Genomic DNA, 115,343 nt, shown 5'->3' with positions numbered 1-115,343 from the left:
GCATTAAAATCTGCACTAGAAGGGCAGAATGCTGTTGTGGCAAAAGTAGTGTCTTACCACTTGCAACAAGCGTCTGCACTGCTTGCAGAACCTCATCAGTTAGTGGGCCCTACGGGGGAAACTAACGAGCTGTACGCGGCTGGTCGTGGTGTGGCTTTGGTGATTTGTGAAAACAACATCGAAAACACTGAAAACGCGCTGTACAGCACTTTTGCAATGATCACTTGTGCCCTCATCGCAGGTAACAGTGTTGTGATTTGCAGCGACAATGCCGAGCTAAACCGACTGGTTGAGCAAGCGGTATCGTCAACAAACTTCCCATCTAACTTAGTCCAAGTAGTTGCGTACGATGCGTCTGCCCCGTTGCTAGAAAGCGATGTACGTAGTGTGGGTTATGTTGGGCATTCTCAGGTTGAGCATGCGCTCAATCTTCAATTGGCTAAGCGCGATGGTGCTATCGTTGGCTTAGTTTCTGAAACGGATTTGGAGTCACCAAAACTGGCTCACGATCCGCATCTCTCGTTGCGCTTTATTACTGAGCGTACTCGAACGATAAATATTACAGCGGTGGGTGGTAACGCGACTCTACTCGAGTTGGGGAACGAAACTCACTAACCTGACTTGTGACACCAATTTGAAATAACCAGCCTGAGAGCTTGTTCAGATTGGTGTCTCTTGCTTTGACGTATTGCTGCGATGGCAAAATGTCAGAGAAGACAAGGAAGGAAATAATTATAACGAGGACTATCAAATGATAGAAAATAGCTTTGCTATCACGTCCACTTTTGTGGCGTATTTAATAATTATGGTTGCCATTGGCGTTTACGCGTATAAGAGGACTTCCAATTCATCTGACTACTTCCTAGGTGGCCGTAGCCTAGGTCCGTGGCCTGCTGCATTATCTGCAGGTGCATCAGACATGAGTGGCTGGCTGCTACTAGGTTTGCCAGGTTACGCGTATGCAGCAGGTATCGAGGCATTTTGGTTAGCCGGTGGTCTACTTGCTGGTACATGGGCCAACTGGTTCATCAGTGCAAAACGTCTGCGTACTTACAGCATCCAAACTGACGCGTTAACGTTGCCAGAGTTCCTGTCACGTCGTTTCAACGACAAATCAAAACTGATTCAGACCATCTCTGCGTTTTTCATTCTTCTATTCTTCCTTTTCTACACCAGCTCAGGTTTGGTTGCAGGGGGCAAACTGTTTGAAACCGTATTCGGCCTTGATTACAGCATTGCAGTAGTTATTGGTACAGTTTGTGTGGTTTCTTACACGCTGTTCGGTGGTTTCTTAGCGGTATCTTGGACTGACTTAGTGCAAGGCCTATTGATGGCAGCAGCACTGATGATCGTTCCGATTGCTGTTATGGACGGTGGTTTTGGCCAACTGTCTTCAGACATGCACAACATCAACCCAGAGCTACTGACGTTGTGGAACGATGTGAAAGGTGAGCCGCTGTCAGCTATCGCGATTATCTCGCTAGTGGCATGGGGTCTTGGCTACTTTGGTCAGCCACACATCCTAGCGCGTTTCAAAGCATCACGTTCAAACAAAGACCTAACTACAGCGCGTCGTATCGCTGTGGGTTGGACTGCGCTTTCAATGGCAGGTGCAATGCTAGTGGGTCTAGTTGGTCTGGTATGGGTGACTGGCCACCCAGGTACGCAACTAGAAGATGGCGAGAAAATCTTTATGTTGCTTGTGAACACCGTATTCCACCCAGTGGTTGCTGGTATCCTACTAGCAGCAATCCTAGCGGCAGTAATGAGTACAGCGGATTCACAGCTTCTAGTATCTTCATCTGCACTAGCAGAAGACTTCTACAAGCAAGTAATCAAACCTGATGCTTCTTCAGAAGAAGTGGTGATGATTGGCCGTGTGGGCGTTATCGTGATTTCTTTGATTGCATTGTTCCTAGCAATGACACCAGACAGCTCTGTGCTAGGTCTTGTCTCTTACGCTTGGGCGGGCTTCGGCGCGGCATTTGGCCCTGCAGTAGTACTTAGCCTGTACTGGAGCGGTATGAACCGTAACGGCGCACTAGCGGGCATCCTAGTGGGTGGCGTGACCATCGTAGTGTGGAAACAGCTAACTGGCGGTTGGTTCGACGTTTACGAAATCGTACCGGGCATCATCTTCTCAACACTGGCTATCGTGTTGGTTAGCAAGATGACTGGCGGTGCAGGTCAAGAAGTTCTAGACCAACACCAAGAGTACAAGCAGAAGTTGGTTGATTTAGACTAACCACTGCACAGATGACTAAAGCCCGCGAATATCGCGGGCTTTTTTATTGTGTTCAAATCGGTTTGGTTAAGCGGCTTACTCGCGGATTTTTGAGTAAATCACGGTGTTACTCAGCTCTCCCGATGTGGTAAGACGTTCGTTTCTGAGTTCGCCTTCGAACTCATAACCACAGCGCTCGGCTACAGCACGGCTCTTTTGGTTGGTGCTATCAGCATGAATTGCGATTCTCTTGGCACCCAAATCATCAAACGCATAGCGCTCAATTTCGAGCACAGCCTCGGCAACATAACCATTGCCAACGGCAGCATCATCTAACCAATAACCTATCTCAAAGGATGGCACGTCGGGATCTCGAATCATCAAACCGACCGCACCCAGTAAGCGATCACTTTCCTTTTCAATGATGTAGTAGCGCAGCTCTTCTTCGAAGTTTTCAAAGTTTGCGATGGCTTTCTCTGTCCCTTCTATCATCGCTTCTAATGTCAGCACATGAGGCACCCACGGCAGATAGACTTCGAGAGTCTTTTGGCTGCGAACGACAGCTTGATGCGCCTCTTCGGCTCGTTCTAAACAAGCGGGGATGAGTTTGAGACGTTTCGTTTCCATGCTGGCTATCCTATGGGTGAAAAATGAACGGAAAATCATTTAAACAGATGTACTTAGAATGATCTAGTCAACGCCGTCATATTATTCACTTGGTTTGCCAGAGAGAAACTGAGAGAATCGAACCGTTATCAAACCAACTAGGTTCATTATGAAACTTTTAGTAAGAAACTTGGCTCGTCACATGACCGAGCAAGATATCCGCAAATTATTCTCAGCGTACGGCAAAGTAGAACTGTGTTCGCTAGTGCTTGATCAAGAAACGGGTTTGTCGAAAGGCTTCGGTTTTGTCATCATGCCGGACGAAGCAGAAGCAATTTCTGCTCTTGAAGCACTGAATTTGACGAACGTAGAAAAAAGCAAAATTCGCGTGAAAGTCGCACAAGACTAACACAGAGAAAAGCCAGCGTAATTGCTGGCTTTTTTGTCTTTCTATTTAGAGACCAAATTGGAAACTTCTGGAATATCTTCTCTTTTTGCTTTAACGACGTTGATCATCAAGCCTCTTTTCAAGTTGTTTCATTAAATCCTTTAATTGCAGAGAATCGAAATTGTCAGAATTCGGCACTTGGTAAGCGTCGTTGACTGTGTAGATCATTAAACTTTGGCTGGAGAAGGACTCTTTCTGTATTTGGACTCTGACAATGTCATCAAGAGGTAGACGGAAGTAAACCGTTGAGCCCTGGCTGTACTTCAAGGCGCTAGTGCTTGCATCGATATATAGCGTTTTAGGATTGAACGCGCGGCGCGTGAAGTACGTTGAGATCAGTTTCAATCCGACTATTGTGAGTGCTAAGAGTCCAAACTCGACGAGCTTGTCTGCTAGGTAGGAAAAATAGAACAGCGACGACGATACAGTTCCCAGCAAGAAAGGGTTGTTCTTGGGTAGATTTTGTGAAGTTTCATGGATGATCATCCGACATATCCCTCGACTTTATTCAGAAGCGACGAACGTGAGTTGGTAGACACAAACCTTTCGTTCTTTGCCTTGCATGCGCAATGTTTTGTCACCGACGTAAGGGATCTTTAGTTTTTGGATCACCGATTTAGAACGCTGATTGTCCACCAAATGCATCACGGTTATTCCGTTTAACTCAAAGTGAATTCGAGCAAATTCGAGTAAGGCTTTGGAGGCCTCGAATGCATAGCCTTTTCCCCAATGTGGCACGCCAACCCAGTAGCCTAATGTTCCGTACCCCTCTTCGATACGCGGTAAACTCACCGCACCAAGTAACTCCCCAGAGTTTCGCAAGGTAATAGCGTACGCCACGCCTTGATGCTGCTGATACATCGGAACGTGCCTATCTATCCATGCTTGCGCCATCGGTAGCTCATACGGATGTGGGATGTTTGCTGTCATGTCGGCAATTCGCTTATCTCCAGCGAGTAAAGCCACTTGTTGGCAGTCACCGATATTGAATGGCCGGAGGACGAGTCTTTCGGTAGTGAGAGTCGGTTGTATCGTCATGCATTTCTTCCTTGATGAGACGGCTGTTGTTGCTAGAAACTGGTTTGTGGGGTAAATCGAGATAACAAAGCGTTACGAAAGCTCGACCTAGCCAGCTGTAAAGTTGTCACGCGCCTTACTAAATAATAAGCCCTAACAATAGCTTATGTGTGATGTGTCGTATTATTACACACATAGGTGCTGTTTTTCATATAAGTGGTATAAAAGTTGAGGTCTGACCAAGGTCTCAGTTTTTTCATACTTTAGTAGGATTTTTTGAAGATAGGGCACAAAAAAGTAAAGGGGCTTTTTTATTGTGGAATTATTTTGAACAAAATATGTCAATTGTCAGTAGCACACAAAAATTCAGGGAGAAGAGAGATGCCGGATATATATTGCTCAGCGTGTAGAAAATCAACGCAACATAAAGTGATCATGAAGCGTTGTGAGCCTCAATCCGTTGACACGTTAACCGGTAAGGTGGTGAGTTTCACGCAACTGATGGCGAAGTTTGTCTCAGGTGAGCACTATTACGAGATGGAACCACAGTATTTTTGTCGTTGCTGCAACCACCGAGCAATCGGTGAAGTGGTACCTCACCCGGCAAGACACGTATCGGCCGCTCTGTAGTTTAACGTTAGGCTGCTAAAGGTTCTTCGTTGGAGTAGGGCGAGCCGTCGATCATCACTGGCCAGCCATAAGATGCGTATTCACGTGCTAAAAACTTCGCGACTTCGTGAGAAACCGTGGAGTATGTCCATTCGCCAACACCAAACGGTTTGTACGCCAGTTGTAAGGTTAACATTGCTTTTTCCTCAATAATTTTTCCTATTATTGCCTTACTATTTGGCTCATTTCTTCTGTTTATAGCTCACTTTATTCTCTGCAAAGTTCATCGTTTCACTTTTTCATTCACACCGATTTTTCTCTTATAAAAGCCGTGTGAGTGCCTTTGTTATTTATAAACTTATGTTAACAACTAGGATGTGTTTTTAGGTTGATGATGGCTTTTTGTGCTAAGCAAACGTTAAAACTAAGCGGAATTCACACGTTGTTCATTTGTTAGTTTGCAAACATAACGGTAACGATTAATGTAAAGCTCCCTGAGTTGTTACAAGGATGTGTTGATGAGCTACCAATTAGACAGGATTGATCTGCATATTTTGAGAGTGCTTCATTCACGCGGACGAATTCCAGTCGTCGAACTGGCGAAGCAGATTAACTTAACCACGTCGCCGTGCTCAGATCGCGTCAAAAGGCTTGAGAAAGAAGGCTATATCAATGGTTATCATGCCGAGTTGAATGCTGAAAAATTAGGATTGGATGTTCAGGTGTTCATTCATATTCGTTTGGATCAAACCAGCTTCTCGATTTTTGAAAAGTTTGCCAAAGCGGTGGAATTGATGCCAGAAATCGAAGAGTGTTATTCGCTCTCTGGTGACTTCGACACCATGATCAAAGTCCGAGTGAAGAACATGAAAGCGTATCAAGAGTTCATGTCGAGTAAGCTAGGCACGCTACCGGGTGTTATTCAGACGCGAAGTGAAGTGGTGATAGAAGAGCACAAAACGGGATTTGGTGTGAATCCGGAGCTATTAGGCTAACGCATTTGTCGTGGTACAGGACATAAAAAAGGAGCCAAAAGGCTCCTTTTTCGATAGGTCTCTCGATGTTTAGTGAAGGATTATGCGCCGATAAAGGTGCTAATAACACCAATCAAACCACCGAATACGCCACCCCAAACTACTAGCCAGCCTAGGTGTTCTTTAATCATTTTTTGCACCATTTCTTTAACCAATGCCGGCGTTAACTCGCTAAGGCGTTGGTCGATGATGCCTTCGATGTTCTGCTTAATCTCATCCATCATGGCTGGTGATTCAAACTGCTCTTTCAAAGCTTCTTTAATACTGTCGCTCTTGCTCAGTTCGATGATGGACACTTGCATCTTTTCGACGAAAGGTTGTCGCATCGGCTGTAGAGCTTCCGCACCACCAAACATCGCTAGCATGCCGCCAAACTGGGAGCCCTCAATGACTTCTACTAGTGAGTCAAAGGCTGGGTTTAGATCCACTTTCTCAATCACAGGTTGAAGATCGATGTTCACACCGCCCGCCATTTCTTTATTCAAGAATCGGTCGATGTTCGCTTCGGTAAAGAACTGTTCCATCATCAAATTTTTGATCGCCAGTTTGAATTCTTCAAACCGTGCGGGAATCACACCAGAACCGTATAAACCCGGCACTTTTTCAAACAGCATGTGGATGGCAAGCCAGTTAGTGATGGCGCCAGAGAAGGCAAAGAGACCAGCATACCAAAGATAGTCGTTCTGAAATTGATGGCCTGCGCCCATCAAAGCGATGGCGAGCAGATTCGTTAGCAAACTTTTGTTCATAGTGACCAGTTATGTATGAATAGAGGAAGAAATAAGTGGGCCAGATTCTATACCTAAGTCACATTGAGATGCTAGGTGTTGAGCAGATTGGTTTGCGTGGAAGCGTAGGGAGATAATTGAGGCTTTAGAAAAACAAAACCCGACAATCATTGTCGGGCCACTGCTTTTTCTTAGAAAAACTAAGATTCTATTTTTTTAATTTTTAGATGCGGTAGATCTTACAACAAAGTTGGCATTTCCATCTTTCTGAATAGCCGAATAGCTTGTCAGCCCAACTAGGTTTTACTTGTACGATCTGCATTGAACCACATTTACACATAAGCTAATTACCTTATTGTTAATTTAATAACTAAGCCATCTATTGAGTATAGCTGCTTATCAAAAAGTGAAACGATAAATGAATTCAGCTAGGTACTCTGCATTGTGTCCATTGCAATAGATACGCAACGAGGCGCTATATTAGCAGAAAAAGTGTGATCTTTATCATTGTTGGTGTTTCATAAATGAGAATGAATGAGTTCATCAGTTCAGTGCTCATGTAATTCGAGAATAAAAAACGGCGCTTTAAGCGCCGTTTTTAAAGGGATGAAGCGGTGTTAAGAAGCTTGCTGATTGTCTAGTTCTTCACCAAGAAAACCGCCAGTTTGGTGTGCCCAAAGCTGTGCGTAGATGCCGTTATGAGCGATCAGCTCTTGGTGCGAGCCTTGCTCTACGACGTTACCTTTGTCGAGAACGATTAAGCGATCCATCTGGGCGATGGTCGACAATCGGTGTGCTATTGCAATCACGGTTTTGCCTTGCATGAGCTCGTTCAAGCTTTCTTGGATAGCCGCTTCGACTTCTGAGTCCAGAGCTGAAGTTGCTTCATCCAGTACCAACAGCGGCGCGTCTTTCAATAACACACGAGAAATAGCAATACGCTGACGCTGACCACCAGACAACTTCACGCCTCGTTCGCCAACTTGCGCATCGTAGCCGACATTGCCAAATGGGTCTGTCAGTGTTTCGATGAACTCGTGAGCGTGCGCTTGTTTCGTCGCTTTAAGCAGTTCCCCTTCTGAGGCGGTTGGGTTGCCGTACAAGATGTTATCTCTTATTGAACGGTGCAAAAGAGACGTATCCTGTGTCACCATGCCAATTTTCGAGCGCAACGAATCTTGCGTGACGTCAGCAATGTTTTGACCGTCAATCTTAATGCTGCCTTCTTCCACATCATGGAAGCGTAACAGCAAGTTCACCAACGTGGATTTGCCTGCGCCAGAGCGCCCAACCAAGCCGACTTTTTCGCCAGGTTTGATGTCGAGATTCAGATGGTTGATGACGCCTTTGTTTTCACCGTAATGAAAGCTGACGTTATCGAACTGGATGCCACCTTGAGATACGACCAAGTCTTTCGCATTCGGTTTGTCTTGGATATCGATAGGTTTGGACAGTGTTTTCATGCCATCCACGACAGTACCCATGTTTTCAAACAGGGCTCCTACTTCCCACATGATCCACATCGACATGCCGTTAACGCGCAGCGCTAGGCTGACCGCAATAGCAATGGCACCGACGCTAATCGCGCTGTCCAACCACAGATAAATCGACAAAGCCGCGACGGAAAACACCAAGATGTAGTTGGAGATTTCAACCGCCACGTCAAAGCCCGTAACCAAGCGCATTTGACGATAAACCGTGTTGAGAAATCCTTTCATGCCTTGTTCGGCATATTGGGTTTCTCGTTGGCTATGTGAAAACAGCTTCACGGTTTGGATGTTGGTGTAGCTGTCGACAATACGGCCTGTCATGGTTGAGCGCGCATCGGCTTGCTCAGAGGCCACATCTTTCAGTTTCGGTACAAAGTAAATCTGAATCGCGATGTAAACCAAAAGCCAGACAATCATTGGAATCATTAAACGCCAATCTGCAGCTGCTAACATCACGACCATACTGGTGAAGTAAACCGTCACGTAGACAAACACGTCCATGCTCTTCATGACCGTTTCACGTACTGCGAGAGAGGTTTGCATCACTTTGGTCGCAACGCGCCCTGCAAAATCATCTTGATAGAAGTTCAGACTCTGATTGAGCAGATAACGGTGAGCAAGCCAGCGAATGGACATTGGGTAGTTACCCAACAAGGTTTGATGCACCAGCAAAGAGTAGATAACAACCAAAAGTGGCATCACAACCAGAAGTAAGACGCCGTAAAAAATCAGATCCGCTCGGTTATCTTGCAAAAAGGTTTCTGGATTGCTGGTGGAAAGCCAGTCCACCAGTTGGCCCATTGCACCAAATAGCATGACTTCAACGATGGCAACAATCGTCGACATCAGTGACATGATGATCAGTGGCTTTTCATACCCTCGGGTGTAATGGCGTAGAAAGGCAAAAATCCCTGAAGGGGGCTGATCGGGCGTAGATTTGGGAAACGGCTCTGTGAAGCCTTCAAATCGTTTAAACATAACTCATCCTAAAGTCAAAACAATGCCATCTCGGTCTACTGAATCCATCGATTTACACTGCTTGGACATGGCAGTGCGCACCGAGATAGGTGGTAAGAAATATCGTTGTCCGCTAGTCAGAAAAGCAGACGAGTTTGTGAGAGGGGCGAAAAAATAGTCTAACCGATCGTCTTTTAAATGTAACTAGTTGGTTATGAACTGAATTGAAATATCCCATTTATTGGATTTGTCATGTCCGAGCCACAAAAGTGTAAACCAGCAAAGTGACAATAAAAAATCGTGTTTCTCTGTCTAATTGCAGGAAAAATTACTTTTAGAGAATAGAAATAATCGCGAAAACAGCAAAACTGAAGTTAACAATAAATTTACAATCTCTCCATTCTAGAGATAAGGAATATATTGGATGCTATTACACGAATCAGTACCCCAATTTGCTGATGGGAAAGAAGAAAGCACACAAAGTGCTCTGCGCCAAACCGCAAACTGCGTAGTGATGGTGCCACCTAAAGAATTTCGTTTTAATGAAGAAACGGCGCAAGACAATGAGTTTCAGCATCAGGTGTCATTGAGCCAGAAAGAAGTATCACAAAAAACCATGGCTGAATTTTCGGCAATGGTTGCCACGTTGCGCCAAGAAGGAGTGCAAGTGGTGGAATTTGACTATCCAGTTTCTGATGTTGCGACGCCAGATGCGGTATTCCCCAATAACTGGTTTAGCACAACACCAGACGGCACGCTTTATACCTTCCCAATGGCGTGTGAAAACCGTCAGCATGAGGTTCGCCCGGAAGCGTTAATTGCCGCGCTAGCCGCTGCAGGACGTGAAGTTCACCAGCAAAGCAGTCTAACGGATTACCTAGGCGATCACGCGTACCTAGAAAGCACTGGGGTGATGGTTTTTGACCATCTAAACAAAACCGTTTATGCCGCGTTGTCACAGCGTTGTGATCGCCTAGTGTTGGAAGATTACGCGAATCGCATTGGTTATGAGCGCGTGATTTCATTCCAAACCCGTTTGCCATCGGGTTCGCCGATTTACCATACCAACGTGATGATGGCTGTGGGGGAGCAGTTTTGTGTGATTTGTGATGAAGTGATCCCAGAATTTGAGCGTCGTTTTGTTTTGAAGTCTCTGGCAAAAGATAAACAAGTTATCTCAATTTCGCTTGATCAGATGAACCAGTTCTGTGGCAACATTCTGCAACTGGAAACCATCAACGGCGACAAGGTGATTGCGATGTCTCAATCGGCGTACGAAGCATTCTCACCAGCACAAAGAAACCAATTGGCGACACACGGTAAATTGCTGCCATTCGACGTTTCCACCATAGAATCTATTGGTGGTGGTTCTGTACGTTGCATGTTGGGTGAAGTGTTCTTACCGAGTCGCAAGGCTGTGCTTTAATAAACTACACATTTTTTGTCAGCCGCAGTGAAGTGCTGACGAAGCGTTCTCTTCATGGGTTTTTAGCCGTTAGCTCTGTGGCAGTACAGACTAACGGCTTTTTTGTGCCAATCTAGCCCAAATTTTCTCTTAGCGATTTGATGTCTTTAGACGGCGGCGCGCCAAACAAGCGGCTGTATTCCCTACTGAATTGAGACGGACTTTCATAGCCGACTTTGAATGTCGCAGCCATGGCGTCTAAGTTTTCTGTCAGCATCAATCGGCGTGCTTCACTTAAGCGTAACTTCTTTTGAAACTGTAATGGTGTCATGGACGTCATGGAGCGAAAGTGCGTGTAAAACGACGATTTACTCATACCTGTAAACGAAGCCAAATCTCCAACACTTAATGGTTTGACAAAGTTGTTTTTGAGCCAGTCGATGGCTTTGGCTATTTGATGGCTATGGCTGCCCGCAGTCACGATTTGATGGAGACGCGTGCCCTGTTCACTCATCAAAAGGCGATAAAAAATCTCCCGTTTAATGATGGGCGCTAAAATTTTGATGTTTTGGCCTTCGTCTAATAATTCTGCTAAACGTACAAACGCATCCAATAGAGATTCCGACAACTCACCGACAGCAATGCCTTTTTGCGCTTCTTTGGCTTGAGTAAAGGCAAGTTCGCTATCGACAATCAGTTGGGAAATCTCGGTCAAATCCAGCTCCATGATCAGCTCTAAATAAGGTTGCTCCTCACTGGCTTCGATAATGTTGGCAATGATAGGGAGATCGACAGAAGAAATCAGGAAGTGGTTGGCATCGTAAATAAAGCTTTCCTCTCCCAATAAGACTCGCTTCCTGCCTTGCGCGATAAGACAAATACTTGGATTGTGGGTATAGCTCGTAGGCGGCGTCGTGCATATTGCGCCTGGCACTAAGCATTGGCATGGCGCAGCTAAAGACAGCTGGTTTTCACATGTAGCAATAGAAATACCCGCCGAAGGAGCAAGCAATGAGTGGTGTCAACCCGTGACGGACGAAGAGTACGCCGAGCTTGGCTAATTGAACGCTAACTTAAGGACGTCGGAGATCTGACAATGACAGGCAAGCCAAGTAAATATCAAACTTACATGAGCGTAAAGATTGCGCTCATTGGTGTCGCTTTTATGGCTCCTCAAGTCGCTTCGGCATGTGGTCAACCAACGGAAGGTTCTGACGATGATCGCAATTAAAACTTCAATTAAGTCCATATTAATTTGGGTACTGACTATGACAACGATATCCGCTGTTATGCCTGCTTTTGCAACAGATAAATTGAGTAATAAAGAACGAGCCATCGTTCCAATCGCGGCTTTCACCGCAAGCGGTGACGTAGAAAAACTTAAGATTAGCCTGAGTGATGGTTTAGAGAGCGGCTTAACGATCAATGAGATTAAAGAAGTTCTCGCTCAACTATACGCTTACGCAGGTTTTCCCCGCAGTTTGAATGGATTGGCTGCTTTTATGGAAGTAGTTGAAGTGCGCAAAAATCGTGGTATTACCGACATATCAGGGCGTGAATCGACGCTGTTGACGGCAGATAAAAGCAGCTTAGAGCTAGGCAGTCAGAACCAAACAACGCTGGTCGGTATGCAAGTCAAAGGCACGCTGTTCGACTTTTCACCTCAAATAGATCAGTACTTAAAAGCCCACTTGTTTGGTGACATTTTCGCGCGTGACCTCCTGACGTGGAAACAACGAGAAATTGCCACGATTGCAGCGCTGGCAAATATCAAAGGAGTGAACAGTCAGCTTGCGGCGCACTACAACATCAGCATGAATAATGGCGTGTCTGCCGAAGAACTGAATGATTTCATTCTGGTTTTAAAGCAGTGCTGTGATGAAAGTATTGCGAGTAATGCTCAATCTGTACTGGATTCGGTGTTAGACGCCAAAAACTGATTGTTTTGGGTTTGGGAGATGTGTTCTTGGGCATGAAACAAACGATAAATGGTCAACAGGTTGGTGACGATAAAGGTGCTCTCAACCAATGAGCCACCAATCGAGCCAAGCCATAGGTTGTGGCTCACCCAACAAAATGAGTTGAATAAAATTAAGCTGCGCAGGGCGATGCCTTGTTTGGAAAAGAGCGCCCAAGTGGCGACGGACGATCCGATTACCGTGAGTAACTCAAAAAAGTGAGTTATGTTTGGAAGGGTCATCAGCCACATAAGAGCAATGAAGAACCACATCACTTTGCGCGATTGAGTTTTGATGGAGGCGAAACTGCGAATGCCATTAATGACCACGCCAATGGCCGCCACGGTTGCGCCCAGTAAGGCGAAATGAACGCCCATGATGAAACAAAATGCCATCATCTGATAGCGAAAGCGTAGGTCATCTTTCTGCCAGAAGGCCATCACGCCAACCAGAAATGCGATGCCGCCAATGCCTTGTGCTAACCCGTTTTCCATCTAGGTTCCTTAACCATGTGAGTGAATGTGAATGCAAACGAATCAGCCCTCCACCGAGGGAGGGCTGGGCACTTTATTCAATCGCTAAAAGCGATTACTCATTTACAAGCGCAACCGCTTCGCGAGTTAGGCGTGCAAGCTCTTCCCAGTTGCCCGCTTCGATCAGTTTCTTGTCTACCATCCAGGTTCCGCCGCAGGCCAACACGCGTGGAATCGCTAAGTAATCTTTGATGTTCGCAGGGTTAATGCCACCAGTAGGCATCAGTTCGATGTCGGTGTATGGCGCGAGCAGTGATTTCACCATGTTGATGCCGCCAGAGGCTTCGGCAGGGAAGAACTTCAAGGTGGTTAATCCCATTTCCAGTGCGGCTTCAACTGTGCTTGGGTTGTTCACACCCGGTACGATATCAATGCCGATTTCTTGGCACGCTTTAACGGTATGTGGGTTAAAGCCAGGCGATACGATAAAGGTTGCGCCTGCTTCTTTTGCTGCAATTGCTTGCTCGCGGTTCAACACCGTACCTGCACCAATCAGCATGTCTGACTGGGTTTCACGCAATAGGCGAATCGCTTCTGCAGCTGCTGCTGAACGGAAGGTGATTTCAGCCGCTGGTAGTCCGTTTTCTGCCAATACTTTACCCAGTGGGATAATGTCTTCTGCTTTATCAATAGCGATAACAGGGATGACTTTCAGAGCTTTCAATTGTTCTTTGATGCTAGACATGAGTGTTCCTTAAACGACGCCAAGCGCCGGTTGTGTGAATGCTTTGGGAATGATGGCACCGCGATGTTGAATCACAGCACCTGCCAGTGCGTTGCCTCTTTGACATGAAGTCGCGAGATCGGCGCCCGCAAGGTATGCCGATAAAAAGCCACCATTGAATGAGTCGCCCGCTGATGTGGTGTCCACCACTTGAGCGACAGGTTGGGTCGGCACGGCTTGTGGAGCCAGAGCCGCGCTCGAACCCTGATTTGTTGAGTCTTGAACCAAGCAGCCATCTGCGCCAAGTTTGACGATGCATTTGCCCACGCCAAGAGAGGTAAGGCGTTCAATGGTTTGCTCTGGTGTTTCGTCACCCCAGATCAATTGCTCATCATCAAAAGTCACCAAGGCAACGTCCGTCAGTTGATACATGGCTTGGTAAACGTTTTTGACGGTTTGATTCTCGTCTTGAGGCCACAGTGCTGGGCGGAAGTTACTATCAAACGCGATTTCAACGCCTTGGGCTTTAAGCTCGACTAACAAATTAAGCAGTGAAATTCGGTCTTCTTCTGGCAAGATGGCTAGAGAGATACCGCTGAGAAACACTGCATCTACTTGAGTTAATGCTTGCTTAACCAGTCCAAAGTTTGGATGTTGAAGTTGGTAACGTGCGGCTGATTGGTTGCGCCAATACAGAAACGTACGCTCGCCTTGCTCATCAAGCTGAATCAAATACAAACCCGGCGTGCGAATCTCATCGCGCAGCACTAAGTCTGTCGAAATGCCTTCCTCTTGCCAGCGAGTCAGCATGCCTGTACTGATCGGGTCATTGCCAAGCGCCGTAACGTAAGAGACTTTAACTTCATCAGGTTTTCTATTGGCTTCGCAGCCGCGGCTCAAATAAACCGCAGCGTTGAGCGTATCCCCACCAAATGTTTGATGCATTGAGCCGAACGGTTTGCCATTCAGCTCAATCATACATTCACCGATAATGGCGATGTGCTTCATTGGTTACGCCCTCTCTTCAAAGTAGCGTTTTGCGTTACCAAAACAGATGTCTTCGACCATAGGGCCAAGCAACGATAGGTTATTTGGCACTTCGCCGTTCTCTGCCCAACGACCGACCATGTCACACAGAATACGGCGGAAGTATTCGTGGCGAGTGTAAGACAAGAAGCTGCGCGAGTCCGTTAACATGCCGACGAATTGGCTGAGCAAACCAAGTTGAGAAAGCTGTTCCATTTGGCGTTGCATGCCGTCTTTCTGGTCGTTGAACCACCAACCCGAGCCAAACTGCACTTTGCCCGCGATGCCGCCACCTTGGAAGTTACCAATCATGGTCGCCATCATTTCGTTATCACGAGGGTTCAAACAGTAAAGAATGGTGCGAGGCAGCTCGTTGGTTTGGTCCATTTCATCTAACAGGTGTGCCAGTTCAAAAGCAAATGGGCGATCGCCAATCGAGTCAAAGCCAGCGTCGGCACCTAACAGTTGGAACATGCGTGTGCTGTTGTTGCGCTGTGCGCCAATATGAAGCTGCATGACCCAGCCCAACTGCGCGTAGCGTTTGCCGAGCCAAACTTGAACCGCGGTAGAGAATTGCGCACATTCAAGCTCTGACAATACCTCGCCATTTAAACGACGAGCCAATAACGCATCTAAATCAGCTTCGCTTGGGATCGGCGCGTAACGGACGATCTCAATGCCGTGGTCTGCCGCACGACAGCCATGTGCATCGAAGTGTGCCAAACGTTTATCGAGTGCACTCAATAAATCATCAAAGCGGCGGATCTCAATGTCTGCTACTTCGCCCAGTTTGTGCATGTAATCCGCAAACACGTCCAATTCAATCTTGAACGCTTTATCCGGACGCCAGCTCGGTAGCACTTTGACGTTAAAGGTGTCGTCTTCTGCGATTGCTTTGTGGTGTTCTAGTGAATCGATAGGATCATCGGTTGTGCCCGCCATTACGACGTTCATTTGCTGCATGATGCCGCGAGCCGTAAATTCAGGTGTCGCAAGCAGCTCATTACATTGATGCCAAATTTGATCAGCAGTGTCTGGGCTAAACAGCGTATTAGTAATGCCGAATGGGCGACGCAGTTCCAAGTGCGTCCAGTGGTAAAGCGGGTTGCCCAAGGTTTGAGGAACCGTCTTCGCCCACGCCATGTATTTGTCGTAATCGCTCGCATCACCCGTAATCAGACGCTCTTCAATGCCTGCCGAGCGCATGCCACGCCATTTGTAGTGATCGCCTTCAAGCCAGATTTGACCTAAGTTATCGAACTGACGATTTTGCGCCACTTCCGCTGGATTTAGGTGGCAGTGGTAATCATAAATTGGCTGGTGGAACGCATGCTCATGGTACAAGCGGCGCGCCGTTTCGTTTGAGAGTAAAAAGTCTTCACACAAGAAATTCTTCATCGTTAACTCCTATTACAACGCAGCGACAGTGGCACGAGCACCGTTATCGATTAGCGATTGGTAAGCACTGCTCACCGCATCAATCACTTGTGGGTTTTGACCAAGCTCTGCAGGGAAGATGGCTTCAACAGCGAACAACGCAGGCACAACTGAAACGTTCAAGCCGTGTTGGTCGCAAATCTGACGTAGTGTCTCTGCCATTGGATCGCGGACATCAATGTTGTTGCCTTGCTCATCCACGCCAGAGACATAGCGCATCCAGCCTGCAATCGCGGTTGCCAACCATGAGAAGTTAGAGCCTTGAGTAAGGTGGAATCGTAAGCTGCCGCCCATGCGTTGTGGGATCTTCTGGCTGCCATCCATCGCGATTTGCCATGTTTTGTGCTTTAAGCTTGGGTTAGTGAAGCGCTCGATAAGCAGTTTAGCGTAGCCTTCTAAATCGGTGCCTTCTGGCATGGTCAGCGAAGGGGCTTGTGCTTGCATCATCATGTCGAATGCCGCTTTGCGGTAGCCTTCGTCTATCATGGTGTCAGAGATATGCGCGTAACCACCAAGGTAGCCTAGGTAGGCTAGGAACGAGTGGCTACCATTTAGCATGCGCAGCTTCATTTCTTCGTAAGGCACAACGTCGGCAACAAATTCTGCGCCAGCCACGTTCCAATCTGGACGACCAGCTACGAAGTTGTCCTCGATAACCCATTGACGGAAAGGTTCACAAGCGATGCCACATGGATCTTCACAGCCAAGCAGATCGGCGATTTCGCTCAGTGTCTCTTCTGTGGCTGCTGGCACAATGCGGTCAACCATAGTGCAAGGGAAGGTGACGTTGGTTTCAATCCAGTCGCGCAATTCAGGGTCAAGCAGTTGAGCGAATTCCAGTACCGCTGCTTTTGCTACGTGACCGTTCTCTTGCACGTTATCGCAAGACATCACGGTAAATGGCGTTAGGCCGCGTTCACGACGTATCTTCAGTGCTTGCACGATGTAACCTAGTGCCGATTTTGGCTCCGTTGGATTGGCAAGGTCAGCAATGACTAGCGGATTGTTTTTATCAAGCGTGCCCGTCGCAGGGTCGGCGCAGTAGCCTTTCTCAGTAATCGTCATTGAAACGATCGCCACTTGTGGCTCGGCCATTTTTTCGAGAACAGCTTCGATGCTGTCCAAATGTGGGTGCAGTGATTCCGTCACCGAGCCAATCACTTTGACTTCGGTCGATTGTGCACCTTTTTCTGCCACCGTGTAGAGGTGATCTTGCGCGCGCAGCGATTGAATTAACTCTTCACCGCCAAATAGGTTGATTTCGCAAATGCCCCAATCCGAGCCCGTTTTGCTCAGCATTTCATTGGTGAACAGTGCTTGGTGCGCTCGGTGGAAAGCACCGAAACCAAGGTGAATAATACGGCTTTTGAGTGTAGAACGGTCGTAATCTGGCAGCGAAACAGCAGCATTTAGGGTGGAGTTTGCAATGGTTTTCATTTTATTTCCCTTCTCCCGCAGAGTGCTCTGCGGGATGATTCATTGAAAGAGTTAGTAGCCTAGGACCAGTTTTGGTAAGAACAGACTGAGTTCAGGAATAAAGGTCACCGCCATTAGGGCCGCAATCAGTGCAACGTAGAATGGCAGAAGCGGCTTGATCACTTTGTCGATCGCAACATTCGCCACAGAACAACCGATAAACAACGCACTACCTACCGGTGGAGTACAGATGCCGATCGCCAAGTTGAAGGTCATCATGATGCCGAAGTGAACCGGGTCGATGCCCATATCCAGCGCGATTGGCAGGAAGATCGGCGTGAAGATCAGTACCGCTGGCGTCATATCCATGAAGATACCGACAATCAGCAAGATGATGTTGATGATGAGCAGAATCATCATTGGGTTGTCAGAGATCGCCAGCAGCGCATCGGCAATCATGTATGGAATGTCGGCATTCGCCATCGCCCAAGACATGCCCATAGACGCGCCAACCAACAGCAAAACAATCGATGTGGTGACGGCAGATTCCAAAATGATCTTAGGAAGATCTCGCCATTTCACTTCGCGATACACCAACACCGCTAAAACAAAGGTGTAGACCACGGCGATGGCAGAGGCTTCGGTAGCCGTAAAGATACCGCCGATGATGCCACCCATGATGACCACAATCAGAGCCAGTGAAGGCGCCGCTTTTAGAAATGTATCCCAAACCATCGCTAGCGTTGGGCGAGCAGCAATTGGGTAACCACGACGTTTGGCGATGATCCCAGCCACCACCATGATGCTCAGACCCATCAAAATGCCCGGAATGTAACCGGCAAGGAACAGCGCCGCGATAGAGGTACCACCAGAGACTAACGAGAACACGATCAGGGTGTTACTTGGCGGGATCAATAAACCCGATGGACAAGAGGTGATGTTCACCGCGGCAGAAAAGTTTTCATCGTAGCCATCTTTCTTTTGCAGTGGCGACATAGTGCCGCCAACCGCTGCGGCAGATGCGACGGCTGAGCCAGAAATTGAGCCAAACATCATGTTCGCCATCACGTTCACGTGCGCTAGGGAACCAGGAAGACGGCCACCTAACACTTTGGCAAAGTTAATCAGGCGCAGTGCGATACCACCTTGGTTCATGATGTTGCCCGCCAAGATAAAGAACGGGATCGCCAGTAGAGCAAAGTTATCAAGACCTGCTGCCATGCGCTGAGCTACAACCGCAATCGCAGGCTCTAATGGTAGGCCCATTAAAATGGTCGCCAGTGAAGAAAGACCAATGGCGAAGGAAACCGGTACACCAATTGCCAGTAATACAGCGAAGCTGCCAAATAAGGTAAGAATTAATTGCCATTCCATTGTGGAACCCTCTAAGAATCAAGTTGTGAGTCGGTGACTAGGGTTTCACCAGACATTAATTGTTTGACGCGCTCATAAGCGAAAATCACGGAATAAAAGATCATCAGTGCGCCACTGATAGGCAGGCAGAAATAGATGTAGCCCATCTCTAAGCCCAATGCTGGGGTTAGCTGGCCAGTGGCCAATGTTTTGAGTGCTAATTGTGTTCCGCCGTGGACCAACACCACATAAGAGAAGAGCGCAATGGCCACTTGGATGACGATTTCATTCACCAGTTTTTTCTTGCCTTTGAGTTTCATCGTCAAAAGGTCAATGGCGAGGTGACGTTTGAGACCTGTGGTGTAAGCGGCACCAATAAGCGCCACCCACATAAAGAGATAGCGAGCCAGTTCATCCGTGACGGTGCTTGGTTTACCGAGTACGTAGCGTGAAAGCACCTGCCAAACCACGCAGAAGACAAGAAAGGTCGAAAGAGAGACAGTAAATGCTGCCAACCCCCTGTTGATATACGTGACCAGTTTATTCATTTTCATTTCCTTAAAGTAAACACGCGGACTGCATAACAATTGGTTTACCAATGTGGGCGAGCGTATTTGTGTAGGGTCTCAAAATAGGCATGTTGTTCTGAGTGGATTATAAGTTAGGCGATTTGGTTGTCACGTGAGCAGCTTCACAAATGAATTGGTTAACCAATTTAAGGGTAATTAGTGTGATTTTGGTCAATCAATTTGCTTTTTTGTTTTGACGATAGGTTTTTCGATCGCCAATAATGACCTCGAAACAAGAAATACCGTGAAAAATTAAAACTACCCTACATATTGGATAACCAATCCAAGGAGAATAGAACAATGATGACGCGTAAGACTCTTTTAAGCGCTGTAGTAGGTGCTGCAATGACCTTCGGCGCCACTGCTTCTGCTTATGCTGCGACCACTTTGAAGCTAAGTCACAACCACCCTCGTGACCATGCAGTACATAAAGCAATGGACTTTATGGCAAAAGAAGTTCGTGAAATGACAGACGGGGAAGTTCGTATCCGTATCTACCCTGATGCGCAGTTAGGCACTCAGCGTGAATCGATGGAGCTGATGCAAAACGGTGCTCTGGATATGGTGAAGAGCAACGCGGCAGAATTGGAAGCTTTCTCCCCTGCTTACGCAGCATTCAACATGCCTTACTTGTTCCGCGATAAAGACCACTACTACAAAGTGACAGACGGGGAAGTGGGTCGTGAAATCCTGAATTCTTCAGCGGACAGCGGCTTTATTGGTGTGACTTACTACGATGCGGGCGCACGTAGCTTTTACACCAACAAACCAATCAATACGCCGGAAGATCTAAAAGGTCTGAAAGTACGTGTACAGCCGAGCCCATCTGCTATTGCGATGGTAAAAGCGTTAGGTGGTAACCCGACACCATTGGCATACGGTGAGCTATACACAGCATTACAACAAGGCGTGGTGGATGCTGCGGAAAACAACATCCCATCATTTAGCTTGAGCCGTCACAGTGAGGTATCGAAATACTTCAGCCTAGACGAGCACACCATGGTGCCAGACGTATTGGTTATTTCGACTAAAACGTACGACAAGCTAACACCTGAGCAGCAAAAAGCACTGATGAAAGCAGCAGCAGACTCATCTGAATACATGAAGAAATTGTGGGCTGAGTCAGAAGCAAAAGAGCGTACAAAAGCTGAAAAGATGGGCGTAACTTTTGTTGAACCAAATAAAGCGGCATTCGTTGAAGCGGTTCAACCAATGTACGCGGACTTAGAAAAGACAAATCCTGAATTAAATGAACTGGTTGAGAAGATCAAAGCAGTTAAGTAATTCACAAAGTAATTAGTAATAAACAATCGAAAACAAGGTGTTACCACATTCTGGTACATAGAGGTTGACCAATTGTTATTGGTCGTTATGATGGCGTGAGAAGTTAGATGGAATATAGTGATAATATCATCATGATGCCTTTTGAACCGAAAAGACCGTATCAAGAGATAGGTTTAATCCTTAGACAAGAACTTATCAATGGCCGTTACGTGGTCGGAGATAGGCTGCCGCCTGAGCGCGATATCGCAGAACGTCTCGACGTTAGCCGCACAGTAGTGCGTGAAGCGATCATCATGCTGGAGCTGGAAAACCTTGTCGAAGTGAAGAAAGGTTCTGGGGTGTATGTCATCAATATTCCATCTCAACCGAACTCCCGTGAGAACGTGATCAGCGATGATGCCGGTCCGTTTGAAATGCTCCAAGCTCGCCAGTTGCTTGAAAGTAACATTGCGGAATTTGCAGCGATGCAAGTAACGCCAGGCGACATCGTGAAAATGCGTGCAGCCCTTGAGTTAGAACGAGAAGAACTTGCCAGTGGCACCGCAGATTGCAACGGTGATGAGAAGTTTCACATGTGCATTGCAGAGGCAACTCAAAACTCTGTGCTGGTGGACATGTTGAAGCAATCTTGGGAGCGACGCGAGAGCAGCCCAATGTGGAAGAAACTTCATTCTCACATTGCTGGTCAAGACTACCGTGAAGAGTGGTTAGACGATCACGCCAAAATCCTCGCCGCATTGCAGCGTAAAGATCCTATCGCTGCAAAAAATGCCATGTGGCAACACCTTGAAAACGTTAAACAGCGCCTGTTGGAGCTGTCTGACATCGATGACCCAAATTTTGATGGTTACTTATTCAGCTCCAACCCTGTTGTTCTGCAGGGCGCTGAAAACGGTTAACCACATTGCCGGCTTCGGTCGGCTCTAGTCAGCGCAGCTGCATTATCGTGGCTGCATATTAAGAAGTCGTTGTGCACTTAGCTTGATAAATTCGAGCGGGCTGAGTGCGTCTTAAAAAAGGTGAGTGTCATGGAACAAACTTGGCGTTGGTACGGTCCGAATGACCCTGTGTCGCTAGACGATATTCGTCAAGCTGGCGCAACAGGCATTGTGAATGCCTTGCATCACATTCCAAATGGTGAAGTGTGGTCTAAAGAAGAGATTTTAAAACGTAAAGCCATCATCGAAGAGAAAGGCTTAACGTGGTCGGTGGTTGAAAGTGTTCCTGTTCACGAAGAAATCAAAACTCAGACAGGCAACTTCCAACAATGGATAGACAACTACAAGCAAACTCTGCGCAACCTTGCAGAGTGCGGTATCGACACCGTTTGCTACAACTTTATGCCCGTGCTTGATTGGACGCGCACCGACTTAGAATTTGAAATGCCAGATGGCTCTAAAGCGCTGCGTTTTGACCAAATCGCCTTTGCGGCATTTGAGCTGCACATTCTTAAACGTCCGGGCGCGGAAGCGGATTACACCGAAGCTGAACAAGCGCAGGCATTGGAATACTTCAATAACATGTCTGAAGCGCAAATCCAGCAGCTCACCAGCAACATTATTGCAGGCTTGCCGGGCGCAGAAGAAGGCTACACCTTGGAAGAGTTCCAAGCGCAACTCGACCGCTACGCGGGCATTAGCAAAGACAAACTGCGTGAGCATATGGCGTATTTCTTGTCGCAACTAATGCCTGTGTGTGAGGCGCACGGCTTGAAACTCGCGGTGCACCCAGACGATCCACCGCGCCCAATTCTTGGCTTGCCGCGTATCGTTTCAACCATCGAAGATATTGATTGGTTGACCGAAAAAGTGCCAAGCAAAATGAACGGTTTGACCATGTGTACCGGCTCTTACGGTGTGCGTGGTGACAACGACTTAGTGAAGATGATCAAAAAGCACGGCGAGCGTATTTACTTCACCCACTTGCGTTCCACCAAACGCGAAGAAAGTAACCCGATGACGTTCCACGAAGCGGCGCACCTGGATGGCGATGTGGATATGTACAACGTGGTGATGGCGATTCTGGATGAAGAACAACGTCGCGCAGAAGTGGGCGACCATCGTTTGATCCCAATGCGCCCGGATCACGGCCACCAAATGCTGGATGACCTGAAGAAGAAAACCAACCCAGGCTACTCCGCTATTGGTCGTTTGAAAGGTCTTGCAGAAGTGCGTGGTCTAGAGATGGCACTAAAACGCGCTTTCTACACTAAGTAGCGATTTACAATGTAAAACCGTTTTTAAAAGCGCAGGGTTTCGGCTCGGCGCTTTTTTGTTTTCTGAAGATTTGCATCGGCGCCGCTTGGTTTAAGCGCCTAAAATAGGATGGCTCACCTAACAGATTGTGATAAAGTCCGCGCCTGCGTTTTACCGCATCTTCATTGTTTTTATTGCTTCTTCAACCAAAAGTACAAGGTTTCGCTAATGCCATTTTCTACTCTCTCATTGAGTTCTGAGCTGATTCACGCACTGCCAAAAGACTTCAAGAAACCGACCGATATTCAAGCGTTGGCCATTCCTGAGCTGTTGGCTGGTCAAGATCTATTGGCTTTGGCAAATACAGGCAGCGGCAAAACCCTTGCTTATGGTTTGCCTTTGTTGGAAAAGCTGGGTGTCAATCCAGAGCAAAAAGCGCTGATTCTTGTGCCAACTCGTGAGCTGGCAATGCAAGTGAGTGAAGCAATTAACCAAGTTGGTCAAGTTCTTGAACTCAACGCAGTGTGTTTGTGTGGCGGCGTTGATAAAGAGCAACAACAGCAGGCGCTAGCGACAAATCCTCATATCCTTGTCGCGACGACAGGTCGTTTGGTTGATCTGGCAAAAGACGGTTTAGACTTAAGCAATATCCACTACCTAGTGCTGGATGAGGCGGATCGTTTGTTGGATATGGGCTTTTGGCCTGACGTGCAAAATATTGCGGGGCTGATTTCAAACCAGCGCCAAACCGCAATGTTCTCCGCAACGTTTTCAGATGAGTTGAAGGGTAAAGCGAAGCTGCTTATGCAGGCACCAAAGCAAGTCGCAGCGCATCAAGAAAACAGCACCAACCAAGATATTTCTGAAACGCTGTACCTCGTCAACAAAGGCAGTAAAACCAAGGCATTGATTGAACTGATTCAAAAAAACGCGTGGACTCAGGCATTAGTCTTTATTGGTGCGAAAGAGAACGCCGATGGCTTAGCGAAGAAACTGAATAAAGCGGGCATCTCAACCAATGCGCTGCATGGCAATAAGAGTCAAGATGAGCGAGAAGAAGCACTGGCGCAGTTTAAATCTGGGCAAATTCAGGTGTTGATTGCCACCGATCTACTAGCGCGCGGCATTCACATTGAGCAATTACCTGTAGTGATCAACTTTGAACTGCCAATGCATGCAGAAACTTATGTTCACCGAGTAGGACGTACCGCTCGCGCAGGCGAACAAGGTGTGGCGATGTCATTGGTATGTCATGGTGAAATGGATGCACTAAACGCGATTCGTCACCTGACTCAACGTGCATTGCCAGTGCAAGATCTGGTTGGTTTTCCAGTAACGGATAAGCCATCAACTGGCGAGAGCAAACGCGCGCCACGCGATAAAAAAGCCAACCGCCGAACTAATGCTAAGAAGAGCATTAAGCAGTTCCAAGGTAAGTCGAAACGCCCAGCCCCGAGTGCGAAGTAAACCAAAAAACACGCTCTTGACGGCATAGTCGGTTCAGAGCGTGGCTTAAAATTTTACTTTGGGGTGTTAACCCGCCGTTGGGCCAATCAAGCGCATTTCCCAATCTTCAACTTCGCCGGTTTCTAGGCGGCGCTCGACCAACTTGCCCCAAGATTCAACCAATGGCAGTTCTGCCAGTTGGCTTAGCTCTGCTTTATCCAGGCAGCCAGTGAAAACCGCGCCCATGATGCGAGCCAGTGGCCATTCTGGATAAGGTCTTTCGCACAGAATAATCTCGTCACCTGCACCGATATCGCCTTCTTCCAGCACTCGGAAATACCAGCCTGTTCGAAGCGTATCTTGCAGTCTTCTCGCCATGTCGTGTTGGTCAAAGCGTACGTTAAGTTTCCAACAAGGCATGCGACCTTGCGACACTTCCAGTAGTGTTGAGCCAATGCGAATTTTATCTTTCAAGCAAATCGTGGATTCGGTTACGCCTTCGGAGCTGATGTTTTCGCCAAAGCCGCCGGCGGATTGGAAAATGGTTCTTTCGCCTAATTCTTGTTGCCAGATTGGGTAGTGTTCGCTTGGGTAAATATGAAGCGCTTTTTGAATGCCACCATGAAAGCGCGGATCACCTTGCTCATCACTGGTAAAACCAAGCTCTGTTGCGTGCTGGCGCTCAGGCAGCACTTGTTTGTTGATTGCGCTTTGCGCTCCATGGGCATAAGGGACGGTTTTCCCTGCTAGCACAGCTTTTACGACGCCGATTTTCTTCATGTAACCTCCTTATTATTTGAATGAGAGATAAAGTGTTTACCTTCATTCACGATGCGGAGCATGATAGCCTAGAGAACTTATGTCGGAATAGGGATGAAAAGACAATCAACAATGCTAACTCGCCAAATTGATTCGAAGTCAGGCGTCATCACCTCCAATGAGATGATGGCCGCGAATCCCCATTCTCCTGTTTTGGTGAAAACCATCGACATGCCAAAAGGTTACATTGATGCGCTGCATCAACACACTTGGCATCAAATCATCTTTCCTATTAAAGGGTTATTGCAAACACAAACGGAGCATTATCAGCATTTGGTTCCGCACACTTCTGCGTTATTTGTTCCTGCGGGTGTTCAACACGAGTCGATTGCTCTAAGCAACACGATATTTGTTGGCATTTACCTCAACCCTGAGTTTGGCGCAACGTACGAGCCACAAGTGAGAACCATTGCTCTAACGCCGTTTTTAAATGAGCTTTTACAAGAGATCCGCAGACAGTGTGAAGGTGAGACAAGCCACGAAGAAGTGCTGCATTTGCTGGCGGTGTTGCATGATCAAATTTTGAAAAGCAACGTGCAGACATTTCAGTTATTGCTGCCACAAGACAGACGATTAAAACTGATTTTCGAGCAGTTGACTGACGAGCCCGCGTCGAGCTGTTCGCTAAAAGAGTGGGGGGAGAAAATTGGGGCGTCTGAGCGCACTTTATCACGGTTGTTCGCCAAGGAATTCAACACTTCATTTCTGCTTTGGCGGCAACAAATTCGGCTGATTTACTCGCTTTCTTTGTTAGATGAATCGTTGCCAATCCAAGCCATTGCAGACCTAGTGGGTTATCAAAACGACTCATCCTACATCAAAGCATTTAAAGCCTATTTTGATATGACGCCACAACAGTTTAGAGTGAACGGCGCATCGCGCAGGTAGAAATACAGATCTTCGACTTCACTTAATGCTTTTGAGAAGAAGCCAAGAAACGTCCCTTTTTAATTTCAATTACATGGTATGAATAACAATGGCACCAACGATAAATACACGAGTTAATCAATTCTGTTTTGGTCAACCCAAAACGTCGCTGTCGTTGGAAAAAGTGCCCCTAAAACCGCTTGCTCAGGGCAAGGTTCGGGTGCGACTGGAAGCCACCAATATTAACCCAAGTGACTTGCTTTCCATTCATGGTGTTGGGCAATACCGCCGCGTTCACGTACCACCTCGCGTGCCGGGATTTGAAGCGGTTGGGCGTGTGGTGGAAGTCAGTGCTGTCGGTTACACTGGCTTTCAAGTTGGGCAAAAAGTGTTGGTGGCGATGAGTGGTACTTGGCAATACTACATCGATGCTTCGCCCGAGAATCTTTTTCCGCTACCTGAAAGTTTGGATAACGGCTATGCCTGCCAGTTGTACATCAACGCGCTAACCGCGTGGGTTATCACCACTAAAGTGGTTAAGTTGAACAAAAGTGATGTGGTGATCATCAATGCGGCAGGGTCAGCGATCGGTAAGATATTTGCCCAGCTCGCTCATTCACTGGGTTTTACACTGATTGCTGTGACTTCAAAGCCAGAAGAGTATCCGTACGATACAATTCCAGTGTTGGACGCGAAGAAAGACTTACACGCGCAACTGCAAACGCGCAAACTGCCACAACCAACGGTCGCTTTGGATGCGATAGGCGGTGAGGCTGGCACAGATCTCATTCGTACCTTGAAAGAAAATGGCCAATACATCAACTACGGAACATTGTCGTTAGCGCCTTATACGCCCGTGTTTTTTGAGTCCATGAAGGCCAACAACATCGACTTTAGTACCTTCTTTTTGCGGTATTGGGAAGAATCGGTAGGCAAAGGCGGGAGAAAGACGGTATTCGCTGAAATGTTAAAACACTTTATTGCCAATGATATAAAGCTCGCAGTTGCACACTACTTACCGTTAGAAGCATTTCAAACTGCGATTGAACAAATTGAAGAAAAATCACTAGCGCGGAGTGGCAAGATTATTCTAACCATGTGAACACAAAAAGGGATGGCACTCGCCCTCCCTTTTGCGTTTTAATTGGGCTTAGCGAAACTGCGGCATGTAATCGAGGTTCGCTTGAATGGTCTCTTCCAATGCCTGCTCTAGAATCGTTCCTGTTGTGACCAGTGGGTTCAGAATCAACGCTCGGTGCGCGGCATTGCGGTTGCCAGTGACCGCGGCTTCGACAGTGAGTGATTCAAAATCCTTCATCAATTGAATCAGGCGCAGCGTATCTATTGGGAACGGCGCAACATTCAAAGCGACTGGCCCTGATTTAGTGATCATACAGCTGACTTCCACAGTGCAGTCGTCCGGCAAGCCCGCAATCGCGCCGTTGTTGCGAGTGTTCACGTGCATGATGGTGCGCTTGTCGTTGTAGATAGAGCTCATCAGCTCACAGGCTGCTTCTGAGTAATATTGGCCACCGCGCTTTTCGAGTTCTTTTGGTTTCTCGTTAAGCTCTGGGTTGCGGTAGATATCGAACAGACGTTTCTCCATCGCTTTGACCACTTCGCCGCGTGTGCCTTCGCCGTTCGCTTCTTCAATTTCCTGCTTCATGATGTCTTCGCTGGTGTAGTAGTAGCGAAGGTATGCGCATGGAATCATCCCCATATTGCGCAGCAGTTCTGTTGGCCATTTGAATGGAGGAATGTTTTGCGGAACGAGAGGATCGTTTCCCGATAAGATCGCTTCAACCACCTCTTGTAGCTTATCGTGACCTTCATGCAGGATCTGGCGCGCCCAGATAAAGTGGTTCAAACCCGCGACTTGCAATACAAAGTCTTGCTCGTCAGCCCCCAGCATTTGCGCGATGCCTTTTTGCATGATCACTGGCACGTTACACAAACCAACCGCTTTTACGTTGGTGTGCTTGAGAATCGCTTCGGTCACCATGCCCGATGGATTAGTAAAGTTCAGCAGCCAAGCGTCAGGACACAATTCTTCCATCTCTTTACAGATTTCCAACGCAATAGGAATGGTGCGACAGGCATTAGCAAAACCGCCTAAACCATTGGTCTCCTGACCGATCATGCCGTATTTAAGCGAGATGCGTTCATCGCGGATGCGACCTTCCAAACAACCTGTGCGAAATTGAGAACAGACAAAATCGGCGTCTTTTAATGCGGGTTTGCGATCCAGCGTGACGTGAACATCAATATGAGACAGGTTGTTTTTCGCCAACATACGGCGCGTTAAATCGCCAATGATGCTGACTTTTTCTTTGCCATCCTCAATATCGACCAACCACAGCTCGCCGATAGGCAGTTCATGATTGCGCTTGATGAGACCTTCGATAAGCTCAGGCGTGTAACTGGAGCCTGCGCCAATAATGGTAATTTTTAGATTCTTTTTCATCGTGCTGTTTCTCGTTATGGATAAGACAGTTTGATTTAAAAGCATCGTGATTCGCTATACAAACCAATTTAAACTTGCTATGCATTAGCCTTTCTAATTTATGTTGAGTGCCAAGATGGACAGAAAACAGCAGATGCTCTCTAACATGTACACTTTCGCCGTTGCTGGTAAGTGCCTCAGTTTTACCAAAGCCGCTGAAGAGTTGTTTATAACCCAAGGGGCAGTGAGCCAACGCATTAAGTCACTGGAAGAACAACTGGGTTTCAGCTTGTTTGTGCGTATGACTCGGCGATTAGAACTGACCAAAGAAGGTGAGCGATTACTGCACGCGCTTAACCAATCGTTTGAGGTGATTTTCTCTGAACTTGAAGACATCAAATTCAACGAGCTGCGTGGCGAGCTTTACATCGGCGTGGCCCCTACGTTTGCACAGAGCTGGTTATTGCCGCGTATGGTGGAATTTCAGCGTTTGTATCCTTCTCTCAATATCAAGCTTCGAGTAAAGGCAAGCCGATTAGATTTCTTACATGAGCCCGTTGATATTGCAATTTACTACAGTGACAGCGAGCATCCGGGTTTCCATCATCAAAGGCTTTTTGATGAAGAGTTGATGCCGGTTTGTAGCCCTGAATACAGCCAAACACATTTCTCCAATGGCGTGAGTAGTGCCAGCCAATTTGAGACCGTGACCTTTATTCATTGCACTGAATCGTTAGAAGCAAACGAGCCAAATCATGAATGGCAGAGCTGGTTAGCAAGCCAAAGCAACCCTGAGCTGAAATCGCTCAAAGTGATGGAGAAAACCTACCTTTTTAACCATGCCGATATGGCGATGATTGCCGCCAAAAACAGCATGGGCATCGCAATGGCGCGGGCGTCTTTGGTGCAAACCAGTTTGGAAAAGGGTGAACTGGTCGCGCCTTTTGAACGCGTAAATGCTGGGAGAGGGTACGATTTGATTTGTTTAAATGGCCAGCAGCACAGACCGAAAAATGCGGCGTTTATCGAATGGCTAGAAACGCAGCTACCTCCCCTTGCATCGCAATAAAAACAAAGGGAGGCATAAGCCTTAGTTTACGATGATTTCATCCATCAAGCGGTCAATGTGAATCACCACTTGCTCACTCGCCTCTTCCATCGAGTTGATGGAAGTCACCATGCCGGCCATATTTCCTGACTTCGCGCAGTTCATTGCATCACGGCCGCTATCGTGCACACCTTTGTGTGGCGCTTCGAGCTGCGCGTAGCTTCTTAGTTGGCTATATGCTTTGCCGTCACCTCGGTAGTACCACTGGCCCAATCGACATTCTGAATGGCTATTGACGGTTTCACCAAAAGAGCCACTTTGCAGCAAGCGATAGATGTTGTTTTTCCAAATGGCATGATCAAGCTTGACCGTATCGAGGAAAGAGCGGGTAGACGCAAAGTGGATCACCCGTTTCATGTGCTCTGATTTGACAACCACCTCGTTAACGATTGAGCCAATTTGCGCCGAAGAGGCGGATACTTCTTCTGCGCAGATTTGGTTTTCATCAATCGCGCTTTTGATTGAGCTGACTTGGGTTAGCACCTGATTAACCAGCGAATCAATTTGTTCGCTCGCTTCACTGGCTTTGCCTGCCAAATTTCTTACCTCGTCCGCCACCACGGCAAATCCGCGGCCTGCTTCACCAGCGCGTGCAGCCTCAATCGCTGCGTTGAGAGCCAATAAGTTCGTTTGGTCAGAAATCTCTTGGATAGTAGATACAAGGTGGGAAATAGAAGTCGCGGTGTTATCTAATATCTGCACAGATTCAATGCTTTGAGTGGCTTGTGAGCTGATTTTTACGGCTCGGTCATCCAGACGTGCGAGTGCTTGATGTGTTTGCTTGAACATATCATCAAGCAGCTTTAGCTCTTCGTTTTCATGCGCCATAGATTGAGCGCTTTCGACCATCGCTGTGCGAATGGTTTGGAGCATATCTCCGCCTTTCAAGCTGCTCGACATCAACTCGTCGCTACTTTCGTAACGCTGTTGCGCTGTATTCAGTAGTTGTTTGGCTTCTTTTAACTGACGTTCCAACGTCTCAACGTCGGTTTGGTACTTGTCTTTAAGGCTCGCTAATTCCTGCTTAAGCGCCTCATTTTCCATTTTTAATTTTTTTGATCCGAACATGTTTTTTATAAATGCAGCAAGGTTTTAAAAAATTCATGTTAAATCAGTTGGATAAGCAATGCACCATGACTTTCATATACTTGTTCATTTTTGTCACATTTTTTATGTGGGTTTTCATAAAAAGAGCGAAAGTCGCCCCTATCAATGTGAACGTGGTCAACACTGAGTGACGGATGAGTGAATCTAAATGGAAAGCTATGGAATAGAAAAGGGCGGGTGGAAGATAGGGGAAGAGGGCTCTTCCCCTTAGTATTTCGAGTGCTGAGGTTTTACTTTATGTGGAAAATTTGTTCAGTTTCAAGAGACGTCATCGCGCGAATTTGACGCCAAATGTAGTAAAAAATACCAAACATCATCAACATGCTAGGAATGGCGATCATCGGGTAGCTGTAAAGTGTCAACTTACCGAGCTCTTCATTGAAGGCCGCGGTGCCTGATGGACTGGTGACGATCCACGTAGCAAGGAAGTAGTTCATTGCAGATGAGAATGCAAAGGTGCTTGCGAACAAGTAGTTCGAAGACATTAGGCAACGTTCGAACGCATCGGTTTTACCATTTTCTCTCAAACGCTCGTTAATCAACGCGAGGTTCAAAACCGTGTCGTTCAATACCATTTTTTGCATCAATGGGTAGCGGGTAAAAGTGGAGCCCAATACCGCGATGCCAATCAGGCCGGGAATCAAGGCTTCTTTCAAGGCTAACCAGCGAGTATCAAGCTCCAACAAGCCAATGCCGCCAGTTAATAATACGCTGATAAAACCAAGTGCTGAGATAAAATTAAACTTCTTGTTGCGGATGAGATCCATACCGCCGTAAACCACAGGAAAGAGCAAAGCGACAACCAGTGCCATTGCGGTTCCTAGGTGCTCTTCGCCACTGTATTTCATCAAGATGAACGAAGGGATGAATACGTTAAAAAGGATCTCAAATAGGGGATTCGACTTTTTCGCCGTCGTGTTACTCATAATTTCCTACTGACTCTATTATGTCGGCTGCCATTGTACTTTGGGTGGAAGTGTTCATCCAGTAACGCCAGATGTAAAGCGTTAACGCACCAAGTTATGTAACGACTTATGAAATAGACCGGAGCATAGCCAGTTAGTTGACATTATTGACTACTTTTTTGTGTCTTAATCGCGCTCCCTCTGCGCAATGATCTGATTGCGTGCTCTGAATAATCGAGTCGCCACGGTGTTGTGATTAAGCTCTAATACTTGAGCAATCTCATCATGATTCAGCCCAGCCACTAGGCTCAAGAGCAATGGCTCTCGGTATTTGGGTTTGAGAATCATCATTTGTTTTTGAAGCCAATCTTGGGCCATGTCGTGGTCACTGCCGGGGTAGGTTTTTGTCTGTATTGCACACTCATCAATGTCGACAAAATCGAACTGTTTTCTATCAAAGCGCCGAGCATTCTCACGACGCAAAATAGTGATGAGCCAAGACTTCTCGGCGTTGGGATCATTCAAGTGATCAAAGAATCGCCACGCTTTCAGGAAGGTCTCTTGCGCCAAATCTTCAGCAATGTGTTGATCTTTGCACAGCCAATATGCGAGACGATAGATATCTTGGTATCGCTCTTTCGTCAGTGTTTCGTAACGTTTTTGTTTTTCCATAACATTAAGACCTGAAGTGTAGAAGTGGGCTGCAAGGTAACCTCTGAAACACCGAAGGTTACCTGCGGTTTCGTCCTTGCCCGCTTAAAATGGCTGGGTAGAAAAACGTGAGTATTGAAGGGCGTCTGCGACTTCTTGAGCTTTAGATTCTGAAGTCATGAGATGCAGCAATTTAAGGGCGGCTTGATAGCTAACTAGGCTGCCGTTTGAGGTGATGACACCCTCATCAACCACAAAATTCTGGTCGACCTGTACATCAACTGCTGGATAGTCTTTTTGTAATCCGTTTTCACCTCCTGCCCACGTCGTCGCTTTCTTACCGTTTAAAAGGCCAGCCTCGGCCAATAGATACGCACCAGAGCAATTACTTGCCATCCAATCTGCCGCCTTTGATGTGGTTTGAATAAAGTGAATGAGATCCTTGTTTTCGATTAGTGCATCCATGTCGTAGCTGGATGTTAAAACCAGCACGTCGAGTTCCGGCTGATCGCCAATCCAAGCATCCACACCAATTTTTAATCCCTCTTCAGTGGTGATGGTTTTCTGATCGGAGACGGAAATGGTGAGCACGTCATAATCACTAAACCAAGTGAGACGACTTGCGACGCCAAAGACCTCTAAAGGCGCAGTGACATCAGAGGTCAGTACACCGTCGTAAACCAAAATGCCAATGCGTTTATCCGCCGCATGTGCCGTTTGAAGCACCCCAAAGAATAGGACTAAGGTCGCTATTAGTAGTTGTAGTGCATTCTTTAATCCATTTTTACCCATCGTTTTTTCCTCGCTAACAGAGCATCAAGTTATTGAGATTCATTATATTTGGGCTGATTGGTGATTGAAGAGCCACTTTGTCTTTACTAAAGTGAATAAAGTTCACGAATGGAGTGCACGAGTTTTATGGATAAGATACGGTCTCTACGATTTTTTATTGCCACTTTAGAAGGTGGCAGTTTTGCTGCGGCCGCCAAAGCGTATGGCACAGACCCTTCTACGGTGAGTAAGGCCATCCATCGTCTTGAAAGCGACTTGGGAATACAGCTTTTCCAACGTTCTACGCGACAGATCCGTCTGACAGAAGCCGGTCGTCGATACGCAAATACCGTTAGGTTTGTACTGGACGAACTGACGGCGTGTGAGGATTCATTGAAAAGCCACAATGATGCGCTTTCAGGACTGCTTAAGATTAACGTGCCGGTCTCCTACGGTCGCCTTTACATTCGCCCTTTATTAAAAGAGTTTTGTCGCCGCTACCCCAGTATCACTATCGATATTCATTACGATGACGCCTACGTTGATATTATTGAACAAGGGATTGATGTGTCGATTAGATCTGGTGTTGTTCAGGACAGCCAGTTGATTGTGCGCCAGCTGAGTCCTATCGATTTTATTATTTGTGGCAGTCAGGATTACTTAGCGCGGCATGGTGTTCCGAGTGGCCCAGACGCATTCAATGACCATTCTTGGGTTCGTTTTCGTTTTAAACAAACGGGGAAACTGTTGCCGATTCGGATGCCAGAACAAGACGGTGCAAGTGAGTGTAACCCCGAGAGAAATTTTATTGTAAACGACGGCGAATCCATGGCAGAGCTTTGCGCAGAAGGCTTAGGGTTAACTCAGATTCCTCACTTTATCGCGAGAGATTGGCTCAAATCTGAGCGTTTAGTGCCGATATTTCCGAGTATGCGCCAAGCAGGAAATGGCGTGTATCTTCTCTATGCCAACCGGGAATATGTGCCTGCCCGAGTGAGGGTGTTCATCGATTTTATCACTCAAGCAATACAGGATATGGATGAAACGCCATTCCATACGTGGGCTGAAACGTTGCCGATTTACCAACCGAACCAAGGAGATTGAAAACTTCATGTGAGTCTTTGGTTAAAACACTCCAAGCCATATGGTGCTTTTATGGGTTTTTGTTAGGTTATTGGGCGTTATTATCGACAAGCGCAGTTTGCTCTTCGTCACTCATAAAGGAAAGACAATGCCAACTAAGATCTTAGTGCCTGCTTTGGCCCTACTTCTCAGCGCATGTGGCGGCGATGGGGAGTCGTCAGCACCTGTAGAAAACGGCTCTCAAAACACAGGTTCCACATCGTCACAAGGCACATTTGCCGAGCAAATGCTCGCAGCGGTCAACAGTGCTCGCTCTACTACACAGCAGTGTGGGGCAACCACCATGCCACCTGTTGGGGCCCTGACTTGGAGCTACGATTTGGAAAGCGCCGCTTATCGACACTCAAGCGACATGGCGAACAGCGATTTCATGAGTCATACAGGCTCTGACGGCAGCAATATGTCAGATCGAGTCAACGCAACGGGCTATGCTTGGAGCGCCATTGGTGAGAATGTCGCCGTAGGGCAAAGTTCCATCAACGCCGTCGTTAATGCTTGGTTATCGAGAGAAGGTCACTGCCTCAATATCATGAGTGCGGATTTTGATCAGATGGGCGCGTCGCTTGTCGAAAATCACTCTGCAAGCTATGGGTATTACTGGACTCAGGTTTTTGCCAAACAGCGCTAATGCGATAAATAAACCTGATAGATAAACTAAAACGCCAGCAGTCACCATCTGCTGACGTTTTGTTATTTAAGTCTTTTTAGCTTGTCAGGTTACGAAGTTTTGGATCATCCGTCAGGTATTCAACAAATTCGATCTCAAAACCTGCAGGGTCAACAAAATACACATTCTTGCGGTATGGCTCATCAGCCCCGGATTGGGCAACCGGGTAACCTGCATCGGTCAGTCTTTTGATGATGGCATCGACGTTGTTGGTCACATAAGCAAAATGCGCTAGTCCAACTTGATGGCCGCCCAACTCGCGGTTCTCCCCTTCACCGTGGTCACTCATCGCAATGTATTGGTACTCATCGCCAAAGTGCAGCCAGTTTCTATGCTTGCCGCTCCATGTACCTTCCCCCTCGTCACGCACGTACCAATGTGGAAATGCAGTTTGATAAAACTTCAGCATTTCAGGGATGTTTTTCACGACTAAATTAATATGTTCTAGTTGGATCATGATGTGCTCCTTTTTGTCATTTCCTAGCCAACGATGAACATGCTAAAACCTCAAGTTAAGTCGAGGTAAAGGGCTTTTTAAAATTTTTAGTGTTGATGTCTTTGGGTCTTGATGCATGGAGAGGTTCGGTGGGGTTGGTACTTTGAATCTGAGAGTTGGGTTATGTGCATGTAACCCTTCCTAAAACCAAAAAAGCCAGCAGTTAGTACCTGCTGGCAAAGTCTTTGGGCTTCTAGGTTTTTGCTTTTCTTTCTTGCCACTCGGTTCTACACGGTGCCCCGATTGGTTTTCAGGGGAAGAAAACACTGCACCGTGCGCTTTGTGTTCAAGAAATTTGGAGATTAACCTTGCTTACGGATTAGGTAGTCAAACGCGCCTAAGCTTGCTTTTGCACCTTCACCCATCGCAATGATGATCTGTTTGTAAGGAACCGTCGTTGCGTCACCGGCTGCGAAGACACCTTCTAGGCTGGTTTCACCACGGCTACCAACTTCAATTTCGCCGCGCTCAGAAAGCGCTACTTCTGAATCTTTTAGCCATTCTGTGTTTGGTACTAGACCTATTTGGACAAAGATACCTGACAGTTCAATCTCTTTGATTTCATCTGTGTTACGGTCTTTGTACTTCAAGCTTGTTACGCGAGTACCGTCACCTACTACTTCTGTGGTTTGCGCCATCGTGATGATGTCGATGTTTGGTAGTGAGTTCGCTTTGTCGATAAGCACTTGGTCTGCGCGAAGTACGTCTGCAAATTCAAGAACGGTTACGTGCTCAACAATACCTGCTAGGTCGATAGCCGCTTCGATGCCTGAGTTACCACCACCGATAACCGCGGTTTTCTTGCCTTTGAATAGTGGGCCGTCACAGTGTGGGCAGTACGCGACGCCTTTGTTGCGGTACTCTTGCTCACCCGGAACGTTCATTTCACGCCAGCGAGCACCAGGGCTAAGGATGACACTCTTACTTTTCAGCGTTGCGCCGCTTTCAAGTTGGATATGAATCAAGCCATCTTCTGTGTGTGCTGCGCCCATCAGTTTTTGCGCTTGTTGCTCAGTCACGACGTCTACGTCATATTCTTTTAGGTGCTCTGCTAGGTCAGTCGCCAGTTTTGGACCTTCAGTACGTTTTACCGAGATAAAGTTCTCGATTGCCATGGTGTCCATCACCTGACCACCGAAGCGTTTAGCGACAACGCCAGTGCGAATACCTTTACGCGCTGCGTATAGTGCTGCTGCACTACCACCAGGGCCACCGCCGACAACTAGTACGTCGTATGGGTCTTTTTCGCTCAGCGCTTTGGCTGCTTTCTCGCTCGCACCGTCATCCACTTTGTTTAGGATTTCAGTTAGAGACATACGGCCTTGACCGAATAGCTCTCCGTTTACGAATACGCTTGGTACTGCCATGATGTCGCGTTGTTTCACTTCATCTTGGAAGAGTGCACCGTCGATCATGGTTGCTTTCACTTTCGGGTTGATCGCCGCCATCATGTTGAATGCTTGAACCACGTCTGGACAGTTTTGGCACGATAGTGAAATGAACACTTCAACTTCCAACTCTTTATCTAGCGCTGCGATTTGTTCAATCACTTCCGGCTCTAGTTTGATTGGATGACCACCAGAGTGCAGTAATGCCAATACCAGAGAGGTAAATTCGTGACCCATTGGTAGGCCAGCAAAGCGAAGTGCTGTGCCTTTTACTGGGTTCGTAACCGTCATCACCGGTTTACGTGCGCTTGCGTTGTCGTCACGTTCAACGGTGATAAAGTCGCTCATCTCTGCGATTTGGTTCGCCAGAGACAGAATGTCATTCGATGCTTTGCTTTCATCTAGACTAACCACTAGACGAACGTCTTCTTTTACATTAGCCAGATATTGTTTGAGTTGTTGTTGGATCGCTTGGTCTAACATAGTTGTTGTTACCTTAAATAAACAAAAGAGTGGTTACTCTGGATCAAATCAGTAGGGAGAGAGCAAACCAGGCAGAAGGTCGTCAAGGTATCTAACCTGGAATGCTCTCTAAGTTAAGCGTCAATTAGCATGTCAAATTGAGCTTAAATTCAGTGGCTTAGATTTTGCCTACTAGGTCTAGAGAAGGAGCTAGCGTCTCTTCGCCTTCTTTCCATTTCGCTGGGCAAACTTCGCCTGGGTGCGCTGCTACGTACTGAGCTGCTTTCACTTTGCGTAGTAGGTCTTCTGCGTCACGACCGATACCTTCAGCAGTGATTTCCATTGCTTGGATAGTACCTTCTGGGTCGATTAGGAACGTTGCACGGTCTGCAAGACCTTGACCTTCACGCATCACACCGAAGTTGTTTGTGATGTTGCCTGTTTGGTCGCCAAGCATGTAGTACTGGATCTTGCCGATTGTTTCTGAGCTATCGTGCCAAGCTTTGTGAGTGAAGTGTGTGTCTGTTGATACTGAGTACACTTCAACGCCGCGTTTTTGTAGCTCTTCGTAGTGGTCTGCTAGGTCACCTAGTTCTGTCGGACATACGAATGTGAAGTCTGCTGGGTAGAAGAAGAATACAGCCCATTTGCCTAGAACATCTTGTTCTGTTACTTCAACGAATTCGCCGTTTTTGTATGCTGTAGCTGCAAATGGTTTGATCTTTGTATTAATCATTTTTTACTTTCCTCAGAATGTTTTAGGGTGAGCAGTTCTTGCTTTCGGAAAGTATATTCGCATCGGATTGTGTTTAAGGAAAATTGCTTGTAACTATCCTATTGATAGACAAATCCTATTTTCGCTAATAGGGAAATCCGATTATAGACGCGAGAAGTTGATAGGTTTTATTGAAGAATGGCAATAGAAAGAGTGTCTGAAAGCAATGAGATCAATAAAGCCTGCAATGGCAGGCTTTTAGCTATTGAGAAGAGTTTATAAAGGGCTTGGTGGTTAACTTAGCTTATCGAGCACTTTCTCGCAGAGCTTTTTTAGCGTCACTAATTCTTCTAGATCCAACGTGAACTTACAGGCAATGGCATCAGGGACGGATTTCGCCTGATCTTTAAGTGCTCTGCCTGCTTCAGTAAGGTTCAATACGCGTACGCGCTCGTCGGTTTCACTTCTTCCTCTGCTCACAAAGCCTTTTGCTTCTAAGCGTTTTAGCAACGGGGTGAGCGTTCCTGAATCGAGGTGAAGCTGTGAGCCCAACTCTTTTACGCTTGTGCCATCTTTTTCCCACAATACCATCATTACCAAGTACTGCGAGTAAGTGAGATCAAGTGCGTCCAACAACGGTCGGTACGCGCGAATCACAGCGTTAGCAGCGCTGTATAGCGGAAAGCAGACTTGATTCTCTAGTAACAATTTTTCGTCTGCATTCAATGTACTTGGGGAGTAACACTGGCTCATGGGCTTAATCTCGATAAAGGCGATAAAAATAAATTGTGCACAATATAGTTGCAAACTATCGTTGTTTCGATGTAAGGTTGCAAGCAATTAAATTGCGCACAACTTAAATTAAAGAGGATATTCGCATGACAACATTATACAAAACTCAAGCTACTGCTCTGGCTGGCCGTAATGGTCAAGTAAAAACCAACGATGGTCTGCTGGATCTTGAACTTGCTTACCCAAAAGAGATGGGTGGCACAGGCGCAGCAACGAACCCAGAACAACTGTTTGCAGCGGGTTACTCGGCTTGTTTCTCTAACGCGATTTTGCACGTTGCGCGTGAAGCAAAAGTAGCGCTAAAGAGCGCACCTGTGACAGCTGAAGTAGGCATTGGCCCGAATGAAAACGGTGGCTTTGCGTTGACCGTTAGCCTCGCGGCAGAGTTAGACCTACCACAAGAACAAGCACTAGAGCTGACGCGCATTGCTCACCAAGTCTGCCCATACTCAAATGCCGTTCGTGGCAACATTGACGTCGCCGTTACAGTAAATGGTGAAGCGATTTAATCGCTTTAGACACTGTTCTAATGCAAGAAAGCCTGCGAACGTGCAGGCTTTTTTCGATTTGAATGGGGCGATAAGGGTTAACGCGACTCCAACGGGTAAGAGCGATAACTCCACATACCGTAAGTACGCAGCGCATCGCGGTAAATGCCAAGTAGTTCGCTCTCGCTGGCTTTCGCTAAGTCTTTGAGGGGTTTGTCTGGGTAACTTACGGTGTCGAAAGTGATGCCCTGCGGGCCAGTTTGCCAACTAGCGATTTCAAACAAGGTTTGACCACGACGCACGTGACTTGCCGAGCTGATAATGGTCGCGTGTTTGATGTTGTGGCGCGCCAAGGCGTAGCTGCTGAACAGGGCATTGTCTACCGTGCTGGTGGCGTAGTTTTCTTCGATGATGCGGTCTTTGCTGACTCCTTTTTCAATCAACCAGTCCGCCATCAATTTACCTTCGGTTTTGTGGTTCTTTGGTACGCCGCCCGTCAAAATAATTATCGCATCTGGGTTCGCTTTCGCCATTGCTAACGTGGTTTGTAGACGTTCGACTAAGATTTGATGCATCGAACCATCGGGATTGAGCGCATAACCCAAGGTAACAATCGCGCCTTTGTCGTCCAGTTTGCCTTTATCGGCTTTCTCTTTCAGCGGCGTTGCCAAAATGCGATCTACTGTGTCGAAAATGCGGTTGATGTCTGCTGCTTTGCCGGCATTCAGTTTGGCCAGCGTTGTCATGTGTTGATCTGATTCGGCTTGATTGCCTTTAAAGCGCTGCCATACCGCAAGATAAGCGTGTAAATCTACATCGTCCGGCGCCACCGCCAAGGCTTGTTCGAACAGTTCAATCGCTCGATCGACGTTCTTGTTGTAAATCTGCGCATTTGCCGCAGAAATGAGTAGGTCGGTGCGGTATGGCTCAAGTTGGTAAGCTTCTAGCAATCGGTCGGTAACGATCTCCATATTGCTTGGCATTTTCGCGGTAAAACCAGCGTGAGAGATACGCGCCGGCGATTTAAAGGCTTCCACGGCGTCATTCAAAAGTTGGTCGACAACTTGACGTTTGGTCACCAGTTGCGAGTAGTCTGCGGAAGATTGGATTGTAGAATCGTTGGCGGCCAGTGAATAAGGGGCTGCTGTCAGCGCAATTACGCTACCAAGGGCGATAGCCAGGAGGTTCTTCTTCATGGGTGAATCCTAATTTTGTTATTTTTCGAATCAGAAAGGTGGATTTTTTCAGTCTAGGTTTGGCTCATGAATAAACTGTGAAACGAATCTCAAAGCTGCTGAGCCAAACGACCTTTATCGCCAAAACACGAAGTAGGATCACGAAAATGGTTTACTAATTATTTGTCATGTAACTGTTTGGTTTAAAAGATAAACAGTGCGAATACAACAAAACGTAGGCATTAAAAAAGCCCGAGTAAGACTCGAGCTTTTTAGATTCGACTGAACGAGATTTGCTTACACGTAGTACGCTTCAACTTCGCCTTTCAGTTTGATCAGCATTGGGTTACCGAAACGGTCTTTTGCTTTAGGAGACGCAATTTTTACCCAACCTTCACTCACGCAGTATTCTTCTACGTCAGTGCGCTCTTTACCGTTGAAACGGATACCGATTTGGTGCTCAAAACATTCTTTGATGAAGAATGGGCTGCGTGGGTTACCTGCTAGGCGATCTGGTAGAGCTGGTTTTGCTGTATCTGTCATGTTTGTGACCTAAATTCCGTAAAAAAGTGCGCTATTGTAGTCAGTGCACAGTGAGTGTTCAAGATAACCTTCAACTAATCTGCTCTCGATACAATTTGGGGCTTGCGCCGGCTTTACGTTTGAATACGCGAGAAAAGTAGAGTGGGTCGGTATAACCAACGATACGACCAATGTGATTGACCGAATAGTTGGTGGTGACCAACAATTGTTTCGCTCGGCTAATACGTTGGTCGTCACGCCATTGAGTAATGGTCATGCCTACTTCATCTCGAAATAGATGCCCTAAGCGTGAGGCGGACAGGCAGGTGAAATCAGCGATGTCTTCTAGTGTGAAATTTTGATTCAGGTTCTGCGTCATGTAGTTCATCGCTTCAATAACACGAGGATCTAACGGTTTGCTTACCACATCAGGTTGAATGGTTTTACAACGAATCAGCAGTTGTTCCAGTAAGTTAATCGCGAGATCATCTCGATAAGGCATGTCTGATTTGGAAATGTACTCAATGTCGATGAATAGGCGTTCAATCTGAGAAATCGTGCTGTTATCTAATCCTTGAGTCAGATACACACCATTTCGTTGTTCATGCCAACACAACCAGTCATTCCAAAAAGCACGAGGACGAAAATAGACCCAGCGGTGAAACCATGATGCGTTGTCTTTTTTACGATGGTAGAAGTGCGTTGCGCTTGGTGGAAACAGTAATAAATCCCCGGTTTTGACATCAAAAGCATCATTACCATGAAATATCGTTCCTTCACCTTGGCTCGTGATGTTGATGATGAACCCTTTCATCCCGTTCGGACGATCAATCACAAAATCGAGCTCGTCGCCTTCGATAATGGGGGTAAGCCCAGCCACAAGGTGTGCGTCAAAGTTGTAGCCGGGTTTTAAAGGGTCGTTGTTTTGCATATTTCAACTAATTTACTTTTTCATCAGTCTATTCTGGAGCGGAAAAACTGTCGTCGTTATTCCTCACAGTTTTCTAGAACGATCCATTGTTTGGCAGAAAAGGCTTCTCGGAAAAAGTCCGTCTTAGCGGTTTTCGATAAGAAGTCACTTGGTAATCCATCTCTTTGGTGCTGCCACTTCGCACTTCGCGCTTGCTGGTTGTCTTCGACAGGTGAATCGACAACTTGTTTGATGGTATGACGGATATCAAGGCGAGTTGGAACCGTGTTTCTCGCCAAATACTCGATCACGAGAGCATCATCAGCAAAGTAGTAGTTCATATTGATGGATAAGGTTTCTGAATGGTGCAGTTGACACCATTGTTCGAGCTTTTCTGGCTTGTGCCTAAAGCGCCAATCAGCATCGTGAACGGCAATGAGTTGTCCGTTGTTTAATACTTCCATGGTGCCGATAAAGTGCGTTTTACCATCCCGCTGTAGCTCGAAACTCGCTGGTTGCTCAGTGGAAAGGTTGAGCGTCCAGCGAGTTTTTTCCAGTTGAAAAGTGGGCACGGTTTCTACGTCTGTATCATTCACTAATTGACTCCAAAGTGCTCCCTAAGCGGGAGCACATTTGTGTGGTTTAACCGAGACGGTAATACACTCCGTTGTTACGCAATTCTTGTTTGAACTGGCGTAAGTTGGTGCTGTTGTCAATCACAACCATTTCGATGCCAAGGATTTCAGCGTAGTCGGCAAGCATCGGCAATGTGACAGCTTGGCTGTACACTGCGTGATGTGCGCCGCCAGCGTGAATCCACGCAGCTGCTGCGATATTTAAGTTGGGCTGAGGTTCCCAAAGCGCGTGAGCTACAGGCAAATGTGGCAGTGACTGTGGTGGTGTGACGGTATCAATCACGTTGACGATCATTCTAAAGCGATCGCCAAGATCAATAATCGACACGTTTAACGCTTCACCAGATTGGCCGCTGAAAATTAAGCGTGGAATATCGCAACGACAGCCAATGGTATGACGATGAACTTCCAATCTTGGTTTCGCTGCTGCGATAGTTGGACAAACTTCTAGCATGTGAGCGCCTAACACTTGCCCTTTTTCGCCGAAGTTGTAGGTATAGTCTTCCATAAAAGATGTACCGCCCGGTTTGCCTTGCCCCATGACTTTCATGATGTGCGTCATCGCTGCGGTTTTCCAATCACCCTCTCCGCCGTAACCAAAACCTTTAGCCATTAAGCGCTGTGTTGCTAGTCCTGGTAAATTTGTTAAGCCAGTTAGGTTTTCAAACGTGTTGGTGAACGCGCCTGCTCCAACAGATTTGAGGAAAGATTCCATCCCAAGCTCTAAACGTGCCTCTTGCGCCATCAGCTTTTTCAAATCAGAGTCGTTGAACAAGTCTGGAGACATCTCATACATGCATGCGTATTCATCTAGCTGGTGATTTACATCCGCATCTGATATCGAGTTGACTACGTCACTGAGCTCACCAAGACCGTACGCATTCACTTCATATCCAAACTGGATTTGCGCAGAGACTTTGTTGCCTTCTGTGACCGCGACTTGGCGCATGTTGTCGCCAAAGCGGGCGACTTTCAGGTGCTGACCTGCATTCACACCAATAGCGGCGCGACACCAATCGTCGATATCTCTATGCACTTGCGGTTCTTGCCAGTGTCCGACTACGACTTTACGTTCAATATTCAGACGGGTGCCAATGAAGCCAAACTCTCGGCAACCGTGCGCACTTTGGTTGAGGTTCATGAAATCCATGTCGATTTCATCCCATGGTAGCGCCGCGTTGAACTGGGTGTGAAGGTGTAAAAATGGCTTATTTAGCTGGGTTAGGCCGGCAATCCACATCTTGGCTGGAGAGAAAGTGTGCATCCACAGCATCAAGCCGATACAGTCAGGATCGTTATTGGCTGCGCGGCATATTGCGAGAATTTCATCCGGTGTTTTTACCGTGCCTTTGTTAGCAATAGAAACTGAAATGTCATCAGACGAATTTAATCCTGCAATGATTTCTTCGCTGTTTTGCGCAACGCTTTCCAATACTTGTGGGCCGTAAAGATGCTGAGAGCCTGTTACAAACCATACTTGTTTGTCGTTGAAAATCTTCATCATGTTTCCTTATTTTTTGCTTTGACCGTAGTAGGCGTTCGCGCCGTGCTTACGTAAATAATGTTTGTCGAGAAGCGAAGGGTTAAGAGTGTCTACCTCGGCATTGATTTGCAGTGTTTGCAAAGCCATGCCTGCGACCACTTCAACTACTACGGCGTTGTGAACCGCTTGAGCAGGGCTTTTACCCCAAGTAAAAGGTGCGTGTTCTTTGACCAAAATTCCGGGAGACGCCATAACGTTTGAATCACCGATGGTTTCGACGATGACTTTGCCAGTGTTGAGCTCGTAGTTGTGTGCGATCTCTTCGTCGCTCAAGGCGCGAGTGCACGCAATTTGTCCGTAGAAATAATCCGCATGAGTTGTGCCCAACGCGGGAATGGCCCTGCCTGCTTGTGCCCATGCCGTTGCCTGAGGAGAGTGGGTGTGAACGATACCGCCAATCTCCGGGAAATGGCGATAAAGCTCTAGATGCGTGGCCGTGTCGGAAGATGGGTTGAGTTTCCCTTCAACCACTTGGCCGTGCAGATCGACCACCACCATGTTTTCAGCATTCAGTTCGCAGTACTCAACACCGCTAGGTTTGATAACAACCAATCCAGATTCTCTATCGATGCCTGACACATTGCCCCACGTGAACGTCACAAGGTTATGGCGTTGTAAATCCATATTGGCTTGCCAGACTTGGTGACGCAGCGTTTTGATTCGTTCGACCAATGAGTCCGCATCATTCCAGACGATTTGTTCAGACATCTTCACGCTCCTGCGATTGGTGAAACTCCGCAATCTGCTCCATGTGTTGCCCAAGTTCGCGATACGTCGCGTAACGCTGTGCTCGTAATGTTTGCACTTTTGGTGTTGGTGAGTAGGTTTGACGAACAGGACTTGCCATCACGGCTTGTGCTGATTTGGTCGTCGGGTAAACGCCAGCTGCGACGGCTGCAAAAATCGCGGCCCCCAATGCGCAACATTGATCTGATTCGACCACGATGATGTCGCGACCAATCACATCGGCGCACATTTGCATCACGTAAGGGGATTTTTGCGCAATGCCACCAATGGCGATGACGCGTTCGACAGTGACATCTTGTTCTATAAAGCAATCGACGATCGCTTTTGCGCCATGCGCAGTGGATTCTACGAGTGCGGAGAAAATTGCAGGCGATGAGCTACCAAGGTTTAAGTCACATATTGCACCTTTAAGGCGCTGGTTCGCGTAAGGGGTTCGGCGGCCATTGAGCCAATCCATTGCAACCGGAGTATATTGGTCGATACCTTGCTGCTCGGCAGCTTGCGAGAGCATCGGCAAAAGTTCTGACGCAATTTCTTCGGCAGTTAAGGCAAAGTCTGGATTGTGTTCGGCATAAGCCTGTAGTGGCCACATTAAGACGTTTTTGAACCAGGCATACATGTCGCCAAAAGCGGACTGTCCGGCTTCAAGTGCTAGCAACTCGGGTATGGCACTGCCTTCGACTTGACCACAAATACCATGAATAGTGCGGTCACCGACGTTTTGTGATTCAACCATCAAAATGTCACAGGTAGAAGTGCCAATGACTTTAACTAAATCGTTGGCACCAGCACCGGCACCAACGGCGCCCATGTGGCAATCAAACTCGCCGATTGCAATCGCGATGCCTTCTGGTAAGCCTAATTTTATTGCCCATGCTTTTGATAGGTACCCGGCCGCCTGATCGGAGGTAAAGACTTCTGTGAACATACGGTTGCGAATACCGTCTAACGTCGGTGAAATTGCGCTTAAAAACGCTTGTTCAGGTAGTCCGCCCCAGCTTTCATGCCACATCGCTTTGTGTCCCGCAGCGCAGATGCCACGACGCAATTTTTGTGGATGTTGAGTATCAGCCAAAATTGCTGGGATCCAATCACACAGCTCAACCCAGCTGAAAGCACGTTTTGCAACTTGTTCATCTTGTTCGCTGACCCAAGCCGCTTTTGCCCAAAACCATTCTGAAGAGTACACACCGCCGACGTAACGCGTGTAATCGGTGAATTTTCCCGAATGGGCGAGTTCATTAATTCGATCTGCTTTGGCTACGGATGTGTGATCTTTCCAGAGGACGAACATTGCATTTGGGTTGTGCTCAAACTCAGGAAGCAGCGCCAAAACAGTGCCGTTTTCATCTATTGGAGCTGGTGTTGAGCCTGTTGTGTCGACGCCTATGCCGACAACAGAATCGGCCAGAGTCTGTGGCACTGTCGCCAGTACCTCTTGGATTGCGCTGGTCATTGCATCCAAATAATCTTGCGGGTGATGTCTGAATTGCGATTGCGCGGGTTGGCAATATAGCCCCTTCATCCATCGTGAGTAGTACACCACAGACGAGGAAACTTCCTGGCCTGTTTCGGCATTAACAATAAGCGCACGTACGGAGTCCGATCCGAAGTCCAAACCAATTACATGCTGCTGATGTGTATTTATTGTGTCCATGACAACTCCAACTTTTGGTCAGCAAACTAAATCTACTTGTTGTTATAGCCAGAGCAGGTGGGTTATCCCATAAATAGGGTTGCTAAGTTTATGGACAAAAACGTCACTGGGTGTTTTTTGTGTCCTTTTTAACACCTTTATATATTGCTCAAAAATTAAGTGTTTTCGACCATGATTAACGTTTGCTTTGGGGTTTGAGCGATATTTGAAAGTTGCTAGTCGCACAATTGAGAGCTGCTTCATAGCCTCTGTAGCTAAATGAATGGACAAAATTGCTACATTTTTCCGCTGTGATTTTTATCACTAACAAATGGTCAAGGATGCACAAATATGTACAGCGAACACTCACCTCTACCAGTGGATGGATAACAATGAAATTAAAAAAACTACTCACAATCGCTGCCCTATCTGGCATGACAATGCTCAGTGCCTCTGCTAACGCTTTTTTTGGCTCCAATGACGATAACGTCAGACTTGGTTACCTCGTGAAGCAGCCGGAAGAGCCTTGGTTTCAAACCGAGTGGTCTTTTGCGGAAAAAGCAGCGAAGCAATACGATTTTGAATTGGTCAAGATGGCCGTGCCTGATGGTGAAAAAACGCTGAATGCGATTGATACGCTTGCTGCCAGCGGGGCGAAAGGCTTTGTCATTTGTACGCCAGATCCAAAGCTTGGCCCTGCGATTATGGCCAAAGCGAAAAGCTACGATTTGAAAGTTATTACCGTTGATGATCAGTTTCTAAACGCGAAAGGCGAACCGATGAAAGAGGTGCCTTTAGTGATGATGGCGGCGAGTGAAATTGGTTACCGTCAGGGCTCAGAGCTGTTTAAGGAGATGACGAATCGTGGATGGGATGCCGCTACAACAGGTGTTATGGCCATTACTGCTGACGAACTAGATACCGCTCGTCGCCGTGTGGATGGTTCTGTAAAAGCACTTGAAGATGCTGGCTTTCCTAAATCTCAAATCTACCGTGTTCCGACCAAAACGAATGACATCCCAGGTGCGTTAGATGCCGCTAACTCACTGTTGGTTCAATATCCAAAGGTTAAGCAATGGCTGATTGTTGGTATGAACGACAACACGGTTTTAGGTGGTGTACGCGCGACTGAAGGCCAAGGTTTTGCCGCTGAAAACGTGATTGGTATTGGTATTAATGGTGTCGATGCCGTGAATGAATTGGCGAAGTCAAACGCTACGGGTTTCTTTGGCTCACTATTGCCAAGCCCTGACGTGCACGGCTTTAAGAGCATCGAATCACTATACAAATGGGTGAAAGAAGATGTGCAGCCAGAGAAGTTTGTGGAAGTCACCGATGTTGTGCTGATCACTCGCGACAACTTCCGTGAAGAGCTACAGAAAAAAGGTCTTTAAGCCTATTTGCGGCGGTGCAATGACCGCCGCTCTTTCGGGAAACGGAGAGAATGATCATGATAAATTCCCCTTCTTACCTTGAGTTTTGCAACATATCGAAGCATTTCCCAGGAGTTAAGGCATTGAGCAACATTAGTTTTCGCGCCAACAAAGGCAGCATTCATGCGCTAATGGGTGAAAACGGTGCAGGTAAATCAACGTTGCTTAAAACTCTCAGTGGCTTACACCAACCTACTGAAGGCGAGTTGGTCGTCGATGGTAAAGCTTTGGTGTTCAACTCAGCGACTGATGCGCTTGAGCAAGGTATCGCCATTATTTACCAAGAGCTGAACTTGGTACCTGAGCTTAGTGTGGCAGAAAACATCTACCTAGGTCAGTTGCCAACAAAAGGTGGCAGTGTAGATGTGGAAACATTGAACGCCCGAGCGCGAGAACAGCTAAAACGTTTGGGGGAGGATTTTGATCCTTCTCGCCCACTTAAAGAGTTTTCTATCGGCCAGTGGCAAATGGTGGAAATTGCCAAAGCACTAAGCCGCAATGCTCAGATTATCGCGTTTGATGAACCAACCAGCAGTTTGTCTCAACGCGAGATTCAAAACTTATTCAAAGTTATTCGCGAATTGCGCGATGACGGCAAAATCATTCTGTACGTTTCCCATCGTATGGAAGAGATCTTCGATTTGTGCGATGCCATTACCATCTTCAAAGATGGGACACATGTACAAACATTTGACGACATGACCGATTTAACCCATGAAAAATTGGTTGAGCTGATGGTCGGTCGTGAAATCAACGATATCTACAACTACCGTTCGCGTTCTCTAGGCGAAAGTGGCCTACGCATTGAAAACCTTGAAGGAAAAGGGTTAACCCAACCAGTCTCACTCGATATTCGTCAAGGTGAAATTCTGGGTCTGTTTGGTTTAGTTGGGGCAGGGCGAACAGAACTAACCCGTCTCATTTTCGGCGCGGAAAAAGCGCAAGCTGGACAAATTTACATTCATGGGCAGCCCATCAGTGTCAGAAGTCCACAAGATGCGATTCGCGCAGGCATTACGTTATGCCCTGAAGACCGTAAAGCGGACGCTATCGTTCCTATTCTCTCGGTGGAAGAGAACACCAACATCAGTGCTCGTCCATGGAATTTGAAATTGGGCGGTTTGATCGATTTCAAATGGGAAAGAGACAACGCAGAGCAGCAACGTAAGGCTTTGAACGTTAAAACCGCCTCACTACAACAGGCTATAGGGCAGTTGTCTGGTGGTAACCAACAAAAAGTGATTTTAGGTCGCTGGCTCTCCACCGATATGAGTGTGATTTTGTTGGACGAGCCAACACGAGGTATTGACGTTGGTGCGAAATCAGAGATCTACGAACTGATTTTCAATCTTGCTGAGCGCGGTGTCACTGTGCTGGTGGTGTCGAGTGATTTGCCAGAAGTTCTTGGTATATCCGATCGCGTAATGGTGATGAAAGAAGGTGCGGTAACAGGTGAACTACAGCGCCATGAGTTTAAAGAACAAACTGCTTTGAGTTTAGCCATGCTAGGCAACAACCAAGCTGCTGCATAATAAAGGAATATCCTATGTCTGTAACAAGCTCTACGAAAATACTAGAACAACAGGACGCGAAGCGTTCATGGAATTTTGCTGGGATTTGGGACCGATTCGGCATGCTGATGGTGTTCGCTGGTCTGTTTTTATTGTGTGCTTTCTTTGTGCCTTACTTTGCGACGTTCATCAATATGAAAGGTCTGGGTTTGGCGATCTCTATGAGTGGCATGGTGGCGTGTGCCATGCTGTTTTGCTTGGCGTGCGGTGATCTGGATTTGTCGGTCGCGTCCATCATTGCTTGCTCAGGTGTGGTTACCGCCGTCGCGATCAACGCAACTAGCAGCGTGGTACTTGGTGTGGGCGCAGGTCTGCTTTCTGGCGTTGCCTTTGGCCTGTTAAACGGTTTTGTCATTGCTAAGTTGCAAATCAACGCACTGATCACCACTTTGGCGACCATGCAGATAGCACGAGGCTTGGGCTACATCATCTCAGATGGTAAAGCGGTGGGCATCACAGAAGAGAGCTTCTTTGCACTGGGTAACTCATCATTTATTGGTATCCCAACGCCTATTTGGTTGACGATCATTACCTTTGGAGTTTTTGCTTTCTTGCTGAATCGCACTGTTTATGGTCGTAACACGCTCGCGATTGGGGGCAACGAAGAAGCGGCTCGCTTAGCGGGTGTGAATGTAGTGAAAACTAAGATGATTATCTTCACCGTGTCTGGTTTTATCTCGGCATTGGCGGGGGTTATTTTGGCGGCGCGTATGACCAGTGGTCAGCCTATGACGTCTGTGGGCTTTGAATTGGTGGTTATCTCTGCCTGTGTCCTTGGTGGTGTGTCGCTAAAAGGTGGTATCGGTAAAGTCTCTTACGTGATTGCTGGCGTGCTGATTTTGGGTACAGTCGAAAATGCAATGAACCTTCTTAACATGTCACCATTCGCGCAATACGTCGTTCGCGGTGCAATATTACTTGCTGCTGTTATTTTTGACCGCTACAAACAAACCAGCCGCGCATAATGCTCTTTCTACTTGGTATCCTTCCAAGTGAACACAGGCCCCAAAACAGCCATGATTGCATGGCTGTTTTGGGTTTAGCTCTCGAATCAAACCCTACAACCCCTTCAAATACTGCGCGTTGGCTGTTGGTTGAATCATGGCATTCAGCGTTTGGACGGTTTGTTCGCTGTGTTCTTCAAGTAGAGCTAAGAACGCGTCAATCAACTCAGGTTTGCTTGCTGAGACTTTCGTTTCGGTCTGGATATCACGCAGGTCGATCAACACATCGGTAAACAACTGCGGCAGATCGTGCAGCACTTGCAGGTTTAAGACGTTGTGCTCGCTGTAGATTGAATTGTGGCTGCCTTTCTGTTTTTGCACCACGTAAGGATTGTCTTTTAAGTTGATGATAGACGTGCGTTTATCACAGCGTTTCAAACAACCTTTATTGACCTTCACCTTACGGCATCCTTCGGTTTGTTGGAACAAACATTGGCGGCTCGTGAGTAGGGTATTTGGATGATAAATGCTGTAGAAGCTGCGCATGTTTTTCGGACGCTTGATATGGCGCATCTGCTTCATATTCAGCTCGTTAGAAACAAACGCGCCACTTGCCGCGAACTCGTCTTGAAGGCATTTAAACGCGTATGAGTTCACCGTGTTCATTTGTGGGCCTGCCACCCAGCCTAAGCCGAGCTCTTTTGCGATCATGCCGACGCCTGAGTTGTTGGTGATCAACAATTCAGGTTGGATGGTTTCCAAAAATACACGAGCGGCTTGGTAGTCTTCGCCAATCAAAATGGCAGGGAACCAAGGTTTGAGCATTGGGTTAGCTTGGAACAATTCAATCATCGCGCTCAGTTCACCAGACAATCCCATTGGCAATTGATAGTAAACATCAATGTCTTGGTATTCGCACAGCATGGCTTCTTGTTCTGACGAGATCAGAACCGATAATTTTGGCGCACCTTGGCGAGTTTCTGGTTGAGGTAACGCTGGCAGAGTTGGCACATCAATCGACCCTTTCAAGCTGCTGCCGGATACTTCTGTCGAAGCGACATCGAACGACTTAGTTTGCTCTGCCACTTTCTCAATGATCGCGGTTTTGTCGTCGTAGAGTTTCTTTTTCACCGCTTGCACATCATCAGCAGACTGGCATTGATAAACCTTCGAAAAATGCTTTACAGCGTGGTCGCGCGGGTTGTCGATGTACATCGCCTTGCCGAAATCACCTTGCAAAAATGCGTTGGAGAAATCGCGGTTGAACACCGTGTATAACTCGGTGGTGTCTTCAGAGAGTTCCAAACCCTCGCACAAGCGATCGATTTGCTGACGCCAATTATCGACCACTGTATAGACGTAGTGCGATTTCTTGATTCGTCCTTCCACTTTTAATGAATACACGCCAGCATCGGCAAGCGCTTTCAAGTCCCCAAAGGCGGAGTTGTCTTTCATATTGAGTGGGTAGTTGTTGCCTGTTTTGGTCGTTTCGTACTGTTCGCGACAAGGTTGGCTGCAGCGTCCACGGTTACCTGATGCACCATTGCGAGCGGAACTTATGTAGCAAATTCCGGAGAATCCGATGCAGTATGAGCCGTGGACAAACACTTCCATCATTACGTTGTGCTCGCGACCAAATTGCGCCAGATGTTTTATTTCATCGATGTTAAGTTCGCGAGATAAGTTTACTCGGCTTGCGGTGAGCTGGTTGAGAAAGAGGATCTGGCCTTCGTTATGCGTGTTCAGTTGCGTTGAAGCGTGCACATCCAAATCGGGAAAGTGATGTTTGAGAATGTAGGCCAGACCGAGATCTTGCACGATCACGCCATCGATTTTGGTGGTGTTCAGTTGGCTGAGTAAGCGAACAATCGCCGGAATTTCACTTTCTAAAATCAGCACATTCAACGTTAGGAAAATCTTACAGCTGTGCTGATGGGCTAACGTTAACACGCCATTTAAGTTATCTAAGGTGAGGTTGGTCGCTCGGTTACGAGCATTGAAGCGGTCGAGCCCACAGTAAATTGCATCGGCGCCAGCGGCAATGGCGGCTTTGATGGAATCTAAATCACCACCGGGTGCTAATAACTCAAATTGATCGCGTGTCACTACTTTTCTCTTTCTTACTAAAATAGGCTGCAAATGTTACGTATTTCACGCTTTTGATGCTCAGCTAGTTAACGCTTTATTAATCTGAATCAATTAATCCGTGTTACACGGTCGACTCTTGAGTGGGTAGAGTGCAATTCGCGATAGCGGAATCTGACTTCTATAGTTTTCCTACACTTGGTTTTTCTATATCTAGTTTTCGACTCAGAGAGAGGAAGGGACGACAAATGAAAAAAGTAATCATCGGGTTGGTCGTGGCGTTGACGTCATTGAGTGCGTTGGCTGGTGAGGGTGTGGTAACCGTTGCGAGCACGCATTCAGCAAAAGATACGGCGGATAAATTTGTCGCTATCGCGCAAGAAAAAGGGTTGAACGTCTTTGCGCGCATTAACCATCAAGAGAACGCCACGAAAGTCGATATGACGTTGCGACCAACCGAAGTTATCGTGTTTGGAAACCCTAAAGTGGGCACACCACTGATGATCTGTGCGCAGCAAGTGGCGCTCGATTTACCCCAAAAAGTGTTGGTGTATGAAGATGCTGAAGGCAAAACGTGGTTAGCTTACAACGATCCTATGTATTTAAAGCAGCGCCATCATATTGAAGGCTGCGACGAGGTATTGAACAAAATCAGCGGCGTGCTGGGCAATTTAACCAACGCGGCGGCGAAGTAGGGCTGGTTGTTGGCTTCGCTTTTTTTACCCCAAAAACGAAAAAGCCAACCTCACAAGGAGGTTGGCAAATCTTACCTAGATTGGGGGAGGTAAGATCAGGAGGTGGCGAGTACGCTGTGCACTTCTGACTTAATTGAGTCAGACTGCGTGCCGAAAATCGCTTGTAAACTGTCGCCAATCACTAACACATCTCGCGCGCCAAGTGCTTTTAGCTTAGCAACATCAACGTTAGCGATGTCTTTCACCGAGACACGTAGACGAGTGATACACGCATCGACTGACTTGATGTTGGCTTTGCCGCCCAATGCTGCTACTACATCCACCGCAATTTCATCAGGCTGTCCGGCAATCTTCACTTCTGCAATGTCGGTTTCACGACCTGGCGTTTTCAGATCCAACTTCACAATTAGGAAGCGGAACAAGCCATAGTACAGCGTCGCCCAGATTGGACCGATGATGATGAACATCCACGCGTTGCTCGACATTGGGTAGTAAAGGAAGAACTGGATCGCGCCGTGCGCAAAATCAGTACTGTGTTTGATTTCCAAAAATGCGGTGATCGCAAACGCAATACCAGTTAGGAAAATATGGATCACGTACAGCACTGGGGCGACGAATAAGAAGGTAAATTCGATTGGCTCTGTGATACCGGTTAACCAAGAGGTCAACGCCGCAGACATCATCAAACCGCCGACGATTTTCTTACGCTCAGGAGACGCGCAGTGGTAAATCGCCAGTGCCGCTGCTGGTAGTGCCCACATGGAGTACATAAAGCCACCAGACAGATAACCTGCGGTTTTATCGCCCGCGAAGAAGCGAGTGAGCTCACCAGTAAACTCTTTGCCGGTTTCTGGGTCTACATAGCTGCCAACTTCAAAGAAGAACGGCGCATTCCAGATGTGGTGCAAACCAACCGGGAGTAAAGAACGTTCGCCTGCGCCGTAAACCGCCCACGCAAGTACAGGGTTTTGGTACGCTGCCCAATGAGAGAATGCATCAAGAAGTTGTCCGACAGGTGGCCATGCAAACGCGAGAATCGCACCAACGACGATCGCCGATAAACCCGTGACAATGGGCACAAATCGCTTACCCGCGAAGAAGCCCAAATACTCCGGCAGTTTGATGTTGTAGAAGCGGTTGTACATGATTGCCGCGACCGCACCGATAAAGATGCCGCCAAACACCCCGGTTTGCAGCGTCTCAACGCCCATGATGGTGGCGTCAGTTTCTAGGCCGCGCAGACCAGTCACGATACCGAGCGATGCGTTCATAATAATTAGGCCAACTAAGCCAGCGAGCGCAGCGGCACCGTCATTGCCTTTTGATAACCCGAGCGCCACACCGACCGCAAACATCAACTGCATGTTGCCGAACACGCCTTCACCGGCGGCGAGCATCACTTTGTTGACCGCGTCTGGAATAAACGCAAAGCCCGCGTTACCAATACCCAGCATCAAGCCGGCCACTGGTAACACCGCCACAGGCAGCATCAACGACCGCCCTATTTTTTGTAGTTGTCCAAATATACTTGCAAACATGGTTTCCTCCTGACGAATGCCAGTGTTGTAGGACCTGATTCCTTCAGGTCATGTTGTTTCACGTAAGGTCAGGATGATCATAGCGAGCAAGGCGGCGCCTAAGGTTACAAAAGGCAATCAGTTTGTAAGTGGCCGCTTACAAATCTCTTACACCGAGAAGTGAAAATTGTAATCGGCTCGATTGTGCATGGGCGTTTAAGAATGCATCATATTGGCCAGCGCCAAACTCAGGGGCAGGCACAGGGACGGACACAGGGAAAGTAGGATGGAAAACAAGCAGATACTGGTCGTCGATGACAACCTCGACCTTCGCGAAGCGTTGTCAGATTACCTTGGCCGCGCAGGGTTTGAAGTGCTTTGCGCGGAAAACGGCGGCGTGATGTGGCAACTGCTCAACGATCACCATCCTGATTTGATCATCCTCGATATTATGATGCCCGGTGAAGACGGCTTTACCCTGTGCCAGAAACTGCGCAAAAACTCCGATATCCCGATCATCATGCTGACCGCCGTCACTGAAGAAGCCGACCGAGTCGCAGGGCTAGAAATGGGCGCTGACGACTACATCACCAAATCATTCAGCCCGCGAGAACTGCTCGCGCGCATCAAAACGATTCTGAGACGCAGCCAAACGACCGCCAATAGCAAACTGACGCGTAAAGTGCGTTTTGACGATTGGTTGTTAGATACCGTAACCCGCCAGTTGACCCACACAGCCAGCCGTGAGGTCAAACAACTCAGTGGTGCTGACTTGTCACTGCTCGGCTTGTTCGTCAACCACGCGCAATCAATATTGTCTCGCGATGACATTGCGCGCGAGATCTGGGGACGCGATGCCGACCCGTTTGAACGCGGCATTGACGTGCAAATAAGCCGCTTGCGTCATCACCTTGAAGATAAAGACCGCTCACTGATCCTCACCGTACGCAACAAAGGCTACATGCTGACCACGGACGTGCATTATGAGAATTAAACGTTGGACGGGGTCACTGGTGGTTCGCACCAGCCTTTTCTTACTGTTGGTGATCATTCTGGCGCAGGTTTTGTCGGGGATTATCTGGTATCAACACGCCAGCGAGCGAGACAAAGAAGGCCTCAGCACCACGGTCAAAAGCCTCGCGCTAAGCGCCTCTTCCACCATCGCCTTCTTTCAAACCCTGCCTTCTGAATATCGCCACTTGGTGCTCAATCAACTACGCAACATGGGCGGCACACGCTTTTTCGTCTCACTCAACAATCACCAGATTGATGTCGACCCGCTACCGGAAAGCGAACGCAAAACCCTAGTCATCAACCAAGTTCGCGAGGTATTGGAAAGCGAGCTGAGCGGCATTCCTAACATCGAGGTAGAGTTCACCCAGCGCGACAAACTCAAGGTATTCAACAACGAGCTACCTATCGACGAATTGCCGCTACTGTGGGCACATTACTCACTATCGTTTGGCGACCTCAATCCACCTATTCTGGTGATGCAGGTCGAAGTGGCACAAAACGAGTGGTTCTATCTCGCAGCAGTCCTGCCCGCGCCTTACATCAACCTAGAAACCAACTATTTTGAGCTGCGCCAATGGCTGACGCTATTATTGTCCGCGCTGCTACTGTTGCTGTGTACTTGGTTTATCGTCCGAAAAGAAATTCAGCCAGTTCGCGAACTAGCGAAAGCCGCGACGCTGATGTCGAGCCGCTTAGACGTACCCGAAGTGTCTGAGCGAGGCAGTAACGAACTGAAAGCAGCGGTACGCGCGTTTAACAAAATGAATAGGCGCATCGACAGCCACATTAAAGACCGCGAGATGCTATTCAGCGCGATTTCGCATGACCTTAAAACTCCGATTGCCTGTTTGAAACTGCGAGCGGAAATGTTGGACAACGACATCGACCGAGAGCGTTTTACTCGACTGAGTAACGACCTAGATTTGATGGTCAAAGGTGCATTGCAATGCATTAAAGAGACCGATATCCACGAGGAAATCGAATCGATCAACTTTACTCAACTGATCCAGCACATCTCCTCCAACATCGCCGATGCGCCGGACACTATTCGTATCCACGGTGAAATCCGCACCCATTTTGCCGGTAAACCATTGGCGATTAAGCGCTGCATTCAGAATCTGCTCGATAACGCACTCAAATATGGCCATCAGGCAGACATTACTCTGAGTGAAAACTCGGAATCGATCCAGATTCAGATTGAAGACCACGGCAATGGCGTTGACGACCTGTTATTAGAAAAGCTCTGCCAACCTTACTTTCGCGCTAGCAACGATAAAGAAGGCAGTGGGTTGGGTTTAACCATTTCACAGAGCATTGCAAAGGCTCACGGCGGCAGTTTGTCGCTTGGCCATTCTCAGTTTGGCGGCCTCTGCGCCACACTGACTTTCCCGAGAGACTGACTATGAACAAACTGGCATTCTTGTTCCCACTACTGCTTGCTCCTTGCATCGCTCACGCTGAGCCGCCACAAGGGGTAGAGTTTTTACATTGGTGGACTTCTGACGGCGAGCGACAAGCACTGCAAACACTTAAAGAGCAGCTAAAACAACACGATATTGAGCTACTGCAAAGCCCGGTGCTCGGCGGCGGTGGCGACAGCTCCATGACGGTACTGCAAGCTCGCGCACTGGCGGGCAATCCTCCCAGCTTCGCGCAAATCGAGGGACCAAGTATTAAGGCGTGGGATGCCATCGGTATTTTGCACAACGTCAACGCGATTGCCGATGGGCAGCGCTGGGACGAGGTGCTCTATCCGCTGTCTATCGAAATCAACAAAACACAAAACGGTTATATTGCCCTGCCGTTGACGCTGCACCGTTTGAACTGGCTGTGGGTCAACCACAAACTGCTTAAACAACTGAACTTATCTGCACCGAAAAACTGGCAAGAGATGTTCGCTGCGATGGAGCTCGCCAAGCAAAATGACATCGTGCCGATCGCGGTCGGTGAGCAACCATGGCAAGTCGCACAACTGTTCGAGAATTTAGTGATTTCCACTGGTGGTGTTGAGTTCTACACCAATGCGATGGTTAAACTTGAGCGAGACAGCATCGACAGCGACACTCTGCGTCAAGCGCTGACGCAATTTCGCCGCCTGAGCTTGTTGATCGACAACCAATTACCCGACAGCAAGTGGGATACGGCGACCCAAGCACTAGCCGACGGCCAAGCGCTGTTTCAAATCGGCGGTGATTGGATTTTGGGTGAGCTGCTCGCCAATCAAGTCTCAGTTCCGCAAGAGGTCGGCTGTTACCCAACGCCTGACAGCGATGGTGTATTCCTCTACAACATGGACAGCTTGGTGTTTATGTCGAGCAAGTCGTTTTCTTCCGAGGCTGCTCAGCAAACCGCAAGCGCGCTGGCAGACGTCGAGTTTCAAGCCAAGTTCAATAAGGTAAAAGGCTCGATTCCGGTACGCACCGATATCGACATCAGCGATTTTAATCCGTGTCAGGTCCAGTCATATCAAGACTTTCACTACGGCGTTAAACACAACCTCGCTGTGCCGAGTATGATTGATTCGATGGCGGTCAATCCGGTTGCTCAGCAAGCGATAAACTCGGAAATCTTCCGTTTTTACCGCAATCCCAAAATGGAACCCGACGAGCTGATAAAACGCATTATTGCTATTTCGCAAAGCGGTTAATGGTAATGAATCTGTGCCGAGTGGAATAAAAAAGCCCCAATGATTGGGGCTTGAGTAAAGCGAAGTATGCCGTTTAGAAATAGTGGAAGATCGGCGGTTCATGCATCAAGAAGTTTTGATGGGAGATGTTCCACGCATAGGCGCCCGCTAAGGTAAACACAACATAATCACCAATATCGACGTGGGCGACGTGTTGGTTGCGTGCCAGCACATCTTTGGGCGTACAAAGCTGGCCGACAAAAGTTGCTTGTGCATGCTGAATTGGATGAGAAATCTCATGGTGTTGCTCGCTTTTCAGGATGACGAATGGATGATCATGGCTCTGCGCTGCTGGCGTGCGGAAATGGTGGGTCCCCCCGCGTGCGATGACAAAGTTTTCGCCAAGATTTTGCTTAATATCCAGCACTTCCATCACGTAATAACCACATGCTGCCGTGATGAAACGTCCGCATTCAAAACGCAGTGTCCAGTCTTGCACTTGCTCTTTGGCGATGAGGAATTCCAACTTGTCGCAAAACTCCATCCACGGAAAGTGTTGCTCAGGGTTTTGGTAGTTAATCCCCATGCCTCCACCCAAGTTGATCATCAGCTCACCGAGTTCAAACTCTTGTTGCCACGCCTTCACGACTTGGAAATAGCGCTGCATTAACGCTAAGTGACGTTCAACATCGAGCTGATGCGACATCAAGTGAAAATGGAAACCTTTCAGTGACACTTGCGGGAAATCGCGCAGCAACATCAAAGCATTACTCAGTTCGGACTCGTCCAAACCAAAAGGAGTCGGCTTGCCGCCCATCGCCAACTTGCTGAGCGTGATGTCGCCAATATCAATGTTCATACGCAAAAAGATCGAAGCAGGGCGGTTGAGGCGCTCGGTTAGTGCTCCAATGCGTTGCAGCTCGGTGAGGCTTTCGACATGAATTGCATCAACATCCAGCTCAATCGCTTGTTGCAATTCACTTGGCATTTTTCCTGGGCCACCGAAGATCAATGGCTTATCGAGTTGTTGCTGGTGGAGGTGTGTCAACTCCCCGCCAGATGCCGCTTCAAAACCATCGACATACGGCGCGAGCGTGTTGAGAATCGGGCCCGACGGATTGGCTTTGGCTGCGTAAAATAGCTCGACATTTTTCGGCAAAACGTGACGCAGTTGTTTGATGTGTTCTTCTAAGGCTTTTAGGTCATACAAGTACGCGCACAAGGGTTGATTTTGCTGCTGTGCGAGCGTGTGAACTTGCTGGCTAACGCGTGTCGGTAGGGAGAGGGAATTAGACATGTTGCGCTCCTTTTTCGTGTTGCTGCCAAGGCGCGGCGACTTGGGTATAGCCCGACTCCTTATCGGCTTTTTGCATCAAACGCGTGGTGAAATTATTTTTGCTTGGGAAGTGACCGCCATTCAGTAACGCTTCTAGTTCCGGCTGTTTTCCATTCACTGATTGCCAACGCACAATGGCACTTTGCACCGCATTCCACAGCGTTTGCTCTAGTGGCTCATCACCTTCTGCGATGAAGAAAATCGCTTCGCTGATGTTGTTGATAAAGGTGCAGTATCCGATGCGATTCCAGCCTTGTTCGCGACTATAGTAAACCGATTGTCGCGCGCGTTCAGACAAGTCAGTTAATGTTTCTGCTGGCCAGAACTCTGGCAGTAATTTAGTGCCTTCCAAATCACGAATCCAAACACAACACGGCATCTCTTGCTCAAAGCCAATCAAGGAGTTTTGCAAATGCGGCTCAAACGCCACCCCGTGTTTGAAGTAGTAGTTAAACACACCCGGAATTAGGCAATGCAAATAGCGTTCAAACCACAATGTCGCGATGTCGGAATAGCGATTTTGCGTTGTACGCGCTTTGTGTTTAAGGCGTTGAGCAATGCAACTGTTGCCGTTTTTGTCGTAAGCAAACAGAGCGCCTGCGAGGGTGGGTTTTAAGATGTCGACTTCGCTCAGCGAGAAATTTTCGCGATACAAAATCCCAAACGATTCGCGCGCTTTGGTGTTGTCGTCCCACTTACGCTCAGCGACACTTTCAAGATTCAATGTGGTGGCGTAAGGCTCTGTCATCACTTTAAATACGGGGTTGTGCAGTTGTTCGTTTTCTCGAATTGGTTTGAGAATCGACGTGAGTTGCACGGCGCTGTCGAGTTCGTACCACGCGTTTTTGCGCACGCAATTAGTTAATCGTACGTTGATGGAGAATTTCGCAAACCAGTCCATGTCTGGGTGGTAGAGGGTACGAACTGAAGAGGTCGGCTGCATCTCTTCACCACCTAAACCTAGTGGCGTGATCTTGCCTTGTTCAATGGCACGCTTCACGCTTGGGTTGCTCAAAATGGTGTAGCTTTCCCAAGGATGGCAAGGGTAGAGTGTCTTCCCATAGCTGGTGGTGTGTTGTGGCGCGAGCTGTTGTAGCATGCGCTGCGCAGGGTTAGCTTCTCCGTCGGAACTCAGCACATCAAGTAACGACGTATCCACTTCAAACCAGTACAGCGGGACTTGCGCGCCGACTTCTGGAGAAAACGCTAAGAGATCATCCATGGTGACGCCCGAACGACTTTTTGGGGTCGGATGGAAAGTATGCCCCCAAATCAGAGATTGTTCTGAAGCGATAAACTCGTTGTGATGCGATTTGGGCGCGACGTTGAGAAACTGCTCGGTAACCAGCACGCTATTTTCCAGTTGTTCGATCAGCTCATGGTTAAATGGGATCGCCAACACCTGCTTGAGATAGTTAAGCAAAAGCGTAAGAGTTTGCGTGGCATCCAATTTCGCCCAACCAGAGCCCGGCATTTTCGCCCAAGGCAGTTCTGCCAATTTGATTTTGCCCAGTTTGCTCGCGTAGTGAATCGGCAAAACCAGCACGCCATTTTGTTGAGAAAGATGAACGGCTACCCGCTGCTTGGCGGAATAGTTGCGTTTTAACGTTTGGGGTAGCGATGTCGATTGGTAGTGCCATTCCACTTGTTGATTCGGTAACGCAAATTCCCGTAAGTAACAATTAAGAACACCCATTATCGTGTTGAGTTGGGCTTTCTCACGATTGAGCTGCACATCATGCGCGCGCAACTCGCTAGTCTGAGAGGATTGAGTTTGTAACATGTTGATTTCCAAATTTTGAGTGGAGAACCAGCGCGATCAAGGTGATTACGCTGACTATCGCAGAAAGTAGGAAAGGAACCTCAAGTAGCCCCAAGCTAGAAATGAAAGAAGCGCAAAATCCCGCCGCCACGCCACCCCATTTGGACATGGCATCAAAGCGAGAAAATACTTTGCCACTGAGTTTGCGATCCAGATTGCTCGCAAGATGCTGATGCAATCCGTGATAGCAACACACCATCGCGATGCCGAAGATAATTCTCGCAGCAATGAGTGCGGTTTCGGACGCAATCAAATGCAAAGCAGAGCTCACGGCCAGCAATGCAAACCCGAGCCACAACGTGCGCAGCGGTTGATGGCGATTCAGCCCATCTGACAACACGTGGATTTTGCCTGCCAGCAACAGATAGACGCCATGCGGCAGTGCGTACAAAAAACCGATCCATGCGTGGTTAGTGATGCCATATTGCTGCACAAACGGCGAGAAATAAGGAAAGGTCACCACCATAGAAAACGCAAACCCGAACTGAGCAAAGAAGATCCAACGAATGGCATGCATTGCGTTTTTCTTTGCAACAGGTTGTTCTTGCTGAGATTCTGAGTTTGGCTTTTCGAGGTTTTGTTCGGCGGGTTTATCCGCTGGCAGTGTTAGCGTGATGCCCATCGCAATTAAAGGCAAAACGCATAACCACAGGTACGCGTTGAGCGGGTTGGTTTCGGACAAGCTCCAGCCGAGCCCAATGGGCGCAACGATCAGCGCCAAGCGAGCAGATAGTTGGGTTTTATTGAGTGACTTGCCGAGTGTTTTGGCTTCTTTAATTTGACTAGATAAGTAGCTGTTCGAGGCGGCCATGGTGCCGCCAAAGGTTCCTTGAACAATAAGACCAAACACAAACATAGCGAGGTTGTCTGCCAAGCCGCACAGCGCAAACCCTGCTGCAAGGCCAAGTTGTGCACGCAAGAGTGAGCGGCGGCGGCCGTAGCGATCGGCAAAGTTGCCCCAAAATCGCGCCGCCAACGCAGTACAAAACGTGGGTAGGATAAACAATACCCCTGCCCAGTCCGCATCAATGCTTGCGCCTAACGTTGGCAATACGACGGGTAGAAATAGCGGCATACCTAACGCTGCAAACGCAGCGATAAAGTGGCACAACAACACACTGTAGATGAGTTTGGTCATAATCGTTTAACGTACGCTTTTTTTGATGGCTTCTATATAGGCGCGTTGCGCTTCTTCGCTAGAAAGCAGCAAGAAGTTCGGAGCCGACAAACCATAGAACTTATTGATGTCGCTCGCGCCAGAGGCTTCTTTCGATAGCAAACTGCCAGAGCTCAACAAGTACTTGGCGTACAAATCAGGTGCTTCTTGCAGTAACTCGCGTGCCAGTTTTGTCTCTAACCCTTCGCCTTCTAATCGGTTGAGTTGTTCTGCAATGCTTTTGGCCACGATGGCGTAAAGCAATGCTGAAGAGGCAATGCCCTTCGCAGCCATGGCTTCTACAATCGCTGCAATATCCAGTTGTAATGTGATGGTGGTAAACATCTGACCGAGCGCCAATTCATTGTCGACTTTGATGCGTTGGTCGAGCAGTTCATCACAATCCACGGGATTTGTTCCTGCGCCGTGTTTTTGGGCAGCATGCTCTGTTGCAAAGTGGAAGCGCTCTGGCCAAATTCGCGCCGCGTCGTTGTCTTTCATCGCGAGCGTCATTTTGCCCTGTTGATCAAATGCAACGATGGCGTTTTGCTGGTTGGACTCCAATGCGATGCCATAACGAAGCCACAAGGTGAGGTGCACTTGGCATAATAGGTCGACGTAATCTTTGAACCACGCCAGCGTATCTTGTTGATAGTACTGCTCCGCCAAATGTTCTAAAAACAAGCGACCGTCAGGCATTGGGCTTGCCAGTGCGGCAACCGGAACTAACGCTTTGTCTTCGCAATGGGTAAGTGGGTACTCACGTACGATGTACGCGAAGGTTTTATCCTCACCGACGTGTCCACCGTGTTTTTCGTTGCAATGGAACAAGCGACTGTTTAAGTCGGCGTCCGTTTGTTCAAGGTGGCTGAGTAGGCGTTCAAACCAGTGGCCGTCATACAGTGTTGAAGGCTTGATTAAGCGAATATTTTTCGTGCCTAGCGAGCGCATGATCAGCGGAACTTTGATGTGAATATGCGGCGCGTCGTTGACTACCACAGTACGAACGGAAAGCGTTGGCGTCACGTCTAGGTACGTAAACGGCGCTTCTATCATGCCTTCGGGTAAGGCTTCTAAAGAGCGAAGAGTGAGCGGATGCGCAGGGAACAGTACGTGGCTCAGTGCAAAATCAGCAGGAAGCCCCACTTGCTCCATCGTCGGCCAGCAATCAGGTTGTTCGCTGGTTAATGTCACCAGTGATTTTTCAATCGCAATCCAATGCAGAGCAAAGCGTTGTGCGAACTCGGGCGCGTACTTAGCAAGGTCTTCATCGCTCAGACCAAACTTCGCCCGCGCAGTTGGATAGTACGGGTGGTCGAGGTAAGAAGCAATCTGGTCGGCAAGCAGTAGCTTTTTATGCCAAGAACCAAGCTCGGATATTGGTTGAGAAATGTGGTCGGCGTGGTGACGAAACGCTTGGTCACACAGTGCTTTGTGTTTCTCTGCGCATTCCAGTTCTTGAAGATATCCCGCTAATAATTCGTGAGAGCTCTCATGCGCCAGTGTCGTTAGTAGCGCAATCCACTCTTGATAATGCTGCTGATGCTCGACTTGGCCATTCCTCTCCACCCACCAACCTAGCGGCGCTTCGCCATTGGCTTGGCCGTAACACCAATGCTGCATGTAATACGTTGGCACAACAGGTAAATAGAGCGTGAAATCCGGATTATCAAAGGTTAGCCAGACTTGCTCGCGTTGAGGAACAATTACCCCTTTTGGTGCGGCGTTACTGAACTTGGCGTTCGATAAAATGCCAAACATGTCTTCGCGCAAGCAAGTATCGATCAATCGTTGGGTGAGATATAAAGCGTTGTGATTCATGCTGCCACCTCGCGAGTCGGAGCTAGATTGAAATTGCTAAGCGCGTTCTGCAGCGCTTGGTCGAGGTTTCGCCCCGATGGCGAGACAATCGAAATTCGGGCGAGATAATCCTTGTTGGAATAACTCTGTTGGAAGAGTTCTCCTGCGGTTTTTAGTACCTGTTGCTGGGTGATGACATCGTCATCGTGTTGGATGAAGGATGTCGAATCTCCATCAATCACACCACTGTGCTCCGCAACCACATAGTGCACGTGTGCTGAGCCATGAATTTGGTAATCGCCATCCAATCTTCGGCCCAAATGCAGACCCAAAATTGTGCTAAACCAACCGAAGTGAGCGAGATTGTTGAGCAAGAATTCGCGACCATCCCCAATGCTGCGGTAGTTAATTTCCACCAGAACTGGGCCGTTTTCCGTGATGATAAATTCGCTGTGGCAAACTCCAAAACCAACGCCGAACGCTTTCAGTTGAGCCAAGCAAGCTTCTCGGTGAGCAATGCCGTTTGGCCCGTTCCAGTCTGCGGCCGTTTCGATAAAGTAAGGCGGCTCAGAGAGCGACACATCAAAACCGCCGACGGCGATAAGGCGCTCACCATCTCCTAAAGTTTCTAGCGTAACCAAAGGCCCTTGAAGGAATTGCTCCACCAGAATGGCGGCGTTTGGGTGTTTTTGCCAAAACGCATCGCAGTAAGCATCGAGCTCGCTTTGGGTGTCACAGCGCTGCACATCTAAACTCGCCACGCCTTCTTTGGGTTTTGCTACGACAGGGAAGGCCATGCCTAATGCCACATTCGAATGGCGGTGCAGCAAACAGCTTTGTGTGTTGGGTAGGGCTTTTTCATTCAATACTTGTCGAGTTAAGTGTTTGTTTTTGGCCTTTAACGTGACAGACCAATCTTTGGCCGGTAGACCAAAAAATTGTGCGCAGATGGCGGTGGAAGTTTGTAAGTGATCACTATTGCTGAAAATAGCGTCAGGTTTTAACTCATTCTCAGTGATGGTTTCGATGATCTCCAAGGGATTGAAGACATCGCACTCTAGAATGGCATCCGGATTAAAGTGACTATCACGACTTGCCAGCTCTAAATGGCTGAGCTTGTGATCGGTGATAAGAACGACGTGGAGGTCCATCGCTTTAGCTGCAGGCACGAAGCCGTGAGTGACTGCATCATTAACGACATGACTTACGATAATTATCTTAGATTTCATGAGCTTTCCTAATTTTCTAACATTTCCTAACGTTGATACTGTCTGCTCACAGTCGGCTTCCAATGTGCCTCTCGCGAGGCTACGGGGCAGAAGGTTTGGTCTTTATTGTTATTGTGTTTGATTTTTTGTTGTTGCTTGTGTTTTTAGGGTAAATAAATATAGAGCATAAAATTAATATTGCAAATGTAAATAATATTTGTTCTTATTTCTATCTGTTGGCTTTATAACAACTAAACGGAATTATGGAATGAATAAATTATTGACCCTGACCCCTTTGGCGGTCGCGATTGGTTCTTCACTAGTGGTACCAAGCGCAGTGGCTTCAGAAGAGACAAACTCAACCCCATCAGCAACCGAAACCATTCAAGTCTACGGACACCAGTACGAAGGCTACGCTGAACACATGCCTCAATCGGGCACCAAAACGGACGTCGAGTGGCTTGATGTGCCGCAAGCGGTCTCGGTGGTGACCAAAACAGAAATGCAAGATCGCGGCGCGGTGCGCTTAGTGGATGCGTTAGATGGGGTGGCTGGGGTCAATAATACCTTGGGTGAAGGCAGCCGCGATCAGTTCATGATCCGTGGTTTTGATTCACTCAATGATATGTACCGTGACGGCATGCGAGACGACGGTACGCTGCAGTCTTACCGCAGTTTGGCGAACGTTGAGCGCGTTGAAATTGTGAAAGGCCCGGCAGGCGCGCTGTATGGCCGTGGCTCGGCAGGTGGCATCATCAACTTGGTGACGAAGCGCGCAAACGGCGATAACTTCACCCACGTAAAAGGCAGTGTGGGCAGCAACAGCCAATATGTTGGTCAAGTCGACAGCTCAATGGCATTTTCTGACAAGGTCAACGGACGTATTAACTTGGAATACCGTCAGGCCGATTCTTACGTCGATCATGTTGATTCGAACGATTTCTTCATCGCGCCGACCATTCGCGTGTTGCCAGCGGACGGTCACACCATTGATATTGACGTGGAATACGCCCATCAAGAATTAGTGCCATATCGTGGTGTGCCATCAAAAAATGGCAAGCCAGTTGATTTGCCAGTGAGTACTTACTTTGGTGGCACGAACGATTATCAGGAGTCGGACAGTCTTCGCGTTGCAGTGGACTACGAATGGCGTTTGAACGATCAATGGGTATGGAACAACCGAGCGGCGTTCAACCATATCGAACTTGAGCAAAAAGGCACGCGTCAGGGCAAAGTGACGGGCAATGAAGTGTCTCAAACCGTGAACAATTTTGGTTACGATCCTCGTACTACAACCACTTTGCAATCTGAGCTGATTTGGGAAACCAACGACAACCAATTGATGTTGGGCGCGGATTTCAACCAAATTGATATCGACCTGACGTTGGCAAGTGACAAAACGCTTCCTCCGCAAAATATCTACAACCCAGTTGTGGGCCCAACACCCGATCCGGGCTTCAAACCATTCCGTGACAATACCACCACAACCACGGGTGTGTACGTACAAGATGTGTACACATGGGGCGACCTTTCTGTGATCGGTAATGTGCGTTACGACTCGATGGATCTCGAACAACAAAAAGCGGGCGCAGGAAAGGAAAAATTGGACGATGACAAAGTCAGCTACCGCACTGGTTTGGTATACCGCATCAATTACGACACCTCCGTTTACGCCAGTTTAGCGCGCTCTTGGCAGTTGCCGTACGCAGGCATCTACATCAATCCAAAGTTGGCGGAATTCTTCCATACAGACCTAAAAGAAGTGGGGGCGAAAGCGTACCTGCTGGATAACGCATTAATGTTGAATGCGGCACTGTTCCAGATCGACCAAGAGCAGCCACAAACCAACGTAGACGGCGATGTCATCGACAAAATTGAAGTACGTCACCAAGGCATTGAGCTAGAAGCTCGCGGTCAAATCACCAAACAGTGGGACATCTCTGTGGGTTACAGCTACTTGGACGCAGAAGACAAAGCCACAGGCAAAAAGCCGAACGATGTATCAGACCACTTGTTCTCTCTTTGGAGCACTTACCAATTGGATGACAACTGGCGTTTGGGTGGCGGCGTGAAATACGTGGGCGACCGTTATGCAGGTAACGACGAAGCCGTCGCACTTGGCGATTACACCACGGTGGATTTGATGGCGGCGTACACCACTGGTCGTCACAAGATCCAAGCGAACGCTTACAACATTTTGGATGAGAAATACATTCTTGGCGCAACAAACGGCACGTCTGGCCTAAACCAGATTGGCTACGGCGCACCAGCCGAGTTCATGCTTAGCTACGGATACCAGTTCTAGGCTCGTTGTGCGTAGTTGGCGCACGTTAGCCGATTTTTGCCTCTTATTGAGGATGTTTTAGCCCCGAGAGCCTACGGGAAATGTTTTGCCCGAGGCTCAATTTCTCGTAAAGGAGACCTTAATGTCTTACCAGAATTTGGACGGTAAAGTGCGTGTACGTGCTGGTTTGTCTACCACTTACAGTGTGCTCGCGATTGCTATCGCTTCTGCCACCTCCATGAGCGCAGTTGCCGCTCCTGCTGAAAAAAACGAAACCACCGTGATGGAAACGGTGGTTGTCACTGGCAGCGTGATTGGCAACTCTGACATTGAAGACGTCAAAGAGTACCCAGGTGCTCGTACCGTCATTACCCGTGATCAAATTGAGAAAACCGCAGCGGGTTCGATTGATAATGCGTTACAGCGCGTGCCGGGTATTAAAGTTCAGGATGAAAGCGGAACGGGCGTATTGCCTAACATTTCCGTACGTGGTTTGAAAGCAAGCCGCAGTGGTCATGCTCAGTTCTTGATGGATGGTGTGCCGCTAACGCTCGCGCCTTACGGTCATACTGGTCAGTCTATCTTCCCAGCAACGCTGTCGATGCTTGATCGTATTGACATTGTACGCGGTGGTGCCGCAGTGCAGTACGGCCCAAACAACGTCGGTGGTGTGATCAACCTAGTGACCAAACCGATTCCACACACTTGGCAAACTGAAATCAGCAACCGCCTTACCGTGTTTGACGGTGGTGATGCGCCGCTGAATGATTTTTACCTACGCACGGGTGGCTGGTTAAGCGACACATTCGCGCTGCAGTTGGAAGGTAACTTTCTAAAAGGCGAAAGCTTCCGTGAACATTCCGATACGGACGTGAAGAACTTTCAAGCTAAAGCACAGTGGCTACTGAGTGATACTCAAGAGATTCAAGCATTCCTGCAACGTTACGATGCTGAAACGCAAATGCCGGGCGCACTTTCGCCACAAGATTACGAGCAAGATCGTCATCAATCGAAACGTCCTTACGATGATTATGAAGGTAAGTCGACGCGCTGGAGTGTTAAGTACATCCACGATTTGCCATTTGCCGACAGTGCCGAGCTAGAAGTGCTCACGTTTGGTCACAAATCAGAGCGTCTTTTCAAGTGGGGCTTTAACAGTGCGGGTGGCCATTGGGCGGATCCGGCTCTGCCTGCGACGGACGTTCGTACCTCTCCACGTGAATTTACCGTGTACGGCATAGAGCCGAAAATGGCGATGTATTTTGGTGAAGGAAAATCCGTTACCCAAAACTGGATCGTGGGTACTCGTTATGTTAACGAAGACATTGACTACAAACTCACTCAGACTCCAATCGCTGGTGGCGCAACCAAAGTGCCGCGTGATTGGCATTTAGATACGGATGCGTTTGCTGGTTACGTCAGTAACGAGATTGGCTTGTTCAACGATACGTTGAAGGTAACGCCAGGGCTGCGTGTTGAATCGGTTCGCATGACTTTTACCGATCGCGGTAAAAAGCAAACGGCAGACAACAAGGTGACCGAATGGCTACCGGGTTTGACGGTGGCATACAACGTGACCGATCAGTGGGTAACGTATGCGAACGCGCAAAAATCACTTCGTGCGCCACAAATTGCCTACATCCGAGGCTTGGGTGAAGAAGGCAGCGAACTGGCTTGGAACTACGAAGTTGGCGCGCGTTACACCCAAGATGCGACCAGTTTTAACGCTGCACTTTATCGCATCGATTTTGAAGACCAACTGCAATGGCAAAGCTCAACGCAGACCTTCGATAACATCGGAAAAACACTTCACCAAGGTTTAGAACTTTCTGCTCGTTACGTGCCGGAAGTTCTACCTGTTCTGAGCTTGGGCGCAAGTTACAACTACCTCGATGCCACGCTTGAAGAAGAAGGTGCGAATAAAGGTAACCAGCTGCCTTACACCTCTAAACATCAACTTGGTTGGGATGCGACCTACGCGTTTTACGGCATGGACACCACACTATCGGGCTTCTACTTCAGTGATTCGTATACCGATAACGCCAACACCAGTGCCGAAGACGCAACAGGTGCAACTGGCAAAGTGCCGTCTTACATGGTGTGGAACTTCAACTTAGGTACGGATTTATACAAAGACGACAAAGGCAAGTTACGCATGAATGTTGCAATAAACAACTTGTTTGACGAGGAGTATTACTTCCGTGGGATTGATACAAGCCCAGTTGGTCGGTACCCAGCTCCAGGACGCTCTTACACGCTGGATCTGAACTATCAGTTTTAAGCGTTTCGTTCACCGAGTTTGAAAAGAAAAGTCGCCAATTTACCTTGGCGACTTTGCCGATCTTAGGTAATGGAAAACTCTTAGCACTGGAAAAAGCAAGATGAAAAATAAAAAACAATTTACGATCAAACACTTTTCAACCGTTTTGTTGATGCTGTTGAGCTCAGCTTTGATGTCATTTAGCGCATTTTCTCAGGCGCGCAGCGTGCAAGATGAGCAAGGCACTTTTGAGCTAGAAGCGATACCTCAACGTATTGTGGTTTTGGAGTTTTCGTTTGTGGACGCTCTGGCGGCCGTCGATGTCTCACCGGTAGGCGTTGCCGATGACAACGATGCCACACGAGTCATCCCTGCTGTTCGTGACAAGATTGAGCCTTGGCAATCGGTCGGCATGCGCTCACAACCGAGTTTAGAGGCGATCGCGGTGCTCAAGCCGGATTTGATCATTGCCGATGCCGAACGTCATCGCGCGATTTATCAAGATTTGCAGCGAATTGCGCCAACTTTGCTGCTAAAAAGCCGTGGTGAGACGTATCAAGAAAACCTCGAATCTGCACAGAAAATCGGGGCGGCGATTGGCAAGCAAGCGCAAATGACGCAACGCATTGAGCAGCACAAACAGACCATGGCGGAGTTCAAACAGCGTTTTGCGACACAAGAAACCATTCAGTTTGGGGTGGTTTCCGACAAAGGGATGTGGCTGCATAGTCCGGTTTCTTACGCTGGTGGCGTTTTGAGTACACTAGGCATCCAAAGCCCGCTGGCTCCCTCTGAGCACAATGCGTATATCCCAACCAGCTTCGAACTTTTATTAAAAACCAACCCTGATTGGTTGCTGGTTGGACTTTACTCTCAACCGAATATTGTGGATGAATGGCAAAAAAATCCTTTATTTAAGCTGCTAACTGCGGCGAAAAAGCAGCAACTGGTCGAAGTCTCTCCTGAATTGTGGTCGTTAAATCGCGGCATGTTGGCGGCGGAAGAAATTGCCCGCAACCTTGAAGCGTTATTGGGGCGCTCATGAGTGCGTCGATAATTTCACAAAGCCCCTCTTCGGTTAACAAACCGTATTGGAAAGCGAGCTTGTTTGTCAGTGCTATGGCGTTGTGTACGCTGTCAGGCTATGTTGTCTCGATGCTTGGTTGGTCCAACTTTTCCTTGAGCCTCAGTGACCTTACAAGCTATTGGTTTGCGTTTGATGAGGGCAATATGCTGCATCAAATTCTTGCGACGTTGCGCGCGCCTCGCGCCTATGCGGGGTTATTAATTGGTGCTTCGCTTGCGGTTTCCGGCGTGTTGATGCAAGGGTTAACTCGCAATCCTTTGGCGTCGCCGTCCATTCTCGGCATTAATGCTGGTGCGGCGTGTTTTATGGCCTTGGCCTCCATAGGTGTGCCGTTTTTTAGTCAATTGAACCCAATCATTAATGCGGTATTCGGCGCGCTACTGAGTGGTGGTGCGGTCATGTTGTTGGGTGGTTTTTTCTCTGCGCGTTCTCACCCGTTGCGTTTGGTGTTGGCGGGCATTGCCATCAGTGCGCTGCTGATAGGGTTAACTCGTGCATCGGTAATTTTGGCGGACGACATGGCTTACAGCGTGTTGCATTGGTTAACGGGTTCACTCTCTGCGGTGGACTCTCAGCAGTGGCAGCAACTGTGGCCTTTTGCGACGTTAGGTTTGGTGCTCGCCATGGGATTGGCGCGAAACTTAAATTTACTCGCGTTGGGGGACGAAGTTGCTGTCGGGTTGGGGGGGAACATTCGTCTTACCCGTTTAATCAGTGGCTTAGCGGTTGTGTTGTTGGCGGGTACTAGCGTGGCGATTGCTGGGCCAATTGGCTTTGTCGGGTTGCTAGTGCCGCACTTGGTACGCCCGATTGTTGGTCACAACTATCACATTCTCATTCCGGTTTCCGCTTTGTGTGGTGCGGCACTGGTGACGTGGTCAGATGCTTTGTCACGTGCGATTGCCTTTCCGGCCGAAACGCCGGTAGGCGTGATTACCGCACTGTTAGGCACACCTTGCTTTATCGCGATTGCAATGAGGAAATCATCATGATGAATCAAACTAAACTGATTGCACTGCTTGGGTTGTTGCTGGTTGCGTCGTCCCTCACGCTGTTTGTTGGCGCGGCGAATTTGTCGGCTCAACAGGTTTTTGCATTGCTGTTTTCTTTCTCTGATTCGGACTTTGTGATTCACCACTATCGACTGCCGAGAATGTTGCTCGCCATTGGCGTGGGCGCCGGATTAGGGCTATCAGGCGTCTTAGTGCAAGGCGTTATTCGTAATCCACTTGCCTCCCCAGATTTGATGGGGATAAGCGCAGGGGCAGGGCTGGCGGCTACCGCTTGCTTGGTGTTGTATCCGAATGCGCCAGTGGCACTGTTGCCGATGGTCGCTATGGCGGGAGGCTTGCTTGCCGCAGGCTTTATTGCTGGGCTGGCTTATTGCTCGAAGCCAACACCAGCGCGTTTGGCGCTGATTGGTGTTGCTGTCAGCGCATTTTTAGCCAGCGGTATCGACTTTCTTCTGATTGTGCACCCTATCGAAATCAACACGGCGATGGTATGGCTAACGGGCAGTTTGTGGGGACGAAACTGGCAACAAGTGCCGTTTATTTGGAGTGCCTTATTGCTACTGCTGCCATTGGCGTTTTTGCTCGCATGGCGGCTAGATGTGATGGGGCTGGGAGAAGAGAGTGCCACTACACTTGGCACGAAACCAAGACAGATCCAAATTCTTGCGTTGATTGCTGCCGTGCTATTGGCGAGCATCAGCGTGTCTGTGGCAGGCACGATCAGTTTTGTTGGTCTGCTTGCGCCGCATCTTGCGCGTTTGCTGTTTGGTCACAACCACAAGTTGTTGATTCCTGCTGCGGCAACCCTTGGCGCGTTGTTGGTGATTTGCGCCGATGGCTTGGCGAGAGGCTTACAGCCGCCGATTGAGCTGCCTGCGGGTGTGCTGACGTCTGTTATTGGCGCGCCATATTTCATTTTTCTTTTGTATCGTTATCGAGGTTGGTAAGCATGTTACGAACGCAGAACTTATCCGTCGCGTACGGCAAACAGACCATCATTCCAGATCTCTCTTTGTCGATTCCTCAAGGTAAAATCACCGCGCTAGTTGGCCCAAATGGTTGCGGTAAGTCGACACTATTAAAAACCTTGGTACGCATCAATAAACCAGCTTCCGGCCAAGTGTTGTATGACGACAAACCGTTAAGTAGCTACGGCGATAAACGCTTGGCGCGCTCGCTATCATTGCTGCCGCAAATCCTTGTCAGCCCAGAGGGCATTACAGTGAGAAAACTGGTCGAGTATGGCCGCTCGCCTTATCTCTCTCATTGGGGCAGGTTAGGTCAGCAAGACAAAGCCTTGGTCGAGCAAGCAATGCAAGATACTGGCGTGATTGAGTTTGCTGACAAGCCGGTTGAATCGCTGTCTGGCGGCCAAAGACAAAGGGCGTGGATTGCGATGGTGATGGCGCAAGATACTGATGTGGTGATGCTGGACGAGCCAACCACGTACTTGGACCTCTCTCACCAAGTGGAGCTGATGAAGCTGATGAGGCAGATGAACGACAAAGGCAAAACCGTGGTGGTAGTGCTGCACGATCTAAACCAAGCGTGCCGTTACTGCGATCATTTGGTGGTGCTGGAAAAAGGTCAGTTGGTCACGCAGGGAACGCCACAAGAGGTATTGACAGAAGGCATGTTGGCGTCGGTGTTCGATTTACAAGCGAGAGTGTTTAACGACCCAATATCTGGCACGCCGATGTGTGTGGCGGTGTAGGTTTACGTCTTACGAATACTTTCGGTGATAAAAACGCCGAGCCATAAAAATAAATCCCGCTAGTTATACATTGGCTAGCGGGGTTTGTTGTTTTTAAGTGTGTTCCTAATGTGGCGTTTAAGCCAGTTTAAACGTCGCCACTTTCGAGTTGAGATCTTCGGCTTGCGATTTCAACTCGGCAGATTGATTCATCGATTCTTCTGCGCCAACCACCAAGTGGTCGGTCACATCTTTAATGGACGTGACGTTTTGCGTGATTTCGTTGGTTACGTGCGTTTGCTCTTCGGCTGCGGTCGCGATTTGCGTTGCCATATCGCTGATCAGCGCAACGGCCGCGTTGATTTCATCCAGAGCCAGTGCTGCGCGATCTGCGTCTTCCACTGAACCTTGCGCGAGCTGAGAGCTTTTATCCATGATAGTTACAGCGCGTTGTGTGGTTTGCTGCAAAGTCTCGATCGTCGAGCGAATCTCTTCGGTTGAGGTGTGTGTGCGTTGTGATAGCACTCGAACCTCGTCTGCAACAACGGCAAAGCCGCGACCTTGTTCACCTGCACGCGCCGCTTCAATCGCCGCATTCAGAGCCAGTAAGTTGGTTTGCTCTGCGATGTCTCGAATCGTTGATAGTACGGTTGAGATGTCTTGCGCGTGCTGGTTGAGCTCGCCGATGACAACGCTCGCCTGGTTGACTTCAGAAGACAAATTATTGATGGACGATTTGGAATTGATCACCAACTCATGACCGTTTTGTGTGCTTGCTGAAGAGTCTTGAGCGGCTTTAGCCGTCTGCTCTGCATGTGCTGCAATCTCTTGCGTTGCCGATGCCATTTCAGTCACAGCGGTCGCCACCATAGTGATTTCTTGTTGCTGATGGTTCAGATCAGAAACAGACTGATTCGCGCGAGTCGTGCTCAGCTCTGATTGTTGGCTGAGTTCTTCCGCTTGGTGACGAATGTGACCAATAAGCTGCTGTAAACTTTCAACAAACTGGTTGAAGTTTTCAGCCAACTCACCAACTTCGTCACGGTTTTCTACTTTGATGCGTTGAGTTAAATCACCGCTACCGTTGGCGATTTGCGAAAGCGCATTCGAAACGTTGTAGAGTGGGCGGAACAAGATGTTACATAGCAGGTTAAACAGCGCCACACAGATGATCACCACGATAGCCGTCGCGATAATTTGATCCCAAACGGCATCGTAAAGTGGTGCAACCAACGAGTTGTGATCCAACACCGTTACCGTCGTGAGCTTGGTGCCCTCAATTGGACGCGCATAAATCACATAATCGGTGCCGCTGATCGACACGCGACGTTCAGTGCCTGAGCGTGCAGCGTTGGTGATGTCGTTGTTGTTTAAGCCCAGTTTGCTAACTGGTTGGTTTAGGAGCTTGCTGTCGTTATGGGTGAAAATATTGCCCTGATCGTTGGCAATAAACATGTAGCCTTCACCCGGTAGGATCACTTGGTTGAGGCTGTTTAAAATATCTCCAATTTCGACATCTGCACCCAGTACAGTTGTTTGGCCGTGCAGTTGTAACGCCTTACCGAGCGACACCACATTCGCACCAGTTGCAGCAGCAACGGTCGGGTTATCCATAAAGACTTTCGATGGATTGGCAATGGCGTTGGTGTACCAGCCCCACTTGCGAGGGTCATTATTGCCTGGCGGTAAAATCACCCCATTGGCGTTGTTTTGTGAGCCGTCTGGGTAAGCGAGGAAGACGTTATCGAACGCGCCGGAATCTCGTACCTGCTTCAAGTGCGTCACGATGGCTCGTTTTTCTGACTCATCAGAAAGGGAGGTGAGTGCTCGCTCTTTAGAGAGTAGCCAGTCACTTACGTACTGGTTGTATGACGCGCTGGTGCTTTCCAGACGCTGGGCAACTTCCGCATCCAACCGTTGTAACGAATCTCGAAAAGACAAGCCTTCGACTAACACGCCCCCAAGGATGATGGCAGCACTGGCCGAGATAGCCAGTTTATTCTTCAGTGATAAATTTTTGAACATAGCAGCGATTATTAGATTTTTTGTACCCAAGCGGCGTTAAGTGTCGGGCTTAATACCCATTTACCTAAAAGCGCGGGGTAGTTTGTTATTGGTTATTTTCATTCGTATATGATTCGGCGTCGTCGCTGAAAAGCGTTTTTGACGCCGAAATCATCGATTGATTATATTTTACTGCTCAAAATAAATACTGGCGCTATGTCGCGAATTTGAGCTTTATAAGAAATAAGAACCTAATACGAGAGCGGCTTGTTTTATGTATTTGTAAAGTAAGGATTTGTCGTGTTTTGTAAATGATAATTGATTTCATTAAAAGGTGATGTAGATCATGCTTGAGCGGTAAATAATCCATTAAAAATGTGAAGGTCATGGAACGAGGATTATATTGATCGGCTTAATCATAGTTATGGGCAATAGTTATGCGCAGTATATTGTTAGTCCCCGCGTTATTGTTGTCAGGGTGTGCTCTGACACAACAATCCACGCCGATTCAGCCTGATGCCAACTGGCACGTTAATCAGCTATCCAATGGAATGAAATACCACATCTATCCAACTCAAGACCAAGAAGTTTCGGTTCGTTTGGTGATGCACATTGGTTCGTTCCAAGAAGAAGCCAATCAAAAAGGCTACGCTCACTTCGTTGAGCACATGGCATTTAATGGCAGCACACACTTTACCGGCAACGACGTTGTTAAGCTTTTTGAGCAATCTGGCGGCAGTTTTGGCGCAGATATCAACGCGTTTACCACCTATCAGCAAACGTCCTATAAGCTTGACTTGGCCAATAACGATAAGCTTGAAGATGCCCTGACTTGGATGCGAGACATTGGCGACGGTTTAGAGTTCGCTCCTGCTCAAGTTGAAAAAGAGAAAGGTGTTGTCTTGGGTGAATGGCGACGCGCCAATCCAGATGATAAGTCGTTTTCAATGCACGCGTATGAGGCTTCGATTGAAGGAACGCCTTACGCCGAGCATGATCCAATCGGTACTCGTGATGCAATTGAGAACGCGACGTCAAATGGGCTGAAAAACTTCTACGAGAAGTGGTATCAGCCGCAGTATGCCGAGCTGATCGTCACGGGCAATGTGGACGCTAAGTCGCTTGCTAACATCATCAAGAACAAGTTCTCGAACTGGGAAAGTACCTCAGATATCGTCATCGAAAAGCGTCGTGACATTCGACTCAATACTCAAGACGAAATTCTGCCAAGCAACTCGATGGAGTCACCAAGCTTGCATTTGGTGATTGAACGCGGCGATCTTCGTCGCGAAACGGTCGAGCAGCAACACGCAGAATGGCGAGACGAAGTGGCCATTCAACTGATTCAACAGCGTTTGATCAGCCTTCTCAATGATGCCGCCGAGCCTTACCAATACGTTTATGCGCAGCCTTACTACTCGAACTACCAACGCCTGATGTCGGCGGGTATCTCATTTTCGCCTGACCGCCGTGAACAAATGCACCAAATTTTCATCAGTGCTTTGACGTCACTTCGCGATTACGGCGTGACACAAGCTGAGCTAGAGAGCATCACATCTAACTGGTATGGCGAACTGGCAAATCTTGATTCTGATTGGAGCAAACGCAAGCCAAATAGTTACGCGGAAGCGCGTATTTTCCAATTGGAGCAAGCCAGCGTAAGCCAATCGAAAGAGAGCTATGCGCAAAGCTTGGCAGCTTTTTTGGATAAAACGACGCTAGAGAGCGTAAACGCGCAGTTAAAAGAACTGTTGTCTAATCAACCAAGCTTTGTGATTGGCATGGGCAAAAGTGAAACGCAAGCGCAATTTGCTGATGTATTCACTGCGCTTAACAGCGCCTACCTACAAGCTGGTGAAAAGCCTTCGGGCATGAACGCCAAAGCAGAAGGCTTCCTGCAACCAGCAGAGGAAGGCAGCATCGTTAGTATGCGTCAAGCTCCGGGTGGTTTTCAGGTTTACACCTTATCAAACGGTGTGGATGTTTGGTTCCAAAAAGACGCAAAAGCCGGTGGCCGCGCTTACATCTACTTCACTAGCCAAGGGGGTAAAGCGGCCCTAGATAAATCGCTTTATCCAGCCTACGAACTGGCTGCCATGACCGCCGTTCGCAGTGGATTAGGAGAGTTTTCTGGCTCAGAGCTGGATGCCTACTTACGTACGAACAACATCGCTTTTGGTCCAATACTCGAGCCAACAGTGCATGGCGTTCAGGTTACGACGCAAAAAAATCGTCTAGTTGAAGCTTTGAATGGCTTGTACAACCTTTCGACCGAAATCAAGGTTGATGAGCGTCAGCTTGCCGCGGTGAAACAAGAGTTTAAGCAAGAGCGCAGCGCTTTCTTGGAATCGCCTATGGGTACGCTTATCCAAGTAGCGAACACCAGCGCTTATACGCCGGATAGTCGTCATCGTTTACTGAGCAGTGATGGTGCCGATACCGTCACGCCAGAGCAGATTCTTGCGGTGCATGATCAACTATTTAAAACTGATCACGGTTACAAAATGGTGATTGTTGCGGACGTTGAGCCTGAGCAAATTACGCCACTTCTACGCAAATACGTGGCATCAATTAAGATGAAGCCGGGTAAAGCTGTAGATTATCGTGTGTCATTTAATGATGAGCTGCCAGCGCGCTCGGTCGTCACTGATGGTCACGAGCCTTCATCGTTTTACCTGCTGCGTTTTACTAACACCGATAAGTACAACCGTACGGCAAAAGACACGGTGACAGAAGACATTCTGGAGCGCATCAGTGCCGCACGAGTGCTGGAGACGTTCCGTGAAGAATCAAGCTTAGATTACAGCCCTAGCATTTATACGATGACGCAAGATGGTGAGCCGATTTCGGACTGGTTGTTTGAATCGCAGGTGGATCCAAAAGATGTGGGTTTGATGGATAAACTGTTGGATAAGGTTTTCGACGATCTCGCGATCAACATTACCCAGAAAGAAGTCGACACCGCGGCCAAGCAGCTTGCTGTCGCGATGCAAGGATTGGGTGACAACCCTGGTTCTCGCGCTTGGGTTTACAGCCGCTACCTCGCGCACGACTACGGATTGGATGTTGTGCTGGATGTGGAGAAAGCCGCTAAGAGCGTAACACTAGAAGAAGTGAAAGCACGTGCGGCATCGGCGTTTGGTCCGAATGCCAAGCGTTCTGCGCTGATTCTCAACCCGATGTGAAACCAGACATTGGATGCAAACAGTAAAACGAAAAAGACGGCTTAATCGCCGTCTTTTTTATGCGCTTTTGCGCGCGAGTCGCTTTTCAGTGTTGGCGCTGTTGTCTTTCGCCGTTGCGCTTTCTTGCGCTTTGCCTTTCAGGCTAACCACTTCTTTTTCTGGCAATTCTGCTGCTTCACCGAAGAACTTACCGCCCGGTTCAATGCTCAGATTGTTGCTCCAGATTTTGCCACTGACACGGCCTTTAGTGAGTACTTGAATGTGCTCTGCGTGACAGTTTCCGTCCAGAATACCATTGATGATCAGCTGCTTGGCATACACATCGCCAGTGACTCTACCGCTTTCTGCAACGACTAACGTGCCTTCGACATTCAGTTGACCATCGACGATGCCGTCAATCTGGACGTCGTTTTCTACTTTGAGTTCTCCGCTAACAGTACAGCCTTTGGCGATGAGAGTTGAAGCTGCTGAGCTACTCGTTGTTCCACGGTTTTTATCAAAGATTCCCATCGTATTTTTCGCTCCTTAGTAAAGATATCTTCAAAATTATTAAGGCTCCAATCAACAAACGGTTTTGGGTTCAATGCTCGTCCGACAAAGCGCACTTCGTAGTGCAGATGTGGGCCAGAAGAGAGCCCACTGTTGCCAGAAATCCCAATCAAATCGCCTTTTCTTACGAATTGGCCGCTTTGCACTTTGAATTTCTTTAAGTGCGAGTAAGAACTGGTAAAACCGAAAGAGTGCTGTAGCCTCAGAAAGTTGCCAGAGCCGGTATTGCTGCGACGAGTGACTTCCACCACGCCATCGGCAGGGGCATAAATTTTTGTTCCGATGTTCACCGCGAAATCTAATCCGCGGTGCATTTTCGCTACCTTGGTGACAGGATGAATACGTTTGCCAAAACCGGATGAAAGTCGAACTTTACCCACAGGCGAACCGTTTGGAATTTGATTGAGCATCAGCGTTCGCACATTCGAAGTGATCGCTGCTGAATCCAGTCGAGTATCCAAATCTTCATTTGTGGCGTGATTGTCCACGCCAAGCACTTTTTCTAGCTCGCCTAAGCGTTCGGAAACCAACTGAACCCGCTCCTCTCGCTCTGAAAGGTCGTTTTCTAGTTCAGACTTCAACGCCTTTAATGTACTGAGCTCTTCGCCCATGCTGCGTGAGTGCTCGGTGAGCTGCGCTTGTTTCATCGCTGCGCTATCGACCCGCGCGTAGAGATGGTTTATGAGAATGGCGGTAGCTGCCAAAGTCAGTACAAATAGCCCTAAAAAGGTTTTTAGGTTGCGTTGCATCCGTTTACTGAAATACCAATGCTTGGAGCCATTGATGGTTGATATCGAGATCGTCAGTTGGTCTTTCATCATGTCGTAATGATCGTATTCTGGTATAAGCCTCGTCACTGAGTGAGCTCGACTGTAAGGAAAACCACAGGGGACTGCCAGAGGCAAATTGGAAAGAAGTGTCAGGTCGTGAGCCGTTTTCCGATATTTGATAAAAGACTCAGTGCGGATTTAATGTTGGGTTAATTTTGGTCGGTGTTGCATGTTTGGCACTTTAGAGTGACGAAATTACCAATAGTATGAATGTGCAATTCAACATACTTCACGGTTTATCCTATAAATTGCGGATATTTTAAGAAATTAATATTCATTAAATTGATAACTGGCGACGGATCTTTATGATGACGGTTGATATGCCGATAGAGCACTCATTAGCCAGTGTTTGGCGGTGTAGGAGAACTGTAATTCGTCTCTACAGAACTCGATTTATTAAGGCTTAAAACTCGAATGCAAAACGCATTTACGAACCGATATAACTAACAACGGAGTTGGTCGTGAAAAAACTATTATTGGCTACAGCAGTGGTCGCAGCAGCGGGGGCCGCTGGGTACCTGTACCAAAATAACCTTCCTCAGAGCGGTTCAAGCTCACTATTGGCGCAAATCCCAGCCGATTCGCTCGTAGTTACTTTCCAAACAGAACCTTTCAAACACTACGAATATGTGAACGCGTTTGGCTCTGCCAACCAAATGACCATGTCTGATATGTTTGTTGGTGAGCAGCTATCACCAAAAGAGCAGTTTGCGATCGATCTGTTTGACGGATACTTAAAAAGTGCTGCGTCGCCAGAAACTTTGAAAGCGTACTTAGGTACAGGCGATGAGATCAACCCAGTGCTTTACACGCTCGGTATGGTGCCAGTTTACAAACTGCCAATCGAGAATCCAGAGGCGCTTTGGAAAACGTTGGATCACGAAGAGCAAATGAGCGGCGTGACACACGAAAAAGTGAAGCTGGGTACGGTGGAGTACCGTCGTTATGAAATGACGGATGCAGTAGATCCGCAGGATGGCATTGGCTTAGTTGTAGCGGTTATCGACAACGTGCTAACCGTGACGGTGGATATCGCGGAGTTGGGTGATCTTAACCCGTTGAAAATGGCGCTGGGTCTTGAGTCTCCAACCCAATCATTAGCGGATAGCGGTCGTGCTGAAGCCATCCAAACTCAGTATGGTAAAAACAACAACTCTTTTGGCTACATCGACCATCGTGAAATCATCAAAGGTTTAACCACTGTTGATGGCAACATGTTTGCTCGTCAATTAACTCGTCTTAATGTCGATCCAAACATTACGGAAATGCGCACACCAGTTTGTCATAACGAGTTTACGCAAATTGCAGAAAACTGGCCTCAATCGGTGGCGTTTGCGGAGTACAAGCTAAACGGTGAGCAAGCGTCAATCAAAGGCGGCTTTGTTGTTGAGTCGAAGAATAAAGTGATCGTCGATGCGCTTAAATCGATTCGTGGTGTGTTAACCGAGTCTAACAGCGATAAGAGCTTCTTTAGTTTGGCGCTAGGCATCGACATCAACACGCTTGCGCCATCGATTGGTCAAATTTGGACAGAGATAACTCAGCCACAATACCAATGTGCGCTGCTGAGCCAAATGCAAAAAGACATGGGCGGACAAAACCCGGCGGCAGCGGTGAGCATGGGCTCTGGCATGCTGAATGGGTTGAAAGGGTTGAGCATGCAACTGTTCGATCTGAACATCAATCCTGATGCACAGTTTGGCGAAGTGTTTAGCCAAATGGATGGCATGTTTACTCTGTCTGCAAAAGATCCAAACATGTTGATTCAAACTGCGCAAATGCTAGTTCCTGAATTGGCGCAGCTTCAACTGCAACCAGACAACCAACCTGTGAACGTAAGTGACTTGTTAGAGATGCATACTGGCATGAAGATGGACGTGTTTGCACGCTTAAATGGCAGCCACCTAACGCTATACAGCGGCGAGTACGCGGCAGAAGCAAGCAAGGACGTGATGGCTCAAGAGTTGAAGCCAAACGGTTTGTTGAGCTTTAGCATGGACTCAGAGCGTATTCTGGAAGTGTTAGAAAAAGCATCAATGGCGACAGGCCAGCCTCTTCCTGAAGACGTGCTAGTGAGCTTCCAAAACGAGCTAACGGGTGGCATGAAGATGGACGTTACTGACAAAGGCATCGGTTTTGAGTTTGATTACCGCAGCTCGGCCAAAAAGGTGAGTGTTGCCCAGCAGTAAACGCAACAATACTTGAAACCCTACGAAAACGCCCACGAAATACAGTGGGCGTTTTTCTTTCTTCAATTAAGTCGGTGACATTAGCTGGCTTTCTCTGCCACCTCTCGGTGTTGCTGCGCTTCTTCAGTGTTGAACCCACGTAGAATATTGGTCAAGGTGATGGCGGTAAACAGCACTACAACCAACGACAAATGCCACGCTTCACTTAATCCAAGTTGCACCAGCGTCATACTCACCAAGGAAGAGACCACCATTTGACCGCCGCCAGACATGGCTGCTGCCGCGCCCGCATGCTCTTTGTATGGTTGCATCACAAGTGCTTGTGCACAAGGCAACGCAATGCCATTGCCAAGAATCATCAATAATTGTCCAATCATCAAATACAAGGGTTCTACCGGGCAGAAAAACAACCACAGTGCCGCACTGATATGCAAAACAGGCGTGCAAAGCAGCATTTTCTTATTTCCGATGACGGGGCGTATGCGGTTACAAATGGTTGTGCCGCCGAGCATACCTAACGCGGGGATCAGTGCCCACATGGCGTATTCGTCCGATGTCATCCCGATTTGGTCTTGCATGATAAAAGGCATCACGGAGACGGTCGTGATCATCAAGCTGAAGTTGAGCCAACTGATGCTCGCAAAGCTCATAAAATATCGAGACGAGAGCAAATCACGATACTGCACCAACATTTTGGCTGGAGAGGGGATTGCGGAGCGTCGTGTGATGGTCTCTTTGAATCGAAACGCAATGATGATCCAAGCGAGCGACACGTAACCCAACAATGAAATGAACACCATACTCCAGCCAAAGTGGAAGTTAATGAACCCACCAATCACAGGAGCAATCAACGGCGTGATGGACGCTGCCATAGCAATGTAAGACATCGCGACGGGAAGCTCATTCCCACTAAATTGGTCGCGAGTAGAAGCTCGAGCCAGCACCGCGCAGCAACCCGTCCCCAAGCCTTGCAAAAAGCGGCCTAAGACCATGCCAGTAAACGTATGGCTCCAGAAAATGATCATCAGCAAGCCGGACATTGCGATCAGCAAACCAGCGAGTAGCACTTTCTTGCGCCCTAATGCATCGGACATTGGGCCATAGATGAACTGGGAAGGGCCAAATCCAAGTAGATAAATACTCACGAGGAGCTGCGCTTGATCGAGTGAAACCGAGAAGTCTTTGGCGATCCAAGGTAGAGAAGGCATCACTAAACCCATGCTCAGTTGGCCAACACTGATGATCAAACATGCCAATAGAATCGTGCGGAAATTGATGGGACGGTTCATGATGATTCACCATCAGCGAATCCGGCATTTTTTCGCGTTCTTAGAGCGCCATCTTCATCAAACTCGCTCAATTTTGCTTTGACTCGTTTAACCGTCGACAAGCTGACATCGCATTGATCTGCCACGCTCAACAGCGTGTTCCCTTCTAATAGTAACGCCGCGATGAGTCGATGTTTTTCCCGGTCAGCAGGGCGGCCACGGAACTTCTGTTTCCACAAATCCGGTTGATCTTTAATGGCTTGGCGGCCTTGCTCCGCCGCGAACAACCGATGCTGAATTTGCACCTTTCCATAACCTGATAGCAAAGCGAGTAACGTTTTCGTCTGTTCTGAGTCGGGTTCAAACGTCAATGGTTCACACACGGTTTTTAGTGTGACGCCTTTTTCAAGCAAGGCTCGAATGGCGTTGAGAGCCTGACTAAAATCGCGACCAAATGCTGTCAGCCACCACATCACGATGGTGTCGCCAGATTGAATCGTATTGCTAAGTTTTTGAAACGCTTCTCTTTCTGAAGGGGGAACGCAGCCACGAATTTTATCTTCAAAATGCAGCGCATCAGGAGCGGCCTCGCGCAACGCAGCAAGGTGATCACTGTGGGCTTTATTTTTTGGAGAGTAGCGCGTGTAGATATAAGTCGTCATGACCGCATTCCTCATTGGGTTGGTTCATATACTGTAATGGTCCATAAATATACAAGGGTTCATTAATGCTTACAACACTAAATGAGCCATTTAAGTTTTCTTAGAGCATATCCCAATTATCTAGGTGATGAGTTTTATGGCTGATTGGTGTTTAAAGATGTATGTTGGGGTATCTGTCTGTAAGCAATGAAAAAAGCCGATACAGATGTTTGTATCGGCTTTTTATTTTAGGTGTTGTATTGGCTAGCTTTGCAATGGCTCACCTTGTGGCGAATTTGGCTTTGGCTGGTAATGCAAAATCACCATCGAGGTCGGTGACAGTAAGACTTCGCCTTCTGCGTGCCCAGGATTGAGGTTGCGCACATTGGTATCACAAATCGTTACCCATTCTTGATTACGCTCGTTTGGCAGCTTAAATCGCGCAGTGGCGTTCGTTTGGTTGATGAGGTAAACCAACTCTTGTCCGTCTTTACCTATGCCTAAGTGAAGCGCTACGGAGCTTAATCGGTTCCAGTCGTCATGTTCCATTAATCGGCCATCGGTTCGACGCCAGAAAATGCGGTTGTTGTTGCGATTTTCGCCGCTGAAAGCACGGATGAAAGGCACCATGTATTGGTGACGGTTTGCGACCATTTGCGCCATCCAAGTTTTGAAGTGCGCTTTGCGCTCCGTCTCGCTCCAGTTGATCCAACTGGTTTTATTGTCTTGGCAGTAGGCGTTATTGTTGCCACCTTGCGAGTGTGACAATACATCGGCGGTCAAAATGTGCGGAATACCAAACGCAAAGAGCAAGCTCGCAATCAGGTTGCGTTTTTGCTTCTCACGCGTGGCGATGATCATGATGTTTTCCGTCTCGCCTTCTACGCCGTAGTTTTCTGAGCGGTTGTCACCGTGGCCATCGCGGTTCTCTTCGCCATTGGCTTCGTTATGTTTGTGCTTGTAAGAGACTAAATCTTGCAGCGTGAAGCCATCGTGGTAAGTGATGTAATTTACCGTGAGTTTGTATGGCCAGTTGGCGGCGCTGTAAATATCGCGAGAGCCCATAAGGCGAGTGGCGAATTCTTTCAAATAGCCTTGATCACCACGCCAAAAACTGCGGGAAATATCGCGCAGCTTGTCGTTACATTCGTTCCAACCAAATGGGAAGTTACCAACTTGATAGCCATTAGGGCCAATATCCCACGGCTCGGCAATCAATTTGGTTTCACGCAAAATCGGGTCTTGAGCGACGGCTTTGAAAAATGCCGCTTCAGGGTTGTAATCATCCCCTTGACGTCCCAAAGTGGCGGCCAAATCAAAACGGAAACCGTCGATTTTGAATTCGCTAACCCAGTAACGCAGCGTGTCCATAACCAGGTTTAATGCTGGTTGATAGGTGAGATCGACCGTGTTGCCACAACCAGTGTAGTTGGCAAAGTGATTGCCGTGCTTAATGTAAAAGCGAGAATCGAGCGCTTTGAGGTTAAACACCGTCGCGCCTTCGCCTCCTTCTGCTGTGTGGTTATAAACCACATCCAGAATCACTTCGATCCCATGCTTGTGCAGCTCACGAATGGTGGTTTTGAGCTCGGTTACCGCGTCTTTTTCTGCGTAACGAGGATCGGGCACCATAAACAAATAAGGGTTGTAACCCCAATAATTGACTTTGCCCATCTCCAATAAATGTGGTTCATGCATGCACGCGGCGATAGGTAGCAATTGCAACGTGTTGATGTTTTGCTGTTTGTAGAACGCCAGCATCTGAGGTGAAGCAAGGCCAAGGTACCGCCCTTTGGTGGTTGCACTGACTTCTGGATGTAATTGGGTAAGCCCTTTGACGTGCGTTTCAAACAGCACCATGTCCTCTCTCGGGATACGAGGATGATCCGTCTCCTGCCAGTCGAAAGTGTCTTCAATCACGACGCATTTCGGCATATCAAAACTTTTGGCTGGAGTATAAGGAGGATGGTAGTGAAGGGCTTTATCTAAAGATTTGGCGTAAGGATCGGAGATGAGTAATGGTTCATCTCTATGTGTGACAACGTAACCATATTTTTGCCCCGGTTTGATATCGGGAATAAAGGTATGACGTATACCCGAATATTCATTGGGTAAGTCATGCAAACTATAGCTGCCATCGCTTGCAAACAATGCCAGCTGGATATCTTTTACACCCGGAGCATGAATAGAGAAGTTACAGCCTTCTTTATTTAACGTTGCGCCTAGGGGGTAGGGGCGAGAGAAAAGTCGTGTCATCGGAGATACTTTATTTATTATTTATTGCTACCTTTAGGAAACTATAAGTTAAAAACTTTGTCTTACTAAGGTCAACCACCTTAAATAGAAAAATATTCGTGTAATTTAATTACTTTAGATGACGACTTCGGGTCAAAAATATGAATTAGCTATCACTTTGTAGCGGCTCAAAACCGAAGAAACTTACTAATTCCTCCCTAGATTGGTGATCTGACTCGAAAAAACACCATGCGGTAATTTCTCTACTCCCTTCTCATCCCCCCTAAATTAGTTTGGGGCGGAGGAAGTCATCCTTGTACCCCTCGGGTAGTCTTATAACTGTTGAAACAAACGGGGATTCGTTCCCATCTTACCTCTCTTTCTTTAGGTGCGTTTTTACTGCCTATATTCACCTGAGGGCGAGCAGGGAAGACAGAATTATAAATACCCTTAATGGAGTTAAGAATGAAAAAAGTAAGTGTAATTGCAGCTGCTGTTGCTGCAACTTTAGCTGCTGGTTCTGCTTTCGCAGTGGACTTCCACGGTTACATGCGTGCTGGCGTTGGCGTGAACGCTGACGGTGGTCAACAACTAACATTCGAAAAGAACAAGGTTGGTCGTCTAGGTAACGAGAGTGATATTTACGGCGAGATTCAACTAGGTAAAGAAGTTTACAACAACAACGGTAAAACGTTCTACGTAGACTCTATGATCGCAATGACTTCTAACGGTTCAAACGACTGGGAAAGTACTTCAACTAACTGTGGCATGGACGGAAGCAACGTGAAATGTGTAGACGATGCACAATTCGCTCTACGTCAGTTTAACGTTCAAGCTAAAGGCCTACTAAACTTTGCTCCAGAAGCGACACTTTGGGCTGGTAAGCGTTACTACCAACGTCATGACATCCATATCTCTGACTTCTACTACTGGAACATCTCTGGCGCGGGCGCTGGTGTTGAAGGTATCGAAGCAGGTCCAGGTAAAGTTTCTTTCGCTTGGGTTCGTAACGACCGTGGCGATATCGTAGATACAGGCAACGACGGCGGCGCAACAAACGTTAACACTTTAGACGTACGTTACGCAGGTCTTCCTCTATGGGATAACGGTTCTCTAGAAATGGGCTTGAACTACGCGATTCTTAACGAAACTGACGCTGCGCCAAACAGCACTAAAGATGCGAAAAACGGCGTAATGTTCACAGCAGAGTTGACTCAAGGTCTAGACTCTGGTTTCAACAAAACTGTATTCCAGTACGGTACTGAAGGCTACTCAAAAACAATGGCGTTCTACGGCGACGGTAGCTGGTACGGTGCAGAAGCTGATAATGGTGCATCTGGTTACCGCCTAATCAACTGGGGTGTAATCGGCATGGGCGACAGCTGGGAAATGGGTCACCAACTAGTATACGGTGTTGGTGAAGACATGTGGGCTGGCCAAGACAAGTGGGAAACAATGTCTGTTGTTGTTCGTCCAATGTACAAATGGGATGACAACCACAAAACTATCTTCGAAGCTGGCTACGCTATCGACGATAACGACGGCGAAGAAAACAAATACGGTAAGCTAACTGTTGCACAAGCATGGTCTGCTGGCTCTAGCTTCTGGGCTCGTCCTGAAATCCGTGTTTACGCTTCTTACCTAACGGCTGACAAAGAAGACAACTCAAACACATTTGATAACGGTCGTTCAGACGATACGTTCCAATTCGGTGTACAAGCTGAAGCTTGGTGGTAATCATCTAACCACTAAGTCCTAAATTGTCCTAGAATGATACAGCCAGAACCTATCTGGCTGTATTTATTTCAAAAACAATAATGAGTCGAGGTAGACAGTAATGAGAAAATGGCTTGCTCCCGTACTGCTGGGCATGTTGGCTACTGGTTGTGCGTCCGTAGAACAAGTAGAGATGAGTCCAAAAGGTCAGCAACAAGTAATCACTCAATCGGGTGATATTCAATGGGTACCGCTTAATGTGCCTGTGGTTACTGAGTTCGCTTTGACTGATAAAAGCCAAATGCTGTTGGATGGCAACAGTGCTGGCGCAATTGCAGCGTTCGCTCTTCCGGGCAATCGTGGCAGTCTCGATATCAAATTAGAGACATTCGTAAGTAAAGAACTTCAATTTTATGCTCCAAATGTCGCAGTGATGAACTCGGCAGGAGAAACCATTTACCAAGCCGATTTCTCAAAGTTTAAGTACGAACCAGCAAAACTGTTGGACAACGATAAATTCGTACTTGATCTCAATGTGATTCCAGACATGACAGGTAATGATCTTCATGTATTGGTTTACACGACTTCCGCCGATCTAAAAGGAAGTACACAAGTTCTACACCCTGCAAAAGCCTTCGCCATGGCGCGCCATACTCAGCCGCCAGATATTGCAGACCCTCTCGCGAAACATAGCCCATTGGGTCAGTTCCGCTTTTCGGTATCCGCGAATGATATCGTGAATACCAAGATTGTTGCGAAAAACGACAACATTCCTCAAGGTTCGGATCTCACTAGCTACTACCACAGCTCTATTGAAGCGGCAGTCGCAGCGAACGATATTCCGAAAGCACTCACCTTGCTTGATGAAGCAAAAGAGCTAGGTATTGAAGGCGCACAAGAAGTGTTTGTGAAAGCCGTAAATAAAAAATAATCGAATATAAAAGGTCAGCGAAATGCTGGCCTTTTTTCATAGAAAATAAACCAATAAAAATACCCCTACATAGAGTTACCTTATTCACATAATTATTTTTATTGCTTTGTTTTTTATATTGGTTAGATCAATAATTAATGACAGTTCCTAACTTATATTTTTAGCTTAGGAAATAAATAAAACTCTCGAAGTGATTTAAATTCTCAAGCCGACGATATTTAGCGTTCGATATTTCCATTTTAATAACGATTAATATTTATTTTAGTCGTTGAGTTTATTTTGCTTTGGATATACTAAAAAGGAATTACGTGAAATGAACATGATGAAGACCTCTCTTGCTGCTGTCCTGCTTGTTGCCTTAGTAGGTTGTCAATCGACGGCAGAACCTGAAGCGGCCGCAGAGCCAGTTGTTAATATGTCTCAAGACGAAGTGGTTGCTTTCATGAAAGCGTGTGACAACCCAGATAGCACGGCGAAAGGACCAATTTCTAAACCACTATTTGTGGTGGGTACGTTTGCGGATTCCGATTGGAAACACGTGCCTCAGCGTCAATACACTTACAAAGGGAATAACTTCTACCAAGCGGTGGTTCAAGAAAAAGTAGGCTCCTACAAAATGCAGTATGCGACCGAGCTGTGGTTCCCACAATTTACTGCAAAAGGAAATAGAATGAACGTTGGTGAATTAACACCATTAACGTTTGGTGGTTACGGTACTGATACGGTTGTGGATATTAAAGAAGATGGTAAATATGTCTGGAGTCTTCAGTTTGAAGGAAAAGGCAAACCTGTTCATGTCATGGTAAATAAGTGCCAATAATATTCCATTAAGTTATTTAAAAATTAGTTTTTATTTATTAGCCCCTACATGGAAAACATGTTGGGGTTAATTTTATTACTCAAATGTTTGTAGGTTATTTGAGTAAATTAGGGAGAGTAAAATGCGTAATGTTCTACGTAACCATCGCCTGTATCGATCGTTGCTTGCGTTAAGTGTGATGGGTGCTTTATCTGCGTGTAATTCTTCTGGTGGCGACAGTAATAGCAGCACGCCACTACCGGATACGAGTTATGCTTGCCAAGCCAATGTCATGGCGCAAAGTAACCAACTTCGTACTTATCAAATCATGGTAGAGAGTTTTGTTGATGGTGATGCAAGCATTGGTCACGGTACAGGTTATGGCACCAGCCATCACAATGGTGATTTGCAAGGGGTGATTGATTCACTCGATTACATCCAAGACTTAGGGATGAATGCGATTTGGTTGACGCCAGTTTTTGAGTCAGAAGCGATAGCAGGACAAGATCATTGGGCGGATCGTTTGGACGCTACCGGCTATTTTGCAACAGATTACTTTAAAATCGACCCCAAATTTGGTGACTTAGCGACCGCGAAAACTCTAGTCGAAGAAGCACACAAACGCGGTTTGTACGTATTTTTTGATGGCGTATTTGGCCACCATAAGAATGGTTTGATCAAACCCTCGCCTTCCGGCTTGTTGCCTTCAGGCTCAAGCAATCCCGTTGATTACCCAGCCAGTCTCGATTTCTACAAAGAGGTGGCGACGTATTGGATCAAAGAACTCAAGATTGATGGCTGGCGTTTAGATCAAGCCTATCAAGTTCCGACAGACGCTTGGACACAACTTCGTAAAGCTGTCGATGAAGCCTCGCAAGGCGTGACGTACACCAATAGCAAAGGCGAACAAGTGAATCCGTTGGGTTACATGGTGGCAGAGATTTGGAAAGGGGAGTCTGAGATTGCGAATGAGGCGTATGGATCGAACAGCGATCCAGCATTGTGCTCTGCGTTTGACTTCTCTATGCGCTATCGCATCGTTGAAACTTTGGCTGTGAATGAGAGTGGCGTGGGTGGTCGCGGTGTGGATTGGCTAGACAACGGCTACAGCACACACAACCAATATCCAACACATGCGCAGCCGAATTTGATGATCGGCAACCACGATTTAGTGCGCTTTGGTGACTTGTTGCAGCGCGGAAACTTGGCGGATGTGAATGATGCAGAATATTGGTTACGCCATAAAGCCGCGTTTGCCTTCCAAGCTGCCTACACTGGGCCAATCACGCTGTACTACGGCGATGAAATCGGGGATCAAGTGGATGGTTTTGCCGCAAAAGAAGACAACAACACCTGTGCTATTCAAGGTTTGTGCGATGATCACGTTGCGCGTAGCAGCGCGAAAATTGAAGGCGTGACGGCGACGCTTGATGCAAACCAAGCCGATCTCAAAGCTTATGTGACATCGCTGATGACAATGCGCGATACGCATCCCGCACTTTATCAGGGGTCACGCACGAATTTAGTTGCGAGTAACGGCAGTTATGTGGACTTGAAACAATCTGGTTCGGACAAAGTCTTGTTTGCGCTAAATACCTTAGAGAGTGCGAGAACCGTCATTCTTGCTCAGGAGAGTGTTGGCACAGGTGAGCTGGTGGATTTACTCACGAATGAAAAAATTGCTCCGAGCAATGGTCAATATCAACTTCCGATGTCGCCATTACAAGGGCGATTCTTTGCGGTAATTCCCTAAGGAATTATCCAGCATTGCCGCTCATCGGTTGAGCTGCACAGAACTTTTCTAATACACAAGCCAAGTGTTGTTGCTGACCCCCATAGGTGCACACTTGGCTTTTTTCGCTCTACTGCTCTCCTTTTTTCTCAACTTCTCAATGGTTTTTACCAAGGTGCGGATAACTGGCTACCTCGCGTTTTGTACAGGTATTTTGCTGTTAATCCGTACGATATTTGTGAGATAAGCTGCACATTAAAAAGCAAATTAACACTCGTGCAACGTAAAAGTGTGACTTACGGGTTATTTATGCCTAACTAATATGTTTATCGTGTGTGGGATTTACATAACTAATGGAAAAGTATAATGAAATCCATCACAGCTCCTCTTTGTCTCCTTGCTGCCGTTAGCTCTCCGCTCGCGTATAGCCAAATTCTTAATGGTGACTTTGAACAGTGGAATGGCAATGCACCTACGCAGTGGTCAGTGATTGACGCTGGCATCGCGGTGTCGCCAAGCAGCGAACAAATCAAATCGGGCGGCTTGGCTGCTCAAGTCGTCGTGAACACGGGTACCCAGAGCAACACCGACTTTTTGCAAACCATTAATGTGGAGCAAGGGAAAACCTATGCGTTCTCAGTCTCGGTGTATCACACTGAAGGGCATGTAAAAGCTCGATTGGTGGCAGACGGTTATCACGGCTACTCCAATCCGCAGCAAACGAATCAGTGGCAAGAACTCACACTCAATTACACCGCGACGACCACGAAAACCATCGATGTGGGATTGCGTTTTTATGATGAAGCGGGCTTTGACGGCTCAGAAGTGGTTTATGTCGATAACTTCCAACCGACCGAGACAAGCACGCAGCCTCCCGTAGAGAGCTGTAGTGATCACCAAGTGGTCTTGACTCTCACGACCGACAACTACGGCTCTGAAACCACTTGGACGCTGAAAAACAGCCAAGCCGAAGTACTGTTCTCTGGTCAGGGTTATGAGTCGGCAACCACCGTTGAAAAAAGCATGTGTTTAGCCGACGGTGACTACCAGTTCACCATTCAAGATGAGTATGGTGACGGCATTTGTTGTGGAAGTGGCGCGGGTTCGTACACGTTGATGGAAGGAGCCAAGACCCTTGCTTCTGGCGCTGAGTTCGCCAAAAGCGAAACCACTGATTTTACGTTAGGTGACACCACCACGACTCCACCAGTGGTTGATGGGTATTATCAAGCCGCGTCTGGCAAGACAGGCTACGCACTCAAAACGGCGTTGTTTAACATCATCAATAATCACTCCAGCCGTGGCTATTCAGCGATTTGGACTTTGGTAAAAGACGCAGATTTGGATAACTACTACGAGAAAGATGGCTCCATTCTTGATATGTATTCAGAGAAGCCTGCGGGCAACGATGCAGTGAGTTTCACGAAAGTAACCGACCAATGCGGTCAATACAGTCAAGAAGGGGATTGCTACAACCGTGAACACTCGTTCCCGAAAAGCTGGTTTGGTGGCAAAGTTGAACCAATGAACTCAGACGGTCACCATTTGTTTGCCACCGATGGTTATGTAAACGCCAAACGTAGCAACTGGCCATTTGGCGAAGTGGGCACCTCGACTTATGTTTCCAGCAATGGTTCTAAGCTAGGTCAAGCGAGCACAGCACTGGGTTATTCAGGCACCGTGTTTGAGCCGATTGATGAGTTTAAAGGCGATTTTGCGCGCGCGTATTTTTACATGGCAACCCGTTACGAGAACGTGATTGGCAATTGGGAGAACAACACTAGCAACTCTGACGCGGTGTTGGATGGTACCAGTACGAACGTATTTGAACCTTGGATGCTAAACATGCTGAAACGTTGGCACAAAAATGATCCTGTTAGCGCGAAAGAAATTCGTCGCAATGACTGGGTGTTTGAGTTCCAAGGGAACCGCAACCCGTTTATCGATCATCCTGAATTTGTTGAGCAAATTTGGGGAAATTAACGCGCAATTGGTTTCAACATTGCGAGTTAATCTCACGGCAGACCATTGAGAATAGGAAAGGGGAAGCATAATGCTTCCCCTTGTATTTACGGATGTTGTGAAAACTGGAGAACTCAGTTCTTCGTGACGGTTACGATTGGCGCTGACTTGTCAGCTGCATTGAAGTGGAAGTTGTAATTTCCTGCTTCTGCAATCGCAATTTTTAGGTTTGCACTACCGCCACCGACTTCCATCGTCAGTGCTTTACCAAGCTCAACACTGCCTTCGCCGCCGAAGTTGGTGTCTGCTGCCCAGTCTGCACTTGCAATCTTCATCTCGTAGCTACCCGCAGCTAGGTCAATGTCGAGCGAGTAAACATCATTGGCGACGTAGCTGAACTTCGCTGCTGAATCTTGCGCCGGAGTGTCCCAACTTGTGATGGTGCCACGTAGGTACAGTGCTGTTTCACCAAACGTTGGTGCATCCGCAGATTTGGTTACGGAAACCACAGGTTTTTCCACTTTCTCATCTTGAACGTATAGCGCGTTCAGTGTGAAGTTGTACTTGCCTGTTTCTGCGACGGTGAGTTTACAGTTTTCGTCTGCGCCTAGCTCCAGAGAGCCGCTGCCCACTGTTGCCACAGAACAACCGATGTTAGGATTTGCCCAACCTGTGTCTGCAAATTTGAACTCGTGGCTGCCTGCTTCAAGTACGCCTGTTACTGAGTACATGCCGTTGCCAATGAAAGTCATTGCCCAGTCGCTGTTGTCTGACCAATTGTTCATTGTGCCTTTCACGTAAACCACGGTTTCACCGAAAGGAGGAATGCTCGATACGTCTTTGTTGTCCGTATTGACTGGCAGCCCCGCACCTTGCGCGCCGTCTTGTGGCTGTACGAATACCGCAGTAGTCAGTGCTGGTACTGTAAAGGTTTCATTGGCGAAGCTTGCACCTTTCACGATGCCATCTGCAGAGTTTTGTTGAACTTCATGCAGCTCGAAACCTGTCGCGCCTTTCACGACAAATGATTTCTCTGTTGATGTTGAGTTCACCACAGCAACGATCGCATCGTATTTCGAATCCAAATCGGCACCTGCTGATTTACCATCGTCGATAGACATAACGATCAAGCCTTCCACTTGGTCTTTACCAACGTTGCGGAAGTCAACACGGTTCATGACTTCTTGAGCGGTATCTAAGCGGAACAGTTCACTTGAACTACGGATTTTTAGTAGTTCTAGGAATTGTTGTTTGGTTAGCTCAATGTCGGTTGCATCTGGCTTAGCTGTCGTGTCAGAAACGATCTTCTTGATCAGCTCCCAGTTTGCGCCGTCTTTGTCTTCACGAGGCAGACCTACGTTCCAGTTGTTGTCACTGCCGTCGAAGAAGACGCGGTTGAACCAGTCACCAGAATCGTAAGAGTCACGCTGCATCGATTTAGAACGCAGAAGCTCAGAACCCATGTGGATGAATGGGATACCTTGGCCAAGCATTACTGTTGATAGCGAGACAGATTGCATGCGTGCACGATCTGCAGAAGGAGTCGCAGTCGCAATCTTGTACGCGTTGTTATCCCACAGAGTTTGGTTATCGTGCTTAGACACGTACGAGATGTTTTCTGATGGCACTTTTGTGTAGCCTGCTGGCGCACCATTGTAATCAACGTACTTACCTAATTTTGTGTCGCCTTTGTAGTCTAGAAGAACGAAGTCAGCCAAGTTACCCGCCATGCCTAGACGAACCAAATCTTGGTTGTGTAGACGACCATTCACCGATTCTGCGTCCACTTTGGTTTCTTCATTCGCGTAAGCCGCGTTACCAAAACCTTGGTTGAAGCGAAGTGGGTGCTTACCTTCTGAATCGACACCGCCATCAAATGGGCTACCGCCACGAACAGCGTCACGCAGACGATCCGAGAACGTACCGATTTCAGTGCCAGCCATGTTTAGCTGAGTGGCTTGATCAAAACGAGCGTTGTTAGACACTTCACCGAAGTCCCAACCTTCACCGTAGAACAAGGTGTTTTCGTCAATCTTGCGGATTTGCTCAAGTGCGTAGACCATCACATCTTTTGGCTGGTGGCCCATTAAGTCGAAACGGAAACCGTCAACTTTGTAGTCGTCCGCCCACACTTTCAATGAGTCAACCATCAGTTTACCCATCATCAAGTTTTCTGTTGCAGTGTTGTCACAACAGGTTGAGTTTTCTACGCCGCCAGTGTTGACGTTAAGACGGTGGTAGTATCCTGGGACGATTTTATCTAGAACGGATTTGTCGTTAATGCCAGAGGCATTGGTGTGGTTGTACACCACGTCCATGATCAGCTTCAGCTTCATTTTGTGTGTTGCTTGCACCATTTCACGGAACTCAAGAATACGTTTTGAGCCGTTTGGATCGGTCGCGTAGCTGCCTTCTGGCACCGTGTAATGGAATGGGTCGTAACCCCAGTTGAAGCTGTCTAGCATGCGCAAATCGTTCATCAGTGCTTGCGCAGAACCGGTGGCTGGATCGTAGCTGTTCAGCACATCTTCAATCACTTTCCCGCCATCAACTTCGTCACAGACAGACGCTTCTGGTTTGATGCCACACAATTTACCTACGGTGTCAGTAATATCGACGCGGTTCGCCGCTTCTTCATCAACCGTAGCAATATCGAACGCTGGCAGGATGTGAAGCGTTGTTAAACCTGCGTCTTTTAGTGCTTGCAAGTGAGAGACCGATTCGCGGTCTGCTTCTGTGAGTGCTAAGTACTTACCGTTGTATTCTTTGGTGCCTTTTGTATCGTTAAAGCTGAAGTCACGAAGGTGTGATTCGTACAGTACGTGGTCTTCATCTTTTTTAACGGTTGGGCGTTCGTAGTCGCTCCAGCCTTGTGGCATCAAGCTTGGATCATCCAAATCGATCACTTGAGAGTACATCGAATTTTTCGACAAGCTCAGAGAGTATGGATCTGTGACCAAGCGAGTTTCGATGACGCCCGTTGTTGGGTGGTAAACTTTAACTTGGTAACGGTAGTATTTGTTGACGACGTTGCTTTGCGCTTCAGAAACCCAGATACCAGTTGCTGAATCTTCTTTCATCGCAACGGTTGTTTCTTCTTTCAGATTCTCGTCATAGATGATCAGAGCAACGTCTTGTGCTGTTGGCGCCCAAAGTTTGAAGGTTGCTGCGCCGCCTTCCACAATCGCACCGAGTTCTTGGCTAATTGCGTTACCTGCCTTGGAGTCGGCAAACACCGCATCCAAAACGCCCGGCTTTTGCACTTCAGTTGCAGAAATAACGTCGCCATTTGCGTTGTAAGCCACCATGACGATTTGTGATTTCAGAATCGTACGTAGGGTTGCATCGTCCACATCAATGCCAGCGGCTTGAAGGCTTGCAAGGTGGCGGAAACGAGATTTAAGACCGTCAGACAAATCGCCCGCTTTGGTCAGCTCAACAGCTGTACCGCCAGAGATTTGCTTGTCTTCATCCATTTTGATGTCGTTGGTCAAGCTGTAGAACAGCTTCATTGAATCAGCATTGGCTGCCGCTTCCCATGCGATAGTGTTGGCATCTAACCAATGCGCTTTTTGACCATCAATATCGACTGGACGTTCTTCGATTGGCTCGTAGTAAAGCTCGCTGCTGCCGTGGAAGCCAAATAGACCTTTAGATTCGCCAATTTTGGTCAGCTCCACTTTTGAGTTCGAGCTACCGAAGGCTTTCTCATCGCCTTTGTGCAGAATGAAGTTCATACATTCGTGCGGATCAGACGCATCTGGGTTCACTTTCAGTACGTAGTAAGCGCCGTAGGTGTCGTTGATGCCGTCGAATGGACGCGGTGCAGACCAGTCCGTACCTGTGCCGGCAATGCCCATGGCTTCTAAGTCGGTGCTGGTACAGCCTTCGCCGTTCCACAAGTGCAAGCCCCAACCTTCGTAGTCGCTTGCCGTTGATGCGGATGCAATATCGCGCTTGTAGTAAATGACAACCTCGTTCTCTCCCGCAGGGTATAGGCCAGAGCCTGGGTTCGTGGTGTCGTCGCTTGTGCTATCGCTGCCACAACCGCTGATGACCGCGATGGAAATCAAAGGCAGTACGGTTTTGGCAATCGTTGATAATTTGAATGTTTTATTGTCCACGTTTACAAATCCATTGTTATTGAATTGATATAACGGACGTGCGGTATTTCGTGGCTCTAAAGCTCGAAGCGCTACACGCCCTATTTGGGGCAAGATGCCGAAAAGGAAATGTTCAACTAGATGCTAATACACTGAATCATCAGCAAAATGTGAGAGCAGGCTGTTAAGTTTTTTACAAGTAAAAATTTTCTGTCACAGTTGATTTTGTTCACAAAATAAATAATAAAACGGTCGCATAGTGAGATATTCCGCACACCATCAAAATGTAAATTTTTATAGGAGGAGTAAGGGGGGATGATAGGGGAGGAGAATGTCTCAGCCCCAAAACTGTGATTAACTTCTATAAAAAATGGGGTGATATTTCGCCTTTAAAAATAAGTTACGCTGATATTGAATAAAATAACGCCAACAGACACTTAGAAGCTTCAGATTTTGCGGTAATGGTCGTTATATAATAAAGGCTGTCGATATTGGTCGGCATGTGATTTTCAAGACTCCCCGGTAGGGAGTTCATTTGGGCCCTGACTAAAAAAGAGGCTATCTATGAGTAGTATGGGCATTGCCATTGCGGCAACTGGCCTTTCACTCGTCCTGATATTTGTTTGGATGATCTCATTGTCGATGCGAAGGCAACGGCTGGAGACCGAGAGGAAAGCGCGTGAAGCTGCGTATCGCAAAGCGATGCAAAAGGCGCGCGAGCAAGAACGCAAAGAGCGTGAGTTTAAAGCAGAAACTGGCCACATCCCGACGATTTTGTTTTTAGCGAAAGAAGCTGAGCGGGACAACGTTCGACAAGCGCTGTATTGGTACGACAAAGCGGCGAAGTTGGATAACGTGACAGGCATGTACGGCATTGTGCGCCTGAGTGAGCGAATGCGAGAAGATGTGATCTTAAAAGAGCAAGCGAACTTCTGGCGAACTGCCATCGCGGGCATGGAAGGTGATATTGAAGCGAAGTTCACGACAGGTAAAGCACTGGTGTTTGGTCGAGGGGTAGAGAAGAACATCCCGAAAGGCCATCAACTCATCGAGACGGCGGCCGAAGAAGGTTGCGTTGCTGCGATGCTTTACATGGGAGAGTGGCAGCTCTCGCCTGAAAATACTTCAGGCCATAAAGCCGATGCGCTTTACTGGTTTATGAAAGCGGCAGAAAAAGACAGTGCAGAAGGCAAAATTCAAGTCGGCTTGTGTTATCTAAACGGCATTGGTGCAGACAAGAGCATGGTGAAAGGTTGCTATTGGCTGGAACGTGCTGCTGAGGGCGGCAGCGCAGAAGCGATGTACCATGCAGGCGAAGCATGGAAAGACAGAGGAAAAACAGGCAATGCGATTGCGTATGTTTGGTTGTTTCTTTCTGCCAATATGGGTTATCAACCAGCTCGCGTCCTTCGTGATGAAGTCGCGGCGAACATAGGTGTGGATGTGGTGGTTGGACTTCAATCCATTGCGAAGCCTCTGCAAAGAAAGCTCGCATCTGGCATGGTGAAAAAGCACTCGATCATTCGTGCGCTGAACAAGGTGTACAAACGTGACGTATATTTCCCTGGCGAAGAAGAGCTTAACGAAGTGTTAAGTGACGAGCACAAATCTGGGGCGAATACGTGGGAAGAGACGACGGAGCTAAACTTCGAACCGGATATGACAACGGTCACAACAGAAGATCAATCAGCGAAACCGCCTGAGCAGAAAACGCCTTCCAAAGATGTGCTCGATTTTACGCAGAATTTTTTACAACCTTAATCTTCGAAGAGCCTCAGTAATGAGGCTTTTTTATTGCCTGATAACAGCTACTGGCAAGCGCCTCTAGGCGATGCCACCCTCTCTCTTCCCATCCCTGTTTTTACAAGAATCTCTATATAGAGACGAGTACACCGTTTTTAAGACATTTGCGTGTTTTCTCTTCGCATCGAGTCCTGAATCCCGATGTTCGCTTCTATATGTACCAACGTTGCAAACATGGCCAAGCTGTCATGGTTGAGTGTTGCGAAGATCTTAATTTATTCATTTGCATATTATTTATTCGATTTCTCAACAGATTTTGTACGTTTAGTTCAGACTTTCTAGTGAAACCTAAAAATGGAGGGGAATCCCCCCTGTTTCAGAGATGGTTATTAAGCTCAAATCAAACATTTCCAATATCTAATTAACTAGAATTGGAAATTAATTTCGTGGCTATAAATAAAAGGCTAAAAAATACACTCATTACTTTATCTAATAATATTAATTAAAATTTGTACCTCTAAATCTAAATTTCTATTTTTGGTTTAAGATTTGATTTGTTGATTTTATTCTTAATTAGGCGCAAGATAATAAGCAAATAAAAATAGCGCATACTATGCGTATAAAAACATTCGGAAGTAACTTTTTCATTACATGTTTCAACAGAAAATGGAGCATATTCCATTTGCTCTGTTTTATTTCTATTAGAGATTTGTGTATGTTGAGAATCATTAGTGCAGATAAGTTCATCTCTTCAAGGTTCATCTTGGAATACAGCAAAGCGGAGTTTGCGTCTTTGTTGGGAGTTTCCGTAGCTAAGATAACCAATATTGAAAGTGGCAAATCTTCGATTCCCCCGGTGTACGACTACGCCATCAATCATTTACTCAGTGAGCATCCGTTCAAGGAAAGCGCAGTGGAAGCCCTTTGCTCTCATGAGACTCTTAACTTTGCCCGACGCATAGATGTGAACTCTAAGGTGCAACGCTTGTCCTGTAAGCGTTGCGATAGCCGTAGACTGCACGTTATGGCAGGAATGAGTGGGCTGTACTTTGTCGAGTGCATGGATTGTAAGCATACCATGTACTCGTCTGGTATTGCGGTAAAACGCTATCAACAATGGTCCAACAATGGCGTAAAGCTAGATAGTCATTTATTTAATTGAATTGTGTTTCCTTTGCACCTAAAGTAAAAAGCCATCAATACATGTGTTGATGGCTTTTTTATTATGTGTTTAAATTTGGTTAAAATTAAAATATTTATTATCCCTAATAATATAGTCCTAATAATTATATAGTGATAGAAATCTCAAAAATTTATTTTCTTGATATTTTATTTCTAACAACAATGGCTGTGGTCACACAATTTTTAATTATTTTTCCTTTTAAGCCTGGTTTCAATATCATTGGGCTATCAATTGGAAAGTGATGAAGATCGCGAAATTTTAATTCGAGAAAATAAGACTTTTAAATATGAAAATTTAATCACGAAATTTGTTTTTTGAATTTTAAATATCGTTTTCGTTTGTAATATCTGTACCTGTCAATTTTAAAGAACAAAAAAGAGATATTCCAAATGAAACGTTTAATTATAGGTGTTAGTAATTACATGCCAGAAGACTTCAGTTTATTAGCTGAATCTTTAGATGAACAATTTAATCGTCATTTACAACCTTTAGAGCAAGTTGAATTAACCGACGTTGGTGCGGCTATTATTACTTCAGCAGACATTAAAGCAGGTCTGCATAAAATGATTTCTGAAACGGGTTACGGTATTCCAGTTTTCTTAGTAACGGATGAAAACCCAGTTTCGGCAGAAGATTACGTTTGGCTAACTGGCGTTATCGATTTAGAAAGACAATCTATTGAGTACTACTGTCGTCAAATCAACGAAGCAGTAACCAAGTACGAATGTCGTCTGCTTCCTCCTTTCTTCAAGCAATTAACGCACTATGTTGAGATGGGTAACTCAGCGTTTGACTGTCCGGGACACCAAGGTGGTCAGTTCTTCAAAAAACACCCAGCTGGTAAACAATTCTACGATTTCTTCGGCGAAAACCTGTTCCGTAGTGACTTGTGTAACGCGGACGTGGATTTAGGTGACTTGCTGATCCACGAAGGTTCTGCACACCAAGCGCAAGCGCACGCTGCAAAAGTATTTAACGCGGACAAAACTTACTTCGTACTCAACGGTACTTCTGCTTCAAACAAAGTGGTGTGTAACGCGCTAGTAACTGAAGGTGATTTGGTACTGTTCGACCGTAACAACCACAAATCGAACCACCACGGTGCGTTAATCCAAGCGGGTGGTATGCCAGTTTACTTAGAAACGGCGCGTAACCCTTGGGGCTTCATCGGTGGTATGGATGAGCACTGTTTCGATGAAGAATACATTCGTGCTCAAATCGCGAAAGTGGATCCAGAACGTGCACGTGATGAACGTCCTTTCCGTCTTGCTATCATCCAGCTTGGTACTTACGACGGTACTATCTACAATGCTCGCTACGTGATGGATAAGATCGGTCATCTTTGTGACTACATCCTGTTTGACTCTGCGTGGGTTGGTTATGAGCAGTTCATCCCTATGATGAAAGACTGTTCACCACTGCTGCTGGATTTGAAACCAGAAGACGCAGGTGTGATCGTGACTCAATCTGTTCACAAACAACAAGCTGGCTTCTCTCAAACATCGCAAATCCACAAAAAAGACCGCCATATCAAAGGTCAAGCTCGTTACTGTAACCACAAACGCTTTAACAACGCGTTTATGATGCACGCATCGACTTCACCATTCTACGCACTGTTCTCTGCGCTTGATGTGAACGCGAAGATCCACGATGGCGAAGCAGGTCTGCGTTTATGGCGCGATGCGGTTAAGACTGGTATCGAAGCGCGTAAAGAAATCCTTAAGAGTTGTGAATTGATTCGTCCGTTCATTCCAGACGAAGTTGAAGGTCAACCTTGGGGCAGCTACGACACTGACGTGATCGCAACGAACAAGAAATTCTTCATGTTTGAGCCAAACGCAAGCTGGCACAAATTTGAAGGTTACGGTGAAGGTCAATACTTCGTTGACCCATGTAAATTGTTGCTAACTACTGCGGGTATTGCAGAAGATGGCAGCTACGCAGATTTCGGTATTCCTGCAACGCTATTGGCGAACTTCCTTCGTGAAAACGGCATCATCCCTGAGAAGTGTGACTTGAACTCTATCTTGTTCCTACTCACCCCTGCGGAAGATATGGGTAAGATCCGTCACCTTGTGGCTCAAATTAACCGATTCGAAAAATTCATCCGTGATGATGCGCCTCTAAGTATCGTACTTCCAAGCGTCTACGAAGCGAATAAAGAACGCTACCGTGGCTACACCATCCGTCAGCTATGTCAGGAAATGCATGACATGTACAAAGAGCTGAACGTGAAACAGCTACAAAAAGCGATGTTCCGCAGTGAGTACTTCCCACAAATGGTTCACAAACCAGACGTGGCAACACGCAAATACTTCCGTGGTGAATGCGATTACCTACCACTTAAAGAGGCCGTTGGTCGCGTAGCCGCTGAGGGTGCACTTCCTTACCCTCCAGGCATCATCTGTGTGATCACTGGTGAAATCTGGACCCCACACGTGGTGGATTACTTCCTATCTCTAGAAGAAGGTATTAACCGCTTCCCAGGCTTCGCGCCAGAAATTCAAGGTGTGTACCTTGAAGATGTTAACGGTCGCACTACCGCACATTGTTATGTCCTAAAAGATTAATCTACCCGTTCGCACCACGCTCCGGCGTCGGTGCGAACCGCTTATTCGTGGAGAATAATTTATGAGTACTGAAACTAAAAAAATGTCGGTGGTGCAGTTAACCATTCTGACATTCATCAACATGGCTGGCTCCGGTATCATCATGCTGCCAAGTAAACTGGCGCAAGTGGGCACCATTTCTGTGTTGTCTTGGCTGATCACGGCGGCGGGCTCTTTGGCGTTGGCTTACGTGTTCGCAAAATGTGGTCGCTTTAGTAAACGTGACGGCGGTATGAACGGTTACGCGTCTTATGCATTCGGTAAATCGGGTGCATTTATGGCGGGCTGGACTTACGGTTTGTCGCTCCTTATTGCGAACATTGCGATCGCGATTACTTGTGTGGGTTACGGCTCCGCATTCTTTGAAGTGACCCTATCTCCGGTCGAAACCTGTTTGTACACTATCGCCATTCTTTGGATTTGTACTTTCGCTAACTTCGGTGGCGCGAAAATCACAGGTCAAATTGGTACATTCACCGTGTGGGGTGTAATCCTACCAGTGTGTTCATTGGGTATTGTTGGTTGGTTCTGGTTTAACCCAACCATGTACATTGAAGCTTGGAACCCACACAGCTTGCCATTTGGTGAGGCAGTGAGTGCTTCTATTGCGATGACGCTATGGGCATTCCTTGGTCTTGAATCAGCTTGTGCGAACTCTGAAGCGGTAGAAAACCCAGAGAAGAACGTACCAATCGCAGTGCTAGGCGGTACGCTAATCGCGGCTGTGGTTTACATTGTATCGACAAACATCTGTTCTGGTATCGTTGCAAACTCTGAGCTTGCTGCATCTACAGCGCCATTCTCAACCGTATGGACAGTGATGCTAGGTTCAGCCGCTGGTAAAGTGGTTGCGGGTATGGCGGTATTGGCTTGTGCGGGCTCTCTATTGGGTTGGCAATTCACTATCGCTTCAGTGTTCAAATCGTCTTCTGATGCTGGCTTCTTCCCTAAATTGTTCTCTCAAGTGGACAAACGTGGTACGCCAATCAAAGGTATGATCGCGATTACTATTATCCAATCTGTATTGTCTCTAATGACGATCTCTCCAACGCTGAACGAGCAGTTCGAAGCGCTGGTTAACCTAGCGGTAGTAACAAACGTTATTCCTTACATTCTATGTATGGGCGCAATCTTTATCATGCAGCAAGTGGCGCACGTACCGGAGCGCGAGATGAAAACCACCAACGTTATTGCTCTGATTGGTTCTCTATACAGCTTCTACGCGCTATACGGCTCCGGCTACGAAGCGATGATGTGGGGCTCTATCGTAACCTTCCTAGGCTGGAGTGCTTACGGTCTGATTGCTGCGAAGCATGAGCCTTTAGCAAATTAAAAAATAATACTGAAAGAGCCTTCCCAAACGCGGTGTGGAAGGCTCTTTGTTTTTAGGCATTTACGCCAAATCCAAGTCAGCTCAATGTATTTGAGGCTAGACATCCAATGACGTGAAAACTCATTTTCGACATTTGGAGGACGAAAGATGATAAGTCAACCTGTTAAAATCGGTGACGATACCGCCGTAGTCATTCCAAGCGCAATCCTGGCTCAGCTCGGGATAAGGGAAGGAGATACCCTAGAAATCGCACTGAATAAAGACAAAATGGAAATTAAGAAAATGGTGTTGAAAACCAGCACTCCAACTTACTCTGAAGATATTGAGGAGAATTGAGTTAGAGAATCTTGGTTTGTCGGATACACTACTGGTTTCGCAAAACTGGCGCTTGCCGCTGTCTTTGAACTATCGATAACAACAATAAGAGGTAAGGTACTATGCAAGGTATCCTCTCTATACAATCTCATGTTTCTTTTGGTCATGCTGGTAACAGCAGTGCCGTTTTCCCAATGCAACGCATGGGTTTCGAAGTATGGCCGATTCATACCGTTCAATTTTCTAACCACACTCAGTATCAAGAAGGTTGGACTGGGCGAGCGTTTGCGGCTGAAGACATCAGCGAGTTAGTTCGTGGTCTTGGAAACATCGGTGCATTGGAAAAATGCCAAGCGGTGTTGACCGGCTACCAAGGCAGCGCAGAGCAGTGCCTTGCTGTTGAAGATACTGTGACGAAAGTGAAACAAGCGAATCCGAACGCACTTTATGTTTGCGACCCTGTGATGGGCGCGCCAGACAAAGGCTGCATTGTGGCTCCGGGTATTGCTGAAAATCTTCTGACTCGTTTGATGCCAATGGCGGACGTGATCGTTCCGAACCAATTCGAGCTGAGTCAATTTGCTGAGATGGAAATCCACTCACTAGACGATGCGATCACCGCATGCCAACGTGCGCTAGCGAAAGGTCCAAAAGTTGTGCTAGTTAAGCATCTTTACTGCCTAGAAAATGGCAGCTTTAACATGCTACTGGCTACGCAAGAAGGCATTTACCTTGCGAAGCGTCCTCAATTTGAGTTTGCTAAACAACCTGTTGGCGTGGGTGACCTTATCTCGGCGATCTTCACTTCAGGATTGCTGAAAGGTTGGTCTCCTAAACAAGCTTTCCAACATTGTCACGACGCGTGTTACGGGGTGTTAAGCGCCACTTACCATGCAGGCGAATGGGAACTGCAAACCATCGCAGCGCAGCAAGAGTTTGTTGAACCAAGCAAACACTTCCCAATTGAAGAAGTGGAACTAGAAATGGCGTAACGCTATTTTCGAACACAAAAAGGAGCCCGGCGGCTCCTTTTTTGATCGCTAACATTGGGACGTATCGACTTTAAAACTGTGTCCGTCTTTTCCTGCGCCTTCCAACCGGTAATAGGCGTAGCATTTGCCTTGCATCAAAGCTTCTGGCGAGTCACTAGGGCCGTAGCCGACTATCGAATAAGTGTTGTTTTCAATGAACACCAAGTTCGCTTGCTTCATTTCGTCTGAGATCGTCATGTTGTCGAAAAAGCCAAGGTGTTCGCCACATTCGCTTTGCGTTTCTGGGTAGCCGTTGTAAAACTCTTGATAGCCCACAGCCGTCAGGACACATTGGTTTGCGCCATTCTCTTGGTTGAACGCTTTCGCATTGGCGTTGAGAATGGAGACGTAGTACTGCATGTCGGCAAACAAAACTTGAATGGCAGCAGAGCGGGCGTCGGACGTGCGCTGATTCGAATGGTGGAGTGCATAAGCAGAGATTCCGCTTAGTAAAACAGCAGCGAACAACCACTCTTTCAATGAGAAACTAGACAACCATCTCATTCGTTTGCCCTTAAATTAAATCGACCATTCATACAATGGGGTGGCATTTTACGCATCGAATCTCGAAAGTTTAAGGGTAAATCCCGTGTTTCAGAAAAAACCGACAGAAAGTTTATTGGTGATCAATAAGTGACACCGAATGCATATTCTGTCGACAATAAATTATCGACAACGAAAAAGGGGAGCCAACAGGCTCCCCTTTCTATTATTCAATGTTTATCTTACTGGCTTTTTTGCTGTTCTGAACGGCAAACAGCAGCGGTAAAGATAACGTCTGTTGAACTGTTTAGCGCTGTTTCAGCAGAGTCTTGAATCACACCGATGATGAAACCAACCGCTACCACCTGCATTGCTACGTCGTTTGAGATGCCAAACAAACCACACGCTAGAGGGATAAGCAGTAGAGAACCGCCCGCAACACCAGAAGCGCCACATGCAGAAACCGCCGCGACAACACTTAGAAGTAGCGCTGTCATCAGGTCAACTTCAATACCCATTGTGTGCACTGCAGCCAGCGTTAGCGTTGTAATAGTGATTGCTGCACCAGCCATGTTGATGGTTGCACCCAGAGGGATAGATACTGAGTAAGTGTCTTCGTCTAAGTCTAACTTCTCACATAGCGCCATGTTTACTGGGATGTTCGCTGCACTTGAGCGAGTGAAGAATGCTGTTACGCCACTTTCACGTAGACATTGGAATACCAATGGGTACGGGTTTTGTTTGGTTTTGAAGAATACGATCGCTGGGTTTACTACTAGCGCGATAATCATCATTGCGCCAAGTAGAACCGCAAGAAGGTGAGCGTAGCTTGCTAGCGCGCTGAAACCCGTTGTCGCGAAAGTTGAAGCAACCAGACCAAAGATACCAAATGGTGCAAGACGGATGATGAAGCGAACAATGTGAGAAACACTGTGGCTTAGGTCTTCAAATACCGCTTTCGTTGTTGCTGATGCGTGGTGAAGTGCAAGGCCAAGACCCACACCCCAAGCAAGAATACCGATGTAGTTCGCTTCTACAAGTGCGTTTACTGGGTTATCAACCAGTTTAAACAGCAAGGTACGTAGGATTTCTGCAATACCTTGAGGAGGCGTTGCACCTTCAGCGCCGGTTACAAGCGTTAGATGGGTCGGGAAAAGGAAGCTTAGAACCACGGCTGCAAGCGCTGCGAAGAACGTACCCATTAGGTACAAAACAACGATTGGGCGCATGTAAGTGTGTTGGTTTTTCTTTTGGTTCGCGATTGAAGCGGCAACCAAAATAAACACTAGGATCGGTGCGATGGCTTTAAGAGCGCCTACAAAAAGGCTACCAATCAGTCCAACGCTTTCAGCATGGCTTGGTGAAACTGTTGCGAGCAAAATACCAAAGACAATACCGACAAGGATCTGGAGAACGAGGTTACCGCGAGCATATCGGGCAACGAGGCTGTTGTGTTGCATACGTCATTCCTGCAATTTTATGTCAGAGCGGCAGGGCAATAGCCAAACATTACACGGCGATAATGCCCTTGATGAACAAGGAATGAGCATTGCTTCTGTGCGCTAAGAACATGATTATCAATTATCCTGTTTTTATAAATTCAGCCATTTTCTTGCTGAATATCACATATCTTAGCTTGGTAATATTTTGTGTCTAGTTTTAGTTTGTTTTTGGATTAAATGTTTGCTCAATGTTATCTAAACGAGATTTTTATGTTGAAAAATCTCGTTGGTTATGAGTAATGGTTTTTAATAAAGTTATTAAAAAGGAGACGAAAGTCTCCTTTGAATTTATTGACAACTCAAATCTAACAACTCAGTAACTTTGCTGACGTTTGCGTTTATCACTCATCACATTGCGAGTGAGTTTGCCAAATTGTCGGCTCTGAGCTCGTTGCTCTGCTAAGGTCGCGCCATTAAAGGCTTGTTCTCGCAGCAGCTTTTGATAATTGTTGAAACGGCGAACTTCAAGAGAGCCATTTTCAATGGCCGCTTGAACGGCACAACCTGGCTCGGTTTGGTGTTTACAGTCACCAAATCGACAATGCTCGGCAAGCGCTTCAACGTCAGCAAAGGCTTCGCTGACACCAGCTTCGCAATCGACGAGTTGGATTTCTCGCATTCCTGGAGTATCGATCAAAATCCCGCCCGCAGGTAATAGGTGAATCGAGCGCGAGGTCGTTGTATGGCGTCCTTTGCTGTCGTCTTCACGGATATACCCTGTCGATTGTTCTTGTTGACCAAGTAACGCGTTGACCAGCGTTGACTTACCCACCCCTGATGAACCGATAAAAGCAACGGTTTGCCCCTCATTACACCAGCTCATGAGCTTAGAGGTACTTTCTGCATCTAAGCCGTTGACCGTCTCAATGACTAGCAGAGGGTCTAGCTTCTGTACTAGGCTTTTGAGTTCATCGACGTCGTCGCACAAATCGGCTTTGGAAAGCACGATAACGGGCTCGACGTCAGCTTCGTGAACTAAGGCTAAGTAACGTTCAATACGGCTTAAGTTGAAATCGTGATTGAGTGAGCAGACGATAAACACCGTATCGACATTGGCCGCGATGAGTTGCTCTGCCACTTTGCTGCCCGCCGCTTTGCGGCTAAAGAGGCTCAAGCGATCCAGTAAGCGAACAAATTGCTGATCTTCATTTAAGATCACCCAGTCTCCGACGGTCATATTGGGCAGAGAGTGGTGGACATTAAGGTGAACTTGCCCTGCTTCTGTTGCCAATAAATAACCACTTCGGTGATGCGCGATCACGCGTGCAAAGATCGTATTGTCGTAGTCGTCTAGTGTCAGTTGTTGCTGAAAAAATGGTTTCCAACCCAATCGTTTTAATGGGTTTGAAGTAGAAATTAATGTGTCACAAAAAGTATGTGTTTGATTCATTGTTGAATTATCCCAGACGCAACAAAGCGCCTTAATACAAATCGCATTAGGGTCTAATTCGGATAGAGTTGACCCCGGTGAAGACCGGGCAGAGAAGGGGAGTTGTGGCTATGCCACAGAGTTGGTGCGGTTAGGTTTACCCTTGCGATGCCCAGTTAGTGCTATTCAATACAATCATCATGTGTCCTCTTTGTTAGTTGATACGTTGGTGAGTTCATTCTTTGGTTAATGAAACGAGGAGAGTATAGCTGCCCTTTTTATTTGTGGGTAGCAAAATCACCGCTTAGTTTGCTAGGAGAGTTGCTACGAGCGCCTAGCTTGTCATTCGTTCTTCCATGATCTGCGAATACGTGTTGGCTTTCAAACCGTATATGATTTGGATATGACGTTCATCCAACACAACAACACCATGAGCGCCATGTTTCTTTAAAGCCTCTTTATCTACGACAGCAGTAGAGCGCAGCGTGAGTCTTAGCCGCGTTGCACACGCCCCGGTTTCCACCACGTTATCGAGGCCACCAATTGCGGCAATAATGGTGTCCACGTCTTGCTCGACATTTGGATTGGTTTGAGTCAAAAAACTGAAAACGCGTTTGAGAGCTTGAAACATAAAAAGTTATCTCGGGAACAGGGTTAGATGCGGAAACAAGGAAATAGAGTTATAGCGAAGAGGGAGGTGTGTTGTATGGGGCATAAAGCACAGATTTACATTTTTAAATAAAATCGCCATTGCGCTGCGAGAGAGCGAATAAAACAAAGGCTCCTAATGAGGAGCCTAATTCGATTTTAGTGGGCTGTATGTTTCATCCCTGCCATCACTTTTTTCACTGGCGCGTTAAAGCTCTGCTTTTGGCCGTTATCGTAAGTCACGGTTACTTCGATTTCATCCCCTTCATTGAGCGGCGTTTTCAAATCAAACAGCATGATGTGTAAGCTGCCTGGTTTTAGCTCGGTGGTCTCTTTTGCGCCTAGCGTGATGCGGTCGATTTGGCGCATTTTCATCACATCGCCGTCTTTAATGACATCGTGCAATTCAACCTTGCCCGCTGCTGGCGTTTCTGCGGCAACGATATTGATGTCGTCTTGGCTGCGGTTGGCAAAGGTTGCGAAGACGGCGCTGGTGGTTGCACCCGGAGCCATAGCACGCGCATACGGTTCGTGTGCCATGACATCGAGCTTAGCCTGAGCTAAAGGGCTGAGCAGTAATGCCCCCAAAGCCAATGTTTTAAACAGTTGATTAGCCTTCATTCGAGCCTTCCTTAGTGGTGAGTTTTGAAATTGCTTCAACAATCGGCGCAGGCGTTAGCGTGTGTGGCACTTTGGTGATCAACGTGCCGTCCGGTTTGAGGAAGTAGAAGTAAGAGCTGTGGTCAAGGGTGTACTTCAGCTCCGAGCCTTCTAATTCGGTTTTACGGAAAATAACGCCGTAGCGGTGAGCAAGTGGTGTCGTGATGTCCAACGGCGCAGATAGACCTTCAATCATAGGGTGGAAGTAGTGCGCATATTTTGCGGACGCGTCTGCTTCATCACGTTCTGGATCGAGAGAGATAAACATCGGGCGCAGCTGCGCTTTTTGCTCATCGCTGATTTGATTTAGTGCACCTGCCAGCATCGCGAGCGATGTTGGGCAGACATCAGGGCAACGAGTAAAACCGAAATACACAATACGAATACGAGGGTCGTTCACATCAAAGACGTTGACTGGTTGATTGTTTTCGCCAAACAACACGCTTTGTTCTGATGAGGCTGTTTTTGAAACGTCTGCGGGTTTATCTAGGCTGTCTAAATAGGTTTTAGTACCGAAACCCAGTACGAATGCGACTACGAGAAAGAGAGACCAATTGCGGCTCATAATGATTCCTTATCTTTGCATTTTGATGGCGGGATAGATGGTGGACTGTCCGTCGGTCAGTTCTCCGACCCACGTCATCGATTCTTGAGTGCAAACGGGCAACACGACTTCGCCAGAGTATTTTCCAGGTGCTATTTTCTTGAGGAGAAACTTCGGCTCGCCCATTTCCATTTCTCTTCCTGAAAGGCTCAGAACCAATTGCTCTGCGTCACTTTTGTTCCACTCGACATCGAATTTAGCAGGAATAAGGGGCTGAGCATTATCGACATTGAGTGTCATAGTGGCACCTTGTTGGACACATGCCGTTGTCGAGAGCAGGCAGTACTCATCAAGTGGTTTGACTATCGAGGAAGAAGAGAAACTCTTGAGCAGCGTCGGGGCGTAGAATCCCGCAACGAGTGCGACCGCAATGGCGGCAATTTTTAACACTTTCATTAAAGTTCAGCATTTATCACTTAACATTAACCGCATCGTAGCACATATGTGTAACTCGCCAAGGCGTCTCCTCGACAATTTGTGCGTTATACCTAAATGATTTTGAGATGAATGAGTTAACGACTCATTGTGAGTCGGACTTGGGTTGAGAGCGTGTGCCGAACCACCGGATTGTCGGCTTTTTCTACACCCTAAAACAAAAACGGAGCCAATGGCTCCGTTTTCTATGAATGTGCTGCGCGGTTTATTTGTCAGAGTCTGCGAACTTTTCGAGACCTAAAACTAACGCGATAGCAACCAGCATCATTACGACTGCAATCACTAACTGCGATGGTTGAGAGGTAATGTGTTCGAATTCAAATGGAGACAAGTTGTGTTGTAGTAACGGTACTTGTTCGCCTTTCGAGTTCGTACGCCATGTTAGGGTTTCTTTCCAAGGCCAGATTTTAGGTAGTGTACCGATCATCAAACCAGTTAAGAACATCAGCGTGAAGTCGCGGAACTTGCGCAGTAACCACGAGAGCAGATGAGAGAAAGAAAGTAGGCCAATCACGCAGCCCGATAAAAATAGCGCCAACGTATCCACTTGGAAGCCTTTTACGGCCGCAAGTACCGGAGTATACATACCGATCAGTAGCAGGATGAAGCTGCCTGAGATACCAGGGAGGATCATCGCACAAATCGCGATCGCACCTGCAATCAGCGTATTAATAGCGGTAGGTTCAAGATGCAGTGGTTTCAGCACCGTAATGCTATACGCAAAGCCGACGCCCAGTAGAAGAGTCACGAAACGAATCGCATCGCGTTTCTCTACCTGACGGAGGATGTGATACACAGAGACCAAAATGAGGCCGAAGAAGAACGACCAAATAGGGATCGGATGAGTGTCTAGCAGCCATGTGATCAACTTCGCTAAGGTTGCAATGCTCGACAAGATGCCAGCAAACAGAGCAATAAGGAAAAAGCCGTTAATATGATTGAATGCGGCTTTAAAACCGTCTTTTCGCCAGATAGAGAAAAGAGACGGGTTAATACGACGAATGCTTTCAAGCAGTGTATCGTAAATGCCAGTTATGAATGCGATAGTACCGCCCGACACGCCAGGGACAACGTCGGCTGCACCCATGGCTATTCCTTTGAAGAAAGTAATTAGATAGTTCATTTCTTTAGTGCTAAGTCATGTAGTTGGCACAGAGTATACAAAGATTGTTGCGAAAAAAGTATGAAATAGTGTCGTAGTTAATATTTGAGTGGTTGCTTATGAATCAATCCCAGGAAAAGGCGAGAACAGCGAACTTTCAACTCGTTAACATTTTATTTTCATTTACATTTTGACTAACTCAATTGTTAACAAATCACCTAAATTGCATTTTGAAATTGCATAATGCAATTGGGTTTTGTTTTTTGCAAAAATTTATATAGGCAATATCAGTTTATATGAGATCTTGTGCCCAAAAATAAAGCTTTGAAAATTGGCATGATTAATGCATAATACTTCTCGACCCTTCTTAAGCCGAGGGTCACCTAGCCAACTGACGTTGTTAGTGAATATAGATTGTTCACAATAAATATGAGCCAATCGCGATTATTGCGGTTGGCTATTTTTTTGCCTGTCGTATATGAACAACGTTACTTACGTGCTTTGCAAATTGCACTTCCCTCACTGGCGGCTTATAAAAAAAGGGCTGACGCATAACGCCAACCCATTTTTGTTTTCAATTAAAAGCCCATTGTTTTACTAAGGTTATTTGATTTAGTAACCCATCAATTGCAGTAAATTCTCCGCAGTTACAATGGCTTCTTTACGATTCGCGATGTTGAGCTTTTGATACAAGTTGCGAATGTGGGTTTTGATTGTCGTACCTGCCACATCCAATTCTTGTGCGATTTGCTCGTTACTAAAGCCAGAATAAATCAAACCTAGAACCTGCCATTCGCGCTGTGTTAACGGGCTCGTGCGTACAAGCTCCGGCACATTCGGGTGATTTACCAACTTTTCAATAAAGTCTTCATCAAAGTGGATCGAGCGGCTGCGCTGATTCGATGAAATGTCTTTCATTAGTTGTTGAGCGCGGTGACGTTCTAGATCGCCCAGCTCATGACGCAGGCTGAGTTTCTCTAGCAGGCCACCAATCGTAGCGCCATCAATCAGGAAGTTTCCGACCATACCTGTTTGGTTCGTCATTACTAGCGCTTCTTTTAGCAGCGCTTTGGCTTGCTCTTCGTCTTTTTGGCGTGCGGCCAAGACTGCTTCAACAACGAGGTTGCGATTGGTATCGGTAATGAGGTTGGTACGGCGCGCTTCACTTTGCAGGAAGTTTAGCGCTTGGCGTGCTTCCTCATACTGACCCAAATTGATGTGTGCACGCACTATATTGCGCCATTGCAGTTGTAAGAAGTGGTTACATGCCGATTCTGAACGAACCGCCGTGTTCAACCATTCTTGCATGGCTTCTGTATTGCCACGCGCTTGCCAGAATAAGATCAACGATAAAGAGGCGTTGGCGGTCCAATCTACGTGGTACGTAGACTGCTTCATTAAATGTTGAATGTGCTCGATGAATTTACCGGCTTTGTCTAGCTCGCCACGGCCAATCGCAATGCGTGCCAACATTGAGTAGCTATGTAAGTGCTTACTCGGCGAATGGTTTTCGAGAATTTGTAGGCCTCGGTACGCACACTCTTCGGCTTCATCTAGGCGGTTCCAGCACCATAAGACTTGCGCGCGGATACGCAATAAAAACTCGTGCAGAGGAACGTGCTGTAATTGCTGATCTTCAATCAGACGGAAGCCCGAATCTTGCAGCTCAAAGGCCGCTTGCACGTAACCTTGAGCAATCAATATTTCGCTTTGTTGTAAAATCGCCCACAGTGCTTGATGGTAAACCTGATACTGGCGCGCCAATTTTTCGGTTTGCTGCATCATCGGCAACGCGCGGTCGAGTTTACCCAGCACGTGGTTCACTTCGCCTACGACTGAGGTCGCGACAATTCGGCTACGGTAAATGGTGTTGTCTAGTTGGCTGAGAGCCAGCTCCGCAAGTTCAAGCGCTTTCTCGGGTTGGTTGCTGTTAATCGCGACCTGAGCTAGCAGCGCGTTAGCTTGGCCTTGGTAATGGATATCTAGCTCGATGTTGCGCTTTTTATGCTCTTCTTCGGCTTCTTCAAGCAATTGGCCAACTTGATTGTATCGGTGTTGGCTCTGCGCTAACCATGCACGTAACATCGTCAATTTAGGGTGGCTAAACAGCAGCTCTGCATCCAGCTTATTGATGGCATGCTCGAGTGTGCTTAACTCACCTTGGTTGAACATCTTCCAACCGAATTCATTCAAAATCTCAACGACTAAGTCTTTATCGTTGGACTTTTGTGCGTGATGAATGGCTTGGT

97 protein-coding genes and 2 pseudogenes (2 of these 99 running past the window's edge) are annotated in these 115,343 nt (G+C 47.4%); 45 read left to right on the top strand and 54 right to left on the bottom strand.

Annotated features, from left to right (window positions below):
- Window positions 1-615, top strand: the 3' portion of a protein-coding gene (locus ACF8EG_RS01805; RefSeq protein WP_005467523.1) for a 1-pyrroline-5-carboxylate dehydrogenase. It extends 93 nt beyond the left edge of the window; only the last 615 of its 708 coding nucleotides appear in the window; its start codon lies beyond the left edge, outside the window; the stop codon is at window positions 613-615.
- Window positions 616-751: 136 nt separating this feature from the next.
- Window positions 752-2,245 carry a sodium/proline symporter PutP gene (gene putP / locus ACF8EG_RS01800; RefSeq protein ID WP_005467522.1) on the top strand — a complete coding sequence of 498 codons (1,494 nt, stop codon included), beginning with the start codon at window positions 752-754 and terminating at the stop codon, window positions 2,243-2,245.
- A 75-nt stretch (window positions 2,246-2,320) separates the two neighbouring features.
- Here putP and ACF8EG_RS01795 read toward each other — a convergent pair whose 3' ends face one another.
- Complete coding sequence (locus ACF8EG_RS01795) at window positions 2,321-2,851, bottom strand: GNAT family N-acetyltransferase (RefSeq protein ID WP_069505579.1); 531 nt, start codon at window positions 2,849-2,851, stop codon at window positions 2,321-2,323.
- Between the two features lie 148 nt (window positions 2,852-2,999).
- On the opposite strand from ACF8EG_RS01795, the gene ACF8EG_RS01790 reads away from it, so the two are divergent.
- Window positions 3,000-3,239, top strand: coding sequence for an RNA-binding protein (locus tag ACF8EG_RS01790; protein ID WP_005466432.1), 240 nt, complete (start codon window positions 3,000-3,002; stop codon window positions 3,237-3,239).
- A gap of 90 nt (window positions 3,240-3,329) precedes the next feature.
- On the opposite strand, the gene ACF8EG_RS01785 is transcribed toward ACF8EG_RS01790, so the two are convergent.
- Both ACF8EG_RS01785 and ACF8EG_RS01780 read right to left on the bottom strand, forming a co-directional pair.
- Window positions 3,330-3,764, bottom strand: a complete 435-nt coding sequence (locus ACF8EG_RS01785; RefSeq protein ID WP_069505577.1) for a hypothetical protein — start codon at window positions 3,762-3,764, stop codon at window positions 3,330-3,332.
- Between the two features lie 18 nt (window positions 3,765-3,782).
- On the bottom strand, window positions 3,783-4,316 hold the full coding sequence (locus tag ACF8EG_RS01780) for a GNAT family N-acetyltransferase (RefSeq protein ID WP_069505575.1): 534 nt from the start codon (window positions 4,314-4,316) through the stop codon (window positions 3,783-3,785).
- 360 nt (window positions 4,317-4,676) lie between these two features.
- Between ACF8EG_RS01780 and ACF8EG_RS01775 the strand changes: the two genes are divergently transcribed.
- The gene (locus ACF8EG_RS01775; protein WP_011106558.1) at window positions 4,677-4,925 is read left to right on the top strand and encodes a hypothetical protein; all 249 of its coding nucleotides are present in this window, start codon (window positions 4,677-4,679) and stop codon (window positions 4,923-4,925) included.
- 7 nt (window positions 4,926-4,932) lie between these two features.
- On the opposite strand, the gene ACF8EG_RS01770 is transcribed toward ACF8EG_RS01775, so the two are convergent.
- Window positions 4,933-5,100 (bottom strand): hypothetical protein, encoded by a 168-nt coding sequence (locus ACF8EG_RS01770; RefSeq protein ID WP_020841586.1) that lies wholly within the window; start codon window positions 5,098-5,100, stop codon window positions 4,933-4,935.
- Between the two features lie 322 nt (window positions 5,101-5,422).
- On the opposite strand from ACF8EG_RS01770, the gene ACF8EG_RS01765 reads away from it, so the two are divergent.
- On the top strand, window positions 5,423-5,899 hold the full coding sequence (locus tag ACF8EG_RS01765; protein WP_005465952.1) for an Lrp/AsnC family transcriptional regulator: 477 nt from the start codon (window positions 5,423-5,425) through the stop codon (window positions 5,897-5,899).
- An 80-nt stretch (window positions 5,900-5,979) separates the two neighbouring features.
- Here the strand turns inward: ACF8EG_RS01765 and ACF8EG_RS01760 are convergent, their stop codons facing one another.
- Window positions 5,980-6,687 (bottom strand): DUF445 domain-containing protein, encoded by a 708-nt coding sequence (locus ACF8EG_RS01760; protein WP_005484721.1) that lies wholly within the window; start codon window positions 6,685-6,687, stop codon window positions 5,980-5,982.
- 596 nt (window positions 6,688-7,283) lie between these two features.
- Entirely contained in the window at window positions 7,284-9,134 is a 1,851-nt protein-coding gene (locus ACF8EG_RS01755) for an ABC transporter ATP-binding protein (RefSeq protein WP_005468225.1), read from the bottom strand.
- 403 nt (window positions 9,135-9,537) lie between these two features.
- Here ACF8EG_RS01755 and ACF8EG_RS01750 point away from each other — a divergent pair, with 403 nt between their 5' ends.
- A complete protein-coding gene (locus ACF8EG_RS01750) occupies window positions 9,538-10,539 on the top strand; it encodes an arginine deiminase-related protein (RefSeq protein WP_020838319.1) in 1,002 nt (333 codons plus the stop codon).
- Window positions 10,540-10,651: 112 nt separating this feature from the next.
- Here the strand turns inward: ACF8EG_RS01750 and ACF8EG_RS01745 are convergent.
- Window positions 10,652-11,431 (bottom strand): annotated as a pseudogene (locus ACF8EG_RS01745) (AraC family transcriptional regulator N-terminal domain-containing protein); the annotation flags it as partial.
- Between ACF8EG_RS01745 and ACF8EG_RS01740 the strand changes: the two are divergent.
- From ACF8EG_RS01740 to ACF8EG_RS01730, 3 genes and pseudogenes are all read left to right on the top strand, one after another.
- A pseudogene (locus tag ACF8EG_RS01740) lies at window positions 11,421-11,579 on the top strand (cupin domain-containing protein); the annotation flags it as partial. The pseudogenes ACF8EG_RS01745 and ACF8EG_RS01740 sit on opposite strands and share 11 nt — an antisense overlap.
- 35 nt (window positions 11,580-11,614) lie before the next feature.
- A complete protein-coding gene (locus ACF8EG_RS01735; protein ID WP_005477452.1) occupies window positions 11,615-11,749 on the top strand; it encodes a hypothetical protein in 135 nt (44 codons plus the stop codon).
- A 58-nt stretch (window positions 11,750-11,807) separates the two neighbouring features.
- Window positions 11,808-12,458 (top strand): carboxymuconolactone decarboxylase family protein, encoded by a 651-nt coding sequence (locus ACF8EG_RS01730; RefSeq protein ID WP_175423241.1) that lies wholly within the window; start codon window positions 11,808-11,810, stop codon window positions 12,456-12,458.
- On the opposite strand, the gene ACF8EG_RS01725 is transcribed toward ACF8EG_RS01730, so the two are convergent.
- The 7 genes from ACF8EG_RS01725 to ACF8EG_RS01695 all read right to left on the bottom strand — a co-directional run bounded on the left by ACF8EG_RS01725 (window position 12,419) and on the right by ACF8EG_RS01695 (window position 19,453).
- Window positions 12,419-12,970 carry a YgjV family protein gene (locus ACF8EG_RS01725; RefSeq protein ID WP_069505570.1) on the bottom strand — a complete coding sequence of 184 codons (552 nt, stop codon included), beginning with the start codon at window positions 12,968-12,970 and terminating at the stop codon, window positions 12,419-12,421. The genes ACF8EG_RS01730 and ACF8EG_RS01725 overlap by 40 nt on opposite strands.
- A 94-nt stretch (window positions 12,971-13,064) precedes the next feature.
- Complete coding sequence (locus ACF8EG_RS01720; RefSeq protein ID WP_069505568.1) at window positions 13,065-13,694, bottom strand: bifunctional 4-hydroxy-2-oxoglutarate aldolase/2-dehydro-3-deoxy-phosphogluconate aldolase; 630 nt, start codon at window positions 13,692-13,694, stop codon at window positions 13,065-13,067.
- 9 nt (window positions 13,695-13,703) lie between these two features.
- Window positions 13,704-14,681, bottom strand: coding sequence for a sugar kinase (locus tag ACF8EG_RS01715; protein ID WP_069505566.1), 978 nt, complete (start codon window positions 14,679-14,681; stop codon window positions 13,704-13,706).
- Between the two features lie 3 nt (window positions 14,682-14,684).
- Window positions 14,685-16,097, bottom strand: a complete 1,413-nt coding sequence (uxaC, locus tag ACF8EG_RS01710; protein WP_069505564.1) for a glucuronate isomerase — start codon at window positions 16,095-16,097, stop codon at window positions 14,685-14,687.
- A gap of 12 nt (window positions 16,098-16,109) precedes the next feature.
- The gene (locus ACF8EG_RS01705; RefSeq protein ID WP_069505562.1) at window positions 16,110-17,573 is read right to left on the bottom strand and encodes a fructuronate reductase; all 1,464 of its coding nucleotides are present in this window, start codon (window positions 17,571-17,573) and stop codon (window positions 16,110-16,112) included.
- Window positions 17,574-17,624: 51 nt separating this feature from the next.
- Complete coding sequence (locus ACF8EG_RS01700; protein ID WP_005461370.1) at window positions 17,625-18,926, bottom strand: TRAP transporter large permease; 1,302 nt, start codon at window positions 18,924-18,926, stop codon at window positions 17,625-17,627.
- Window positions 18,927-18,937: 11 nt separating this feature from the next.
- Window positions 18,938-19,453 carry a TRAP transporter small permease gene (locus tag ACF8EG_RS01695; protein WP_005461368.1) on the bottom strand — a complete coding sequence of 172 codons (516 nt, stop codon included), beginning with the start codon at window positions 19,451-19,453 and terminating at the stop codon, window positions 18,938-18,940.
- Between the two features lie 321 nt (window positions 19,454-19,774).
- Between ACF8EG_RS01695 and ACF8EG_RS01690 the strand changes: the two genes are divergently transcribed.
- The 4 genes from ACF8EG_RS01690 to ACF8EG_RS01675 all read left to right on the top strand — a co-directional run bounded on the left by ACF8EG_RS01690 (window position 19,775) and on the right by ACF8EG_RS01675 (window position 24,420).
- Window positions 19,775-20,758 carry a TRAP transporter substrate-binding protein gene (locus tag ACF8EG_RS01690; RefSeq protein WP_005449968.1) on the top strand — a complete coding sequence of 328 codons (984 nt, stop codon included), beginning with the start codon at window positions 19,775-19,777 and terminating at the stop codon, window positions 20,756-20,758.
- Between the two features lie 107 nt (window positions 20,759-20,865).
- Window positions 20,866-21,657 carry an FCD domain-containing protein gene (locus ACF8EG_RS01685; protein WP_053343542.1) on the top strand — a complete coding sequence of 264 codons (792 nt, stop codon included), beginning with the start codon at window positions 20,866-20,868 and terminating at the stop codon, window positions 21,655-21,657.
- A gap of 129 nt (window positions 21,658-21,786) precedes the next feature.
- The gene (uxuA, locus tag ACF8EG_RS01680; protein WP_005461366.1) at window positions 21,787-22,974 is read left to right on the top strand and encodes a mannonate dehydratase; all 1,188 of its coding nucleotides are present in this window, start codon (window positions 21,787-21,789) and stop codon (window positions 22,972-22,974) included.
- Between the two features lie 207 nt (window positions 22,975-23,181).
- Window positions 23,182-24,420 (top strand): DEAD/DEAH box helicase, encoded by a 1,239-nt coding sequence (locus tag ACF8EG_RS01675; RefSeq protein ID WP_065764609.1) that lies wholly within the window; start codon window positions 23,182-23,184, stop codon window positions 24,418-24,420.
- A gap of 66 nt (window positions 24,421-24,486) precedes the next feature.
- On the opposite strand, the gene ACF8EG_RS01670 is transcribed toward ACF8EG_RS01675, so the two are convergent.
- On the bottom strand, window positions 24,487-25,179 hold the full coding sequence (locus ACF8EG_RS01670) for an MOSC domain-containing protein (protein ID WP_069505560.1): 693 nt from the start codon (window positions 25,177-25,179) through the stop codon (window positions 24,487-24,489).
- Window positions 25,180-25,290: 111 nt separating this feature from the next.
- On the opposite strand from ACF8EG_RS01670, the gene ACF8EG_RS01665 reads away from it, so the two are divergent.
- Both ACF8EG_RS01665 and ACF8EG_RS01660 read left to right on the top strand, forming a co-directional pair.
- Entirely contained in the window at window positions 25,291-26,106 is an 816-nt protein-coding gene (locus ACF8EG_RS01665; RefSeq protein ID WP_065764669.1) for a helix-turn-helix transcriptional regulator, read from the top strand.
- An 88-nt stretch (window positions 26,107-26,194) separates the two neighbouring features.
- Window positions 26,195-27,187, top strand: coding sequence for a zinc-dependent alcohol dehydrogenase family protein (locus tag ACF8EG_RS01660; protein WP_069505558.1), 993 nt, complete (start codon window positions 26,195-26,197; stop codon window positions 27,185-27,187).
- 48 nt (window positions 27,188-27,235) lie between these two features.
- On the opposite strand, the gene ACF8EG_RS01655 is transcribed toward ACF8EG_RS01660, so the two are convergent.
- Complete coding sequence (locus tag ACF8EG_RS01655; RefSeq protein WP_069505555.1) at window positions 27,236-28,549, bottom strand: 6-phospho-beta-glucosidase; 1,314 nt, start codon at window positions 28,547-28,549, stop codon at window positions 27,236-27,238.
- A gap of 115 nt (window positions 28,550-28,664) precedes the next feature.
- Here ACF8EG_RS01655 and ACF8EG_RS01650 point away from each other — a divergent pair, with 115 nt between their 5' ends.
- Window positions 28,665-29,597: a LysR substrate-binding domain-containing protein gene (locus tag ACF8EG_RS01650; protein WP_031851198.1), complete on the top strand. Its 933-nt coding sequence runs from the start codon at window positions 28,665-28,667 to the stop codon at window positions 29,595-29,597.
- 21 nt (window positions 29,598-29,618) lie between these two features.
- Here the strand turns inward: ACF8EG_RS01650 and ACF8EG_RS01645 are convergent, their stop codons facing one another.
- The 4 genes from ACF8EG_RS01645 to ACF8EG_RS01630 form a co-directional block, all read right to left on the bottom strand.
- Window positions 29,619-30,704: a methyl-accepting chemotaxis protein gene (locus ACF8EG_RS01645; protein WP_031851199.1), complete on the bottom strand. Its 1,086-nt coding sequence runs from the start codon at window positions 30,702-30,704 to the stop codon at window positions 29,619-29,621.
- Between the two features lie 269 nt (window positions 30,705-30,973).
- Entirely contained in the window at window positions 30,974-31,669 is a 696-nt protein-coding gene (locus tag ACF8EG_RS01640) for a VC0807 family protein (protein WP_005477491.1), read from the bottom strand.
- Between the two features lie 165 nt (window positions 31,670-31,834).
- Entirely contained in the window at window positions 31,835-32,320 is a 486-nt protein-coding gene (locus ACF8EG_RS01635; protein WP_069505554.1) for a sigma-70 family RNA polymerase sigma factor, read from the bottom strand.
- Window positions 32,321-32,404: 84 nt separating this feature from the next.
- Window positions 32,405-33,091, bottom strand: coding sequence for a DJ-1/PfpI family protein (locus ACF8EG_RS01630; RefSeq protein ID WP_053343549.1), 687 nt, complete (start codon window positions 33,089-33,091; stop codon window positions 32,405-32,407).
- A gap of 126 nt (window positions 33,092-33,217) precedes the next feature.
- Between ACF8EG_RS01630 and ACF8EG_RS01625 the strand changes: the two genes are divergently transcribed.
- Window positions 33,218-34,174 carry a LysR family transcriptional regulator gene (locus ACF8EG_RS01625; RefSeq protein WP_069505552.1) on the top strand — a complete coding sequence of 319 codons (957 nt, stop codon included), beginning with the start codon at window positions 33,218-33,220 and terminating at the stop codon, window positions 34,172-34,174.
- Between the two features lie 127 nt (window positions 34,175-34,301).
- Window positions 34,302-34,841, top strand: coding sequence for a CAP domain-containing protein (locus ACF8EG_RS01620; RefSeq protein ID WP_069505551.1), 540 nt, complete (start codon window positions 34,302-34,304; stop codon window positions 34,839-34,841).
- Window positions 34,842-34,917: 76 nt separating this feature from the next.
- Here the strand turns inward: ACF8EG_RS01620 and ACF8EG_RS01615 are convergent, their stop codons facing one another.
- The 4 genes from ACF8EG_RS01615 to ACF8EG_RS01600 all read right to left on the bottom strand — a co-directional run bounded on the left by ACF8EG_RS01615 (window position 34,918) and on the right by ACF8EG_RS01600 (window position 38,694).
- Entirely contained in the window at window positions 34,918-35,337 is a 420-nt protein-coding gene (locus ACF8EG_RS01615; protein WP_065765789.1) for a VOC family protein, read from the bottom strand.
- A gap of 341 nt (window positions 35,338-35,678) precedes the next feature.
- The gene (ahpF, locus tag ACF8EG_RS01610; RefSeq protein WP_020841564.1) at window positions 35,679-37,247 is read right to left on the bottom strand and encodes an alkyl hydroperoxide reductase subunit F; all 1,569 of its coding nucleotides are present in this window, start codon (window positions 37,245-37,247) and stop codon (window positions 35,679-35,681) included.
- A 157-nt stretch (window positions 37,248-37,404) separates the two neighbouring features.
- Complete coding sequence (gene ahpC, locus ACF8EG_RS01605; RefSeq protein ID WP_005395542.1) at window positions 37,405-37,962, bottom strand: alkyl hydroperoxide reductase subunit C; 558 nt, start codon at window positions 37,960-37,962, stop codon at window positions 37,405-37,407.
- A 273-nt stretch (window positions 37,963-38,235) separates the two neighbouring features.
- Window positions 38,236-38,694, bottom strand: coding sequence for a MarR family winged helix-turn-helix transcriptional regulator (locus tag ACF8EG_RS01600; protein WP_069502868.1), 459 nt, complete (start codon window positions 38,692-38,694; stop codon window positions 38,236-38,238).
- Window positions 38,695-38,819: 125 nt separating this feature from the next.
- On the opposite strand from ACF8EG_RS01600, the gene ACF8EG_RS01595 reads away from it, so the two are divergent.
- On the top strand, window positions 38,820-39,242 hold the full coding sequence (locus ACF8EG_RS01595) for an organic hydroperoxide resistance protein (RefSeq protein ID WP_015313691.1): 423 nt from the start codon (window positions 38,820-38,822) through the stop codon (window positions 39,240-39,242).
- Window positions 39,243-39,319: 77 nt separating this feature from the next.
- Here the strand turns inward: ACF8EG_RS01595 and ACF8EG_RS01590 are convergent, their stop codons facing one another.
- The 7 genes from ACF8EG_RS01590 to ACF8EG_RS01560 all read right to left on the bottom strand — a co-directional run bounded on the left by ACF8EG_RS01590 (window position 39,320) and on the right by ACF8EG_RS01560 (window position 46,410).
- Window positions 39,320-40,417 carry a YdcF family protein gene (locus ACF8EG_RS01590; protein WP_069502867.1) on the bottom strand — a complete coding sequence of 366 codons (1,098 nt, stop codon included), beginning with the start codon at window positions 40,415-40,417 and terminating at the stop codon, window positions 39,320-39,322.
- Between the two features lie 276 nt (window positions 40,418-40,693).
- Complete coding sequence (locus tag ACF8EG_RS01585; protein ID WP_005460424.1) at window positions 40,694-40,939, bottom strand: DUF3297 family protein; 246 nt, start codon at window positions 40,937-40,939, stop codon at window positions 40,694-40,696.
- A gap of 70 nt (window positions 40,940-41,009) precedes the next feature.
- On the bottom strand, window positions 41,010-41,849 hold the full coding sequence (gene araC, locus ACF8EG_RS01580; RefSeq protein WP_005460426.1) for an arabinose operon transcriptional regulator AraC: 840 nt from the start codon (window positions 41,847-41,849) through the stop codon (window positions 41,010-41,012).
- A 56-nt stretch (window positions 41,850-41,905) separates the two neighbouring features.
- The gene (locus ACF8EG_RS01575) at window positions 41,906-42,424 is read right to left on the bottom strand and encodes a hypothetical protein (protein WP_025612896.1); all 519 of its coding nucleotides are present in this window, start codon (window positions 42,422-42,424) and stop codon (window positions 41,906-41,908) included.
- Between the two features lie 46 nt (window positions 42,425-42,470).
- Window positions 42,471-43,964 carry an L-arabinose isomerase gene (gene araA / locus ACF8EG_RS01570; protein WP_069502866.1) on the bottom strand — a complete coding sequence of 498 codons (1,494 nt, stop codon included), beginning with the start codon at window positions 43,962-43,964 and terminating at the stop codon, window positions 42,471-42,473.
- A 9-nt stretch (window positions 43,965-43,973) separates the two neighbouring features.
- On the bottom strand, window positions 43,974-44,714 hold the full coding sequence (locus ACF8EG_RS01565) for an L-ribulose-5-phosphate 4-epimerase (RefSeq protein WP_069505549.1): 741 nt from the start codon (window positions 44,712-44,714) through the stop codon (window positions 43,974-43,976).
- Window positions 44,707-46,410 carry a ribulokinase gene (locus ACF8EG_RS01560; protein WP_206926028.1) on the bottom strand — a complete coding sequence of 568 codons (1,704 nt, stop codon included), beginning with the start codon at window positions 46,408-46,410 and terminating at the stop codon, window positions 44,707-44,709. Before ACF8EG_RS01560 ends, ACF8EG_RS01565 begins: the two co-directional genes overlap by 8 nt.
- A 371-nt stretch (window positions 46,411-46,781) precedes the next feature.
- Here ACF8EG_RS01560 and ACF8EG_RS01555 point away from each other — a divergent pair, with 371 nt between their 5' ends.
- Genes ACF8EG_RS01555 through araH form a run of 3 tightly spaced genes read left to right on the top strand, consistent with a single transcriptional unit; the run spans window position 46,782 to window position 50,358 of the window.
- The gene (locus tag ACF8EG_RS01555) at window positions 46,782-47,783 is read left to right on the top strand and encodes an arabinose ABC transporter substrate-binding protein (protein ID WP_005460652.1); all 1,002 of its coding nucleotides are present in this window, start codon (window positions 46,782-46,784) and stop codon (window positions 47,781-47,783) included.
- Between the two features lie 56 nt (window positions 47,784-47,839).
- Window positions 47,840-49,354 carry an L-arabinose ABC transporter ATP-binding protein AraG gene (araG, locus tag ACF8EG_RS01550; RefSeq protein ID WP_005460653.1) on the top strand — a complete coding sequence of 505 codons (1,515 nt, stop codon included), beginning with the start codon at window positions 47,840-47,842 and terminating at the stop codon, window positions 49,352-49,354.
- 14 nt (window positions 49,355-49,368) lie between these two features.
- Entirely contained in the window at window positions 49,369-50,358 is a 990-nt protein-coding gene (araH, locus tag ACF8EG_RS01545) for an L-arabinose ABC transporter permease AraH (protein WP_005477508.1), read from the top strand.
- 93 nt (window positions 50,359-50,451) lie between these two features.
- Here the strand turns inward: araH and ACF8EG_RS01540 are convergent, their stop codons facing one another.
- The gene (locus tag ACF8EG_RS01540) at window positions 50,452-52,443 is read right to left on the bottom strand and encodes a U32 family peptidase (RefSeq protein ID WP_069505545.1); all 1,992 of its coding nucleotides are present in this window, start codon (window positions 52,441-52,443) and stop codon (window positions 50,452-50,454) included.
- A 227-nt stretch (window positions 52,444-52,670) separates the two neighbouring features.
- Between ACF8EG_RS01540 and ACF8EG_RS01535 the strand changes: the two genes are divergently transcribed.
- Window positions 52,671-53,117 (top strand): DUF302 domain-containing protein, encoded by a 447-nt coding sequence (locus ACF8EG_RS01535; protein ID WP_025443103.1) that lies wholly within the window; start codon window positions 52,671-52,673, stop codon window positions 53,115-53,117.
- Between the two features lie 95 nt (window positions 53,118-53,212).
- On the opposite strand, the gene ptsG is transcribed toward ACF8EG_RS01535, so the two are convergent.
- Window positions 53,213-54,655, bottom strand: a complete 1,443-nt coding sequence (ptsG, locus tag ACF8EG_RS01530) for a glucose-specific PTS transporter subunit IIBC (RefSeq protein ID WP_017447155.1) — start codon at window positions 54,653-54,655, stop codon at window positions 53,213-53,215.
- 265 nt (window positions 54,656-54,920) lie between these two features.
- Here ptsG and ACF8EG_RS01525 point away from each other — a divergent pair, with 265 nt between their 5' ends.
- From ACF8EG_RS01525 to ACF8EG_RS01515, 3 genes are read left to right on the top strand one after another with little or no spacing between them, the layout of a single operon-like run.
- Entirely contained in the window at window positions 54,921-55,628 is a 708-nt protein-coding gene (locus ACF8EG_RS01525; protein ID WP_069505544.1) for a response regulator, read from the top strand.
- On the top strand, window positions 55,618-57,048 hold the full coding sequence (locus tag ACF8EG_RS01520; RefSeq protein WP_069505543.1) for an ATP-binding protein: 1,431 nt from the start codon (window positions 55,618-55,620) through the stop codon (window positions 57,046-57,048). The genes ACF8EG_RS01525 and ACF8EG_RS01520 overlap by 11 nt, the downstream gene beginning before the upstream one ends.
- 2 nt (window positions 57,049-57,050) lie before the next feature.
- The gene (locus ACF8EG_RS01515) at window positions 57,051-58,295 is read left to right on the top strand and encodes an ABC transporter substrate-binding protein (RefSeq protein ID WP_069505542.1); all 1,245 of its coding nucleotides are present in this window, start codon (window positions 57,051-57,053) and stop codon (window positions 58,293-58,295) included.
- 73 nt (window positions 58,296-58,368) lie between these two features.
- Here the strand turns inward: ACF8EG_RS01515 and ACF8EG_RS01510 are convergent, their stop codons facing one another.
- Genes ACF8EG_RS01510 through ACF8EG_RS01490 form a run of 5 tightly spaced genes read right to left on the bottom strand, consistent with a single transcriptional unit; the run spans window position 58,369 to window position 65,617 of the window.
- Entirely contained in the window at window positions 58,369-59,571 is a 1,203-nt protein-coding gene (locus ACF8EG_RS01510; protein WP_069505541.1) for a type III PLP-dependent enzyme, read from the bottom strand.
- Window positions 59,564-61,393: an IucA/IucC family siderophore biosynthesis protein gene (locus ACF8EG_RS01505; RefSeq protein WP_069505540.1), complete on the bottom strand. Its 1,830-nt coding sequence runs from the start codon at window positions 61,391-61,393 to the stop codon at window positions 59,564-59,566. Before ACF8EG_RS01505 ends, ACF8EG_RS01510 begins: the two co-directional genes overlap by 8 nt.
- A complete protein-coding gene (locus ACF8EG_RS01500) occupies window positions 61,365-62,570 on the bottom strand; it encodes an MFS transporter (RefSeq protein ID WP_023584465.1) in 1,206 nt (401 codons plus the stop codon). The genes ACF8EG_RS01505 and ACF8EG_RS01500 overlap by 29 nt, the downstream gene beginning before the upstream one ends.
- Before the next feature lie 6 nt (window positions 62,571-62,576).
- Window positions 62,577-64,409, bottom strand: coding sequence for an IucA/IucC family protein (locus ACF8EG_RS01495; protein WP_069505539.1), 1,833 nt, complete (start codon window positions 64,407-64,409; stop codon window positions 62,577-62,579).
- Entirely contained in the window at window positions 64,406-65,617 is a 1,212-nt protein-coding gene (locus ACF8EG_RS01490) for an acetyl-CoA carboxylase biotin carboxylase subunit family protein (RefSeq protein WP_069505538.1), read from the bottom strand. Before ACF8EG_RS01490 ends, ACF8EG_RS01495 begins: the two co-directional genes overlap by 4 nt.
- A 247-nt stretch (window positions 65,618-65,864) precedes the next feature.
- On the opposite strand from ACF8EG_RS01490, the gene ACF8EG_RS01485 reads away from it, so the two are divergent.
- The 6 genes from ACF8EG_RS01485 to fecE all read left to right on the top strand — a co-directional run bounded on the left by ACF8EG_RS01485 (window position 65,865) and on the right by fecE (window position 73,954).
- On the top strand, window positions 65,865-67,901 hold the full coding sequence (locus ACF8EG_RS01485) for a TonB-dependent siderophore receptor (protein WP_025790542.1): 2,037 nt from the start codon (window positions 65,865-65,867) through the stop codon (window positions 67,899-67,901).
- 121 nt (window positions 67,902-68,022) lie between these two features.
- Entirely contained in the window at window positions 68,023-70,161 is a 2,139-nt protein-coding gene (gene pvuA / locus ACF8EG_RS01480) for a TonB-dependent siderophore vibrioferrin receptor PvuA (protein WP_069505537.1), read from the top strand.
- Between the two features lie 100 nt (window positions 70,162-70,261).
- Window positions 70,262-71,185 (top strand): Fe(3+) dicitrate ABC transporter substrate-binding protein FecB, encoded by a 924-nt coding sequence (locus ACF8EG_RS01475; protein WP_069505536.1) that lies wholly within the window; start codon window positions 70,262-70,264, stop codon window positions 71,183-71,185.
- Between the two features lie 74 nt (window positions 71,186-71,259).
- Window positions 71,260-72,219, top strand: a complete 960-nt coding sequence (locus tag ACF8EG_RS01470) for a FecCD family ABC transporter permease (RefSeq protein WP_392411094.1) — start codon at window positions 71,260-71,262, stop codon at window positions 72,217-72,219.
- A complete protein-coding gene (locus ACF8EG_RS01465) occupies window positions 72,216-73,187 on the top strand; it encodes an iron ABC transporter permease (protein WP_069505532.1) in 972 nt (323 codons plus the stop codon). The genes ACF8EG_RS01470 and ACF8EG_RS01465 overlap by 4 nt, the downstream gene beginning before the upstream one ends.
- Before the next feature lie 2 nt (window positions 73,188-73,189).
- Entirely contained in the window at window positions 73,190-73,954 is a 765-nt protein-coding gene (gene fecE, locus ACF8EG_RS01460) for a Fe(3+) dicitrate ABC transporter ATP-binding protein FecE (protein ID WP_069505530.1), read from the top strand.
- Between the two features lie 117 nt (window positions 73,955-74,071).
- Here fecE and ACF8EG_RS01455 read toward each other — a convergent pair whose 3' ends face one another.
- Window positions 74,072-75,958, bottom strand: coding sequence for a methyl-accepting chemotaxis protein (locus ACF8EG_RS01455; protein WP_069505528.1), 1,887 nt, complete (start codon window positions 75,956-75,958; stop codon window positions 74,072-74,074).
- 416 nt (window positions 75,959-76,374) lie between these two features.
- On the opposite strand from ACF8EG_RS01455, the gene ACF8EG_RS01450 reads away from it, so the two are divergent.
- Window positions 76,375-79,122, top strand: coding sequence for a pitrilysin family protein (locus tag ACF8EG_RS01450; protein WP_069505526.1), 2,748 nt, complete (start codon window positions 76,375-76,377; stop codon window positions 79,120-79,122).
- Window positions 79,123-79,179: 57 nt separating this feature from the next.
- Here the strand turns inward: ACF8EG_RS01450 and ACF8EG_RS01445 are convergent, their stop codons facing one another.
- Both ACF8EG_RS01445 and ACF8EG_RS01440 read right to left on the bottom strand, forming a co-directional pair.
- Window positions 79,180-79,632 carry a polymer-forming cytoskeletal protein gene (locus tag ACF8EG_RS01445; RefSeq protein WP_020838276.1) on the bottom strand — a complete coding sequence of 151 codons (453 nt, stop codon included), beginning with the start codon at window positions 79,630-79,632 and terminating at the stop codon, window positions 79,180-79,182.
- Complete coding sequence (locus ACF8EG_RS01440) at window positions 79,536-80,489, bottom strand: M23 family metallopeptidase (protein WP_005455166.1); 954 nt, start codon at window positions 80,487-80,489, stop codon at window positions 79,536-79,538. Before ACF8EG_RS01440 ends, ACF8EG_RS01445 begins: the two co-directional genes overlap by 97 nt.
- Window positions 80,490-80,962: 473 nt before the next feature.
- Between ACF8EG_RS01440 and ACF8EG_RS01435 the strand changes: the two genes are divergently transcribed.
- On the top strand, window positions 80,963-82,690 hold the full coding sequence (locus tag ACF8EG_RS01435) for a hypothetical protein (RefSeq protein ID WP_005500006.1): 1,728 nt from the start codon (window positions 80,963-80,965) through the stop codon (window positions 82,688-82,690).
- Window positions 82,691-82,770: 80 nt separating this feature from the next.
- Here ACF8EG_RS01435 and ACF8EG_RS01430 read toward each other — a convergent pair whose 3' ends face one another.
- The 3 genes from ACF8EG_RS01430 to glgX form a co-directional block, all read right to left on the bottom strand.
- The gene (locus tag ACF8EG_RS01430) at window positions 82,771-83,979 is read right to left on the bottom strand and encodes a multidrug effflux MFS transporter (protein WP_043038037.1); all 1,209 of its coding nucleotides are present in this window, start codon (window positions 83,977-83,979) and stop codon (window positions 82,771-82,773) included.
- Window positions 83,976-84,620: a recombinase family protein gene (locus tag ACF8EG_RS01425; protein ID WP_043038036.1), complete on the bottom strand. Its 645-nt coding sequence runs from the start codon at window positions 84,618-84,620 to the stop codon at window positions 83,976-83,978. The genes ACF8EG_RS01430 and ACF8EG_RS01425 overlap by 4 nt, the downstream gene beginning before the upstream one ends.
- 243 nt (window positions 84,621-84,863) lie before the next feature.
- Window positions 84,864-86,855, bottom strand: coding sequence for a glycogen debranching protein GlgX (gene glgX, locus ACF8EG_RS01420; RefSeq protein ID WP_043038035.1), 1,992 nt, complete (start codon window positions 86,853-86,855; stop codon window positions 84,864-84,866).
- Window positions 86,856-87,299: 444 nt separating this feature from the next.
- Here glgX and ACF8EG_RS01415 point away from each other — a divergent pair, with 444 nt between their 5' ends.
- The 5 genes from ACF8EG_RS01415 (at window position 87,300) to ACF8EG_RS01395 (ending at window position 93,995) form a co-directional block, all read left to right on the top strand.
- Window positions 87,300-88,571, top strand: coding sequence for a maltoporin (locus ACF8EG_RS01415; protein ID WP_017447176.1), 1,272 nt, complete (start codon window positions 87,300-87,302; stop codon window positions 88,569-88,571).
- Window positions 88,572-88,671: 100 nt separating this feature from the next.
- On the top strand, window positions 88,672-89,481 hold the full coding sequence (locus ACF8EG_RS01410; RefSeq protein WP_017447177.1) for a MalM family protein: 810 nt from the start codon (window positions 88,672-88,674) through the stop codon (window positions 89,479-89,481).
- A 313-nt stretch (window positions 89,482-89,794) separates the two neighbouring features.
- On the top strand, window positions 89,795-90,301 hold the full coding sequence (locus ACF8EG_RS01405) for a hypothetical protein (protein WP_025498758.1): 507 nt from the start codon (window positions 89,795-89,797) through the stop codon (window positions 90,299-90,301).
- Window positions 90,302-90,422: 121 nt separating this feature from the next.
- Window positions 90,423-92,033, top strand: a complete 1,611-nt coding sequence (locus ACF8EG_RS01400; RefSeq protein ID WP_069505524.1) for an alpha-amylase family glycosyl hydrolase — start codon at window positions 90,423-90,425, stop codon at window positions 92,031-92,033.
- Between the two features lie 345 nt (window positions 92,034-92,378).
- On the top strand, window positions 92,379-93,995 hold the full coding sequence (locus tag ACF8EG_RS01395) for an endonuclease (RefSeq protein WP_069505522.1): 1,617 nt from the start codon (window positions 92,379-92,381) through the stop codon (window positions 93,993-93,995).
- A 113-nt stretch (window positions 93,996-94,108) separates the two neighbouring features.
- On the opposite strand, the gene pulA is transcribed toward ACF8EG_RS01395, so the two are convergent.
- The gene (gene pulA, locus ACF8EG_RS01390; RefSeq protein WP_069505520.1) at window positions 94,109-98,098 is read right to left on the bottom strand and encodes a pullulanase-type alpha-1,6-glucosidase; all 3,990 of its coding nucleotides are present in this window, start codon (window positions 98,096-98,098) and stop codon (window positions 94,109-94,111) included.
- A gap of 543 nt (window positions 98,099-98,641) precedes the next feature.
- Between pulA and ACF8EG_RS01385 the strand changes: the two genes are divergently transcribed.
- The 6 genes from ACF8EG_RS01385 (at window position 98,642) to pdxY (ending at window position 106,252) form a co-directional block, all read left to right on the top strand.
- Window positions 98,642-99,838, top strand: coding sequence for a tetratricopeptide repeat protein (locus ACF8EG_RS01385; protein WP_005499994.1), 1,197 nt, complete (start codon window positions 98,642-98,644; stop codon window positions 99,836-99,838).
- Window positions 99,839-100,535: 697 nt separating this feature from the next.
- Window positions 100,536-100,982: a helix-turn-helix transcriptional regulator gene (locus tag ACF8EG_RS01380; RefSeq protein WP_005458369.1), complete on the top strand. Its 447-nt coding sequence runs from the start codon at window positions 100,536-100,538 to the stop codon at window positions 100,980-100,982.
- Window positions 100,983-101,392: 410 nt separating this feature from the next.
- Window positions 101,393-103,573 (top strand): ornithine decarboxylase SpeF, encoded by a 2,181-nt coding sequence (gene speF, locus ACF8EG_RS01375; RefSeq protein WP_011106546.1) that lies wholly within the window; start codon window positions 101,393-101,395, stop codon window positions 103,571-103,573.
- A 61-nt stretch (window positions 103,574-103,634) separates the two neighbouring features.
- Window positions 103,635-104,945 carry a putrescine-ornithine antiporter gene (potE, locus tag ACF8EG_RS01370; protein WP_005374814.1) on the top strand — a complete coding sequence of 437 codons (1,311 nt, stop codon included), beginning with the start codon at window positions 103,635-103,637 and terminating at the stop codon, window positions 104,943-104,945.
- A 147-nt stretch (window positions 104,946-105,092) separates the two neighbouring features.
- Entirely contained in the window at window positions 105,093-105,281 is a 189-nt protein-coding gene (locus ACF8EG_RS01365) for an AbrB/MazE/SpoVT family DNA-binding domain-containing protein (RefSeq protein WP_005458312.1), read from the top strand.
- Window positions 105,282-105,382: 101 nt separating this feature from the next.
- Window positions 105,383-106,252 carry a pyridoxal kinase PdxY gene (pdxY, locus tag ACF8EG_RS01360; RefSeq protein WP_005499985.1) on the top strand — a complete coding sequence of 290 codons (870 nt, stop codon included), beginning with the start codon at window positions 105,383-105,385 and terminating at the stop codon, window positions 106,250-106,252.
- A gap of 48 nt (window positions 106,253-106,300) precedes the next feature.
- Here pdxY and ACF8EG_RS01355 read toward each other — a convergent pair whose 3' ends face one another.
- The 9 genes from ACF8EG_RS01355 to malT form a co-directional block, all read right to left on the bottom strand.
- Entirely contained in the window at window positions 106,301-106,795 is a 495-nt protein-coding gene (locus ACF8EG_RS01355; RefSeq protein ID WP_053302374.1) for a hypothetical protein, read from the bottom strand.
- Window positions 106,796-107,016: 221 nt separating this feature from the next.
- Entirely contained in the window at window positions 107,017-108,234 is a 1,218-nt protein-coding gene (gene sstT, locus ACF8EG_RS01350; RefSeq protein ID WP_005458382.1) for a serine/threonine transporter SstT, read from the bottom strand.
- 355 nt (window positions 108,235-108,589) lie between these two features.
- Complete coding sequence (gene rsgA / locus ACF8EG_RS01345) at window positions 108,590-109,666, bottom strand: ribosome small subunit-dependent GTPase A (protein WP_020838262.1); 1,077 nt, start codon at window positions 109,664-109,666, stop codon at window positions 108,590-108,592.
- Window positions 109,667-109,979: 313 nt separating this feature from the next.
- Window positions 109,980-110,276, bottom strand: coding sequence for a glucose PTS transporter subunit EIIB (locus ACF8EG_RS01340; protein ID WP_005480175.1), 297 nt, complete (start codon window positions 110,274-110,276; stop codon window positions 109,980-109,982).
- A gap of 176 nt (window positions 110,277-110,452) precedes the next feature.
- On the bottom strand, window positions 110,453-110,914 hold the full coding sequence (locus ACF8EG_RS01335; protein WP_025523400.1) for a copper chaperone PCu(A)C: 462 nt from the start codon (window positions 110,912-110,914) through the stop codon (window positions 110,453-110,455).
- Complete coding sequence (locus ACF8EG_RS01330) at window positions 110,904-111,518, bottom strand: SCO family protein (protein ID WP_015313653.1); 615 nt, start codon at window positions 111,516-111,518, stop codon at window positions 110,904-110,906. The genes ACF8EG_RS01335 and ACF8EG_RS01330 overlap by 11 nt, the downstream gene beginning before the upstream one ends.
- A gap of 9 nt (window positions 111,519-111,527) precedes the next feature.
- Window positions 111,528-111,953, bottom strand: coding sequence for a hypothetical protein (locus tag ACF8EG_RS01325; protein ID WP_069505518.1), 426 nt, complete (start codon window positions 111,951-111,953; stop codon window positions 111,528-111,530).
- A 244-nt stretch (window positions 111,954-112,197) separates the two neighbouring features.
- Window positions 112,198-113,115: a DUF368 domain-containing protein gene (locus tag ACF8EG_RS01320; RefSeq protein ID WP_023584490.1), complete on the bottom strand. Its 918-nt coding sequence runs from the start codon at window positions 113,113-113,115 to the stop codon at window positions 112,198-112,200.
- A gap of 591 nt (window positions 113,116-113,706) precedes the next feature.
- A protein-coding gene (gene malT / locus ACF8EG_RS01315; protein WP_392419342.1) for an HTH-type transcriptional regulator MalT crosses the window boundary here: on the bottom strand, window positions 113,707-115,343 show its 3' portion. The gene runs 1,072 nt beyond the window's last position; only the last 1,637 of its 2,709 coding nucleotides appear in the window; the start codon falls outside the window, past its right edge — the gene reads right to left on this strand; it ends in the stop codon at window positions 113,707-113,709.

This window comes from Vibrio sp. YQ_11 (assembly GCF_043103065.1).
Taxonomy (GTDB): Bacteria; Pseudomonadota; Gammaproteobacteria; order Enterobacterales; family Vibrionaceae; genus Vibrio; species Vibrio parahaemolyticus.
Note: the sequence above shows the minus strand (reverse complement) of the source record. Positions and strands in the feature narration are given on the sequence as shown.

Bases quoted from the DNA above. Each gene is read 5' to 3' on its own strand.
- putP (WP_005467522.1), top strand. From the start codon at position 752: ATGATAGAAAATAGCTTTGCTATCACGTCCACTTTTGTGGCGTATTTA.
- ACF8EG_RS01795 (WP_069505579.1), bottom strand. From the start codon at position 2,851: ATGGAAACGAAACGTCTCAAACTCATCCCCGCTTGTTTAGAACGAGCC.
- ACF8EG_RS01790 (WP_005466432.1), top strand. From the start codon at position 3,000: ATGAAACTTTTAGTAAGAAACTTGGCTCGTCACATGACCGAGCAAGAT.
- ACF8EG_RS01785 (WP_069505577.1), bottom strand. From the start codon at position 3,764: ATGATCATCCATGAAACTTCACAAAATCTACCCAAGAACAACCCTTTC.
- ACF8EG_RS01780 (WP_069505575.1), bottom strand. From the start codon at position 4,316: ATGACGATACAACCGACTCTCACTACCGAAAGACTCGTCCTCCGGCCA.
- ACF8EG_RS01775 (WP_011106558.1), top strand. From the start codon at position 4,677: ATGCCGGATATATATTGCTCAGCGTGTAGAAAATCAACGCAACATAAA.
- ACF8EG_RS01770 (WP_020841586.1), bottom strand. From the start codon at position 5,100: ATGTTAACCTTACAACTGGCGTACAAACCGTTTGGTGTTGGCGAATGG.
- ACF8EG_RS01765 (WP_005465952.1), top strand. From the start codon at position 5,423: ATGAGCTACCAATTAGACAGGATTGATCTGCATATTTTGAGAGTGCTT.
- ACF8EG_RS01760 (WP_005484721.1), bottom strand. From the start codon at position 6,687: ATGAACAAAAGTTTGCTAACGAATCTGCTCGCCATCGCTTTGATGGGC.
- ACF8EG_RS01755 (WP_005468225.1), bottom strand. From the start codon at position 9,134: ATGTTTAAACGATTTGAAGGCTTCACAGAGCCGTTTCCCAAATCTACG.
- ACF8EG_RS01750 (WP_020838319.1), top strand. From the start codon at position 9,538: ATGCTATTACACGAATCAGTACCCCAATTTGCTGATGGGAAAGAAGAA.
- ACF8EG_RS01735 (WP_005477452.1), top strand. From the start codon at position 11,615: ATGACAGGCAAGCCAAGTAAATATCAAACTTACATGAGCGTAAAGATT.
- ACF8EG_RS01730 (WP_175423241.1), top strand. From the start codon at position 11,808: ATGCCTGCTTTTGCAACAGATAAATTGAGTAATAAAGAACGAGCCATC.
- ACF8EG_RS01725 (WP_069505570.1), bottom strand. From the start codon at position 12,970: ATGGAAAACGGGTTAGCACAAGGCATTGGCGGCATCGCATTTCTGGTT.
- ACF8EG_RS01720 (WP_069505568.1), bottom strand. From the start codon at position 13,694: ATGTCTAGCATCAAAGAACAATTGAAAGCTCTGAAAGTCATCCCTGTT.
- ACF8EG_RS01715 (WP_069505566.1), bottom strand. From the start codon at position 14,681: ATGAAGCACATCGCCATTATCGGTGAATGTATGATTGAGCTGAATGGC.
- uxaC (WP_069505564.1), bottom strand. From the start codon at position 16,097: ATGAAGAATTTCTTGTGTGAAGACTTTTTACTCTCAAACGAAACGGCG.
- ACF8EG_RS01705 (WP_069505562.1), bottom strand. From the start codon at position 17,573: ATGAAAACCATTGCAAACTCCACCCTAAATGCTGCTGTTTCGCTGCCA.
- ACF8EG_RS01700 (WP_005461370.1), bottom strand. From the start codon at position 18,926: ATGGAATGGCAATTAATTCTTACCTTATTTGGCAGCTTCGCTGTATTA.
- ACF8EG_RS01695 (WP_005461368.1), bottom strand. From the start codon at position 19,453: ATGAATAAACTGGTCACGTATATCAACAGGGGGTTGGCAGCATTTACT.
- ACF8EG_RS01690 (WP_005449968.1), top strand. From the start codon at position 19,775: ATGATGACGCGTAAGACTCTTTTAAGCGCTGTAGTAGGTGCTGCAATG.
- ACF8EG_RS01685 (WP_053343542.1), top strand. From the start codon at position 20,866: ATGGAATATAGTGATAATATCATCATGATGCCTTTTGAACCGAAAAGA.
- uxuA (WP_005461366.1), top strand. From the start codon at position 21,787: ATGGAACAAACTTGGCGTTGGTACGGTCCGAATGACCCTGTGTCGCTA.
- ACF8EG_RS01675 (WP_065764609.1), top strand. From the start codon at position 23,182: ATGCCATTTTCTACTCTCTCATTGAGTTCTGAGCTGATTCACGCACTG.
- ACF8EG_RS01670 (WP_069505560.1), bottom strand. From the start codon at position 25,179: ATGAAGAAAATCGGCGTCGTAAAAGCTGTGCTAGCAGGGAAAACCGTC.
- ACF8EG_RS01665 (WP_065764669.1), top strand. From the start codon at position 25,291: ATGCTAACTCGCCAAATTGATTCGAAGTCAGGCGTCATCACCTCCAAT.
- ACF8EG_RS01660 (WP_069505558.1), top strand. From the start codon at position 26,195: ATGGCACCAACGATAAATACACGAGTTAATCAATTCTGTTTTGGTCAA.
- ACF8EG_RS01655 (WP_069505555.1), bottom strand. From the start codon at position 28,549: ATGAAAAAGAATCTAAAAATTACCATTATTGGCGCAGGCTCCAGTTAC.
- ACF8EG_RS01650 (WP_031851198.1), top strand. From the start codon at position 28,665: ATGGACAGAAAACAGCAGATGCTCTCTAACATGTACACTTTCGCCGTT.
- ACF8EG_RS01645 (WP_031851199.1), bottom strand. From the start codon at position 30,704: ATGTTCGGATCAAAAAAATTAAAAATGGAAAATGAGGCGCTTAAGCAG.
- ACF8EG_RS01640 (WP_005477491.1), bottom strand. From the start codon at position 31,669: ATGAGTAACACGACGGCGAAAAAGTCGAATCCCCTATTTGAGATCCTT.
- ACF8EG_RS01635 (WP_069505554.1), bottom strand. From the start codon at position 32,320: ATGGAAAAACAAAAACGTTACGAAACACTGACGAAAGAGCGATACCAA.
- ACF8EG_RS01630 (WP_053343549.1), bottom strand. From the start codon at position 33,091: ATGGGTAAAAATGGATTAAAGAATGCACTACAACTACTAATAGCGACC.
- ACF8EG_RS01625 (WP_069505552.1), top strand. From the start codon at position 33,218: ATGGATAAGATACGGTCTCTACGATTTTTTATTGCCACTTTAGAAGGT.
- ACF8EG_RS01620 (WP_069505551.1), top strand. From the start codon at position 34,302: ATGCCAACTAAGATCTTAGTGCCTGCTTTGGCCCTACTTCTCAGCGCA.
- ACF8EG_RS01615 (WP_065765789.1), bottom strand. From the start codon at position 35,337: ATGATCCAACTAGAACATATTAATTTAGTCGTGAAAAACATCCCTGAA.
- ahpF (WP_020841564.1), bottom strand. From the start codon at position 37,247: ATGTTAGACCAAGCGATCCAACAACAACTCAAACAATATCTGGCTAAT.
- ahpC (WP_005395542.1), bottom strand. From the start codon at position 37,962: ATGATTAATACAAAGATCAAACCATTTGCAGCTACAGCATACAAAAAC.
- ACF8EG_RS01600 (WP_069502868.1), bottom strand. From the start codon at position 38,694: ATGAGCCAGTGTTACTCCCCAAGTACATTGAATGCAGACGAAAAATTG.
- ACF8EG_RS01595 (WP_015313691.1), top strand. From the start codon at position 38,820: ATGACAACATTATACAAAACTCAAGCTACTGCTCTGGCTGGCCGTAAT.
- ACF8EG_RS01590 (WP_069502867.1), bottom strand. From the start codon at position 40,417: ATGAAGAAGAACCTCCTGGCTATCGCCCTTGGTAGCGTAATTGCGCTG.
- ACF8EG_RS01585 (WP_005460424.1), bottom strand. From the start codon at position 40,939: ATGACAGATACAGCAAAACCAGCTCTACCAGATCGCCTAGCAGGTAAC.
- araC (WP_005460426.1), bottom strand. From the start codon at position 41,849: ATGCAAAACAACGACCCTTTAAAACCCGGCTACAACTTTGACGCACAC.
- araA (WP_069502866.1), bottom strand. From the start codon at position 43,964: ATGAAGATTTTCAACGACAAACAAGTATGGTTTGTAACAGGCTCTCAG.
- ACF8EG_RS01565 (WP_069505549.1), bottom strand. From the start codon at position 44,714: ATGTCTGAACAAATCGTCTGGAATGATGCGGACTCATTGGTCGAACGA.
- ACF8EG_RS01560 (WP_206926028.1), bottom strand. From the start codon at position 46,410: ATGGACACAATAAATACACATCAGCAGCATGTAATTGGTTTGGACTTC.
- ACF8EG_RS01555 (WP_005460652.1), top strand. From the start codon at position 46,782: ATGAAATTAAAAAAACTACTCACAATCGCTGCCCTATCTGGCATGACA.
- araG (WP_005460653.1), top strand. From the start codon at position 47,840: ATGATAAATTCCCCTTCTTACCTTGAGTTTTGCAACATATCGAAGCAT.
- araH (WP_005477508.1), top strand. From the start codon at position 49,369: ATGTCTGTAACAAGCTCTACGAAAATACTAGAACAACAGGACGCGAAG.
- ACF8EG_RS01535 (WP_025443103.1), top strand. From the start codon at position 52,671: ATGAAAAAAGTAATCATCGGGTTGGTCGTGGCGTTGACGTCATTGAGT.
- ptsG (WP_017447155.1), bottom strand. From the start codon at position 54,655: ATGTTTGCAAGTATATTTGGACAACTACAAAAAATAGGGCGGTCGTTG.
- ACF8EG_RS01525 (WP_069505544.1), top strand. From the start codon at position 54,921: ATGGAAAACAAGCAGATACTGGTCGTCGATGACAACCTCGACCTTCGC.
- ACF8EG_RS01520 (WP_069505543.1), top strand. From the start codon at position 55,618: ATGAGAATTAAACGTTGGACGGGGTCACTGGTGGTTCGCACCAGCCTT.
- ACF8EG_RS01515 (WP_069505542.1), top strand. From the start codon at position 57,051: ATGAACAAACTGGCATTCTTGTTCCCACTACTGCTTGCTCCTTGCATC.
- ACF8EG_RS01510 (WP_069505541.1), bottom strand. From the start codon at position 59,571: ATGTCTAATTCCCTCTCCCTACCGACACGCGTTAGCCAGCAAGTTCAC.
- ACF8EG_RS01505 (WP_069505540.1), bottom strand. From the start codon at position 61,393: ATGTTACAAACTCAATCCTCTCAGACTAGCGAGTTGCGCGCGCATGAT.
- ACF8EG_RS01500 (WP_023584465.1), bottom strand. From the start codon at position 62,570: ATGACCAAACTCATCTACAGTGTGTTGTTGTGCCACTTTATCGCTGCG.
- ACF8EG_RS01495 (WP_069505539.1), bottom strand. From the start codon at position 64,409: ATGAATCACAACGCTTTATATCTCACCCAACGATTGATCGATACTTGC.
- ACF8EG_RS01490 (WP_069505538.1), bottom strand. From the start codon at position 65,617: ATGAAATCTAAGATAATTATCGTAAGTCATGTCGTTAATGATGCAGTC.
- ACF8EG_RS01485 (WP_025790542.1), top strand. From the start codon at position 65,865: ATGAATAAATTATTGACCCTGACCCCTTTGGCGGTCGCGATTGGTTCT.
- pvuA (WP_069505537.1), top strand. From the start codon at position 68,023: ATGTCTTACCAGAATTTGGACGGTAAAGTGCGTGTACGTGCTGGTTTG.
- ACF8EG_RS01475 (WP_069505536.1), top strand. From the start codon at position 70,262: ATGAAAAATAAAAAACAATTTACGATCAAACACTTTTCAACCGTTTTG.
- ACF8EG_RS01470 (WP_392411094.1), top strand. From the start codon at position 71,260: ATGGCGTTGTGTACGCTGTCAGGCTATGTTGTCTCGATGCTTGGTTGG.
- ACF8EG_RS01465 (WP_069505532.1), top strand. From the start codon at position 72,216: ATGATGAATCAAACTAAACTGATTGCACTGCTTGGGTTGTTGCTGGTT.
- fecE (WP_069505530.1), top strand. From the start codon at position 73,190: ATGTTACGAACGCAGAACTTATCCGTCGCGTACGGCAAACAGACCATC.
- ACF8EG_RS01455 (WP_069505528.1), bottom strand. From the start codon at position 75,958: ATGTTCAAAAATTTATCACTGAAGAATAAACTGGCTATCTCGGCCAGT.
- ACF8EG_RS01450 (WP_069505526.1), top strand. From the start codon at position 76,375: ATGCGCAGTATATTGTTAGTCCCCGCGTTATTGTTGTCAGGGTGTGCT.
- ACF8EG_RS01445 (WP_020838276.1), bottom strand. From the start codon at position 79,632: ATGGGAATCTTTGATAAAAACCGTGGAACAACGAGTAGCTCAGCAGCT.
- ACF8EG_RS01440 (WP_005455166.1), bottom strand. From the start codon at position 80,489: ATGAAAGACCAACTGACGATCTCGATATCAACCATCAATGGCTCCAAG.
- ACF8EG_RS01430 (WP_043038037.1), bottom strand. From the start codon at position 83,979: ATGAACCGTCCCATCAATTTCCGCACGATTCTATTGGCATGTTTGATC.
- ACF8EG_RS01425 (WP_043038036.1), bottom strand. From the start codon at position 84,620: ATGACGACTTATATCTACACGCGCTACTCTCCAAAAAATAAAGCCCAC.
- glgX (WP_043038035.1), bottom strand. From the start codon at position 86,855: ATGACACGACTTTTCTCTCGCCCCTACCCCCTAGGCGCAACGTTAAAT.
- ACF8EG_RS01415 (WP_017447176.1), top strand. From the start codon at position 87,300: ATGAAAAAAGTAAGTGTAATTGCAGCTGCTGTTGCTGCAACTTTAGCT.
- ACF8EG_RS01410 (WP_017447177.1), top strand. From the start codon at position 88,672: ATGAGAAAATGGCTTGCTCCCGTACTGCTGGGCATGTTGGCTACTGGT.
- ACF8EG_RS01405 (WP_025498758.1), top strand. From the start codon at position 89,795: ATGAACATGATGAAGACCTCTCTTGCTGCTGTCCTGCTTGTTGCCTTA.
- ACF8EG_RS01400 (WP_069505524.1), top strand. From the start codon at position 90,423: ATGCGTAATGTTCTACGTAACCATCGCCTGTATCGATCGTTGCTTGCG.
- ACF8EG_RS01395 (WP_069505522.1), top strand. From the start codon at position 92,379: ATGAAATCCATCACAGCTCCTCTTTGTCTCCTTGCTGCCGTTAGCTCT.
- ACF8EG_RS01385 (WP_005499994.1), top strand. From the start codon at position 98,642: ATGAGTAGTATGGGCATTGCCATTGCGGCAACTGGCCTTTCACTCGTC.
- ACF8EG_RS01380 (WP_005458369.1), top strand. From the start codon at position 100,536: ATGTTGAGAATCATTAGTGCAGATAAGTTCATCTCTTCAAGGTTCATC.
- speF (WP_011106546.1), top strand. From the start codon at position 101,393: ATGAAACGTTTAATTATAGGTGTTAGTAATTACATGCCAGAAGACTTC.
- potE (WP_005374814.1), top strand. From the start codon at position 103,635: ATGAGTACTGAAACTAAAAAAATGTCGGTGGTGCAGTTAACCATTCTG.
- ACF8EG_RS01365 (WP_005458312.1), top strand. From the start codon at position 105,093: ATGATAAGTCAACCTGTTAAAATCGGTGACGATACCGCCGTAGTCATT.
- pdxY (WP_005499985.1), top strand. From the start codon at position 105,383: ATGCAAGGTATCCTCTCTATACAATCTCATGTTTCTTTTGGTCATGCT.
- ACF8EG_RS01355 (WP_053302374.1), bottom strand. From the start codon at position 106,795: ATGAGATGGTTGTCTAGTTTCTCATTGAAAGAGTGGTTGTTCGCTGCT.
- sstT (WP_005458382.1), bottom strand. From the start codon at position 108,234: ATGCAACACAACAGCCTCGTTGCCCGATATGCTCGCGGTAACCTCGTT.
- rsgA (WP_020838262.1), bottom strand. From the start codon at position 109,666: ATGAATCAAACACATACTTTTTGTGACACATTAATTTCTACTTCAAAC.
- ACF8EG_RS01340 (WP_005480175.1), bottom strand. From the start codon at position 110,276: ATGTTTCAAGCTCTCAAACGCGTTTTCAGTTTTTTGACTCAAACCAAT.
- ACF8EG_RS01335 (WP_025523400.1), bottom strand. From the start codon at position 110,914: ATGAAGGCTAATCAACTGTTTAAAACATTGGCTTTGGGGGCATTACTG.
- ACF8EG_RS01330 (WP_015313653.1), bottom strand. From the start codon at position 111,518: ATGAGCCGCAATTGGTCTCTCTTTCTCGTAGTCGCATTCGTACTGGGT.
- ACF8EG_RS01325 (WP_069505518.1), bottom strand. From the start codon at position 111,953: ATGAAAGTGTTAAAAATTGCCGCCATTGCGGTCGCACTCGTTGCGGGA.
- ACF8EG_RS01320 (WP_023584490.1), bottom strand. From the start codon at position 113,115: ATGAACTATCTAATTACTTTCTTCAAAGGAATAGCCATGGGTGCAGCC.